Source organism: Parasedimentitalea huanghaiensis, from assembly GCF_009753675.1.
Classification (GTDB): domain Bacteria; phylum Pseudomonadota; class Alphaproteobacteria; order Rhodobacterales; family Rhodobacteraceae; genus Parasedimentitalea; species Parasedimentitalea huanghaiensis.
Genome location: NZ_WQLV01000006.1, coordinates 113,161 through 228,503 on the forward strand (window position 1 = coordinate 113,161; position 115,343 = coordinate 228,503).

Here is a 115,343-nt window from a genome sequence, read left to right on the forward strand (position 1 = left end):
CTTTGGTTAAATCCGCCCGGTTACTGCCCTCTGCACTGCTGGTGCCACTGGAAAACGCCAAGGACTTCGCCGGTCAAAATGGGCTGACTCTGCTCAGCCATTCCGCGGCTGAACCGTTGCTCAGTGAAAGCTCACCACTCCATCCTGTTGCCGCCGCACGCCTGCCGGTTCAAGCCGCTGAGGCCGGTAGGTTGCATGTATTCCGTCCCGAAGATGGCGGAGAAGAGCATTACGCCATTGAAATTGGCCGACCGGACCGAAGCCAACCCGTGCTGGCACGATTGCATTCTGCCTGCTTTACTGGCGATGTACTTGGGTCGCTGAAATGTGATTGCGGCCCGCAACTTCAGGCTGCGCTCATGCAGATGGGAGCTGAGGGTTCTGGTGTTCTACTGTACCTGAACCAAGAGGGTCGCGGGATAGGCCTTGCCAACAAGATGCGCGCTTACTCCTTGCAAGATCAAGGATTTGACACAGTAGAGGCCAATCACCGGCTGGGTTTCGAAGATGATGAACGTGACTTTCGGCTTGGCTCGGCGATCCTGCGGGAACTGGGATTTGATCAGGTGCGGTTGCTGACTAACAATCCCAAAAAGATCGCCATGATGGAGCATACAGGCATCAAGGTAACTGAACGGGTACCTCTGCAAGTCGGTGAGAACACATTTAATCGCGACTATCTGGCGACCAAGGCGACCAAATCCGGGCACATCTTGTGACGCCTTTTGATTTGGTTTTGACCCCACGTGGCGTACGATTTGGTGGTCGCGTGTTACCGTGTTCTATCGGCAAAGGTGGATTGACGTCTACCAAACGCGAGGGCGACGGCGCCACGCCCGTTGGGCAACATCAGATCGTTGGAATGCTGTATCGACCTGATCGCATCCCCCGCCCCGCGCACTGGGCAAAGCCAGTTGGCCCAAACGATTTATGGTCTGACGATCAGGGTGACAGCGCCTACAACACGCAGGTTCGTGCCCCCTATGCCTTCAGTCACGAATCTCTGCGGCGCAGTGATCCGCTCTATGATCTGGTATTGATCATGGATTGGAATTGGCCAAATGCGCAGCCCGGCCTTGGCTCGGCAATCTTCATCCACCAGTGGCGCCGCCCCGGATATCCGACGGAAGGCTGTATCGCATTTTGCCGAACTGATTTGCACTGGTTAGCCGCACAGATTCAGCCTGGCACTCGTGTGATAGTGCCGTCCCTTGCGTAACGCCTAGCCGCGGGTCCCAAAAATGGCAGATCCAACCCGAACATGAGTCGCCCCTTGCGCAATCGCAGTCTCAAAATCGCTACTCATCCCCATCGACAAACCCGACAGCCCGTTGCGCGCAGCAATTTTGGCAAGCAGCGCAAAATGCAGGGACGGCTCTTCCTCGGCTGGCGGAATACACATCAGACCTTTCACTGGAAGGTCCAGTGCACGGCATTCCGCAATGAAATCATCCGCTTGGTCGGGCATCACTCCGGCTTTCTGCTCTTCCTCGCCAGTATTCACCTGAATGAACAGATCCGGGCAATGGCCCAGTTCTTGTGCGAGTCGGGCCAGCGTCTTGGCAAGTTTTGGTCGGTCGACGGAATGTATGGCGTGGCATAGCTCCATCGCCTGACGGGCCTTGTTGGTTTGAAGTGGGCCGATCAGATGCAGGTCAACACCATCATATTGCTGCATGAAGTCGGGCCATTTCCCCGATGCCTCTTGCACTCGATTTTCGCCAAAACAACGTTGGCCCTGTTCAAGCACTACCGCAACCCGCTCATTTGGCTGCACTTTAGAAACCGCAATCAGCGTCACCGCCCCTGGTTCACGTCCAGCAGCAATTTCAGCCTTGGCGATGCGGGATTTGATTTCTTCCAGTGACATTTCGGCCCTCATATCTGTTTGGGGCAGAGAAACACTGTTTCAAGGCAAAAGAAAAGGGCGGCCTCTGATGAGACCGCCCAAATACTATCAGGTTACGTTCAACTTAGAAGTTGAAGCGAGCACCGAAGTCCGCACGTGTTGTGGAAGTACCAGCACCAGTTTTGGAGTTACCGATACCGCCACGCAGGGAGACACCGCCGCCCAGGTCGTGGTTTACACCGATACCGTACTGCTGACGGTCGCCAGTGCCGGAACCGTCACCGTAGGTGAAGCCGATCGAAGTAGCCGAAGATACGTCGTAAGTACCTGAAATACCGTAGAAGGTGTCGGAAGTCGTTGCGTCTGCAACACCAGCAGCGTTCACGCTTTCGTCACCAACGATCAGGTTACCCGAGAAAGCACCCCAGGAACCGCCCAAAGTCAAGACCAGGATGTCCTGCTTAACTGTGGTGTCAGTTTCACCATAACCCAGAGCGGCTGTGATGTTGCCGAATGTGTAAGCAGCGTGGATGTCCCAACGGTCGCCAACCAGAGCAGTTGTCGAAGTACCGCTAGCGGAAGAAGCTTGGTCGTAAGACGCAGCAACAGCGAAGTCACCCATGGCGTAACGAACATATACACCGTTCGAACCAGCACCACCGGAAGAATAACCCAGGAAGCTATAGTTAGCAGCAGAGTACTGACCAACGAAGTATTCCAGGCCGATTTCTTCACCGTAGTAGCCAGGCATGTTGTCGATCGCACCAGCAACGTTACCTACGTCAACGCGCAGACCTTCGTACTCAACCGAGAAACGAGCGCCGTTCAGGCCAGCTGCACCTGCTTCACCGCGAGAGGTTGGAGCAGTGTCGGAAGTCTGTTCGTCAGCTTGCAAACGAACACGAGCCGAGAAGCGTACGCCGCTGTCGGTTTCAGCAGAACCGTCGATGTTCATCCGGAAACGGTGAACGATGATAGTGTCGGAAGAACCGTTAAGTGTTGCTGTACCAGGTGTGCCAGCATTTTCCTCGTACGAGATACCAAAACGGCCGTAACCGCTGAAGTTGATGTCGGCAGCTGCCATGCCTGCGGTGGCGATCAGCGCTGTCGAAGCGAAGAGAATCTTTTTCATAGTCTTTTTCCCTCGGGTTTAGATTTCTATTCAAACAAGAACCAAACGGAACAAGTCTGAGTACGATCCTCGTTTCGCTCTTTTTGGGGTCATGGTGCAAGGGCCAGCTAAGGCACCATTCTTTTCGCGCTAAAGTTGGTGCAAGGATGTCACAGTGTGTTAACCCTTGGAGGCTGAAGTATCCTACTAATAGCTAAGACTCTTAAAGAATAAGCTTGTTGCAGCCCGATGCCTTGGCTAGGACTACTGCGCAACCAATCTAGAAACGGAACTGCCTAATATGCGCTGGCTCAAGGTTATTGGACTATTTTCACTACTGACTGCGATCAGCGGCTGTGGCCTGTTTAACGGTAAAGGTAGTGATACTGCCTCCACCTATAATGAGAATGTTGTTGGCGGGAACCCCGCCGACCCTGAATTCACTGAAGGCTCATCCATTTTTGACCTTTTTGGCCCAAACGACGCCGAACAGACCGTGCAGGTAAATCGCTATCTCTGGAACGCGTCGCTAGATGTGCTGGATTTCCTACCTGTGCAGTCGGTTGATCCCTTTACCGGAGTAATCATCACTGGGTTTGGCACCCCTCCGGGTGGCGGTCGGTCTTATCGTGCGACAGTACATATTAAAGATCCCGCACTGGATGCGCGGTCCCTAAATGTATCACTGCACAGCAAGGGTGGACCCGTTAGCGCCAGCACAACCCGTGCGGTGGAGGATGCCATATTGTCGCGGGCGCGTCAGCTGCGGATTGCAGACACAAAGTTCTAATTCGCTGCGCTCTGGAATATGGCCAAAAATCTCAGTATTACAGCGCCGGGTCTTGCACCCGGCGTTTTTATTCAAAGGACCGCACTGATGTCGCGTTACGAAGCCTCCGAAATCGAAGCAAAATGGCAAGCGGCCTGGGAAAAGGCCGGAATCTTTCAGGCCAAGCGCACGGCTGATAAGCCGAAGTATTATGTGCTGGAGATGTTCCCCTACCCGTCGGGCCGCATCCACATGGGCCATGTACGCAATTACACTATGGGTGATGTTGTCGCGCGCTATAAGATGGCAACCGGCCATAACGTGCTGCACCCGATGGGATGGGATGCTTTTGGATTGCCTGCGGAAAACGCGGCCATCGCTATTGGCGGCCATCCGAAAGAGTGGACTTATAACAACATTGCCGACATGCGTGGCCAGATGAAGCCACTGGGCCTGTCGATTGACTGGTCCCGTGAATTTGCTACCTGTGATCCGGATTACTACGGCCAGCAGCAGTCCTTATTCCTTGATTTCCTTGATAAAGGTCTGGTTTACCGCAAAAATGCAGTGGTGAACTGGGATCCGGTTGATTTGACCGTTCTAGCCAACGAACAGGTCGAGGCTGGCCGCGGCTGGCGTTCGGGCGCATTGGTAGAGCGGCGCGAGCTGACCCAGTGGTTCTTTAAGATCTCGGATTTTTCAGACGAGTTGCTGACTGCGCTGGACGGTTTGGACAACTGGCCTGCCAAGGTGCGGTTGATGCAGGAAAACTGGATCGGCAAATCTCGTGGTTTGCAGTTTTCGTTCGAGCGCACAGACGGCGGCGAGCCGATCGAGGTCTATACGACCCGCCCAGACACACTGAACGGAGCCTCCTTTGTAGGCATCTCCCCAGACCACCCAATTGCCAAGCAGCTAGAAGCGGACAGGCCAGAAATGGCTGATTTCCTGGCTGAGTGCCGCAAGGGCGGCACCACCGAGGAAGCTATCGAAACTGCGCCCAAGCTGGGGTATGACACCGGTATCAGGGTCCAGCACCCATTGACCGGTGCCGAACTGCCGGTTTGGATCGCCAACTTTATTCTGATGGAATATGGCACCGGCGCGATTTTTGCCTGCCCCGCCCATGACCAGCGAGACCTTGATTTCTGCCGCAAATACGACCTGCCAGTAATCGACACCTTCTTTGCCCTCGACAACGACACGCCAGTCGGAACCGAAGCCTTTGTGCCTGCCAAATCCGAAAAGGTGCGCTGGGTTGATCACTTTGCCGGACTGACCGAGGCCACGGGCGAGGATGCGGTTAACACCACCGTCGATTTTGCCGAAAAGGCTGGCTGGGGCACTGGGGTGACCAAATACCGGCTACGTGACTGGGGCCTGTCCCGGCAGCGATTCTGGGGCTGTCCGATTCCCGTGGTCCATTGCGAGGCCTGTGGCGTCGTTCCAGAAAAGAAAGAGAATCTGCCGATCGAGCTGCCCGACGATGTCACCTTTGACAAGCCCGGCAACCCGCTGAACTGGCACCCAACCTGGCGTGACTGCGCCTGCCCGTCCTGCGGTGAACCTGCCAAGCGCGAAACCGACACCATGGATACCTTTGTTGATTCGTCCTGGTATTTCGCGCGTTTCACCGCCCCTAATGCTGAAACGCCGACCGATTTGGCCGAGGCCGAGTACTGGATGAACGTCGATCAGTACATTGGCGGGATTGAGCACGCGATTCTGCACCTGTTGTATTCGCGATTCTTTGCCCGTGCGATGCAGATTACGGGCCACCTGCCCGAAAGTGCCAAGGAACCGTTTGATGCCTTGTTCACCCAAGGCATGGTGACCCACGCGATCTATCAGACCGAAGGCGACAATGGTCGACCCAAATACCACTATCCCGAAAACATTGACCTGCGCGAAGGCAAAGCCTTCCTGAAGGATACTGGCGCCGAGGCCCAAGTGATTCCTTCAGCCAAGATGTCGAAGTCCAAGAACAACGTCGTCGATCCACTATCGATCATCTCATCTTATGGCGCAGATACTGCTCGTTGGTTCATGTTGTCCGATTCTCCTCCGGAACGCGATGTGGAATGGACAGCCTCGGGCGCCGAAGCCTCGTTCAAACATCTGAACCGGGTTTGGAACCTGTGCGACAAAATCGGCGAAATGGATCCTGCGGCTAAGGGTGATGGCGACGAAGCCTTGTTGCGGGCAACGCACAAGGCCATCGACGATGTAACCAACGGAATCGATAGTTTTGGCTTCAACGCCGCGATTGCCAAGCTTTATGGCTTCACTAACCTGTTGGCCAAATCCAAGGCCGGCGCCGCAGCCCAAAAGCAAGCAATCATGACGCTAGCTCAGCTGATGTCACCTATGACACCGCACCTAGCTGAAGACATCTGGGCCCATCAGGGCGGCGAAGGTTTGATCACTGTCGCACCATGGCCTGTGGCCGATCCGGCAATGCTGATTGACGACACCGTCACGATGCCAATCCAGATCAATGGCAAGCGCCGCGCAGAAATCAGCGTACCCAAGGACATGGACAAAGCTGAGGTTGAAAAAATCGCGCTGGCAACGGAAGCTGTGCAAAAGGCGCTGAATGGCGGCGCCCCAAAGAAGGTGATCGTGGTGCCCGGACGTATCGTAAATGTCGTTGCTTGATCGCAGAACTCTGCTAACGCTGCTGGCGCCTTTGGCGCTGGCGGCCTGCGGTTTCACCCCGGTTCACGCCCCTGGTGGTACCGGCGACGCGCTATATGGCCAGATCACGATTCAGGCACCCCAGGACATCCCCTCGACCAGCGAGGTTGATTCCTACTTGCTGGTACAGAAGCTGGAACAACGACTGGGTCGAACGAGTGCTGGCCGTTATCAGTTAGATCTGACGCTTGGCACCCACGATGAAGGCCAGGCAATCACTGCGGACGCCCAAACTATTCGTTATTCCATTGTTGGCAAAGCCAGTTACACACTGACGCGCCTATCTGATGGAAAAGTGGTTTCCAGCGGCGACGAAGACGCGTTCACCGGCTACTCTGCCATTGGCTCGACAGTTGAAACACTGGCGGGTGAACGCGATGCGCATCAACGTTTGATGGTTATTTTGGCTGACCAAATTACCACCCGCATTCTAACCACCGTAGATCTGTCAGCCAGTTCCGCAGCAGAATCTGCCCCTCCCTCACTTTTACCCCCGCCAACATGAAGCTGAGCCCGCGTGACGCCGACGGCTACTTTGCCCGCCCCGACCCGGAGAAAGCCGGACTGTTGATCTATGGCGGTGATGCGATGCGGGTGGCACTGAAAAGGCAACAAACGCTTTCGGCGCTGCTCGGCACTAGTGCCGAGGAAGAAATGCGCCTGACCCGAATGCCCGCGGGCGGGTTGCGCAAAGACCCGGCACAGTTGCTGGACGCCGTGAAGGCAGTGGGATTTTTCCCTGGCATCCGCGCGGTGTTCGTCGAAGAGGCCAACGATCAGGCTGCCCCGGCCATTCTCGCCGCGCTGGACGAATGGCAGCCCGGCGATGCACAAATCATTGTTACTGGTGGCCAACTAAAAGCGACGTCAAAACTACGCAAAGGATTTGAGGGTCACCGCAACGCCTACGCAGTAGGTATCTATGATGACCCGCCCTCCCGTGCCGAAATCGAGCGTATTCTGGCCGCAGCCTCTATTCGTGACGTCCCCGGCGACAGCATGTCAGCGCTGACCGATATTGCAAATGACATCGGCCCCGGTGATTTCTCAAGGATGATTGAAAAACTATCCCTCTATAAACATGGAGATACCAGCCCGCTGTCGCTAGACGACATCGACGCCGTCGCGCCACAATCCACCGAAGCCGCACTGGATGATGTGCTGAATGTCGTCGCCGAAGGCCATAGTGGCGAGATCGGTCCTCTGATTCGCCGCCTGCAATCGCAAGGCGCCAACGCGGTAACGCTGTGCATTGGTGCCACACGGCATTTTCGCACGCTATATACCTGTGCTTCACATCCAGGTGGAGCCGCGCAGGGTATTGGCCGATTGCGCCCGCCCCTGTATGGAAAACGCCGCGACCGGGTGTTGCGTCAGGCCCAAAACTGGGGCGTAGACCGGTTGGAAACTGCCCTGACTCTCTTAACCGACACTGACTTGCAACTAAGATCAGCCGGGCAAACAGCTCCAGCACTGGCGTTGATGGAGCGGGCTTTGATCCGGCTGGCTATGCTGGGCCGCGTGCGCTGATCCCCCTTGACCTTAGCGCGTCACCTCGCATTGTGGCGCTCTACATATCAGGGGATCAGAATGTACAAACTCTACGGAACAGTCAGAAGCCGCGCCTTTCGCGTTCTTTGGATGCTGGAAGAACTTGGTGAGCCTTATGAGCTAATCGAGGCCGGGCCACATCACCCCGAGGTTCTGGCGCTGAATACATCCGGCAAGATCCCAGTTCTGGTAGACGGCGACGCAGTCATCACGGATTCCACGGCTATGCTTACCTATCTGGCTGACAAACATGGAAAGCTGACCTCTCCGGCTGGTACCGTTGATCGTGCACATCAGGATGCCTTGACCCACACATTGCTGGACGAATTCGACTCGATCCTGTGGACCGCAGCCCGCCACAACATGAAGTATCTGCCAAAAGAGCATCAGATGCCTGAAATCGCGGCGAGTTCAAAATGGGAATTTGAGCGCAATCTTAGCCGTCTGTCTGACCGTTTTTCCGGGCCATTCCTGCAGGGTGACAGCTTTACCATTGCCGATATTGTGGCCACCCACTGCCTGAATTGGGCGCTGGTTGCCGACTTTCCGGTCAGCGACAAAACCCTGCGTACTTATGCCAAAGAAATGCGCGAGCGCGAGGGTTTCAAGCGAGCCTTTGCTCACCTGAAGGATTAACTTAGCTTAATCTAGACCAGTCTGGGCGCGCACCAGACTGGCCAACTTTTGAGGTATTGGGTTCTATGGCTCGCTCAGATATTGCGCCGCAGCGCGTCCGGCCCAACGCCCGGTGGCCAAACATCCCGTCAACAGATAACCGCCGGTTGGAGCTTCCCAGTCCAACATTTCTCCAGCGCAGAATACTCCGGGGATCTTTTTCAACATTAACCCGTCGTCCAGAGCCGTCTGCGCGACTCCCCCAGCTGTTGAAATCGCTTCGTCGATAGGGCGCAGTCCGGAATGTTTCACGGCCAGTGCTTTGATCAGCCGGGCCAGTTCTTGTGGAGCTTGCGGTAATGGGCGGCCGAATTCCTGCAACAGCGCGATGCGGGCTGGATCAAGTTTCAACATTTTGCGCAAATGGTTGGCTAAGCTTGCCTTACCACGCGGTCGCGTCAACCGCTGCGCGACCTCGTCCTCTTCCAAATCGGGCAGCAGATCCAGCACCAGTGGCGCTCCCTCCCGCACGCCAGCACTGATGGAATAGATGCCGCCGCCTTCGAGACCACGTTGCGAAATCACTGCTTCGCCCCGCGAGACTAGTGCGCCAGCTTGCAGTGAAATCCCTTTGATCGGTGCGCCGAACCTGGCTGCCATATGATCTGACCAGTTGACCAGAAGTCCCGCATTTGCGGGCTGAAACGGTGCCAATTCAACCCCCTTGCCCGATAGCAGAGATGTCCAAGCTCCATCCGAACCCAGTCGAGACCAACTTGCACCCCCCAGGGCCAACACAGTGACACTGGCATCGACATTCTGTGACCCATCTGGCGTCTCAAACTTTAAGGCTCCACCATCCCAGCCAGACCACCGCCAACGCGTGCGGCGCTGCACATCTTTCTGATCCAGCTCGAGCAACCACGCTCGCAACAGCGGTGAAGACTTCATTACTTTGGGAAACACTCGGCCTGTACTGCCGGTGAATATCTCAATTCCTAGGCGGCGCGCCCAGGTCTGCACAGCTGCACCATCAAACTCGCGCAACATTGGCGTCAGCCACTCTGCAGCCGCACCGAAATTGTGAATCAACTCGTCAAATTCTTCATCTTTGGTAAGATTCAAGCCAGATTTACCAGCCATCAGCAGCTTACGCGCAACCGACGGCTTAGCCTCACACAGCAACACCGAATGGCCTGCCTGCGCCAACTCATCGGCAGCCATCAGCCCTGCCGGCCCGGTCCCGATCACCACTGCATCAAATTGCTCTGCCATCACCGTCTCCTTGCCAAAGCGTAGCCCGGCGCATTTTTCGTTAGAAGTGAGCCAAGAGACACACCTATGCCCACCCGGACGTGTAACTTAGGCATCACTGCACATCGACAGAATTTTCTCGGCGATTTCAGGCTTCGCCGCTAAACTGTCTGTCAGCAAATCGCGCGCAGTTTGTATCAACATTGCAGGCTCTACGATTTTATCGATCAGCCCATATTCATAAGCCGTTTGCGCAGTGATCTTCTGACCAGCCACCAATACCATTTTTGTGCGGGATGGCCCGATTAGCGCCGCCATCCGTTTAACGTCCGAGGGTTGCGGCAAGTAACCAAGCTTCATCACTGGATAGAACACCTTGGCACTGGGCACAGAAATACGCAGATCGCAAGCCAATGCCATACCGTTAGCCCCCCCTGCCAGGGTCCCGTTCAACACTGCAACCGTCAGACAGGGAAGTGCAGCTATGGCAGCAGACAGCTGTTCCCACAAAGGGGACAGCGCCAATCCAGCTGCGGCTTCGTCCAGATCGGCACCAGCACTAAACACCTTGCCCGTGCCCGTCAAAATCAACCCGCGTGCCTCGGTGGCGCGGTGAGCAATTTCCAACAACTGCTCGAGCATCACTGTCGTCAGCGCATTGACCTTTTCCGGGCGATTGATCGTTACAATCCACAGCCCGGATTTTTCGACCGTTAGATCGATCACTCTAGGCCAACCCGTTTACGGATCTCATCATCTCGCAAAGAGATTTCACTGCCAACGAATTCGTCTGCGTCCGGCGTGCACATCCATAACAACACCCTGGCCGGCCATTCTACGGGGGCGTGATCTTCCCAGTTCAGCTCGCTCACCCGGTTAATTCCACTCGCCTTGATTTCGCGCTGCATTTCGGTGGCAACCGTGCCGGGAGACAGGCCGATGGCACGGATGCCATTGCCGCGCTCTTCCAGGTCCAACGCCCTGTTCAACATCGCCGCTCCAGCCTTGGAGGTACAATAGGCACTCCAGCCTTCAAGCGGGTTATGAGCCGCACCTGAGCTCACCGTCAGGACCGTGCCGCCACCAGCAGCCTTCATCAGCGGAACAGCTGCGCGCATGCCGTTGAACACACCTTTGATGTTGATGTCCGAGACCAAACCCCATTCGTCCGGATCAGTTTCAACCAGTGAAGCCATTGGTTTCAGGACCCCGGCATTGTTGATCAGCACATCTAACGAGCCAAAATGTTCGACAGTCTGCTGCACCGCCGCCTCGACCGCTGCGTAGTCGGCAACATCACAGGCCAGTGCCAGCGCGTTCCCGCCGATCTCTTCCGCAAGCGTATTCAGACTGTCTGCGCTCCTTGCCAGCAAGGCCACATTGGCACCTGCCGCAGCAAAGATCCGTGCAGTTTCTGCACCGATTCCCCGGCTAGCCCCGGTAATGAGAACCGTCTTGCCCTTGAATTCCATGAATTTTATCTCCAAATCACATCTTCATTTCGTGGTAATATGTATAGGGGGGAACAGTCCAATGTCTGGCCCCTTGACGCAGGATACTCAACTGCCGACCATAGTCCCACCGATTAAAAAGAAAGGTTCTCTTATGTCAGTTTTCCTCGCACGTGGTTACGGTGCAGCGTTTGTTTTGGTCATTTCCGCTCAGGGAGCATTTGCCGATGTAAATGCCCAAGAGGTCTGGGACGATTGGAAAACCTATCTTTCGGGCACAGGTTATGATGTCGGAGGCTCAGAATCGCTGTCCGGTGGTACCCTCACTGTCACTGATGTGACAATGGCGATGCCAATCCCTGATGAAGACGCAACAGTTGGGATGTCCCTCCCCGAAATTCAGTTCGTCGAAAATGGCGATGGCACAGTCAATGTGCTCTTCCCCAAAGAGTTCCCACTCACCATCAGTTTCAAAGGTGACGGAGATGAAGGATCAGGTGAACTGATCTATACACATGACGGCAGCCCGATGCTGGTGTCCGGCGATGCACAGAACATGAGCTATGACTACGCCTCGCCGCTGGTTGAGATCGCGCTGGGTAAGGTGATGGCCGATGGCGAAGCCATGCCCGAAGGAATGGTCAAAGCAACGATCTCTCTGACTGATGTGGTCACCAAGACCAATATGAAAATCGGCGATATCCGCAGCTACGACCAAAATATGACGGCCGCGTCGTTGAACTATGACTTTGGCGCCAAAGAGCCCGGCGGAAGTGATGGCGGATCTGCCAAAGGCAGCCTTCAGGGGGTTAGTTTTGGGGGAACAAGTTCAATTCCAATGGGATTGGATTTTGCTGACATCACTGCGATGCTGGCCTCTGGTTTCGCCTTTGACGGGGCCTTTTCCTATACCGGCGGCAGCGCATCTATGTCCGGCGTTGATGGCGGCGATACCTTCGGTCTTGAGACCTCGTCAGATGGCGGGAAACTGGCTGTTGCGATGGGCAACGGGCAGCTGTCATATGACCTGTCCCAACTCGCAACTGCAATCAACGTGACCAGCAGCGACCTGCCCTTCCCAGTTTCGTTGAGCCTGGCGGAATATGGTGCGAAACTCGCAATGCCGATCGCCAAATCCGATAGTGAGCAGGACTTTGCACTGGGCCTGACCCTGCGTGATTTTGCTGTACCTGACATGTTGTGGGGTATGGTGGATCCAACCGGCGTTCTGTCGCATGAACCTGCCACCGTGGAACTGGACCTGTCCGGCAAAGGTAAATTGCTGTTTGATCTGTTCGATCCCGCAGCAATGGAAGCCGTCGATCGTGGTAATCAGGAACCTGGCGAGTTGAACGCGCTGAGCGTCAACAACCTGCTGGTCTCGGCTGCTGGCGCCAAACTGTCCGGCACCGGTGATTTCACCTTTAACAACGATGATCTGGCTAGCTTTGACGGTATGCCCGCCCCAACTGGCAGCGCCAACCTGACACTTGTTGGTGCCAATGTTCTGATGGACAAGCTGATTTCGATGGGCCTTATGTCCGACAGTGACGCCATGGGTGCGCGGATGATGATGGGGATGCTGGCCGTACCGGGTGACGGCGAAGATACCCTGAAATCCAAACTGGAAATCACCGATGATGGTCAAATTCTGGCCAATGGTCAGCGCATCAAATAAGCGCGTTTCAATCAACAACATTAGGCCGCTTCCCTTGGGTAGCGGCCTTTTTTGCGCCTTGTGGTTGAAACTACACAGCAGAGCAGCTTAATTGCCCCCAACACATTCGAACCAAGTGATTTGAAAGGTTTTTCATGACGTTCAAGACTTCCACCGCCCTGCTGTCTGTTAGCTTTGCAGCCCTCACCGCCTCACCCTCATTGGCCGACATAACAGCCGACGACATCTGGAACAGCTATCAAGCCATTGCTGAAACCGTTGGTGGCGAGCTAACCGCAACCACCAATCGCGATGGCAACACGGTGGTATTTGCTGACGCCAAACTCCACATTTCCTTCCCCGGTGATGAAGGGTCCGTCGATATTTTGTATCCGCTGCTCTCCTACACTGAAAATGGTGATGGAACTCTGGCGATGGATTTGGACGGTCCCCAGACATACAGTTTTGTAGTAACCGGGCCCAACGCGGAAGCGGATCGTATTTCGGCAGATATGGTTATCACCTATGCCGACGCCGAACTGATCGCAACAGGCGACCCCGATGATATCACGTTCTCATATGCCATGGATGGGTTTGAATTCGAGGTTCAAAACTTGGATCTCGGTGAACTCAAAGATCCCGAAGACGTCAACTTTTCACTGACCGGCACAGGTTCGGCAACCAAAGGGACAAGCCGCCTGTCTCTTGGGGACCTCGTCACTCTTGCCGGGCAGTCTGAAATTACGGGTATCGATTATTCCATGCAGATCGCAGACCCAAGTGGAGGCATCTCCACTACAAACGGTTCTTACGAAGGCATGTCCAACAGCTCGACCATCACGCTGCCAACTGGCGGCATGTCGATCATGAACCTCGCTGGGGCACTACATGATGGGCTATCAATCATGGCTACCAGCAAAATTGGAGGTAGCAATTCAAAGACAGTCATTGTGGCGGATGGAAACGAAGTTTCTTCACATACATCTCAAACTATGTCAGCCGGGCCTTCAACAAACACAATTTCTGCAAATGCCGACGCCTTTCAGCTAACCGCAGATGGCAACCAAATCCAAATGGCTTTCAAATACGATGAGAACGTCAACGCTGGCTCCGATAATATTAGTGTCACCGGCTTCTCAGAAACTGCGCTAGAAGGTTATGTCGACCGAGCCACTGGCGATTTTCGCATCCCAGTTTCCAAGTCCGAAGAACAACAGGATTTCACCTTCGCTTTTGGATTGGAAGGGTTTGATCTGGACAAGAATCTGTGGGCACTATTTGACCCCTCCGAAATCCTGCCACGTGAGCCGGCAACCCTGTTGTTGAACTTGACTGGCAAAACCACACTGCTCCAGAACCTGCTGAACTTCGAAGAAATGATGCAGTTGTCTGACGGTGATGTTCCTGCACAGTTGAACGAATTGTCAATCAACGACCTGCAGATCTCAGCCGTAGGCGCTTCTGCTTCGGCAACCGGCGACTTTGCCTTCGACAACGATGATCTCGTCAGCTTTGACGGAATACCTGCTCCTTCGGGCAACGCAGAGGTTCAAATCTCTGGCGCCAACGGTTTGATCGACAAGCTGATCGAAATGGGCCTGATTGCAGAATCTGACGCCATGGGTGCACGGATGATGATGGGAATACTGACGGTTCCGGGCGAAGGAGAAGACAGCCTGAAGTCCAATCTGGAGATCACAGAGGATGGTCAAATTCTAGCCAACGGTCAGCGCATTAAGTAACTGCACCGTCAAAATATCACAGGAGGGGCTGCCATATGCGGCCCCTTTTTCTATTGCTGCCCTTGCGGTAGCCCTGTGCACTGGTAGGGTCAGCGCGATTCATTTCAGGAGGTCCCCCCATGACCCAGTCCCCACAAGATCTCTGCCACGCCTTGATGGATGCCGCCAAAAAGGCTGGCGCTGACGGCGTTGATACAATGGCAGCCAAAGGACAATCGGTATCGATCGAAGTCCGCGAAGGCGCGCTGGAACATGCCGAGCGTTCAGAAGGTATTGATCTGGGATTGCGGGTATTTGTTGGCAGGCAACAGGCGCTGGTTTCATCTTCGGACGCGCGCCCAGAGACCTTGCTGGCTATGGCTGAACGTGCTGTCGCAATGGCAAAAGAAGCTCCTGAAGATCCCTATTCAGGACTAGCGGACCCCTCACAGTTGATCCAAGACTGGGATTTGGCCGCGTTTGAATTGGAAGATCCTGCAGTTGAACCTGCTCCTGAGGCGTTGAAGGACGACGCCCTTGCGGCCGAAGCAGCATGCCAGGCCATCGAGGGAATCACACAGGTGCAATCAGCTGGTGCGTCTTATGGCTCACACTCTGTTCATCTTGCCGCATCAAACGGGTTTTCGGGTGGGTATCGCCGCACCAGCCGCTCGTTGTCCTGTGTTGGCATTGCGGGTGCTGGCGCTGGAATGGAGCGGGACTATGATGGCGACTCCCGTACTTACCAAAGTGACCTGCGTGCAGCGGCTGACATCGGCCGCATCGCCGGGGAACGCGCAGTTGAGCGTCTGGACGCCCGCAAACCGGTGACCGGAACCTATCCGGTGCTGTTTGACGAGCGGATCTCTTCGTCGCTGATTGGTCACCTTCTTGGCGCAGTCAATGGGGCCTCGATTGCCCGCGGATCTTCCTGGCTCAAGGATAATCTGGGCGAACAGGTATTGCCTGCACATCTGTCGGTGATCGAAGATCCGTTCCGTCCACGCATCACTGGCTCGCGCCCGTTTGATGGTGAGGGTCTGCCCACTCAGAGACGCGAGATTGTTCAGGATGGGGTGCTAACCGGCTGGACCCTTGATCTGGCATCCGCCCGCAAACTGGGGCTGGACAGCAGCGGCAATGCTGCGCGTGGCATTGGATCGGTGCCTTCGCCATCGAACTGGAACATTGAACTGACATCTGGGGACCAATCTCGCGAAGATCTGATCCGGGGCATGGGCACGGGCCTGTTGGTGACGTCGATGATTGGATCAACGATCAACCCCAACACCGGCGACTACTCGCGCGGTGCATCAGGGTTTTGGGTGGAAAACGGCGAAATCGCCTACCCAGTGAATGAATGTACAATCGCAGGTAATCTGCGTGATATGCTGATGCGCATAATTCCAGCAAATGATGCCCGCAGCTACCTGTCACGTGTGGTACCGTCACTTCTGATCGAGGGTATGACCCTTGCCGGCAACTGATCTTTCACTGTTAGTTGACGCCGCTCAACGGGCCGGTCAGATCGCAACACAGTTCACCGGACCCGAGGCTAAACGTTGGGACAAACCCGACGGAGCTGGACCGGTAACGGAAGCGGATCTGGCAGTGAATAGCATGCTCGAAGATATGTTGCCCAGCGCACGCGCCGACTATGGATGGCTTTCAGAGGAAAGCGAAGACAGCGACACCCGTCTCTCTTGCGACAGCGTGTTTATCATCGACCCGATCGATGGCACCCGCAGCTTTGCCGAAGGTGGGCAAACCTGGGCACATTCTCTTGCGGTGGCAGACAAAGGTGAGGTCACAGCGGCCGTAATCTACTTACCTCAGCGTGAACTGCTATATTGCGCTGCCAGGGGCATGGGGGCCACGTGTAACGGCACGCCAATCTATGTCGCGGATTTAGCCGATCTTGATCAAGCTAATGTACTGGCGGCCCGCCCCAATCTGGATGGCCGTCATTGGCGCACCGGCACAGCGCCGATGTTCAAACGAAGCCTGCGCCCATCGCTAGCTTATCGTATGGCACAGGTGGCTGATGGTCATTTTGACGCGATGCTGACCCTGCGGCCCAGTTGGGAATGGGACATTGCGGCAGGCGACTTGATCCTGCGTGAAGCTGGCGGAATATGTTCGGATCGAACAGGGAAACCGCTAAAATTTAACAATCCACAGCCGCTTCTGAGTGGTGTCGTGGCGGCCAATCATGCACTGCATGAAGCAATGATTTCAGCACTTGATCCGACCAGTTCCGGTATTTCTGCTCGTTAGAATGAAATCAGCTCGCGGCGAAGTCCGTCGCTTGACCTGCTTTGTCAAAGGCGTAGGTTGCCGCTGATCCGAAAATTGAACGACACTGGAGACACTGCGAAGATGTCCTGTTCCATAACCCACTCCTTCCGTTTTCACGGCACTTCGCACGAAGCGATCTCTCCTCGGGAGTTGGGCTGATCCTCATGAGCCGCGCCCAACGCCCTACTGCGGCCACACGGGCCATGTCTTGGCACAAATCTTTTACCGCTGGTGGCATACCCCTTCCCCAACGCGCACCCGGCGAGTTGATCTGGGCCCACGCCACCAGCGATGAACGATACCTTGCGCTATGTGATCTAGGACATCGCCTAAAGTTGATGCGCCCTGACCTGTCAATCCTGATCACCAGAGAGCCAGAGCTATGCACCCTGCCAATCCCTGAAGACTCTCATCTAATCGTTGGAGAATTACCTACCGAGCACATCGCCGAAATCCGCAACTTTCTTGACCACTGGCAACCGGATATTTGTCTATGGGCAGGTGGAGAACTGCGCCCAGGGCTGATACGAAACTGTTGTGACCGTGGTATCAATGCACTTTTGATCGACATTGAAGCCCACGAGCTCCCCGCTCGTAGAAGCCGCTGGCTACCAGACAAGAGCCGAAAACTATTAGATAATTTCTCAGCTATCCTCACTCCTTCAACTGCCGCATTTACCAAGTTGCGTCGTGCAGGCATTGCTACAGAAAAAATTACTACAACCACGCGCCTTCGTATTTCTGCCACCCCGCCAGGATATCACGAGGACGAATTGAGCCGTGTACAAGACAGTTTGGGAAGCCGTCAGGTCTGGCTGTCAGCACATACTCGCATCGACGAGATTCCCACCATCCTTGGCGCCCATCGCAACGCACTGCGGCTGCTGCATCGGCTAGTGTTGGTCCTGTCGGTCGAGCGTTTTTCGGATTTGGATGCGGCGCGCGATGAACTGAGAGAATTTGGGCTGCGTTGCACGGATTGGGACGCGGGTGAAGAAGTAGACGACAATACGCAGGTTCTATTGACCTGTGACGAAGATCTGGGACTGTGGTACCGGGTTGCCCCACTTAGCCTACTGGCAGGAACCTTGAACGCCAAAGCGAACGGGCATAACCCGCTGGATGCCGCTGCACTGGGATCAGCCATTTTGCATGGGCCAGGTATAGGTGGGCATGACCCTCTGTATCAGCGCCTGACCGAAGCCGGGGCTGCACATATGATACACAACTCAGACGAGCTAGCTGTGCAGGTCATCCAGCTTTCGGCCCCAGACAAAGCTGCAGAAATGGCTCTGGCTGGATGGCAAGTCGTAACTGAAAGTGCTGAATTGACCGATCAGCTATTGGACAGAGTTCAGGACATTCTGGATCTGCGCGAGTCACAAAATGCGGCCTCCTGAATTCTGGAACAAACCCCCTCAGGCCTTTGACCTGCGAGCAGCTCTGCTTGCCCCTTTGGGTTGGCTGTATAGCCGCGCAACTGCGCGTCGGATTGCATCTGGGTCACCGGTTGATCCCGGCATCCCTGTGATATGCGTGGGCAACCTGAATGCCGGGGGCACCGGAAAAACACCAACAGTGATCTGGCTTCTCGAAGCCTTACGGAACATGGGCCACCTTCCGCATGTGGTTAGCAGGGGTTATGGGGGATCACTTAAGGACGTGACGGAGGTTGATCCCAGACGACACCGAGCTGCAGATACCGGAGACGAACCACTATTGTTGGCCGCCTTTGCCAGCGTCTGGGTTGCCCGTGACCGGGCGGCGGGCTGTAGTGCAGCTGCTGAGGCTGGCGCGACAGTTATTGTTCTGGACGATGGATTTCAAAATCCAGCCGTGACCAAAGACCTGTCTTTGATTGTGGTCGACGCGCAACGCGGCTTTGGCAATGGGCGCTGCCTGCCCGCCGGACCGCTGCGTGAAACCGTGGCCACAGGCCTCAAACGTGCGGATATAGTGTTGTCACTTGGTTCGGATACAGCTCAGGCCAGCTTTAATGCCCAATGGGGGATGCAGTTACATGGGCTACCTCATTTCACTGGTGCCTTGCAGCCCCTAGAAACCGGGATGCCCTGGAAAGGGACCCGCGTTATGGCCTTTGCCGGTATCGGGTATCCTCAAAAATTCTTCGACACTCTACAGGCACTAGGCGCTGACATTCTTAGAAGTGAAGCACTAGAGGATCACCAGTCCCTGACCCCTGCCTTAATGACCCGCTTAGAGGCCGAAGCCAAACTATTGGGCGCACAGTTGGTCACCACTGAAAAAGACTCCGTGCGATTGCCTGCAAGCTTTCGCTCCAAGGTGATCACCCTGCCCGTACGGTTACAAATTAATCGGGATGCGGCTCTGCGCGAAATATTAGAAACCGCTGCACCACCGCCATCCAGCGGCTAAGCTAAAGTGTCAGCTTATTAAATTCGGTTTGTGTTTGTCATGCGCCCGCCTCAGTCAGCGGGCGCATAAACGTTAACCTTCCAGTTCAGCGTCGATCAACGCCTTGAAGGAATCATAGGCTTGGTTTGAAATTGCTTTTCCGTTCAAAATGAACGACGGGGTGGATTCGATGCCATCTTTTTCAGCATTTTCCTGATACCAACTCACCAGCGTCTGCGCCTTGGCACCATCTTGCAGGCAGGCCTCTAGCTGTTCGTTTTCAATGCCGGCCAAGCGACCAATCTTACGCAGCTCATCAACAATTTCAGACGCACCACCGGCACGTGACCAATCAGACTGCCCCTTGTAGATCAAATCAGAAATGCCAAAGAATTTTTCGGGACCGGCACAGCGTGCAATCATCGACGCCCACAACCCGTAGCGATCAAAATAGACTTCGCGATAGATGAATTTGACTTTACCGGTATCGATATAGTCCGCTTTGAGTTGCTTATACGGGCCAGCATGAAAATTGGCACAATGCGGGCAAGTGTAAGACGCATACTCGATCAAAGTAACGGGTGCATCTTCGGCTCCCATCACCATTTCGGTAATGGTCGAGGTATCAACCTCAGCCGCCTCTTGTGCAGTGGCCGCACCGACAAACGGATTGGCAGGTAAGCTGCCGGTCGCGCTCGGCCCCATTAGGGCATAGCCTCCCGCAACAACTGCAACCGCAGCAACAACACCAAACATTACACGGGCCATTAAGTCCCCTTTCCATGAGTTTTTTGTTTGCTCAACACATTGCGTCCAAGCCGTTCTAGAGCTTGGCGCAAATCGTCATTATCAACCCCAGTCGCTACCTTGGCGGCCTCAGCCACATCTTGCGAATCGGGTTTGGGTTTATCCTGCACCTTGGGTGCATACTGAAATTGCGCCTGACCGCCCGCAAAGCCGGTGGGCGCAGTTTGGGTAATCCGCACTTTGGAAATGGCGTTATACCCATAGACCGCGTTCACCTTTTCACGCAGCCGCTCTTTTTGCATCTCCAGCATGGGGGCCTGAGCCCCAGTGGTCAGCACCGTCAGGGTGGCACCAAAACCGCCGCGCCCATAGCCAACATTTACCGGGCGGGCGATAGAGGCTATGTCCTCACCGGCAATATCTGCCCAGTGGGTCAACAGACGCGACACCGCAAAACCGCGGCTTTCGCCAGCTTTGCGGATCTGCTCGTTGAGCAGCGATGCGGTGCGTTTGAAACCGCGCGTTGAAGACCGTCTAAATGCCATGACCATGGTTTTGCGTGACTGTTGGGCCTATTGTAAAGACCGCAGAAGCGGGAACCAGTGAAACCGCACTACAAGGGGTAAAGAATGCGTGACCTAAAGGATGATCCATTGGGGCTGAGTGATCACATTCTCACTTGGTACGACAACCATGCCCGAGCCCTGCCCTGGCGGATCAGTCCGAAGGATCGTGCCCTTGGAATACAGCCCGACCCTTACCGAATCTGGCTGTCTGAGGTCATGTTGCAGCAAACCACTGTGGCTGCGGTAAAAGACTACTTTCACCGTTTCACCCAGCGCTGGCCAACCGTGCAAAAGTTAGCCGCAGCAGAAGATGGCGACGTTATGGGGGAATGGGCCGGGCTGGGCTACTATGCTCGCGCCCGAAACCTGTTGAAATGCGCTCGTGTGGTTACAGATGAATACGCCGGTGTATTTCCAACGACCCATGATAGCTTGCTGAAGCTGCCGGGCATCGGCCCCTACACCGCCGCCGCGATATCCTCGATCGCCTATGACCTACCGGAGACTGTTTTGGATGGGAACGTCGAACGTGTCATGGCCCGGCTGTACAACATTGATGCACCGTTGCCGGGGTCCAAACCTCAGTTAAAGACACTGGCTGCGGCATTGACCCCGAACCGCCGCCCCGGCGATTATGCGCAGGCGGTAATGGATCTGGGCGCAACCATCTGCTCTCCGAAGTCACCCGCCTGTGGCATCTGTCCGTGGCGCGATCCTTGTCTGGCCCGCACCGCAGGCACCGCACAATCGTTACCCCAAAAGACCCCGAAGAAACCCAAACCAACCCGGCGAGGCCATGTCTATCTGGCCCGAGCAAGTAACGGCGACTGGCTGTTAGAGAGGCGTCCGGACAAGGGGCTATTGGGCGGTATGCTTGGCTGGCCTGGATCTGAGTGGTCCGAAGACCCCGCGCCGAACCCTCCGTTTGCATCGGACTGGCGGGACCTTGGGGGAGAAGTGCGCCACACATTCACCCATTTCCACCTGATATTGCAGGTCCTGGTAACGGAGCTACCGACACAATACCCTCCAACCGAAAGGCATCTTCGCGTTGCCGCCGATGACTTTCGTCCCTCGGATCTGCCCACAGTCATGCGCAAGGCCTTTGATCTGTGGCATAGCCAGTAACCCCCTTGGGTTGCTTCTCAATCCAGCGTAGGATCTCCCGATCCCACACTGACACACCCGGAGTTGCCCGATGACTACCTCGAACACCCTTGCCCGCTGGCAAAGCGCGCTGCCGTTCTGGATGTCATTTGCGCTGCTCCCCCTCGTCTGGATCGGAGCGGTTTATGGCGGTTGGACCGTGTTTTTGGCCCCACTGGTGACGTGGTATCTGTTCGCCGCTCTGGATGGCGTTTTTGGCCTAAACCTAGACAATGCAGATCCATTAACATCTGAAGATGAACTGGTTTGGTACACCGCCCTGACGTCGGTTTGGGTACCTTTGCAATTTGTGACCCTCTACGGATTGATCTGGTACGTCACCCGCGCCAGCCATTTGACCGGATTGGAAAAATTCGGGGTGTTTTTTGGAATGGGCGTCCTCACCGGCACAGTCGGTATTAACTACAGCCACGAGTTGATGCACCAAAAAAACAGGGTCGAGCGCTGGTTGGCGGACATTCTGCTGTCGATGGTGCTCTACTCACATTTCCGCTCTGAACACCTGCTGGTGCATCATCGGTTTGTCGGCACACCGCGCGATCCGGTAACTGCACGTTATAATGAAGGCTTTCTCCGGTTTTACCCAAGGGTGCTAAAGCAAAGCTGGCACTCATCTTTTCGTGCCGAGCAGGAAATGTTGGCCCGAAAAGACCTACCATGGAGCGATCTGTCTAACCCATTTTTTCGCTATTGGGGGCTTCAGGCCGTGATGCTCCTACTGGCGATGTTGTTAGGCGGTTGGGGCGGGCTAGTCCTGTTTCTGGTGCAAGCCGGAGTGGCCATCTGGCAATTAGAGCTGGTGAATTATGTCGAACATTATGGATTGACCCGTAAACATCTGGGTGACGGCAAGTACGAACATGTGCAACCGCGCCATTCATGGAATGCGTCTCAAAAGGCGTCGAACTGGTTGCTCATCAACCTGCAACGGCATTCAGATCACCATTACAAACCTAACCGCCGCTTTCCCTTGCTGCAGCACCATGCCGAAGGAGACGCGCCTCAGCTGCCTTATGGATATCCTGTAATGACTGTGGCAGCGATGATCCCACCGTTGTGGCGCCGTGTCATGAACCCACGAGTGCGCGGTTGGCGCCAAAAATACTATCCTGAAATCACAAATTGGGCCTCTTACAACAAGTCAAGCAACCCGATGCCAAAATAGATCCCGAACACATCAATCTAAATCCTATTTGCTTGTACACAGCCCACACTTCCGACGCTCGCAGCAATTTTAAATTTGCAGCCTCTGCTGCTCACCAAGCGTTGGGCCTGAGCCATTTGGCTTTGCAATCCTAGGCCGCATTTGACAACAGCTTACTAAAAGAGATCCTGGCATGTCGCACACACAGAGTGGGACATGTTGAGGGATGTTTTAGATCTCGGGGAAATAAAGCCCGCCATCCCGGTTCCCGTAAGGAGGATACAGAAACCGGGTTGGCGGTGGCCATATTCTGGACAACCTTTCTTGACGGTACCAAACGTCAAAGCGGTAATCCGGCCTTTCTTTGCCTGTGTCTTCTACTGCCACCCAATCGAAGTCCATCCAAACTTAGGTAACATTTTTATCCACTTCCGCTTAGAATGTGGTCTTTATTCACCGGGCCAAAACAGGCGCTTAACGTGACCCTGAACACCAATTGACTTGCTTGCGCCCTTCACTGGTTAACAACACAATTCTTACAACCCAGCGTTTCAATTTAGTTACCATAAGCGCCCCTAAGGGGCGATTTACGCACAAACCCTTAGTTCAATTGGCTATTAAAATTACAGAAAAATCAAAACCACCTTAAAGGCGAAAGGATTACATCCAAAAGGGGGCCATATTCAACGTAGCGTCCAGAGCGTCATTGTCTGATCCAACCCTCTGACCTCTTGATCGGAGTGCTTCACCAAACCATCAAACAGGCTAACCTCAACCTCTTCGGCCTCGACCTGAAAGCGGAGCTGCTCGCTGATCACTATATTCGCATTTAGCGCTCGGGTCATCTCTTCCAGCCTTGCAGCCACATTCACGGCAGTACCAATCACCGCGTATTCCAACCGGTTGGCACCGATATCGCCCAGAACCGTTTCACCGTAATGAATACCGATGCCTACATGAATTTCTTTATCCCCCTTGCGGCGGCGCTCCAGGTTCCACTGTTCCAGAACCTCAATCATATCTCTGGCACAGGCCAATGCATTGGTGGCATCTTGTGGACCTGCCATTGGTGTTCCAAATGTAGCCATCAGGCCATCACCGAGATATTTATCCAAGGTGCCGTGATGACGGAACACCTCTCGTTCCATCCGTCCATGAAACCCGCGCAACAGTTCAATCACCTCTAAAGCATCGAGTTTGGCCGCCAAACGGGTAAACCCAACGATATCGATAAACAGGACCGCCACATCCTGCTTTCGAACCTGCTTCAGCGGGTCATCATTCTGCGAAAGCTGGTCCACCACATTGGGCGAGAAGTACCGGGAAAGATTTGCTCGTTCGCGCGATAGGCTGGCGTTGTTCATCAGCAGCGCGTTGAACCGGCGTACGGAAAACCCAAGAGTCACCGCAACGATAACAAAAACAACCACTTCTTGAATTCGAAGGTGGAACATAAAGCTATTAGGGTCCATGAACTTGCTCAAAACTTCATTATCACCAAACAGCTCAACCGCTCGTTGACGCAGGTCTTCATCCACAGATGACACCCACCAAGCAATCAACAACGCGGCTGACCACATTCCTGCCGACCAGGTCCCAATGGCGATGACAGTCCGCCATGAATATGCAAGCGTTCCAGCTGCCAAAATCACATAAAAATAGATGAAATTGTCAAAGCGATATTGCAATGCCAACGGATAGTCATGTGGGTCAAAAGGGTTGGGAACCACCATGGTCACGGTCATAAGAAACAAGTCGAGAAAGATAAGGAACAATTCAGACTTGGATTGACCAACGCGCCCCGTCCGCCGGATCATCCAGCCGTTGGCACAAAGAAGTATTAGAATAACGTGGTAATACAGTACATGCCAATTGGGGTTCAAAAACACTAGCATGACGCCGATGACCGGCATGGCGATCCATCGCGCCCGCACGGCCAGCTCTAGTCCTTGCTGCTTGTGTGCCTCCAGTGCAGCCTCGGCATAGGCGTTGTCGGCAACTGTGTCAGCGAGGTCAACATGTCGCTCAGGTCGTTCAATTGCCTGCGTTGCAAAGGTAGTATCGGTCATATCTATTCCTCTGGGACGACGCCAAGATAAGTACCCATAGATCAAATTGAACCCCAAGATCCAACAATTAGAATCAAAAGACCCCGCCTGATAGGCGGGGTAAGGTGTGGTGCCACGCGACAAGTCGCGAGCACCGGCGGTGTTCCAGTATTTTTGGTATGTTGTGAGGCTAGGCCTGCATCTCGGCGCGGATCTGCTGGCGCAGCACGTCAATCGGCACTGTCTTACCGTCGCGCTTAAAGCACCAATAGGTCCAGCCGTTGCACGACGGTGCATTTTCCAGCTTGGCGCCAACCTGATGGATTGAGCCTTTGACGTCGTCGCCAACCAGAGTGCCATCAGCGCGCACTTTGGCCTTATGACGACCATTCATGCTCAGCAACTGTTCGCCTGGCCGCAGCATGCCACGTTCGACCAATTGGCCAAAAGGCACCCGCGGTTCGGCACGCTTAGATGTGGAAACCTGCAGCGCCTCTCGGTCGAACTTTCGCACTGATGCGATGCGTTTTTCGGCAACTTCGCGGTACTCTTGCTCTCGTTCAATGCCAATAAATTCGCGGCCCAGCATCTTGGCGACTGCACCTGTGGTGCCTGTGCCAAAGAATGGATCCAATACAACATCGCCAGGATTGGTTGAACCAACCATGATGCGGTGCAGCAGGCTTTCGGGTTTCTGTGTTGGATGAGCTTTCTCGCCAGCTTCGTTTTTCAGACGCTCGTGCCCGGTGCAGATTGGCAAAACCCAATCGCTGCGCATCTGAATACCTTCGTTCAGCGCCTTCAGCGCCTCATAATTGAAGGTGTATTTTCCGCCTTCGGCCTTGGACGCCCAGATCATTGTTTCATGTGCGTTGGTGAAACGTTTACCGCGGAAATTGGGCATTGGGTTCGACTTGCGCCAAACCACATCGTTCAGGATCCAATAGCCTTGATCCTGCAGGGCAGAGCCAACGCGGAAAATGTTGTGATACGAGCCAATGACCCAGATCGCGCCATTGGGTTTCAACAAGCGGCGGGCGGCCTTCAGCCATTCCTTGGTAAATTTATCATAGGCGGCAAAGCTGGAAAACTGGTCCCAATGGTCGTCAACAGCATCGACCTGGCTGTTGTCAGGACGGTGCAGCTGACCCTTCAGCTGCAGGTTATATGGCGGGTCTGCAAAAATCAGATCGACTGACTCTGCAGGGAGACTGTTCATCACATCGATGCAGTCACCACCAAGAATCGTGTTTAGAGGGAGCGCGGCTGCGCTCTTTACCATTGTTTTGTTCATGTCTCTGCCTCGATACCACGGCGCATTTTTGCGCTCATTAGGTTGTCCACAGGATGAGTCATCCGGGATTCGAGGTCAATTTCTTTTTTAAAACAAATACCTGCGGTTCAATCTTGATACAACATCTTGTGTATCGGCTTGAACGAACGCCTATGATGTTGTGTCACCCCCAGATCGACCAAGGCTTCTCTGTGTTGCTTTGAGGGGTAACCCGCGTTCTTTTCCCACCCATATCCCGGATACTGTTGCGCCAAATCCACCATCAATCGATCCCGGCACTGCTTTGCCACGATTGATGCCGCTGCAATTGATAGTGACTTTCCGTCACCCTTGATCACCGCTTCACATGGAATTGTCAGTCCTCTGGGGATCAGATTGCCATCGATCAGCAGGTAGTCGGGCGCAGGATCTAGCATCGCCACCGCACGTTCCATCGCCAGATGGGAGGCACGCAGGATGTTTATCTCGTCGATCTCCTCTACTGAGGCATGAGCAATCGCCACTTCAGCAGTATCGAAGATCCCCTGCTCTACCGCATCCCGCTTTTTTACGCTTAGCTTCTTAGAATCGTTCAGGCCTGAGGGGATGTTTTCAGGATCAAGGATCACCGCTGCCGCAGTGACTGGCCCCGCAAGTGGCCCGCGCCCCACCTCGTCAACTCCGGCAATTCGCACACGCCCGCGCTGAAGCGCGGCACTTTCAAAACTGTAATCTGGCTGTTCCATACTCTTGTCAGACCCAATTTCCTGCGTCCTTTCAAGAGCTAATTTTCACGCAGAAAAGAGGGCAAGATGCCCCCTCCTCCGACTGCTCAATTTTGTTTCTGGGAGTATCAGCGACGAACGATGCGATATCCTTTTTGACGCAAGCAATGTGGTCTGTACGCGTTTTTATGGCGGCGGCCGTTCCAGAACGTCACCCGGCAATGCTGCGGCAGTGCTTTTGAATGGTGGTAATTTTTGCGCAAACATTTTTGCCCCATCAAGTTCCGACCATCTTTGTAGGCTGGGAAGAACCGCAGGCAATGGGCTGGCAAGTCGTAGCGCGACACCCGTGGCGGTAAAGGCCGGGGTTTTGGGTAAACCGGTTCTGGGTCAACAATTGTTCTGGTTACCGTTCTGTTGCGCTTGCGGTCCTTGTTGATCGCAACGCCTATGATCCCCAACACGGCCAGGCCAGTAAGAATTTTGGCGACATTTTCGTCTGCGCGGGCTGGTGCGGCAGAGAACCCGGTGATTGCAATTGAGGTGGCAAGAACAAAGGCAATGAACTTACGATGCAGGTTGATCTGTTTGGCGGGTTGCATGGTGTGACCTTTCCATTCTGGGTGCGGTAGTCGGCACTTGGCCGGTATGCCTCAAACTGGTCCAACCCCGTCCAGACAGGCAATAACACTCCACTGTTATCGAATATCAGCGCCTTTAACGGCTTGTGGTTATTGAATATCACCCCACCATTGCGCAGGATGTGCCTTATGAAACATCTGGCTCTCAAACCCGCTCTGATTGCTGCTTTGCTAGCGCTTGCCGCGCCCGCACAGGCAGCGGAATGCTATGCCGATTACAAGGCTAAACAGGACAGTCCCTTGCGACTACACTATGGTGTAATTCAGCTGTCTGGGGCTTGCAAAAAAGGTGCTGCTAAGGCCGAGATTAGTGGCCGCATTGAATCACAAGGCTGGACCTTATTAAATGTTCTGTCCGTTTTCGGACCTGAGGGATTGCAGCAAAGGAGAGCAGATGCCGGATCCTACTACCTCCGTTTCTGAGGCCCGCAGCGCCGGCAGCCGGGTAATCACATTGGGCATTGTAGCAATTGTTGGCCTGCTGGTGGCGGCTGGTACGCTCCTGTTGCTGACGCTACCAGATGCCAATGCGTTCAACGCACGGGTTGAACAATTGTTTATTGAAAACGATCTGACCACCCAAGCTGAAATCAAACTGCTCGAAATCCTGGCCCAATCCGGAACCTCATTTGCAGATACACTCAGCAGCTATCGTATGGTGATTTTTGTCCTGCTGGTCTTTGCCACCGCAATGATGGTTGCTGCTTTGGTCGTGCTGGCCATGTTAATGATGCTGAACCGACGCATGGCACAAATTGAACGATCCGGCATTCAGGTGACCGAGCTGCTGATCAGCCGCGAAGAAAACACTGTTTATCTGAACAATATGGGGTTTCGCCTGACACCAGCGGCGATGGAAACTCTATCAGTCCTGGCCGAAGCACGGCTGGATGGCGACGTAATGTCAGGCGCGGAAATTGAGGGGGTCATTTCAGGTCGCGACGCGACCGATTGCGAAGAAGCCGCAGGCGCCACCCGCATCAAACGCTTACGTGACACATTGGGCAACCAAATGATCAGCGAACTATTAGTCAAAAACATCGCCAAACGCGGTTATGTGCTGGCAATCAGCAAAGATGTGATCCGAATGATGTAAGAAACTGTCATCAGGGTTGAATATCAAAGCGTAGCAAATCAGGGTATCTTGCGGAAAGAAACGCTGCCAGAAACTCTGATGTTCACATGGCTTCAATATCGGGTGCAGGCTCTGGAAATCGCTGTACTGCACCCCACATATAGGCCAATCCAGACAAGCTGATGACCGAACACGGAAGGACCCGGCCAATGAATGTGCATGTAAAGCCGGAACATGATGGCTATGGGATCCTGATCGAGGCGCTTACTGGGACAGTAACGCTGCGCCACAACGGGATGTTACTTGCGAGCAGTGATCGCGCCAAGGTGATGTATGAAACTCGCCTAAAGCCAACAATTTACTTCCCACCAGAAGATGTCAGCGCTGATTTATCCAAACGCACTGAATTGCAAACCTTTTGCCCGTTCAAGGGTACCGCGATTTACCGCGACCTGTTGCTACCGGACACTTGCATCAAGAACGCCACTTGGGCTTATGATAGTGCGCTGCCCGAAGCGGCTGGAATTAAGGGCCATATTGGTTTCATGCCCAATGCCTATACTGACTTGGATCTGGGGGACAATGAATTCCTGGAGCGGAACGATGGCAATATTTCGGGACCAGTAATTGATTGGCTGTTGCGCGAGGCTGCTTATCTTCCAACACCGGAAGAGTTCACTGCAGCGCTGGCCGTCAAACTGCGGGAACAGGGCGTGTTCCTCTCCCGAATGGCAGTAATGGTCTGGTCGCTACACCCCATGATCGCAGGCAAGAATTTTGTGTGGAAAAAGGACAGCGGCGAGGTCAACACCTTTGCACCCACCTATGAAATTCACGACCACCCTGCTTATCAAAACAGCCCCTTGCGGCACGTATCCAACGGGATGGGCGGGGTACGACACAGGATTGGGGGCGACCACCCAACTGATGCCTTCCCCATCCTTGAGGATCTGCGCAAGGAAGGTGCGACCGACTATGTGGCCATGCCACTGCGTTTTTCAGATGGGCGCATCAACGTGATGACCCTGACCAGCGACCACCCCACCGGGTTCTCCACCGCAAACCTTGGGCTGATCTTTGAATGTTCGGCAGTGATTAGCCGCTACTACGAAGTTTTCATGCAGCGCGAGAATGCGCAGTCACTGTTGGAAACCTACGTTGGTAAACGCTCCGGTGCACGAGTGCTGGGCGGTGAAATTCACCGGGGCGACGGTGACGAAATTGACGCCGCTATCATGTTCTGCGACCTGCGCGGATCCACCCGACTGGAAGAAGATCTCGGCCGGGTGGCCTATATCAAACTGCTGAACCAGTTTTTTGAGACCACATCAACCATCATCCATGACCATGGCGGCGAAGTGTTGAAATTTATCGGTGACGCGGTTTTAGCGGTGTTTCCCGCCGGCGAAAACCCACACGAAGCACGTGAACAGGCGCTCAATTCAGCTCGATCCATCGTCAGCACACTTGAAGAACTGGCCAAAGAAGAAGGTGGCCACCGTTGTGAATGCGCAATTGGCATTGCTTATGGTGGCGTTACCTATGGCAACGTCGGTTCGCGCGAGCGTCTGGATTTCACGGTCATTGGACAAGCCGCCAATATCGCGGCACGGCTGGGGGACTTTGGAAAATCGCTGGGCCATCCGATTGTGGTCAGCGGCGACATTGTGAATGATGCGGTCAAGTCCAAGCAACTGGGTGCAGTAAGCCTGCACAATGTCTCGCAACCGGTCGAAAGCTTCGCCATCCTGACCAGCTGATCAGATAGTCACCACCTCGATCTCATGTTGTGCCAAATACTGGGCAATGTCATCTGGCGGTGTGGCATCAGAGTAGAAAACATCCATGTCGCCCGAGCAGTCCAATGCAACGGGCGCACGTTTGCCGTATTTCTCGCTGTCAGCCACAATGATCTTGATCTGGGCATTCGCCGCAGCAGCGCGGGCGATATTGGCCTCTTCTAGATCGTGCAGCATAAACCCCAGACCTGCGTTCACCGCACCAGCGGAAAACACTGCAAATTGCACGTTAAGCCGCCCGATCATCTCCAGCGCTTCGGTACCAAATGCCCCACCATCATGTGACCGCAGTTCTCCGCCTGCCATAAACACGCGGTTGTTGTTTCGTGTCGCTAGAGCCTGCGCCACAAAGGCGGAGTTGGTAACAACATACAAGTTGCTGTGCTGCTTCAACGCCAGCGCAACGTAGGCCGTGGTGGAGCCGATATCCAAAAACACGGAATCGCCATCACTGATGGTTGCGGCCACCGCCGTTGCAAGCCTCGTTTTAACTGCGGCATTTGTATCCATGCGACTGTGGAATGGCGGTTCCGTCACATCTTCGACCAGATGCACGCCCCCATGTACTTTGCGAACAAGTGCTTTGTCTTCAAGCGTGCGGATATTGCGACGAATGGTTTCTAGAGTCACACCCAACTGGCCGGCCAAAAAACTGACACGACACGAACCGCCCACCAGGCGAATCTCTCGCAGGATTTCCTCCTCCCGCTGATTGGTGGTTTGTCCACTTGACTGCATATGGTCTCTCGCTGAATTCACGCCGACATTAGGATGCCTTACGCAACACTTAGCTTATGTTCCTTCTCTGCACATCTGAAAAATGTCTTTTTTAGCTTATATGTGGCTTTATGTGGTTTTTTCTTGACCCAACCAAAACCGCACCGCATGCTAGAGCCATAATGAATGCCACCCTTTGTTGCAGAGGTTTCAGCATAATTACGCCAGACCACATAACCCGCATTCACAGCCTACCCTGCTGGCACGGCACGCTTACAGTGGATCCGCTGGACGGTGGCATCACCAACGTCAATTACCGAGTTACGGATGACACCGGCACCTATGTAGTACGGCTGGGCGCGGACATTCCTGAACACCATCTGATGCGATTCAACGAATTGGCCGCTAGCCGCGCCGCGCATGCCACAGGGGTAGCACCAGCCGTTGTCTACTCTCAGCCAGCCCTGACCGTGTTGCAGTTCATTCATAGTCAAACGCTCAGCCCTGCGGATGTGGCCCGTCCCGACATGCTCCCCCGCGTATTGGAACTGGTGAAACGTTTCCATCATGAGGCACCAAAGCACCTGCGCGGTCCTGCGTTAATCTTCTGGGTGTTCCACGTAATCCGCGATTATGGCTCTACCTTGGATGAGCGAGACAGCGCCCATGGTGCTCTGGTGCAAGAACTTGTGGATATTGGCGATGCGCTCGAACGGGCTGCTGGGCCTTTTGACATGGTGATGGGGCATAACGATCTATTGGCGGCCAACCTTCTGGATGATGGCACCCGGCTATGGCTGATCGACTTTGACTATGCCGGATTCAACACTCCACTTTTCGATCTGGGCGGATTGGCCAGCAACAACGGTCTGAGTAAAACGCAGGAACTGACCATGCTGGAGAGCTATTTCGAGTGTCCAGTCACCGATGATCTTATTTACCGTTATGAGGCGATGAAATGTGCCTCGCTGCTGCGCGAAACCATGTGGAGCATGGTCTCAGAACTCACCTCATCTCTCGACTTTGACTATGCCGCCTATACCGCGGAAAACCTCGCCCGCTTTCGTGCGGCGCATTCCGATTTCCAGAACATCTAAGGCCACACTATGACCGAATTCCCAACCAGCGCAAAAACCATCGTGATTGGCGGCGGCATCATCGGCTGTTCGACAGCTTATCACCTCGCCAAATTGGGCGTTGAATGTGTGTTACTTGAGCGGAAAAAGCTGACCTCGGGCACCACGTTTCACGCCGCCGGACTGGTCGGGCAACTGCGCAGCAACGCCAATATCACCCAGCTGCTGGGCTATTCGGTTGATCTGTATAACTCAATCGAACAGGAAACTGGGCTGGGCACCGGGTGGAAAATGAACGGTGGGCTACGGCTGGCCTGTAACCAAGATCGCTGGACCGAGGTAAAACGACAGGCCACCACTGCCCACAGCTTTGGCCTGGAAATGCAGCTACTCACGCCGCAAGAGGCACTGGACCTGTGGCCGTTGATGAATATCGACGATGTCATTGGTGCCGCATTTATGCCCACCGATGGCCAGGCCAATCCGTCTGATATCACCCAAGCTTTGGCCAAAGGGGCCCGGATGGCTGGCGCACAGATATATGAAGATACAAAGGTCATAGATCTTGAGATTAAGGAAGGAAAAATTTGCGCTGTGATCACTGAGCAGGGCCGGATTGAATGTGAAAAAGTGATCTGTTGCGCCGGACAATGGACTCGCAATTTCGCCGCTCGCTTTGGAGTCAACGTTCCTTTGGTGCCGATGGAACACCAGTATATGGTCACCGAGCCCATTAACGGTGTGCCCGCCAATCTGCCAACCCTACGGGACCCTGACAGGTTGACCTATTACAAGGAGGAGGTCGGGGGATTGGTCATGGGAGGGTATGAGCCCAATCCAATTCCATGGGCCACCAAGGGCATCCCAAGAGGGTTCCACTACTCATTGCTCGACAGCAACTTTGATCATTTTGAACAGTTGGTGGAACTGTCTTTAGGTCGTGTTCCCGCGCTGGAATACGCGGGCATCAAGACCCTGACCAACGGCCCCGAAAGCTTTACTCCTGATGGCAATTTCATCATCGGTGAGGCCCCTGAACTGGCTAACTTTTTTGTCGGCGCTGGTTTCAACGCATTTGGCATCGCCGCAGGTGGCGGCGCTGGCATGGCGCTGGCAGAATGGGTACATAAAGGAGAACCACCGTTCGATTTATGGTCCGCCGACATTCGACGGTTTGGACGCCCACATTTCGACAGCGACTGGATCCGCACCCGCACAATCGAGGCCTACGGCAAACATTACACCATGGACTGGCCGCATGAGGAAAACCGCTCAGGCCGCCCCTGCCGCAAGTCACCTTTGTACGAAATACTTAAGGATCAAGGCGCTTGTTTTGGTGAAAAGCTGGGGTGGGAGCGCCCCAACTGGTTCGCAGATGTCGCGCTAAACGAAACGCCACAGGACCAATACAGTTTTGGCCGTCCAAACTGGTTCAACGCAGTAGGCCGCGAACACCATGCAGCGCGCAACAGCGCCGTACTGTTCGACCAAACATCCTTTGCTAAGTTTGCCCTCAAAGGCCCCGATGCATTAGAGGCCCTTAACTGGATTGCAGCCAATAACGTAGATCGGCCAATTGGAACACTAACCTACACCCAGATGCTGAATGATCGCGGCGGCATCGAATGCGATTTGACCGTTGGCCGAGTGGCTGAAGATGAATTTTACATCGTCACTGGAACCGGATTTGCCACTCATGATTTTGACTGGATAAGACGAAACATTCCCGTCGGTTCAAACTGCCAACTGTTCGACATAACCTCCTCCAATGCGGTGTTGTCGCTGATGGGACCAAGGGCGCGGGATATTCTGACGGCTGTAACCCGCGACGACGTATCAAACGAAGGATTCCAGTTTGGCACCCTGCGCACCATTGGCATCGCTGGTTGTCCTGTTCAGGCCCTTCGCATCACCTATGTCGGAGAGCTAGGCTGGGAACTGCACCTGCCGGTAGAATACGCCACAACCGTCTACACTGCGCTGATGCAGGCTGGACAGTCACACGGGCTGATCAATGCTGGCTACCGTGCGATCGAATCCTTACGTTTGGAAAAGGGTTATCGTGCCTGGGGTGCCGATATCGGACCGGATCACACACCAGTTGAGGCCGGGCTGGGCTGGGCTGTCAAGCTGCGAACCAACATCGACTTCAAAGGTCGCGACGCCATTCAGACGCAAAAGACTCAAGGTGTGAATAAACTGCTTGCCTGCTTTACCTCTGACCCCGACGTAGTGCTGTTGGGCCGCGAAACCATTTTTCGGAATGGGGAACGGGTCGGCTGGCTGTCCAGTGGAGGTTACGGGCATACAGTCGGGAAATCTATTGGCTACGGCTACATTCGTGCAGAGGGCGGTGTCTCTGCTGAATATGTGGCATCTGGGGAATATGAACTGGAAGTGGCGACAAAGAGGGTGCCGTGTAAAGTTCACCTGCAGCCACTCTACGACCCAGCCATGAACAAGGTAAAAACCTGAGCCCCATATGTAAGGGAGGTGTTCGTTCACATTAGCAGTTACCCTAAAAAAGCGCCCGAAGGAATCGTTTCAGTGGGAGAGTTTGGAACCAGCTTTCTTGAAGTGGTTACCAGAAATTAAAGCTCCGAACAGCTGTTCAACCGTGCGATGGAGGTCCTTGTCGAAGGGTGCAGCTCAGCCTCTCCGGAGGCCGATGAACAACAAACCCTTCCCACCCTATATGCGCGAAGGCAAAGGTGCCCGCATTTGGAACGTGTATGGCAGCGGGTTCATCGACTGGCAACTGTCGTTCGGGTGCTTGCCAATGGGGTATGCCCACCCAAAGATCATTGAAATGGTCGAGGAAAAAGTCGCCAGAGGCACCCGTTTTGCCAATACCGGCACCGAGGCCTGTATGACGGGCCTACGCATGGCGCGTGGGATCACCGGGAAGAGCAATGTGCAATATGGGTGTGATCCCGCCAAAACCCGGATACCTGAAACACGCACAAGAACTTTGCCGCGCCTATAACGTATTGTTCTATCTGGATGAGACCGTAACCGGGTTTCGCGTCCCGCCAGGTGGTGCGGCTACGCTGTATGGATTGCAGCCCGACATCGTGACCTATGGCAAAGTTCTGCACTACGGCAGCCACAATGCCCCACGTTTGGGTCTCTACACTGCCAAAACCATGCTTGAAGAGATGAGCCGAGATAGCTTTGCCGGATTCCACAAACTCTCGGTCATTGGTGAGCAGATTGCCAAGCGTTTGAATCAGGTGGCACGCGACTAGGCCAGCCAAACCCAAAGGAGACGGGCTTCCTCCTCTCCTTTATTCACCACAAGATGCTCGACACTGCTGACAAAATAGACAGCATCCCCAACCTTCGTCTTATTGCTGCTTTCTTCTGCGCCGATGAATTCAACTTCTCCTGATAAAACAAAGAAAAACTCTTCACCGCCATGTGATGCCGGCCGTTTTAAGGTTTCAATTTGTTTTGCTGGAAGCATAAATCACTGTCAGATTTGGTTCGAACAGGGATGAGAACCACACTAATGAGCATGAAATTGGCCTTGCACAAGAAAATGCACCCTATCGTCGGAGGCATTTCCGGCCTGTTTTGCACCACCCAACAGCACAACACCACTCAATTTATAGATTGAGAAACCCACAGCTACAGCAAGCAATGTCACATCGAGATAACTGCAGCATAGTAGATTGAAAATAAACATATTTTCAACTCCTGATGTTATCGAACATATCGCACATTTCTCCCTCACTTTTGGAGCGTATTCCTCATCCTGACGGACGGCATGGGCTCAAATATCATATTCCCAAAATTCTTTTATGGATTTTGTATCCATTATCCCTTATCACACATCCAACGCCTACTTCAGGGCCCAACATACATCTCAAAAACCCGCCAGCGCGTTAGCTGACAGAGATCCGACTCCGAAAGGGAAACCTATGTCCAAGATTGTTTTTTCCGGCACCATGCCTGCCCTGATGACACCCTGCAAAGCAGACCGAACCCCTGACTTTGATGCGCTGGTCAAAAAGGGCAAAGAGATGATCGATGCCGGCATGTCGGCGGTTGTCTACTGCGGATCAATGGGGGATTGGCCGCTTCTGACTGATGCCGAGCGTATGGAAGGTGTAGAACGTTTGGTCGATGCTGGCCTGCCAGTGGTTGTTGGCACCGGGGCTATCAATTCCAAGTCGGCCGCGGCTCATGCGGCTCATGCCCAAAAGGTCGGCGCGGCCGGCCTGATGGTCATTCCCCGTGTCTTGTCGCGCGGTTCTTCTGCGACTGCGCAGAAACATCACTTTAAGGCCATTCTTGACGCAGCGCCTGATGTGCCTGCGATCATCTACAACAGCCCGGTCTATGGCTTTGCCACCCGCGCTGATCTGTTCTTTGCCCTGCGCGCTGAGCACAAGAACTTGATTGGGTTCAAAGAATTTGGCGGTAAAGACGACCTGCGTCTGGCGGCGGAGCACATCACCAGCCAGGATGATCAGGTTACACTGATGGTTGGCGTTGACACCGAAGTTTACCATGGCTTTGTCAATTGTGGTGCCACAGGTTCGATCACCGGAATTGGTACTGCGCTGCCCAAAGAAGCCCTGTTGCTTGCAGCCTTGGCGCAAAAGGCTGCCAAGGGGAATGCCGAAGCACGTAAGCGGGCGCTGGAATTGGAAGAAGCCTTTGGCGTGCTGGCCAGCTTTGACGAGGGCACCGATCTGGTCCTGTACTACAAGCATCTTCTCGTACTGAACGGCGAAGAAGAATACACCCTGCATTTCAACGAAACCGACGTGTTGAGCGATGCGCAGCGGAACTACTGTGAGCAGCAGTATACCCTATTCCGCACATGGTTTGCTGATTGGTCCGCTCAGGGCGGAATCATTGCAGAATGCATGTAATCGACAGCCATACCGGGGGTGAGCCCACACGGGTTATCCTTGATGGTGGCCCTGATCTGGGATTGGGGCCGCTGGCCGAACGCGCACACCGCCTGGCCACTGACCATGTGGATTTCTACCAGTCGGTGATACTTGAACCACGCGGCCAGGTGGCCATGGTGGCTGCCATGCTTGTGGAGCCTGAAGACACAAACTGTGTGACAGGTGTCATCTATTTCGATGCGGATGCTGTGTTAGGCATGTGTGGTCATGGCACCATTGGATTGGCTGTCACATTGGCCCACCTCGGAATGATCAAGGTTGGAACGCATAAGATTGAAACCCCAGTGGGCGTGGTTCAGGTTGAACTGTCTGATGCCAATACCGTCACAGTCACCAACATTGAAAGCCGCCGCGTTCAAAAACAAGTTGCAATCCAGGTCGACGGATTGGGTAGCGTCAGGGGTGATCTGGCCTATGGTGGCAATTGGTTCTTTATCGTTGATCGAAGTCCAATTCCCGTAGAACCCAGTAATATCCGAGCGCTGACGGATGCTGCCATCGCCATACGCGACGCCACCATATCCGCAGGTATTTGCGGCGAGGCTGGCGAACCCGTAGACCACGTCATTTTTCAGGACACATCTCCTAAGGAAGGAGTGCATAGCCGTAACTTTGTGCTTTGCCCCGACGATACCTATGATCGTTCACCCTGTGGCACTGGCAGTTCCGCGCGTTTGGCCTGCCTTGCCGCTGATGGGCTGCTTAGCCCCGGAGATGAAATCATCCAGGAAAGCGTGATCGGCAGCCCATATCGCCTGTCGTATCAACCCGGTCCCAATGGCGGGGTCATCCCGACCATCACCGGCCAGGCATTCGTTATGTCCGAAAGCACATTGATTTTCTCAGAGAACGACCCGTTCAAAAACGGCATCTCACTCAGCACGAACACGAAGAGCCCGGATTAACCGGGTCACATTTTCTGTCAGTCCACAAGACAGACCAAAAAGTTTCAACAAGAGGAATGCAAATGAAACTAATCTCTACACTTACCGCGGGTGCGGTTGCTCTCGCCATCGCCAGCCCAGTTACTGCTGCTGAAGTCGAATGGAAAATGACCGCAGCCATCGGCGAAGGGTCTTTCCTGTACCAAAACTTCATGGAGCGTTTCGCCAAGAACGTTGGCATGATCACTCAGGACCGTGTGGAAATTCAGCCCTTTGGTGCCGGTGTTCTTGCGCCAGCCTTTAAGGCGTTTGAAGCTGTTCAGGATGGCATCGTAGAAGCCGGTCACTCAACCCCGTCTTATCTGGTCAACCAGGACCCAACCAACGCCATTTTCGCCAGCTTCCCCGGTGGCATGTCCCCCGAGGCAACAATGCACTGGGTATACGAAGGTGGCGGCGAGAAGATGCTGCAGGATTTCCGCCGCGCCGACATGGGGCTGCACAGCCTTGTTGTTGGCATCGGTACGTCTGAAATCATGGCGCACTCGAACGTGAAAATCCAAACCATCGAAGACCTGAAGGGCGTTAAGTATCGCACATCCGGTGCCTTTGCTGCGGTTCTGCAGGAAGAGTTCGGTGGCGTGCCAACGGTTGTTCCGGGCAACGAAATCTACACGCTGCTGCAGCGTAAAGGTGTTGATGCCATCGAGTGGTCGACCCCAGGTGCGAACATCTCCGAAGGCTTCCACGAAGTCGCGCCATACATGATCATGCCTGGCGTCCACCAGCCGTCGTTCCTATGGGAAGTGTTTGTGAAGCAGGAAACTTGGGACGCGCTTCCAGGCGATCTGCAAAACCTGATCACAGCAGCCGCCAAGCTGAGCACCTATGAAAGCTTCACTCGCTTTGGCGACAGCGACATCAAAGCCATGGCTCAGTTCCGCGACACCAAGGTCGAAGTGGTACTGATGGACCGCGATGCCTCCGAAGGTATCCGTGAAGCTGGCCGCAATTGGGCCCGCGCCAAGGCTGCCTCACTGGCCGAAGGTGGCAACACCCGCATGCAGGAAGTTCTCGACAGCTATCTGGCTTACCAGGCTGATTGGGCTGCCAACTCCAGCTACCTTGTTCGCGACTCCGCCGAATAACTTAACTGACCAAAGATGGCCGGCACACCCGTCGGCCATCTTACGACGGAGACTTTCATGACATTCTTTCGAAACAGCGCCGAGATGCTATCAGCATTTCTTGGGGTTATAGGCAGGCTGACCATTTTCTGTCTGATTGCCGCAATGCTATATGAGGTTGTTGCGCGCTATGCCTTTGGTGCGCCGACCCTTTGGGCGTTTGACATTTCCTATATGTTGAACGGGTCCATCTTCCTGCTGGGGGCCGCCTATTCTCTGCGCGAGGACGCTCATGTGCGTATTGATTTTCTGTCGCAGAAGTTTCCACTGCGGGTGCAGCAACTCTTGAATGGGTTGATCTATCTGCTGGTGATGGCGCCGATCTTTGGCGCGTTTACATGGGTGGCTGGCTCCAAAGCGTATAAGGCCTTTGCCAGTGGCGAAGTCGAAGCCGTCAGCCCATGGGCTCCGTTGGTTTGGCCCTTCTATGCGGTGATTGCGATCGGATTGCTGGCCTTTGCCCTGCAGTTTGTCCTGGAAGCCATCAAATATCTATCCGGCGAAAAGTGTCCTGGCGGCACCGATGCCGAACTGCAAGACTTGGAGTCTTAATCCATGACACCTCTGCTTATGTTTGCAGCACTGTTTGTGCTGGTTTTTGCAGGCATTCCTGTTGCCTTCTCGCTGATCATCATTGCGGTTGGCTTTGGCTACACGGTGTTTGGTGACCTGATCTTTCTTCAGCTTTATGGGCCTTTGCTGCATACGGCGTCGAACTTTGTACTGGCCGCCATTCCGCTGTTCATCTTTATGGGTGCTGTTCTGGAACGGTCTGGCATTGCCAAGCGCCTGTTTTTTGCCCTTCAGCTCTGGCTTGGCGGCGCGCCTGGTGGGTTGGCTCTGTCGACCATCGCCATGTGCGCCATTTTTGCCGCCGCTTCCGGTGTTGTTGGCGCGGTTGAAATCGTTGTTGGCCTGATGGCAATCCCCGCCATGATGAAGGCCAAGTATAAGAACGACCTGATTGCCGGCACTATATGCGCTGGTGGATCGCTGGGCACCATCATTCCACCCTCGGTGATCGTGGTTGTCTATGCATCGATCGCGCAGCTCTCGATCGGCCAGCTGTTTGCCGCCTCGATCCTGCCCGGCCTGCTGATGGTGCTGTTCTTTGTCGGCTATATTCTGTTCCGAAGCGTTCGAAACCCTGCAGACGCACCGCCGCTGCCACCTGAAGAACGCAGTATGCCGCTGCCCGAGAAGCTGAAGATCACCTTCACTGCACTAGTGCCGCCCCTTGCGCTGATTGGCATGGTGCTGGGATCACTTTTGATGGGGGCCGCTTCGGCAACCGAGGCTGCGGCAGTGGGCGCGGCGGGTACGCTGATACTGACCATGCTGTTTCGCGAACTGAACCTGAAACTGCTGATGGATTCGTTGGGTGTGACCCTGCGCATCACCGCTATGATCATGCTGATCGTTGCAGGCGGTACCATGTTCACCAGCATCTTTGCAGTGACGGGCGGTGGCAATCTGGTGCGCGACACCGTGGAGACCATTGGCTATGGCAATGCCGGGATTATCACCTTCTTCCTGCTGGTGGTGTTCTTTGCGGGCTTTGTGCTTGATTGGGTTTCGATTGTTCTGATCTTTATCCCGATCTTTGCCCCCATTGTCCGCAGTGCCGGCATTGATCCGATCTGGTTTGCGATGATGGTTCTAGTGGTGATCCAAACATCCTATCTGACTCCGCCAATGGCCCCTTCAATCTTCTACTTGCGCTCGATTGCCCCTCGCAGCATGACTTACGGACAAATGTATCGTGGCGTGTTGCCCTTTGTCGGTGCGCAAATGCTGGTGTTACTTGTGATCATATTGTTCCCGGCAATTGCAACCTGGCTACCGTCAATACTTGTTGGATTATAGAGGTGTCGATGAAGCGGGATGATATCATTGTAGTTGGTGCCGGCATTGTCGGCACCAGCACAGCCCTAGCGTTACAGGCAAAGGGGTATTCGGTGCGTGTGCTTGACCGCAAAGGCGTGGCCGCCGAGGCCTCTCAGGGTAATGCGGGGGCGTTTGCCTTTACTGATATCATTCCGCTGGCGACGCCGGGGATTATGCGCAAGGCACCAAAGTGGCTGCTGGATCCCATGGGGCCGCTTTCGGTGCCTCTTGCCTATGCTTTGAAAATTGCGCCATGGATGCTGCGGTTCTGGCGCGCGAGTTGGCCAGATCGCTATGAAGCGGCCATTACGGCTCAGACCAGTTTAATGGGGTTTTCTCGGGATGCGCTGGAACGTCAGATCGTGGCGGTTGAAGGCCAAGGTCTGATCCGGCGTGAGGGGCAATTGCAGCTGTATGAGGGTGAAAAAGAGTTTCAGGCCAGCCTGCCGGATTGGGAGGTGCGCCGCAAGCATGGGGTTGAGTTCACCTGCCTAGAGGGGGCAGAGGCCATAGCCGAAATGCAACCCGGGCTTCATTCCCGCTTTACCCACGGGGTGTTCACCCCAGGATGGATGAGCACAACCGACCCCAAGGTATGGACCGAACATTTAGCCAAGGTGTTTTGCAACCGCGGTGGTGTGATTGATACGGCGGATGTTCAAAAGATGGAACAGCAGGGTGATCTTGTTTCTCTGCAGACCTCGGATGGGCCGATCATCGCGCAGCAGGTGGTGGTTGCCTGTGGGGCCTGGTCGCATCATCTGGCGCGTACAGTTGGAGATCACCTGCCGCTGGAAACGGAACGCGGTTATAACACGACGCTTCCAACCGGGGGTTTTGACCTGCGCACTCAGCTGACCTTTGGCGGGCACGGGTTTGTTATCACCAAGATTGGCGATGGTTTGCGGGTCGGCGGTGCGGTTGAACTGGGTGGGTTGAAGCTTCCCCCAAATTACAAGCGGTCGGAACACTTGTTGCAAAAAGCGGCGCGGTTCATTCCGGAGCTGGATACCAAGGGTGGTACTCAATGGATGGGCTTTCGCCCGTCAATGCCAGACAGCCTGCCAGTGATTGGTCGCTCACCTCGTGCCAAAGGCGTATTGTATGCGTTTGGCCACGGGCATCTTGGCCTAACCCAGTCTGCCGGGACAGCTGAATTGATCGCTGCCCTTGCCGATGGTGCCTCGCCCGAAATATCAATTGAAGCCTACGCCCCAACGCGGTTTTGAGCGCATTTGCCTCGCGTTGCCATTCACTGACATAGAGGACCAGACATGCGAAGCCGTAAAACAATCCATGTGATCTCGGCCCATGCAGAGGGTGAAGTGGGGGATGTTATCGTTGGTGGTGTGATGCCGCCACCGGGGGACACCCTGTGGGAGCAACGTTCGTTCATTGCACAGGATCAGGTTCTTCGGAATTTTGTGCTGAATGAACCGCGCGGTGGGGTGTTTCGCCATGTGAACCTGCTGGTCCCGCCAAAACACCCCGATGCGGATGCCGCCTTTATCATCATGGAGCCGGAAGATACGCCGCCGATGTCGGGGTCAAACTCTATCTGCGTGTCAACGGTGTTGCTGGATGGCGGTATCATTCCGATGCAGGAACCCGAAACACATATGACGTTAGAGGCCCCCGGCGGGCTGGTGCGTGTGCGGGCCGAGTGTCGCGATGGCAAGGCAGAGCGGATTTTTGTGCAGAACGTGGCCAGCTTTGCCGGACAGATCTCTGTGCCGCTTGACGTGCCGGGACTTGGAACCATTACGGTTGATACTGCCTATGGGGGCGATAGCTTCGTCGTGGTCGACGCCAAAGCACTGGGGTTTGATATTGTCGAGCAGGAGGCCAAGGAGCTGGCTCGCCTAGGGGTGGTCATCACCAATGCGGCCAATGAGCAATTGGGTTTCATGCATCCTGAAAACCCCGATTGGACGCATATTTCGTTCTGCGCGTTCTGTGGGCCTTTGAGTGAGACAGCAACCGGGTTTACCGGAAAATCAGCTGTCGCGATCCAGCCGGGCAAGATTGACCGATCCCCAACCGGCACTGCGGTTTCGGCGCGGATGGCGTTGATGGCGGCCAAGGGGCAGATGCAGGTGGGGCAGACGTTTGAGGCCACCTCGATCATCGGGTCATGCTTTACTGGCAAGATCATTGAACCCGCGCAGGTGGGGGACCGGGCCGCGATTATCCCTGAAATAAGCGGGCGCGGCTGGATCACCGGGACACATCAGCACATGCTGGACCCCGATGACCCTTGGCCGGGTGGCTACCGGTTAAGCGATACCTGGGGCGCTTAATCCAGCATTGCCGAGAGTTCTGCGTGTAGTGCTGCCGGCATTTCGACATAGCCGCGTGCTGTATTGCGGGCGCGTGCCTCAAACCGGCGCTGCGAGGGCAACCGGGCACCTTGGTCCAGGATGTCGGCAAACAGCCGTTCCGCGCGAGCATCATTATCCGCGACACGACCACCGCTAAAGTGGTCCGGATCAAAGGCCAAAATGATCTCGCCATGATAGGGCGCGCCGCCGGTGCCTTCGGCAAACGCCATGCTTTCCATGCTGGTCAGATCATCAATCAACGGCCCGGCCATCAGTTCGATCATGATGGACAGGGCCGAGCCTTTGTAGCCGCCAAATGTAAGCATCGCGCCGTCCAGCGCAGCTTGCGGATCTGTAGTTGGATTGCCCTCTGCGTCCACCGCCACGCCCTCGGGCAGGGGTTTCCCGGCGCGCAGGTACAGTTCGATCTCTCCACGGGCGAAGCCGCTGGTCGCAAAATCGAAGGTGAATGGCGTTTGGTTCTGCCTTGGCCAGCTGAACGCCAATGGGTTGGTACCAAGGGTCCCCCGTTTGCCCCCCGCTGGGGCAACCCAGGAATGGCTTGGGACCATGGCAAGCCCCGCAAGGCCTGCGGCTGAAAGCTGCTCCACCTCAGGCCAAAGCGCTGAAAAATGGAAACAGCGATTGATTGCCATCGCAGCGATGCCATACGTGCGCGTTTTTTCGATGAGCAGCGGCATCCCAGCTTCCACAGCCAAGAGGGACATGCCTCCTCTAGCGTCAACCCGAACAATGGCAGAATCACTGGCTTCAACCACTGGCAAGATGTGACCGTCGATTTTACCACCCCGCATGGTCTGACAACACATCAGTAACCTGAATAGCCCGTGCGATTGGCAATCGTCTAACTGGCATGTAGATAACATTTTAGAAATCGCAGCTGCATGCACACCACTGAACCCGGACCGTGTCAGGATAGCAGTGCTAAGCGCATACAATTCATCAAGTTCTACCTGGACCGACTCAACCATTTTCTATTCTTCTTCTTGAAACCATCGCTGCTGGATATTGGATACATGTTTTCACCCGGGATTCACAGTCCATTTCTTGCAAGGCCGAGACAGATTTTGGTTTAAATAACAGCGTGAAACCGGTAAATGTATCCAAAATTCACATAGTCGAAGGAACCCAATGTGGCAGGAAAACGTGCGATCCCAAGACTGAGCCTACCCGAAGTCATTGCAAATGATCTGCGTGAACGAATTCTGTCTGGTGATCTCGCGGAAGGTGAGACAATTCGACAAGAGAATCTGGCTGAAGAGTACGAGGTCTCTCGCATGCCAATCCGCGAGGCGCTCAAGCGGCTTGACGCTGAGGGCCTTGTCAACCTGACCACAAACCGGGGGGCGACGGTAACCAAGCATTCGCTTGCCGAAATGGGGGAGATCTTTGATCTTCGCACGTTGCTCGAAGTTGACCTATTTCGACGCGCTATTCCACTGATGACAGAGAGCGACTTTGCACGCAGCACCAAGATCCTTGACCAGATGGAAGAATCCTATGACGCTGACGATGTGAGCCGCTGGGGAGCGTTGAACTACAACTACCATTCGGCGCTGTATTCAGCAGCTGGGCGCGGGCTAACAAATGAGTTGTTGCAACGGATCAACCTGCAGACAGATCGCTATGTCCGCATGAACCTGAGCGTTATGAAACAACGCGAACCTGCCAAAGAAGAGCACCGCAAATTGCTGACTTTGGCGCAGCAAGGTCGAACCGAAGAGGCCTGCGCGCTGCTGGCTGATCACATCAAACGGACTAAAGAGCAATTGCTTCAGATGGTTGCCGCTAAGCGGGAAGCCGAAGACCCCTAACAATTCAATCATTTGAGTGTGTGGCCTTGTAGTTTTTGGAATTTTGGATACATTATCCACAAATAACCAACCACCCGCATTGCCACTGGCAGAACTCGAGGATTCCATGACCTTTCAACCCCACGGAAAACATCTGATTGCAGGCGAATGGATCGCCGGAGACAGCTCGTTCGCCTCATCTCCCGCATCGGGGCCGACACATAATTTTGCCATCGGCCGCGTCGCGGATGTCGACACCGCTGTGCAGGCCGCCGAAGACGCATTCTGGAGCTTTGGCTATTCCACTCGCGAAGAGCGCGCTGCATTTCTGAACGCCATCGCCGACGAAATCGAAGCCCGTGGCGAAGCGATCACCCAGATCGGCACCCAGGAAACTGGTCTTCCCGAGGCGCGGCTTCAGGGCGAGCGTGGCCGCACCACTGGCCAATTGCGTATGTTTGCGCAGCACATCCTGCAGGGCGACTATCTTGACCACCGCCTTGACGCCGCACTGCCAGACCGCGCGCCCCTGCCCCGTCCTGACATGCGGATGATTCAGCGTCCAATCGGCCCGGTGGCTGTGTTTGGCGCCTCGAATTTCCCGCTGGCCTTTTCAACTGCTGGCGGTGACACCGCAGCGGCACTGGCGGCTGGCTGTCCAGTTATTGTCAAAGGTCACAGCGCCCACCCCGGCACCGGTGAAATCATCGCCGAAGCCATCCACGCGGCGATCAAAACCTGTGGTCTGCATGCGGGCGTATTCAGCCTGATCCAGGGCGGCGACCGTCAGGTCGGTTCCTCTCTGGTCCAGCACCCGCTGATCAAGGCGGTTGGCTTTACCGGATCGCTGGCCGGTGGTCGTGCACTATTTGATCTTTGCGCCGCCCGCCCCGAGCCCATCCCGTTCTTTGGCGAGTTGGGATCGGTCAACCCGATGTTCCTGTTTGACGCTGCGATGAAAAACCGCGGAGGCGACATCGCCAAGGGCTGGGCCGGGTCATTGACCATGGGCGCAGGCCAGTTTTGCACCAACCCCGGCATCGCCGTGGTTCTGGCGGGTGAACAGGCCAATCAGTTTATTGAAACCGCCCAAGGCGCGCTGTCTGACGTGGGTTCCCAGACCATGCTGACCGATGGCATTGCATCGGCCTATCACGACGGGCAAAAACGGATCGCCGCCACCAGTGGTGTGCAGGACGTGTTGACCACCTCTTGTGATCTGCGCAACGCAACACCGTATCTGTACACCACCAGCGCCAAAACCTGGCTGGCCAACGAAACCCTGGCCGAAGAGGTGTTTGGACCGCTGGGGCTGGTTGTTGTTGCTGACAACCAAGACGAGATGCGCGACATTGCCAAGAACCTGCAGGGCCAGCTGACCTGTACCGTTCACATGGACGATGCAGACACCGACGAAGCTGCGGCGATGATGCCGATCCTCGAACGCAAAGCTGGCCGCGTGCTGGCCAACGGTTTCCCAACCGGCGTTGAAGTCAGCGACACCATGGTGCATGGCGGGCCCTATCCGGCCTCAACAAACTTCGGTGCAACCTCGGTTGGGTCTCTGTCGATCCGCCGCTTCCTGCGCCCGGTTTGCTATCAGAACATGCCAGCAGCGCTGCTGCCTGCTGATCTTTAACACAGCTTGCGGCGGATCTTGGGTCCGCCGCAGACCGCCATTCACACAACAGCATTCAACGGTTGCCCAGGTCGAAGTTTCTTCAATTGAGAACTATCCTATTCCCCCAATCTGGCGAAGTAGTTCCAGGCCGTTTGCACACGAATTGAAATTGCCTTTGTGGTGCTCGAAGCAGGAACAGGGTCAATGGGGCTGCATCTTCGAACTGGTTTAGGTGGATCAGTTGCCCAGCATCTGTCAGACGCAGAGACCGGGTCGACCGGATCAACAGGGCTGAATCCAGAATGGCTTCTAGTCTGGTCACCTGCTTTGCCACCCAAGCAGGTGACATATTTAGCTCACGCCCGGCTGCGGAAAAGCTGTCAACATCCACAACTGCCCTAAAAACCAACAGAAGGTCGGAGAGTTTCTCGCTGCCCATTATGTATCGATTTGGAAAAGATGACTGAACATTTTGACTAATTCTCGCAGTTGTCCAACCAAATATAGCTGAAAGGACAGTAACAAGGATGATCAGATGTCCCACTCTCGCCTTTTTGAGGCCGCCCTGCTTGGCAAAATCGAATTACGAAACAGAACCCTAGTCGCACCAATGACACGTACCAGTGCAGAAGTACGGGTGAGGTCAGCTCATTGATGCAACCTTACTACGAAGCCTTTGGCAGGGGTGGGTTTGGAGCCATTATTACCGAAGGTGTCTATACCGACCGCCAATTTAGCCAAGGTTACCAGTATCAGCCGGGTATTACGGATGCAGCGCAGGCTGCCAGTTGGGCTGGCTTGATCGAGGGGGTACACTCCACCGGTGCGAAGATCGTCCTACAGTTGATGCACGCTGGGGCATTGTCCCAGTTTAATCGGTTTAAGAATGAAACCGGTGCACCATCGGCAGTGCAGCCCAAGGGCACCCAGATGGAGTTTTACCGTGGTCTCGGCGCATATCCTGTAACTGTCGAAATGACACCCGCTGAAATTGAAACGGCAATTTCTGGTTTTGCTGAAGCTGCGAAACGTGCCCAGGATGCTGGCGCAGACGGGTCGAAGTGCGTGGCGCAAATGGATATTTACTAGATCAGTTCCTGACCGACTATACCAACCGTCGAAACGACAAATACGGTCAGGACGTTTTTGGGCGAATTCGTCTGACCTGCGAAGTCATCGAACGTGTTCTCGAAGCTGTCGGAACTGAATTCCCAAATCGGTTTCAGCAGCATTTTTGAGCGCACCAATCAGCGCAACGTCAGTCCCAAGTACACACAATTTGGACATCTTGGAGTGAACGGATGGGGTTTTCAAAGGACCCGGCATTCAATTCCTTAAACCAGTCGAACAAGTTTCACGTTCTTACAAATTTCTCAAAAGACAAGCGATGTCGCGTCATATCGAGATAACGGGTAATAAACACGAGGCGTGACTTCTCGTCAGATGCAATTTCACTGTCAAGGTGGCGGGGATGGTGCAGCGCATGCCCAAAACGCCGTCAATCAACACTGGGCCTATCTCTTCAGTATTCAACAGGTGCTTTACGCGCAGAAGCTTTGCACTGTGACGATGAATAAGCGCAGATAGCCAACCCATTCCAGTTGCGCTGAATGAATAGTTGCTCCGTTTTGAGAGACAGTGTCGACAGAATTTGCGAGGAGTCAGCAAGGCCGGTGGTTTCGATGACGATTTTCTCAAATGTTGGAATCTCATCTCATTCAGCACGGGTGATTACATCCAAAATTGCGGCTTTCAACTCTCCTCGGATTTGGCAGCATATGCATCCGAAGTTCAACAACACAGTGTCGGGCGCGATGGTGCCCACCAACAGGTCGCAATGCTGACCCACAGGTGGTTACTTCACTTGCTTGATCAAAAATGTCTTTCCAAACCACACTCAAGCCAGCCAGCGGCCCAAGTGGCTCCTCTATCACATGCCCTGCGTCTGCTTCAACGGCGTACACCATCGCCCGATTGGTGGTGATCGCTGTGCAGGCGCTTTTCCACTGCTTTTTCTCCAAATAAAATAAGGCTTTAGCGGTTCTTGACCGAAACGATGGTACATCGACGTCATGAGCCCAGTTCTGATTTCTAATGTGGGTATCTAACACAACTGCATCGTTAGCGTGCCGACGATGCCTACAAGTACGATGCTCGCCGTGTAAGAAATACTTGGTGCGCCGGCATTTATCCAGCATTAGAATTGTTGAGATGGTGGGCCGTGCAGGAATCGAACCTGCGGCTTCCAAATTAGGAATTTGGCACTCTATCCGGCTGAGCTAACGGCCCACACACTATGTGTTTTGAAAGAAACCCCAACTCATGTCAACTCAGTAGGCACCTGCCAAACCTAATAGAAATAAACCACTGAAAACACTACACTTACACTCAATGTAAGACGTAGGCGGTTGTTTCGCACTATTCAGTTGAACCACGCCGCTATGCAGCTGCATTAGTACCCTATGGAGCGCCATGCTAGCCTGACCCCATGCAGAGAAGCCAGGTCGTATTTTGTAACACCGCGCGAATTGAGCTCGAAAACACTTGAATATCAGCCCAAAACTGTTTCCCAAAAGGCGCTAAATTACCATCACGCAAAGACCGAATATCCACTTACAATGGCCCCATTGTACTGTGAGGCTTGATTGCGCTAACCTCCTATAAACAACAACATGAGGCAGCCAACGTGACATCGGACAACAAACGCCCCCTGACCCTCCGCGATGTATCCGAAGCCACAGGGGTTTCCGAGATGACCGTCAGCCGTGTGCTGCGCAATCGTGGCGACGTATCGGAAAAAACACGCGTCAAGGTGCTCGCCGCCGCCAAAGAATTGGGATATGTGCCGAACAAAATTGCTGGCGCTTTGGCCTCTAACCGGGTCAATCTGGTGGCCGTGATTATTCCATCGCTGTCCAACATGGTGTTCCCGGAAGTCCTAACCGGTATCAATGAAGTTCTTGAAACCACCCAGTTGCAGCCAGTTGTCGGCGTTACCGATTATCAACCAGAAAAAGAAGAAAAAGTACTCTACGAGATGCTTTCATGGCGGCCTTCGGGCGTGATAATCGCTGGACTAGAGCACACCGATTCTGCGCGCGCGATGCTGAACGCTGCAGGCATCCCAGTGGTTGAAATCATGGATACCGACGGCAAGCCAGTGGATGCGATGGTGGGAATTTCACACCGCCGTGCAGGCCGTGAAATGGCCAAAGCCATTCTCAAGGCTGGCTATCGCCATATCGGGTTTATGGGCACAAAAATGCCACTGGACCATCGCGCCCGTAAACGATTTGAAGGCTTTACGGAGGCCTTGGCCAAAGAAGGCGTCGAGATCGAGGACCGCAATTTTTACTCAGGTGGTTCAGCGCTGGCCAAGGGCCGCGAAATGACCGCCGAAATGCTGGAACGCTCCCCCGACTTGGATTTTCTCTATTACTCCAATGACATGATCGGTGCCGGTGGCTTGTTGTATCTGCTGGAGCAAGGCATTGATATTCCAGGACAGATCGGTCTGGCCGGTTTCAACGACGTTGAACTTCTGCAAGGGCTACCTCGAAAATTGGCCACCATGGATGCCTGCCGACTTGAGATAGGGCGCAAAGCGGCCGAGATCATCGCCGCCCAACTAGACAATCCTGAGGAAGAAATCGAAACCCGGATTACGCTGAACCCTACCATCAGTTATGGCGACACGCTAAAGCGACGCTAATGGCCCTGCAACAACTCGACAATCGCGCAGCGCGACGGCTGTTTATGGACCGGCACGCGCTGATCGAGTCTCCGACCGGTTCTGCCAAAGGCGCTGAACTACTGGAGCTGATTACCCGGCTTGGCTTTGTCCAGCTGGACAGCATCAATACCGTGGCTCGGGCCCATGATATGATCTTGTATTCCCGGCGCCCGTCATACCGCGCCCAAAACCTGAAACAGCTGTACGAAGGTGACCGGGCGCTGTTTGAACATTGGACCCATGATGCGGCCGTCATCCCAATGCAATTCTACCCTCAGTGGCACCTACGATTCAAACGGGATGCCGCTCGTCTAAAATCGAGATACCGCAACTGGCACCGTGACAACTACGAGGCGCAGTTCGACACTGTGCTGCAACATATCCGCGATCACGGGGCAGTTGGGTCGTCCGACGTTGGCAAAGACGAGAAAAAGGGATCGGGTGGCTGGTGGGACTGGCACCCCTCAAAAACAGCACTGGAATACCTGTGGCGCTCCGGCGCGCTAACCGTAGTTGGCCGCAAGGGGTTCCAAAAACAATATGACCTGACCGAACGGGTGATTGAAGAGCATCTATGCCCCGGTGTCTCGCCCTTTGACGAAGCCAAAACGCTCGATACCCTTTGCAGTGGAGCCTTAGATCGGCTTGGCTTTGCCACGTCGCGTGAGATCGCCGCGTTTTGGGATACTGTCTCAACCACCGAAGCCCGGGACTGGTGCAAAACGCAGCTGGAACAGGGCAACCTCGAAGAGGTCGACGTAGCCCATACCGATGGCAAGTTGCGTCGCGCCTTTGCCCGACCAGGAACAGTTGAGTCCGCTCAGGATATTGGACCAGCACCTGGCCGTATGCGGGTGCTCAGCCCCTTTGATCCCGCTCTGCGCGACCGAAAACGCGCCGAGCGGTTGTTTGGGTTTCACTACCGGATCGAAGTTTTTGTTCCCGCCCCCAAGCGCATCTACGGCTACTACGTTTTCCCCCTATTCGAGGGCGAGCGCATGGTGGGCCGGATCGACATGAAAGCACAGCGGGATGCTGACCTGTTGCAAGTTACAGCCGTCTGGCCGGAACGCAGTGTTATTTGGTCCCCCGGCCGTATACGTAAGCTGGAAAGCGAACTTCAGCGCGTTGCGCGGTTTGCAGGGCTGTCCGAAGTGGTGTTTGCCGATGGATGGCTACGAGAGCCTGTCTGAGAAACTCGAATGCCGCGACATTCAAAACTGTCAGAATGGGGTTGAACTAACCTAAAAAGCCTCGATCTCGGATTAGATCAACCAAACCCGCCAAGGTTTCTTCAACTCCCTGCCCCGAGGTATCCAGCTGCGCCAACGCCTTGCCGTACAACGCCTCACGGCTGGTCAAGATGGATCGTAACTGCTCCATCGCTTCGGGATTGCCGGCCATTGGGCGTTCATCCCCCTGTGCACGGACCCGCGACATGTGTTCATCCGGGCTCGCCTTGATCCAAATGGTATGAAACCCGGTCAACAGGCTGTTGTAGGTCTCTGGTTCACCCACCACACCACCTGCTGCGGCCAGGATCAAACTGTCATGTGTGGCGGTAATCCGTGAAATCGCTTGCGCCTCCAGCTTGCGATATCCCTCTTGTCCATACAGCGCCATGACCTCATCTACCGGCATACCGCTTTGAGCTTCAATTTCCGAGTTCAGCTCGACAAAGGGAAGTCCAAGTTCCTGCCCTGCCAGCGCACCAAGTGTAGATTTACCAGCGCCCCGCAAACCCACCAGACAAATACGCCCCGCACGCAGGTTCGCCTCTGGTTCGGGCGCCAGCAAACTCATCACTTTCTGCTGAGTAGCTACACTGGAACTGCTAAACAAATCACCGACGCGCATTGCATCCGATGTCCACGGGTCCTCTTCACCCGTCAACCACTCAATACGATGATCCAGCGCAATTGCCACACGTTGTAACAACCCGATCGAGATATTACCCTCACCACCTTCAAGCTGAGCCAGATAGCGCGGCGACACACCGGATTGTTCGGACAGAACACGGCGGGAAATACCTTTGCGTTCACGCGCTCGACGAACCCGCTCACCCACCCGCGCGATTAGGGCCGATACCGAAGTGTCGATTTGATCGCTATCCGACACCGAACTGGTCTCGCCGCGGAAATTGGTGATTTCACTCATAAGGTTGCCGAAATGTGTAACATATTGCACGAATCTAAAGCGACTAAGCCGCACGTTCAAACAGAAACCCGTCTAACAGCAGAGAACCTGCATTATTTTGCGGTTACAGGATTACTCAGGCCGGAGGAGTGGGGTCACAATATCGCGAATGTCAGGCGGTGCTGGCTTTGTTGTGAATGTTTCGGGCGCGATGAAAACGCAAACAAATTTGCCCTCAAAGCACAGCTTACCATCCTGCCGCGCATTGACCCGAAACGCGATGGAGCTGCCTCCCAGTTTGCAGGGCCAAACTTCACAGATCAGCCTATGACGCGGTGTCACCGGTGACCGAAAATCAATGCTCATGTGTACAAATGGTGTTCCGGTTCCACGGTCCAACTCCATCTGAAACCAGCCGTCACCGCCTAGAACATGCTCCCACCAAGCGTCGATTGCTTCAAGCGCAAACCAAGGGAGACGACCGGTGTAGGCAATCTGCGCCGGGTCACAGTCGCCCCAGCCAACCCGAATTTGATGGATGAAATTAGCTGGTTCTGTTGATGCTTCCTGCGATGTCATTCAGTAAGTTTCCACATGATATCTTCCGTCGTCACGCATGCTATCTCTCAACTCAGGCCAATTCAAATTGATACCACGGGCGATATCCCTTAAGGCCTCTTCGACCCCCTGTTCCATCGCCTTTAGTCCGCAAATGTAGATATGCCCATTCGGGTTCTGCAACAGCTTTGCCACCCGATCCGCTTCCTCGCGCAGACGGTCCTGCACATATTGTTTGGGCGCATCTTCTTGACGGGAAAATGCAAAATGCTTGGCCATAAAACTGTCTGGGATTTTCTTGAGCGGCCCAAAGTAGGGCAATTCCCCCGGTCGGCGAGCGCCGAACACCAGTGTCATACTGTCCTTGTCCTGCGGCGAGACCCGCTGGCGGCGCATAGTGAAGCCGCGAAACGGAGCTGATCCGGTGCCGGTACAAATCATCAATATGTCGGCCTGTGGATCGCTGGGCATTAGGAAAGTAGATCCAAACGGGCCAGTTAGCTGAACCTCATCCTCCGCCGCCAGGTCGCAAACGTAATTTGAACACACGCCCTGCGGTTCTCGTTTGACCGTCAGCGAAATGTTCAAATAGCCCGGCCGTTCACCGTCGCGAGGGCTTGAAACTGAGTACAGGCGCGGCAAGTGCGGCTGACCGTTGTCATCAGTACCCGGTGGAATGATCCCGATGCTTTGACCTTCGAGAACCGGAAATGGCAAGCCACCAAGATCAAGAATAATATGTCGGACATCGGCATCACTGGTTTCTTCAGTCAACCGATAATTGCCCTGAACTCGTGCGGTGGCCGGTTTGCCAAGGTTATACATATTAATCGAGGGCTTGGAGGCACTGGCCGGGGCTTTGGCTTTTCCACCAGCACCCGCGTGCGCTTTGGCCAACAGCTCTGCCATAGCTTCGTCCAGGGCTTCCAAGCCACTTTCAGCTTCCCCACCTTCGGCAATATCTGCCTGTTCCGGCATTTCCTCCCAAGTGAATTGATCATCAACTGAGTATGGGCTTGTGACCACCCGCCATTCGTCGATCGAACCGGTTGGGCAAACCGGGATACAATCCATGCAAAAGTTACACTTGGACGCGTCAACAACCACATTGACATCATCATGCACGATCGCCTCTTCGGGGCATGTCATCTCGCAGGTATAGCAGCGGATGCATATCTCGGGATCGATCAGGTGTTGCTTTACAGCTTGGGTCATTGGGGCCTGTTGGATTTGCTCAGGATTAGGTCAGGTAGAATTAGTGCATCGATCAATGCCTGACACATACCAGTGCAGTTGGTACAGCCCACACATGGCCCTTTCAGGCCGACAATTTGGTCTGACAGGTTATTGATATTAGGCGTCTCTGCTTTGGTGCGGCTGATTTTCATTGCGAATCCTCCGTGAAGTGAAACAACCCGGCCCCAAAAATGGCGCCGGGTCTGTGGGCATCAGGCCATGTGCAACTGCACGTATTCAAAATCGCCGGGTTTATTATCAATGCCTACTTTCGGCGGCGCAATCCAACTGGCGAATTTGCCCGGCTCCATACAGGGTTTCATCAAAGATTGGATGAAATCGCCATCTGCTTTGGTTGGAAGCCAATCCTTTGCTCGGGCATCCCATTCTTCTTTGGGAAGGATATCACCATCAGGCGAGATGTTAACTGCTGCAAAGACACCAATCTTACGGTGAAAGCCTTCGTGCGGTATGGTCATCTCAAATTCGACCCCCAGTTTGGCAATCAATTTGTTCCAGCGCCCGACACCGCCAGCGGCATCTTTTACATAGTCATCGCGCAACCGCATATTGATCGCAGTCAGTGCTGGGACTTCCTCTGAGACGATACGACCATCTTTGATCGAACGCACCATATAGCTGTCGTTGGTCAACTTGTGATCGTCCTTGATCCGCTGCTCCATGAAGCGGCCCTTGATGCCTGAGTTGAAAGCATTGGCTGCATTAGTCGATACTTCTTGGCCAAACAGGTCCAATGAAAGAGTGTAGTGCAGGTTTAGCTTTTTCTGGATCGTAGGCAGGTCGATGACACCCAAATCACGGATCTTGTCGATGTCATATGGATCAGTAATCCCGGCCTTTTTCATTGCATCACAGGTGGCCTGAATAGTGCGCCCTACCCCGGTTTCACCCACAAACATGTGGTGGGCTTCTTCGGTCAGCATGAACCGGCAGGTGCGGCTGAGCGGATCAAAACCCGATTGCGCCAGGCTCTCTAACTGCATCTTGCCGTCGCGGTCGGTGAAATATGTGAACATAAAGAAGGACAGCCAATCCGGCGTTTCCTCGTTAAACGCACCCAGCATCCGTGGTGCTTCTTCGGAACCAGAAGACCGGATCAGCATATCGTTGGCTTCTTCACGACCATCCCGGCCAAAATACTTTTGCAGCAGGTAGACCATCGCCCAGAGATGGCGACCCTCTTCGACGTTCACCTGAAACAAATTGCGCATATCATAGAGAGACGGTGCGGTCAGGCCCAGGAAACGTTGCTGCTCAACCGATCCCGGTTCGGTATCGCCCTGAATCACGATCATCCGCTTCAGCATATTGCGATATTCGCCTGGGACCTCTTGCCAAGCGGGCTCGCCGTAATGCTCACCACACGGAATAGTACGGCCTTCGACCTGTGGAGCAAGCAGCACTCCCCAGCGATACTCTGGCATTTTCACGTAATCAAACTTGGCCCAGCCCTTGGGATCGACAGAAACCGCAGTGCGCAAATAGATCATGCTTTGCTGGAACTGCTGCGGAATCAGGTCGTTCCACCAGTTAATGTACCCGGGATGCCATTTCTCAAGCGCCTTCAGCACCTTTTTGTCGCTGCTTAGGCCAACGTTATTTGGAATTTGAGTGTCATAGCTAACATTAATCAGGTCGAGCATATTATTCCTCCTACTGGGCGGTGCGTGCAAGCACACACCCTACGGGTTCAAGGTGGGGTGCGTGCTTGCACGCACCGTTGTGTGTCAGACGCGTTCCATGTTGTATTCGCCGCGCTTGCCTGTTCCGTAGCGCTGCAAGGCACCCTCAGGTCCTACTGCGTTGGGACGCTGAAAGATCCAGTTCTGCCAGGCGGTGAGGCGACCGAAGATACGGGTTTCCATGGTTTCCGGACCTGCGAAGCGCAGGTTGGCCTCCATACCGGTCATCGCATCTGGGGAGAAACTGGCACGTTCTTCCATGAAGATCCGCACTTCGTCTTCCCAGTCGATGTCGTCAAAGGCATAGGTGATCAGACCACAGTCATCAGAGGCGTCAGCATCCAATGGCTCGCCCATTTGTTCTTTCAGCGCATCAACGTTTTCCGGATCACCCAGGAAACGGGTTTGCAGGCGGGTCAGACCATTCCCCATTGGATAGCAACCAAAGTTCGACTCACTCAGAGTTATGGTGGCCAGAGCCCGGTTGTCGCCTTCGAACTCTTCTAGCATCATGTAGCTGCGATCGACTGACCACAGCAGTTCAGCCAACACTCCGGCAAAGCAAGACCCATGCTCGACCAGTGCCACCATTGAACGAGACGTCATGTCGACCCGCTTCAACACCCGCTTCCAATATTTCAGGATCTCGTTCGCCAGCCAGTGATCACTGTTGGACAACAACAGTTCTTCATGAGCCAGCAAAACTTCAGGGTGGCCCTGAGTGCGAAACACAACCAGCCCGATTTCACGTTCGTTCAATCGCAGATGCAGCAGGGCATCATCGAATTCGCGAGCCAGCCGCAACATGTAGGCTTCAGCCCCCTGCGCTTGCAAGGCAGCCATGTCAGCCGGAGCAACCTCGTCCGGCCCCTTTAGGGTGATATTGGCACGACCATTTTTACGATCGATATCGACCTCTACCGTGGAATAGGTCACTGAACCATCGTCACCAAAGCTGCGATTCAGCGGTGTTAGTTCAATGCCTGTCAGACCCGATGGCTTAGAACTGGCCGCGGCAAGCTCTGCCGCGCGATCAGTCACCGCTGCGTCAAACTTGGAATTGGCAATCACTTCGTCGACCAGCTTCCAATCTACCGCGCGCTGGCCTTTGACACCTTCTTCAATCGAGCAGAACACATCCGCAAGATCACGGCGCACTTTGCGTTTATCCGTCACCCGTGTCAGCCCACCAGTGCCTGGCAACACCGCCAGCAACGGCACCTCGGGCAGAGCAACCGAGGAAGCGCTGTCGTTGGTCAGCATGATGTAATTGCAGGCCAGCGCGAGTTCGTAGCCACCTCCGGCGCAAGCACCTTTGATTGCTGCCATGTACATCTGCCCCGAATCCGCTTCGGCAGCTTCGAATGTGTTGCGGGTTTCATTGGTAAACTTACAGAAATTCACCTTGTGCGCATGGCTGGCACCGCCCAACATTCGAATGTTGGCCCCGGCGCAGAATACTTTTTCCTTAGCCGATTGCATCACCACCACTTTGACTTCTGGGTGCTCGAACCGCATCCGTTGCACCACATCGGCTAGCTCTATATCAACGCCCAGATCATAAGAGTTCAGCTTGAGCTGGTAGCCTTCAAACAACCCACCATCTTCATCTACATCCATGAACAGGTTGGCGACTTCACCGTCATAGCTCACCCGCCAGTGGCGATAGTTTGACGGGTCAGTTTGAAAGTCAATTATCTGTGTCATCACGCGCGTTCCTTATACCGGCCTTGAATGCAGCATATCGCACTTCAAAGATGTTCGTAAAGCATTTTGTGCACGATAATGCAGAATATACCCACTCAACCTAACCAAACAGTCTACGACACTCACGCAAATTGTGCATAATAATGCAAGGGCTGAACAATTGGAGCTCACAAGCCACCTCCTTCGTCCTTCTCACGGAGTTTGAACCTTTGGATTTTACCTGTGGCCGTTTTAGGCAAGTCTTCCGCGAACTCTACCCAACGGGGGTACTTCCACTTGCCGATCTTCTCTTTGACAAAGGCTTTCAGCTCGGCTGCCAACTCGGGACTGGCATCACCTTCCTTTAACACAATATGTGCTTTTGGTTTTTCCAAGCCTTCCCCATCGCGAACGGCAACGACAGCTGCCTCCAACACCGATGGGTGCGAGACCAGAGCCTGTTCGACTTCAAATGGCGATAGCCAGATGCCCGAAACCTTGAACATATCATCCGTACGACCGCAGTAGATGTAGCGCCCTTGTGGGTCGCGCTCGTATTTGTCGCCGGTGCGGGTCCATTCCCCTTCAAAAGTTGCTCGACTTTTGTCTCGCTGGTTCCAGTATCCCTCTGCCGCCGAGTCCCCACGCACCAACAACTCACCAATCTCGCCCTGCTCAACCTCATCTCCCGCCTCATCTGCCAGGCGCAACTGATATCCAGGCACTGCCACACCCGAGGTTCCATAGGTCACGTCTCCCGGTGCGTTAGAGAGAAAGATGTGCAGCATCTCAGTGGACCCAACGCCATCCAGAATATCAACGCCCCAGAGATCTCGCCATTTTCGCCCGACATCTTTGGGCAGCGCTTCACCAGCTGAAATACAGCACCTTAGCGACGCATCTGGTTTGGCTGCCAATTCGAGTTTCGCCAATGTAGCCGCATAGAGCGTTGGCACGCCGCAAAATATTGTTGGTTGCTCGTTTCTCAGGATATCCAACACAACATCAGGCGTTGGGCGATCATGGAACAGGATCGTTGTCGCACCCACCGCCATTGGGAAGGTCATCGCATTGCCCATTCCGTAGGCAAAAAATAGTTTGGCGACTGAAAACACCACGTCAGTCTCACGAATTTGAAGCACTTGCGCGCCATATGTCTCAGCAGTGGCCCGCAGCGCCCCATGCACGTGCCGTACTCCTTTGGGCTGTCCAGTCGAACCCGAAGAGTAAAGCCAGAATGCTGTTTCATCCGCAGAGCAGGTTACCGCCTGCAGCGGATCTGCACCCGCCATGAATTCGGCCATGCTAATGGTGCCTTCGGGAGCTTCGCCACCGATGACCACAATCTGCTTCAATTCAGGTACGATCTGGACAGCGGCCTGTACCACGGGCCATAGCTCTACACTGACAAACAAAGCACTGGCGCGACTGTCACGCAAAATGGCTTCGTAGACCGAGGTTGCAAGCAGGGTATTAATGGGCACCGGTACCACACCAGATTTGAGTGCACCCCAAAAGATCTGTGGAAACTCGATCGTGTCCAACACCAGCATGGCTACGCGCTCTTCACGCGCAATACCTGCGCTACGCAATGCTCCGGCGATCAAGTCACTGTCTTTGGCTAATTGACCGTAACTTAAACTGCGTCGCTTGCCGGCAGCCTCACGAAAGGCAATTTTGTCTGAGCGTTCCTGACGGTGGCGGTCAACGAAGTAGCTGGCTGCATTTGAGCTGGCTGTCATTTGTAATTCTCCCTCTACGACGGCCGGATCGTGTCTCCGGCAATGTACCACCCTCCCCGATGATACGCATTCGAAGGGCCATAATGCACCCGCTTCAGAGATATGCAACATATTGCGCAATTTTCATGCATGATAATGCATCATAATTTCACGCGAAAATACTTGGCTGCTGACAAACTGTCGAAAACAACAGCCCATGAATGCTGTGAGCAAGCACCAAGTCGGGCCGCTCCAAGTTCATCTTGTCAACATGAGGTCGAAGGCATGACCAATCCGCAACGTGTAATCACCGATTACTCATTGCGGATTGGAGACTGTAATCTATCTGGTCAGTGCATCAACATGAGTGGCAGCAACGTAATGACTGGGAACAGCACCAGTATGACCACACGGATCAGGTCTGAGGCGACAAAGAACATCACCGCCTTGTAAGTGTCGATCATCTTGGTCTTACGGTCCATCGCGTTGATGATGAACAGGTTCATCCCAACTGGTGGAGTAATCAAGCCAACCTCAACCACGATCAGAACCAGAATACCAAACCAGATGGCAACGTATTCTGCCTCGATCCGGTTTGCCATGCCTTCAGTCACCCGAATGCCCAACTCTTTCATTTGGTCGCGGGTCAGCTCCATACCGCCTGCAATAGCCTCTTGTATCGAGGCAAGCATCCCATCCGCCATGCCGTCGGGCACCCCGGCATTTAGCACTTCCATCGCTGCGCTCGCCTGCATGGCAGGAAGCGAGACCATGTTAAAGTCCATTGCCGAGATCACCGGAAAGAAGATTGGAATGGTCAGAAGAATCATACTGAGACTGTCCATTAAACAGCCAAACAGCAGATAGAAAACCAGGATCAGCGTCAGTACCATCCATGGGCTAAAGCCTTGACTGACAACAAAGTCAGCCAATTCTTGCGGCACCTTTGTTAGGGCCAGAAAGCCATTGTAAAAGCCCGCACCCAGCACGATGAAAAAGATCATCGCAGTTGAGCGAGCCGTGACCATAAAGCTATCAGTCAAACTCTCACGATTCAGGCCACCATTCAGCCAGGCAATCAACCCGGTGCCAAAGGCCCCCACTGCAGCACCTTCGGTCGGGGTAAACCAACCCAAGTAAATGCCTCCAACAACCAGACCAAACACCATCAACACTGGCCAAACCTTGAACAGCGCCGCAAAGCGTTCGCCCCAGGGAACTGCTGGTCGTGTGCCAGCAGATTCGGGAAACAGGCGAACATAAATAGAGATAACAATCACGTAGCCGAATGCCGCCAACAAGCCGGGAATAAAGGCCGCAAGAAACAGTTTAGCAATGTTTTGCTCGGTCAGAATGGCGTAGATCACCAGCACTACCGAGGGTGGGATCAAAATACCAAGAGTACCACCAGCCGCCAAGGTAGCCGCTGAAAATCCGCCTGCATAACCATATTGCTTTAACTCCGGCAGCGCCACGCGCCCCATAGTGGCCGCAGTGGCCAGCGAACTACCGCAGATCGCGCCAAAACCAGCACAAGCACCAATGGCTGCCATCGCGACACCACCTCTGCGGTGGCCAAGAAACCCCTCGGCTGCCTTAAACAGGGCGCTGGACATACCGCCGAGTGTCGCAAAGTGTCCCATCAGCAAGAACATCGGCACGATGGTCAAGGAATAGGAGGAAAACGTCGAATAGGTCTCGTTTTTAAGGCGACCAAACGCCACGAGTGTACCGTCTGTGACGATCATCAGCCCACCCAGACCAACAAGAAACATCGACAGGCCAATGGGGACGCGCAGAAAGATCAGCACCATCAGGAGCGGGAAAGAGGCAATTCCGATTTCAAGAGCAGTCACTGTTCAGTCTCCACGCCGTCCCAGATCAGGATGCGGCCGGTAAGAAATTCGAAGGTGCGAATTGCACCCATGTATAGGCCAACTATGGCAGCAACCACTGCGGCAACCAGACTGGCGGCATAGGCCCACCAGACAGGGAATTCGAGTAGGAACGAAGTTTCACCATTGTTCAGTTTGCTAATCATCCCAGCCTCAAGTCGCCACGCGATGAGAACCAAAACTCCAGCAAAAACAATTTCGGTCACCATGCGCAAAAATCTATTTACACGAGCCGAAAAACTATTCGCCAGAATATCAACCGATGCGTGCCCTGAGGTGATTTGACAAAGCGGTAAGAAAGCGAAGATAGCAAAGGCTACACCTGCTTCAACCAGTTCAAAATCTCCATTGATGGGACCAACACCAATCGCGATCATCCACTCAGCCAATTCAGGCGCCATGCCCTGCATGAGGTTGCCGTGAAAAAATCCGTTTAGCAGGCGACCGGTTATTGAAAGACAGGTCAGAAAAATCAGCAGCGTGAGAACTAACCCACCGGTAGCAGCCATGAACCTGGCCAGCTTTAGCATGAACTTGTGCATAGTTACGCATTCCTTTCGCGTCACAAGTAAGGCCGCGGCGAAGTCATCGCCGCGGCCCTTTGATGAGTACCAGACTTACTTCGAGTACTTCTCGATCAGCATAGTTGCTTCGTCGATCAACGCCTGACCGTCGATACCTTTTTCAGTCATGTCAGCCAGCCATTTATCATAGATAGGCTGAGCCCGCACACGCCATTCGGCAGTTTGCTCTGCATCCAGGGTGATGACATTGTTGCCCATGTCCAGTGCCATTTCACGCGAAGGACCATCGGAATCGGCCTGCGTACCACCGGCAAACACTGAGAATTCCAAGCCCGAGTTGTCATCAATGATCTGCTGCAGGTCAGCAGGTAGACTATCAAATTTGGGCTTGTTCATCGCCAGAACGAAAGTCAGCGTGTAAAGCGCCTTACCAGTGAATTCGGTGTGGTTTGTGACCAGTTCTGGAACTTTCAGCGCTGCAGTGACTTCCCATGGGATAGTTGTACCGTCGATCACACCTTTGGACAGACCTTCAGGTACCGCTGGAACTGGCATACCAACTGGAGTTGCGCCAAGTTCGGTCAGTAGTGAGTTGACCGAGCGCGAACCACCGCGGATTTTCATGCCACGCAGATCATCAGGTGTTTCCACTGGATCTGAAGTGTGGATCATACCAGGACCGTGAACCCAAGTGCCGAGGATTTTAAGATCCTTGAACTCGGTGTCCTTCATGTGGGTTTCGAACATTTCCCAATAGGCGCGTGACACAGCACGGGCGTCGGTCATCATAAATGGAAGTTCGAACACTTCTGTCGACGGATAGCGGCCTGGGGTGTAGCCAACCACAGTCCAAACAATGTCGGCAACGCCATCAATGGCCTGATCCATCAGCTCTGGCGGCTTACCACCCAGCTGCATGGATGGATAACGGTCGATCTTGATGCGGCCTTCGGACGCTTCTTCGATCTTATCCGCCCAGACATCCAGGATCAGTTTTGGCACATTGGCCTGTGCAGGCAGAAACTGGTGCAGTTTCAAAGTAACTTCCTGCGCCATTGCTGATGATGCGCCCATCGCCATGATGGCTGCAGCACCAAAGGCGCCGAGTAGCTTTCTCCGAGTGGTCATGTGATTCCTCCCTAGGACCGTTGTCACGCAATATAATGCCTTCATTTTTGAAGTTTGCAATATAATGCCAAATTATTCTCGTTTCTTTCTCCCAAAGGCCGCGTGCCCTGCTCTACAGAGCTGCCGCCACCTATGTCTGGTTCATAAAACAAACCGGTTACACACCTGCTATTAGGCGCATTTGTAACTATCAACCATGAACATGCATTTTCCAATCAACAAAGTTTCCGGAAACTTTGCCGCAAGCAAACAATATTTCAAGCTTCATCTCAAATCCGTCAAACTCAGGGAAATAGGGTCAAGCCCATCGATCCCACCCTCAATGATATCGCCGGCGACAACTGGGCCGACACCTGCTGGAGTACCGGTAAGGATCAGATCGCCGGGGCGCAGGTGATAGAACTGCGATAAATGACAAAGGATCTCTTCGACCGACCAGACCAGTTCGGCCAATGTCGCATCCTGACGGATCTCGCCATTAACGTTCAGAAATATCCGCTGCGCGTCGGGAGATCCCCATTCCTTGGCGCGGGTCAACGGCGCCATAACTGTGCCGTTTTCGACATCCTTACCGAGATCCCACGGTCGTTGTTTTTGCCTCTCTCGAATTTGCAAATCACGTCGTGTCATGTCCAATGCGCAGCCATACCCATAGATCGCCGCGCGCGCCTGCTCGGAAGTGGCACGAAATAGCGGCGCGCCAATGGCCAGGGCCAGTTCCATTTCATAATGGAAATTGTCGGTACCAAGTGGATAAGGAGTCTCTGCTCCGCTTAGAACCATGTTGGCTGGTGACTTTGTAAAGTAGAACGGTGCCTCGCGGTCGACTTCGACCCCCATCTCTGCGGCATGAGCAGCATAATTTCGTCCCACGCAAAAAATTCGCGCAACTGGGTACCCCGCCTCTTCATTTCTTACCGGTACCAAAGGTACTTCAGGTAGTTGAAATAGAGAATTTACCATTGATCGCACTCCTCACCACAGCGGCTTGCGGAATTCATAACATGGCAACCAATGGCCTGCACCCTTGTTCATCCGCACAGGTAAACTCTAGTCGGTCATAATCACATCCAATGGATCATGTTCTGCAACAAAATGAGCTGGGTTTATCTCTTGCAGCTTGGGTATATATCCGATTTCCCCAGTATTCAGTCGGCTGGGCAAAAACCGAAGTGCAGCAGACGGATCTAAAGGAGAGGGTAGCTCGCCTGGTATTTTAAGGCGGTTTCGAGACCGCTCAATATCCGGGTCCGGAATTGGCACTGCCGAAATCAAAGATTTAGTATAGGGGTGTAGGGGTTGCGAACAAATCGTTTCACCATCCGCCAGCTCAACCACGCGTCCCAAGTATAGTACCATGATCCTGTTAGAAATCGCCCGCACCACCGATAGATCATGACTGATGAAAATCATCGCAAGACCAAATTCAGCCTGTAAATCACGTAAAAGTTGAATGATCTGCGCCTGAATAGACACATCCAACGCCGATACCGCCTCGTCGCAGATGATCAATTTGGGCTGGTTGATCATGGCCCGAGCAATACCAACTCTTTGGTTCTGCCCCCCTGACAGTTCGTGTGGGTAACGGTTAAACAGATGCCGCTCCAAGCCTACCTTTTCCATCATTGCCGCCACGTGCTCTTTTCGCTCACGAGTGGTCAGGTCGGGTCGATAAGTAAGGAGTGGTTCAGCAATAGACGCAGAAATCGTCATCCTCGGATCCAAGCTGGCCAGAGGGTCCTGGAAAACAATTTGGAGGTTTTTCCGGTACTTGTTCAGTTCGGACCGCTTCAAGCCTACAATTGGCTGACCCAACCAACTCACACCGCCGCCGGTAGGTTCTATCAGTTGCAAAACTGCTCGTGCCAGGGTGGATTTCCCACAACCACTTTCCCCCACCACACCAAGAGTTTCACCCTGACGGATTTCAAAACTGACCCCGTCCACTGCCTTGAGCGGGACATGACGACCAAACAACCCGCCTGACATTTTCATCTGGAAATGAACTTTGACGTCATCAACCCGCAGGATTGGTTCAGCTTTGGCCTCGAACATCTGTGGCGCGTCAGCTGCATCAATGCGGGGCATCGCTTCTAACAAGGCACGCGTATAGGTGTGTTTGGGGGCGTGAAAAATCTCACGAACATCGCCATCTTCAACAAACTCGCCCTGTCGCATGACCTGGATGCGATCACACATCCGAGCGACCACCCCCATGTCATGCGTAATCAGTGCAATTGCAGTGCCCTGCTCTTTTTGCAGCCCAGCCATAAGCTCGAGTATCTCTGCCTGCACAGTCACATCCAGCGCCGTTGTAGGTTCATCGGCAATCAACAGTTTCGGATTACACAGCATAGACATGGCAATCATAACCCGCTGGCGCATACCCCCAGACAATTCGTGCGGAAACTGATCCAATCTGCGCGCAGCTTCGGGGATCCGAACCCGATCCAACCACTCGAGGCAACGTTGCCGGGCCCCCTTGCCGACAATCCCCTCGTGAACCTGCAGAACTTCTCGCATTTGATCGCCGACACGAAGATGAGGCGTCAGCGCGGTTAGGGGATCCTGAAAAATCATCCCAACATCACTGCCACGAATGTGATTTAATTCGGGGATGGCCAAATTAAGGATCTCGCTGCCATTCAATTTAACAGAACCACTCGCCCGCCCATTTGGCGGCAGCAGTCCCATCGCCGCCATAAAAGTCTGGCTTTTACCCGATCCACTTTCACCTACGATGCCTAGACATTCACCTGGCTGGATATCAAAGGAGATCCCTTTGGCTGCGGCCACGGCCCCATCTGGTGTGGAAAATTCAACGCTGAGGTCTTTTACACTTAGCAGGCTCATAATCAGCGGTCCTTGGGGTCAAGCGCGTCACGCAGACCATCACCGATGAAAAACATAGTGATAATAATGGTAACGTAAAAAAATAGGGGAAAGGCCAGTTGCCACAGTGTGCCATAGGCCATCGTACCTGCACCTTCGGAAATCAGACTGCCCAACGAAGTATAGGGCTCCGAAACCCCCAAACCGAGGAAGGAGATGAAACTCTCCGCCAAAATCATTTCGGGCACCAACAACGAAGCGTAGACGATCACCACCCCCAACAAATTCGGTAGAATATGTCGATACATGATGGTGATCTCACTGACGCCAGAGGCTCGTGCAGCTTCGATGAATTCTCGGTGCTTCAAGGCGAGTGTTTGCCCCCGTACGATCCTAGCCATGCTAAGCCAACTGACCGCACCAAGGGCGATAAACAGCATAAAGAAGGAGCGGCCAGCGACCACCAGCAATAGTATAATGATTAAGACAGTGGGGATCGCCATTAGTATGTCCACAATTCGCATCATGATGTTGTCGGCACGGCCACCAACAAAACCAGAAATAATGCCGTAAATCGTTCCAACAAACAGCGCCATTGCAGCGCCAACCAATCCGACTAGTAATGATGTTGTGGTCGCCTGAATGACCCGGCTGTAGAGATCCCGCCCCAAGTCATCGACACCAAAGTAGTGTCCCGTCGCAAAGGATGGCATTCCCCGCTCCGCAGCGCTCCCCATGATGTCCCAGTCAATTTCTTCATTGTTCCATTGCGCGAAGTAAGGTCCAAAAATGGTGAAGGCGACGATCAAGGCTAGGATTAAGACGCAGGTACGCGCAGCCCGGTTTTGTACAAAGCGCGTGCGCGCATCCTGCCAGAGCGAACGCCCCTGAACAGCCGTGAAATCAGTGACTTCTTCGGCCAGTTGGGCGGATTTTTGAGAGCTTCCAAACATGTTGCGCCCCTTAATATCGGATCTTGGGATCGAACCAGGCATAAGCCAGGTCGGTCAAAAGGTTCACAACTACGGTAAGAGTACCGTACAAAATCGTGACTCCCAATAGCACTGCGTAGTCGCGCGACAAGGCTGAGCCAACGTATGCCTGCCCCAAACCGCCGGTGGAAAAATAGATGTCGACAAAGACCGAGCCGGTCAGAACGTAAACAAAAACCGGCCCGAGGTATGACACCACAGGCAACAAGGTAGGTTTCAGGGCATGCCGCCAGATTACACTGCGAGTTGGAAGCCCTTTGGCCCGTGCTGTGCGTATGAAGTTCGAATTCAGCACCTCAAGCATCGAACTGCGGGTGATCCGGGCAATCGATCCCATGTAGGATGTAGACAGGGCGATCACTGGCATGATCAGGTATTGCCACTGCCCCCCATTCCAACCTCCGCCCGGTAACAACCCAAGCCACAGGGTAAACGTCAGAATCAGAATTGGCCCCATAATGAAATTTGGCAACGCCTGCGCGGCGATACCCAGCCCCACAGCAACGTAGTCGATCCATGTATTGTGCCGGATGGCTGCGGCAATCCCTAAGGAAATCCCAACAACAGAAGCCGCGAGAAACGATAGAGCACCATAAGTGAGCGAGATCGGAAAGCCCTGCGCAATGATGTCATTTACATCGCGATCTTTGAACTTGAAGGACGGGCCAAAATCAAAGTGAAAGATAATGTTGAAGAGATAATCATACAGCTGCTTCCACAACGGTTGATCCAAACCATATCGTGCTTCGATATTGGCAAGCACCTGTGGTGGCAGTGGACGCTCTGAGGTGAACGGACCACCCGGCGCAAAGTGCATCAAAAAGAAGGATGCTATGATTAAAACAAGTATAGTCGGGATGGCGACAAGGAGACGCCGGATAATATAGGCGATCATTCGAGACCTCAGTCAGAACGGAAACCCCGCCCCCAAGATCAGGGGCAGGGCGGCGTTAGAAGATCACGCGATCATTCTGCAATTTTGTAGAGGTTCTTTGAGTACCAGTTCTGCTCGACGTTATCGACAGGCCAGTTTCCGACATCGCTGTCCATCATATAAACACCGGCATAGTGATAGATCGGAATAATCGGCGACTCTTGCGCAAGAATCTGTTCGACTTCAGTATAGATCTTGGTGGTATCACTTGCGATCTTGGCCGATGCCAACAGTTCATCAACGCGGGTGTTTTGGAATTTACCATCGTTGTATCCAGAGTCGGATTGCAGCAGATCAAGGAAGGTCGATGCCTCATTATAGTCGCCACACCAAGCCCCACGCGCCAGATCAAAGTCTTGATTGCCACGTGTTTCTAGGAAGACCTTCCACTCCAAGTTACCAAGGTCGGTTTGTACACCTAACTTCTGTTTCCACATCTGCCCCAACGCGACAGCGATCTTCTTGTGCGATTCAGATGTGTTGTAGATCATGTTGAAAGTCAGAGGGTTATCCGGGCCATACCCAGCCTCTGCCAAGAGTTCCTTAGCCAGCGAATCCCTCTCTGCCTGTGTCATGGCGGACATTTCGACCTCCGGCACAGTAAATCCAGCTGTGGCCTCCGGGGCAAAGGTGTATGCCTCTGGCTGTCCACCAGCGAGGATTTTCTCGGTTATGATCTTGCGATCAACCGCCAAAGAAAGCGCTTGGCGAACGCGTGGATCCTTGAATGCCTCTGGACCATCTTCGGACAGATTGAATGTGTAGTAATAGTTGCACAGGCGTGGAAAGCTGATGGCTTCAGCAGGGTGTTCCTTTTGCAATCTCGGGAACTGTCCTGCAGGCACTTCAGTTCGGTCAAGCTCACCCGCTAAATAGCGTGTCAGAGCTACATTTTCGTCGTTGATGACCAGCGCTACAACCTTGTCCACAATGGTGCTTTCATTATCCCAGTACATCGCGTTCCGCTCACGTACTGACCGTTCCTGAGGCAGATGCTCGGTCAAAACGTAAGCCCCGTTCGAGACAATGTTTTCAGGCTTCGTCCAGGCATCGCCATGAGCCTCGATCACCTTTTGGGGGGCCGGGAACGTAGTGGCGTGTGTGGTCATCTGAGCAAAGTATGGGAGAGGTGCGGACAGGCGTACTTCCAGTGTATGATCATCAATTGCTGTGACTCCCAGCTCATCCACTGCCGTTTCCCCAGCTATGATTGCACCCGCATTCTCGATCGACATCAACTGGACGAACCAAGCATAAGGCGACGACAGTTCAGGATCGACAGCGCGCTTCCAAGCAAAAACGAAATCGCTGGCAATCACCGGGTCACCATTGGACCACTTGGCCGTATCTCTCAGTGTAAAGGTATAGACATCTTTTGTGTCATTAGTGGTGAACCCTGTGGCCACACCCGGCACCAGATTTCCATCCCGATCCTGATTCATCAGGCCTTCAAACAGGTCCCGTACAATTTCTGCACCAGAAACATCTTCGACCACTTGCGGATCAACCGAGCTGTGTTCGTCCAGAATACGATAAGTAAAAGTTTGATCATCAGCCAATGCCTCACCCGTCGTTGGGTGAACACCTGCTGCAAATGCAGCCCCGGTGATGAATGTACTTGATAGAAAGCTGGCAATTAATAGGCGTGTTTGCTTATTCATGATTGTACTCCCTGATGTAAGAAGTGTCGTGCAACCTCTGAAAATGGGTCGCATTACGCACCACTATCCGAGCTTAGACTCATTTTGCAGCCAATATCCACAACTATCAAACAACCACAGTTTGAATGACTTATTGAAAAACCAGATACGGCGCTGTTAGGCAGCGCATGTTGAGTATCTACAAAAAGGGTGAACAAAGTTTTTGTGAGCCAAACTGAGAAAGGCTCAGGCGTTTCCGCCTAAGCCTTTTAAAAGTGGTGAGCCGTGATGGGCTCGAACCATCGACCTACTGATTAAAAGTCAGTTGCTCTACCAACTGAGCTAACGGCCCACTTTCTTCGAAGCGATCTGATCGCTTCTGTGTCGCTCTTTAAGCTGAATGATCGAAGAAGATCAAGAACTTAATTTGCTTCGCGACCGTTTGAACTTGTCATTCACACCGTCCCGATAGGCGCTCTCTCTAGGGCCAGCTTGCCAGACGGTCAAGAGCTTTTTTCAACTTTCTTGGCCCAAGGGTGGATTCATTCTTTGGGCAGGGTTATATGGCCGACATGAACACCAAAACCTCCTCCGGATTGCCGTTTATGAAGATGCATGGGCTGGGCAACGACTTCGTCGTTGTTGATGCACGCTTGCATCCTGTCGAAATTACTCCTGCCTTGGCACGGGGAATCGCCCACCGTCAGTTTGGGATGGGCTTTGATCAGCTGACGGTGATTGAAAACGGGACTGCGGACGCGCACCTGACTTTTTACAATGCCGACGGATCAACTTCTGCGGCCTGCGGCAATGCCACTCGCTGCATTGCCCGGTGGCTAATGGATGAAAGTGACAAGGCCGAATTACACTTGACCACAGATCGAGGTGATCTGTTCGCGCGCGATGCGGGACGTGGGCTAACTTCGGTCAACATGGGGCATCCGCAGTTGCTATGGAATGAAATCCCGCTGGCCGAAGAGATGGACACATTGGAACTACCAATCGAGGGTGCTCCGACGGCAACCGGCATGGGTAATCCGCACTGTACCTTTTTCGTCGAGGATGCCGAGCAGGTCCGGTTAGAGGAGTTTGGTGGCCGTTTGGAACACCACCCTTTGTACCCGGAACGCACCAATGTGCAGGTGGCTCAACTGGTCGCCCCTGACCACCTACGTATGCGGGTCTGGGAGCGTGGCGTAGGTATTACGCTGGCCTCCGGCTCGTCCTCCTGTGCAACGGCCGTTGCTGCGGCCCGCCGTGGGCTAACCGGTCGCAAGGTTCAGATCGAACTGGATGGTGGCACCTTGTGGATCGATTGGCGCGAGGATGGTGTCTGGATGACCGGAAAAACAATGCATGTGGCTAACGGTGTTTTTACATCTGAATTTCTGGCTAGCCTGAGATGAGCGTTCCCAAATTCACCACTCTCGGCTGCCGGTTGAATGCTTATGAAACCGAGGCAATGAAAGAGCTGTCGCAGCAAGCAGGTCTGGAAAACGCCGTAGTGGTCAACACCTGCGCCGTGACAGCCGAGGCTGTGCGTAAGGCCCGGCAGGAAATTCGCAAGTTACGCCGCGAAAACCCCGACGCACGGTTGATCGTAACCGGCTGTGCGGCACAGACCGAACCAGAGACCTTTACCAAAATGGAAGAGGTCGACGCCGTCATCGGCAACACCGAGAAGATGCAGCCGGAAACCTGGACCGGCATGGCAGCGGATTTCATCGGCGAGAGCGAAGCGGTTCAGGTTGATGACATCATGTCGGTCACGGAAACCGCTGGCCATCTGATTGACGGCTTTGGCACCCGCAGCCGCGCCTATGTTCAGGTTCAAAATGGCTGCGACCATCGTTGTACATTTTGCATCATCCCCTATGGCCGTGGTAATTCACGTTCAGTGCCAGCCGGAGTGGTAGTGGATCAAATCAAACGATTGGTCGATCGCGGCTATAACGAGGTGGTGCTGACCGGGGTTGATCTGACCTCCTGGGGGGCTGACCTGCCTGCGGCGCCCAAGCTGGGTGATCTGGTGATGCGGATCCTGAGGTTGGTGCCCGACCTGCCCCGTTTGCGGATCTCTTCCATCGATTCGATCGAGGTGGACGAGAACCTGATGATGGCCATCGCCACCGAACCGCGCCTGATGCCACATCTACACCTGTCGCTGCAGCATGGCGATGATCTGATCCTGAAACGGATGAAGCGCCGCCACCTGCGCGACGATGCCATCCGGTTCGCCGAAGAGGCCCAAAAACTGCGCCCCGACATGACCTTTGGTGCCGATATCATTGCCGGCTTTCCAACAGAGACCGAAGCGCATTTTGAAAACTCGCTGAAACTGATCACCGAATGCGACCTAACTTGGCTGCATGTGTTCCCCTATTCCAAACGGACCGGCACGCCGGCGGCCAAGATCCCCAGCCAGATCAATGGCAACGTCATCAAGGATCGCGCCGCCCGTCTGCGTACTGCCGGCGACGCACAGGTCCAGCGTCACTTGCAAGCACAGTTAAACAAAACCCATCACATCCTGATGGAAAACCCACATATGGGCCGCACCGAGCAGTTTACCGAAGTGACGTTTGCCACCCCCCAAGCCGAAGGGCAGATTGTCTCGGCGTTGATCACTGGGATTGACGGCAACCAGCTGACGGCCTGAGCAAATCTAAGTGGTTTCTTTTTGCTAAAAAATACTCCGGGGGAAGCGCACAGCGCTGGGGGCTGGCCCCCGTTGTACTGCACCACAAAGAAAAACCCCCGTGCAGATGCACGGGGGTTTTTGATTTTCTATCCAACCAGCGTTTAGCTGTCTTTGCGGCCCTTGACCGGCGCCCAGATGCGCTTGTTGGTCAGGTACAGCAGAACCGACAGGATGGTCAGGATCAGCACACCAACAAAACCAGCCTGCTGGCGCGCCATCATCTTGGGCTCAGCCGTCCACATCAGGAAGGCCGCAACGTCCTGAGACATAGCGCGTACGTCGTTAGCATGACCGTCACTGAACTCAACGAGTTCGTCCGACAGTGGTGGTGCCATCGAAATCCAGCCACCAGGGAAAGCGGTGTTTTCATACAGGGTAGTCCCTGCTTCCTCTTTCTCTTCACCAGTATAGCCGTCTAGCAATGATGCAATGTACTCAGCACCGCCCATGCCCTTGAACAACTGGTTCATACCCGATCCATAAGGACCGTGGAAACCTGCTCGCGCTTTGGCCATCAGGCTCAAATCAGGTGCACCAGCATTCGTATTCGCTGGGAAATTGTCCACCGGAGTTGCCGGACGATCTTCATCTTCTACGGAATCATAAACCGAGAAGTATTCAGCTGCGTAGGCGCGCACCTGATCTTCTGGCATGTGTGGTCCACCCTCGTCCGACAATGTGCGGATAGGAACAAACTTCAGCCCGTGACAGGCTGCACAAACCTCGGTGTAGATCTGCAAGCCGCGCTGCAGCTGGTTTTGGTCGTAGGTGCCAAACGGACCTTCGAACGAGAACGCAAAATCCTCGATGTGCTGGTCGCCGCCCCCTGCTGCCATTGCGGCAACAGGAGTCAGAGCAAGAGCGGCACCGATTACAAGTTTCTTCAACATAGTTTCCGGTCCCTTTTCTTATTCGGCAGCTTTGGCGTCGGACGCCTTGCCATAATGCGCATCAAAATCTTCTTCGATGGTCGCAGGAATGGCAGTTGGTTTTTCGATGACACCCAACAGCGGCAGGATCACCAGGAAGTACCCAAACCAGTAAGCCGAAGCGATCAGTGAGAAGCTCGCATAAGGTTCTTCCGCAGGCATCGCACCCAGCCACATCAGGGCAAAGAAGTCGACGATCAGCAGGTAGAACCACCATTTGAACATCGGACGGTAAGTACCCGAACGTACACGGGATGTGTCCAGCCAAGGCACCAAAGCCATCACAGCGATCGCACCAAACATTGCCATCACACCAAAGAACTTGGCGTCGATGATGCCACCAGTGATGAACGAGGTGAACTGAACAACCCAAACTTCGGCGGTGAAAGCCCGCAGGATCGCGTAGAACGGCAGGAAGTACCATTCAGGAACGATGTGTGCAGGTGTCACAAGCGCGTTTGCTTCGATGTAGTTATCAGGGTGACCCAGGTAGTTTGGCATAAAGCCAACAATCGCCCAAAACACGACCAACACAACAACCAGCGCAAACACGTCTTTGATCACGAAGTAAGGCCAGAACGGCAGAGTGTCTTTCTTGGCTTCTTCTTTCGATCCTTTACGGACATCAACACCCGATGGGTTGTTGTTGCCGGTAGTGTGGAACGCCCAAATGTGAACAATCACCAGAGCAGCAATCACAAATGGCAGCAGGTAGTGCAACGAAAAGAAGCGGTTCAGCGTGGCGTTTCCAACTGCAGGTCCGCCCAGCAGCCAAGTTTGCAACGCTTCGCCAATAAAGGGAATCGCGCCAAACAGGCCGGTGATCACGGTTGCACCCCAGAACGACATCTGCCCCCAAGGCAGGACGTAGCCCATAAAGCCGGTGCCCATCATCATCAGGAAGATCAGCATGCCGACAATCCAGGTGATTTCACGTGGGGCCTTGTATGAGCCGTAGAACAACCCACGGAACATGTGGATATAGACCGCGACAAAGAACAACGAGGCGCCGTTCATGTGCACGTAGCGCAACATAAAGCCGCCATTCACGTCACGCATGATGTGTTCAACACTGGCAAAGGCCAGGTCAACATGCGGTGTGTAATGCATCGCCAGAACGATGCCTGTGATAATTTGCAGCACCAGGCAGAACGCCAGTACAATGCCCCAGATCCACCACCAGTTGAGGTTCTTGGGCGTGGGAATCATGATTGTGTCATACAGCAACCCAACAATTGGCAGGCGGCTGTGCAGCCACTTTTCACCACCAGTTTTGGGTTCGTAATGATCGTGCGGAATTCCGGACATAAAAGGTTTCCTTATCCCAGTTTGATCGTTGTTTCGTCGAGGAACACAGCGACTGGAACCGGGAGGTTCTCAGGTGCGGGTCCCTTACGGATACGGCCAGATGTGTCGTAGTGCGACCCGTGGCATGGGCAGAACCAGCCATCAAAATCGCCAGCACCATCACCCAAAGGCACACAGCCCAGGTGGGTACAAACGCCCATCATCACCAGCCATTCGCCAGCTTCATCCATGGTGCGGTTTTCGTCAGACGCGTCCAAGCCAGGCTTGTTGGCGTTACGGTCCAGCTGATCCGGCAAATCGTCCAGTTCGACGGCGCGCGCCTCAGCGATCTCTTTCTCGGTACGACGGCGAATAAACACCGGCTTACCCAGGAACATCACCGAAATCTGCGTGCCGACTTCGACGCCACTGATATCGATGATGATCGACGACAAGGCCTGAACATCAGCCGAGGGGTTCATTTGATTTACCAGCGGCCAAACGGCCGCCCCTGTAGCGACGACCCCAGCGCCACCGGTGGCGTAATAGAGGAAGTCTCTCCGGGTGCCTTCGTTGTCTTCTGCGTGGGACACGAGGTTTTCTCCAATTCCAGCGCCCGTTTCGGGCAAACATGCGCATGCACCGCGAAAATTCGTGGTGGCTCAGGCGGGTATGTACCGATGAGAATGGCTTACGTCCAGCTATCATAGACGCGCAAAAGGCCGCATAGACATGTTTCTGACAGGCAGCGGTCGCAAAGCTACATAGATATTGGGTGCGCGGCCCGTCATTCAAGGCTCTGCGCTATCCGGCTGGAGGTTGCGTTGCCAACATACTGGGACGTGATTCGAACCCTTTGAACCAATCCGCCAATGCTTCGTTGCCTTGACGCCAATTGCTGTCTGGGTGTCGAAAATCAACATAACCCAACGCACAACCAACAGCGATGTGGCCTATGTCGAACGGCCCTTTTAAGTGGCTCATCCAGCGCGCATTCAGCGCGGCGCAGCCACCGGCCACTTTACCCAACTGCGCTGTTTCCCAATCGTCCCATTGCTTATCCTCGGGACGCATCCTCCGCTCATAGGTGGCAGAAACAGCTGCATCCATAATTCCGTCTGCGGTCGCTTCAAGCACCCTGCTATCCCAACCACCCGCATACAAACCGCTTTTTGCGCGGTCATCCAGATAGGCACAAATCACCCGACTGTCATATAACGTAGGGCCGTCGTCTCGTTGCAGCGCGGGAATTTTCCCAAGTGGATTGGCAGATTTCACCTCATCCGCTGTTGCCAGCGGTGTGGTGGCCACCGATTGGATGTCCACATCGTCGAGTTGGCCTGTTTCATGTAACAGCACCATAACTTTGCGGACAAATGGCGATGTTGGGGCGTAAATAAGCTTCATATCATTCTCCTCTTTGCCCGCACAGTAGGTAACTGGCAGGCAAAGGGAAGATGATTTGAGCTGACTAAAGCTCGACGCGCACGTCGTGCATCCATAACTTGGCAGGCCGAGACAACATAAACACAACCACATCAGCCAAATCTTCGGGTTCGGTAAAAATATGGTTGGGAACATCTTCACCAGCTTTGGCAAACATCCCTGTGTTGGTGCCGCTCTGATACAACCCGGCAACCCGAACGCCACTTTCGGATTCGTCTTCCTTCAGCACGTCAGTAAAGCCACGCACGCCAAATTTAGTGGCAGAATAAACTGACTGTCCAGCCTGTGCGACGACGCCAGACTTGGAAGCTACGTTGAGAATTGCGGCTTCTTCTCGGGTTCGCAATGAGGGAAGGAGATGTCTGGTTAGCTGCATCAAGGCGATCAAATTGGTCTGAACTGTCGTCACCAACATGTCGGCGTCAATGGAATCCAGCGGCCCTGCCTTATGCCATACTCCTGCGTTATTGATCAAAATATCAACGCCGCCTAAATCGCTTTCGATGAGATGCGCAGTGTGTGCGAGCGCATGAGCATCCATAAAATCCACAGAATATGCGCGTGCCTCTGCTGCGCCTAGCGCCAGCGATTCTGCAACGACCTGGTCCAGCCGGGCGCTATTGCGTCCAAGAATGGCAATTCTACAACCTTCGGCAGCCAGTTTTAGACAGATATGCCTGCCAATACCGTCGCTACCACCGGTTACAACAACCACTTTATCCCTAAGTTTCATACAGTTGCTTCCTTGGTATTCGCAAAAGCTATAGCAACGTCGTCAGGTGATGCTAGCTCTGCGTTATTCTGCCCTGCATCAACACAGCCAACGTCTCTAGTTCAGAGCCAAGTCCATCCTTGATTTGCTCCGCTACAGCCTCACGCGCACCAATCGACTTATTCTGACTTAATTTCCAAGTGCCATCCACATCTCTGATTCGCATCCGCGCTGGCACGATCATCCGCATCATCCGCTCTAATGTTTCGGGAGCCATCTTAGTTGTGGACCAAGGTGGTTTTGGCAGCAGCTGGGCTTCATAAAATGCGGATTGCCGATCCAACAGGTCACGCAGTTCATCCGCCGGACGCAGCTCTAGGTCCCCCGTCAAATGCACAGCTACGTAGTTCCAGGTCGGCACCTGATCCTCAACCCCATACCAGTCCGGTGAGACGTAGCCATCGGGCCCACTTACGGCGATTCGTGCCGGGTAAGCGTTTTTCAACATTTTTACGATGGGGTTTGAACGCACCAAGTGTAGTTCCGCCCATTGACCATCTTGTGACAGCAAGAATGGTACATGGCTGATCAAGGGAGCACCTTCGCAAGAAATCGCCAAAACGCCATAACCACGGGCACGCGCAAAATCTAAATTCTGCTCTGTTTCAGCATCGTGAAACATCGGATTGGGATGCATTGATCTCTCCTTTTGCGCCCACTCTTGAAAACCTTCTCACCAATGGCAAGCGACAATCGACACCTATTCCGCAGGATCCGGGTCGAACCGCTCAAGGCCCAACTGATAGCAATCTCTTGTCTCAACAGGATCATGTTCATGTCCCAAACACTCGTTACCCTTGCTGTTTTTTTGTTTCCGTTGGCTTACAGTCCCGGCCCTGGCAATATGTTCTTTGCTGCCAATGGCGCCCGGTTTGGGTTGTGGGCAACTTTGCGCGCGAATTTTGGATACCATCTGGCAACATGGCTGGTGACCGCGGCCATCGGGTTGGGCTTTGTCACCACATTTGACCTCTTCCCACAACTTTTCGTCGCCTTAAAATGGGCAGGATCAGCGTATGTATTTTGGTTGGCTTGGAAACTGCTCCGATCAGGTATGCTGCAAAGTGATGAAACGGCCCGACCGGCTTCTTTCAGTGATGGGGTGATGTTGCTGCTGTTAAACCCTAAGGCCTATGTCATCATTGCGCTGATGTTTTCACAGTTCTTGACGTCGTCCAGCGACAACCGCCTGTTATTGACCTTGCTGATTACCACTGTCTTCACCATGAACAACTTTATCGCATTTACGGTCTGGACCCTGATCGGAGACCAAATTGCCAGCCATTTCAGATCGCCAGACAGTGCCCGAAGGCTGAATTCGCTGTTTGGTGGTATGCTGGCGCTGGTGGCGGTGTGGATGCTTATTTCCTAACGTCCCCCTTGCAAACCGCAACTGCTATTGCCAAATTGCGCTTGTTCTCAGGGCGGGGCGAAATTCCCCACCGGCGGTGAGCAGGTTCATCCTGTAAGCCCGCGAGCGGCCCCGTCGTTAGGGGTGTCAGCAGATCTGGTGAGATTCCAGAGCCGACGGTCATAGTCCGGATGGAAGAGAACGTGCGAAAGGGAGCATCATCGGTGCACCTTATCGTTCGTTATCGCCTTGGGTGACGTGTCTGTACCAAAGGAGATAACCATGACACACACCCGATATGCCTTTATCAAGGCACAATGGCACGCCGATATTGTTGATCGCGCACTCGAAGGTTTCTTGCAGCTGATCCCAGCCGAGCAGGTTGATGTCTATAACGTGCCCGGCGCGTTTGAGATGCCGCTGCTGGCTAAGGATCTGGCCGCAACAGGCCAGTATGCCGCCGTGGCCTGTGCCGCCTTTGTTGTGGATGGCGGTATTTACCGACATGATTTTGTGGCTCAAGCCGTGGTTGACGGATTGATGCGCGCCGGAATGGACACCGGGGTGCCGGTACTGTCAGTATCACTGACACCGCACCACTATCAGGAAACCGATCATCACAATGCCATCTACTGCGAGCATTTTGTCGAAAAAGGGCGCGAGGCAGCCAATGCTGCTCTGATGATCGGCAAAACTCGGGCCGAAGTGGCGAAGGCTGCATAATTTCGCTCGTCGCGAAAGCGGCGAGCACGCGTCCGCCCGCCCCACGGCGGGCGCGTTCCGCACCCACCCGGACGAACGCTCATCGCGAGCCATTTCAACCGCTTCAGCTTCACCCCCTGCTACCCTAGATAAGCCTTCAACGCTGGTGGCGGATTATCCAACAAGACCGCCGTTTCCATCGACGGATGGGCCTGCCCATCGGCCACCAGAACCACCTGATCTGCAATGCGGCGGGCATCGCTGGGATCATGGCTGACCATCAACAAGGTTGCCCCGCTTTCAGCCAGCAACTCGGCCACCAAATCCAACATTTCCGCCTTGAGCGCCGGCCCCAGCGCGGCAAAGGGTTCATCCAGCAGCAACAGATCGCGCCCCTGCACCAGCACCCGCGCCAAGGCGACCCGGCTTTGCTGCCCACCAGACAGGGAGGCAGGTTTGCGATCTCCCATGCCGTCAAGCCCGACACGGGCCAGAGCCGCCTTAACTTTCGCTTGCTGAGCATCGTCCAAACGTAGATTGGGGTGAATGCCCAAGCCGACATTCTGCGCCACAGTCAGGTGCGGGAACAGGTTACCATCCTGAAACAGCATCGCAATCGGCCGCTTGCCCGGCGCGACCTTGCTTAGGTCTTTACCCTTCCAATAAACTGCCCCTTTGGAGAGCGAGCGAAACCCTGCCAGAGCCTCGATCAGGGTGGACTTCCCTGCCCCCGACGGCCCGATCACAGCAATCCGGCTGCCCGGCGCAATCTCCAGATCTGCGCGCAGGGAAAACCCGCCATTTTCAATCAGACAGTTTTCAAGCCTCAGCATGCCAGCGGCCTCCGCGATCTAGAATCCAAAACGCCGACATCGACAGCGCCAGCAAAAGCAATGCCGCACCGGCGGCTGCCTCCATCCGGTATGCCCCCATCAGGCGGTAGACTTGCAACGGCAGTGTGGCAAACTCAGGGTCGGCAAACAGCGCCACAACGCCCAGATCCCCCATCGACAGCGCCGCTGCCAATCCAGCAGAAAAGCCGATCTGCGCCCGCATCCGAGGCAGCAGCACCCGCCGCACAAAAGGGAGCCCGCGCATATCCAGCGACATCGACAGACGGCCATAGCGGCCCACCACGGATTTGGCGCGGGGCACCAGAATGCGAAGCGCAAAGGGTAGCGCCATCACGGCATTGACCAGCGCCGTCACCGGCAGCGCCAGCGCAAAGGGGTTGGCGATGGGATAGATCACGATGAACAACCCGGTGCCGATCACAAGTGGAGAGGCCGCAAGACCCAAAATACCGGCAACCTCGATCATGGTGCCTCGCCCCAGCGCCACCGCTGTTGCCATGGGCAGCGCCAGGATCAACATCAGAGCGGTGCTGAGCGTGGCAACCATGATGGAGTTCAGCGCCGCCGTCCAAACCGAGGCCTTGAGGCCAACCAGACCGGGCACGCCGGACAGGGCAATGGCCGCCAGTGGCAACAGCAGGAAAGCTGCGGCCAGAAGGATCCAAAATCCATCAAAGACCCGCGAGGTGGTCGAATTGCCATCCCAACGCTGCAAAGGGCGGTCTAGGCCAGTGCCAAACCCCTCGCCAACTGCCACTTTGACCGCCACCAGCGCGGCTGCTCCGGTCAGCACCAATTGCAGCCCCGACAGCATCGCGGCGCGGCCAAGGTCAAAATCAAAACGAAATGCTTGATAGATCGCCAGCTCAATGGTGGTGGCACGCGGTCCGCCGCCCAATGTCAGCGCTACGGCAAAGCTGGACAGGCAAATGGCAAAGATCACTGCCAAAGCGCCGGGGACCACACGGCGCAGCATCGGGTATTCCAGCAGGTTCCGCGTGGCCCGCGCATCGGCGCCCAATTGCGCCGCCAGCCGAAAACGTTCGGCCGGGATTTCCTGCCACCCCTGCAAGATCAGCCGCGTCGCCAGGGGCAAATTAAAGAAAACATGCGCCAGAACCACGCCGTGCAGCCCATAGATCTGCACAGGCTCTAGCCCAAACAGGGCCAAACCATCACTAATCCACCCAGCTCGGCCAAAGACCTGCAGCAGTCCCAGAATCGCAACAATAACGGGGAGGATAAACGGCGCGCCCAGCAGGGCGATCAACAGACGCCGCCCGGCAAACCGCCGTCGCGCCAAGGCTCGCGCCACCGGAACGGCCAGCGCCACGCTCAGTCCCGCCGACAGACAGGCCTGTATCAGGGTAAACCGCAGCGCGGCCCAATCGGCACTGCCCAGCCCCCGACCGGGTTCAGCGCGCAGGACAACCGCGGCAAGCGTGCCAAAGATCAGCGCCGCCACAACAAGGGCAGCGCCGATCCCGGTTCTTGCGCCTATTGGCTGAGCGCAGTCAGCCATTCGTCCAACGCGGCATCACGCACCGCTGCAGCCTCATCCTCGGTCAGCAACAGGGACTTGCCCGGCTCAACCAGAGTTTCAAAGCCATTGGGCAGGCCTTCGGCTGGGGTCACGGCTGGGTACATCCAGTTGGTGGTTGGAATGATCGACTGGAACACATCCGACACCATGAACGCCAGGAATTGGTCAGCCAGCTCGGACTGATCGCTGGCAGCCAGTTTCCCGGCAACCTCAACCTGCATGTAGTGACCTTCGTCAAACACCGCTGCGGCTTTCGAAGAATCTTCTTCGGCAATCAGGTGGTAGGCTGGCGAAGTCGTATAAGACAGCACCATATCAGCCTCACCTTCGAGGAACATGCCATAGGCCTCAGACCAGCCCTTGGTCACAGTGACAACGTTGTCCGCCAGATCAGCCCAGATTGCCGGGGCTTCGTCGCCATAGGCCGCCTTGACCCACATCAGCAGACCCAGACCAGGGGTCGAGGAACGCGGATCCTGGATCACGATCTTCTTGTCGCTTGCGGCCAGCTCTTTGAAGTTGGCAGGAGCCGCTGCATCGGCATTGTGCACAAATGAGAAGTAGCCCCAGTCATAAGGGGCAAACGTTGCGTCTGTCCAAGTCACAGGCAGCGCGTAGTCAGCAGTGACCGAATGATCGGCAAACAGACCGGTAGCCTTTGCGGCGGCGGTCAGGTTGGTGTCCAGACCCAACACAACATCCGCGTCCGAGCGTTCGCCTTCCAGTTTAATGCGTGCCAGCAAGGCAGCACCGTCGCCAGCACCGACCAGTTTCAGGTCGCAGCCACAGACCTCTTCAAAGGCCTTTTCCACCGCCGGGCCGGGGCCCCAGTCGGAAACAAAGCTGTCATAGGTGTAAACGGTCAGTTCAGGTGCGTCGGCATAGGCCGCCGTTGTGCTCAACAGTCCCGCTGCAATCACAAGATACTTCATGGCATCCTCCATTGCGGCGACGGGCAAGGGGGATATGCTCCCAGACCTTCCCTCCGCCGGTGTTAGCCGGTTCAGGTTCAACGGGTCCGCCATTGATGGCATCTCAGCGCAGTTGCCTGCGCACCCCGAGGTGTGGCCGATACCTATGCGCCCCCTCACCCAAACACAAGCACATCCGCAATCAGGCCCTACCGCTTCGACAAACTGGAATGATCCGCCCTTCATCTGGCCACAAATATCCCGGGGGAGCCGTCGCAGACGGCGGGGGCAGCGCCCCAACCCACCCCCAGATGTGCAAAACCCCTTGAGAGCTAGCCGCCACACGGCTAAGCACATCCCGCAAAGGAGCCTACCCCATGTCGATGAATAGCTTTGGTCATCTTTTCCGCGTCACCACCTGGGGCGAAAGCCATGGGCCTGCGCTGGGCGCCACTGTGGATGGCTGCCCGCCTAACGTCCCGCTGGACGAGACGATGCTGCAGCAATGGCTGGACAAGCGCCGCCCGGGTCAGAACAAGAATATGACCCAGCGCAACGAACCGGATGAGGTAAAAATCCTGTCGGGTGTGTTCGAAGGCAAAACCACCGGCACGCCGATCCAGCTGATGATCGAAAACACCGACCAGCGCTCCAAGGATTATGGCGACATCGTCAACACCTTCCGTCCCGGTCACGCAGACATCACCTATTACCAGAAATACGGCAACCGGGACTATCGCGGTGGCGGGCGGTCTTCGGCCCGTGAAACGGCAGCCCGTGTGGCAGCAGGTGGCATTGCCCGCGAGGCGATCAAGTTGCTGGCCCCGGACCTAGAGGTCAAAGGCTACATGGTCGCCATGGGCGAGCTGGACATTGATCGTTCCAACTTCGACTGGGACGCCATCGACAAGAATGATTTCTGGATCCCTGATGCAAACGCGGTGCAGCAGTGGGAAGACTATTTGCAGGGCCTTCGCAAAGAACATGACTCGGTTGGAGCCGTGGTCGAGGTTGTGGCGCGTGGTGTACCTGCGGGTATCGGCGCCCCCATTTATGCCAAGTTAGACACTGAATTGGCCTCAGCCATGATGTCGATCAACGCGGTCAAGGGCGTCGAGATTGGCGAAGGTATGAATGCGGCCCGGCTGAAGGGTTCAGAAAACGCGGACGAGATTTTCCGCGGCAATGATGGCGCACCTGTGTATTCGTCGAACCATGCGGGCGGCATTCTGGGCGGCATTTCCACCGGGCAGGACGTGGTAGTGCGCTTTGCGGTAAAACCAACCTCGTCGATCCTGACGCCGCGCGCTTCAATCCGCAAAGATGGCTCCCCAGCCGAGGTAATCACCAAGGGCCGTCACGACCCCTGTGTCGGCATCCGCGCGGTGCCGGTAGGAGAAGCGATGATGGCCTGTGTAATCCTGGACCAACTGCTGCTGCATCGCGGACAGATTGGTGAAAACCAAGGCACGATTGGCTGACATTAGGCTCTAAAAGGGCGATGCCAACCTCAAATTTCGAAATCTTGCCATGGCCCGGCACCGCCGGGCCGCGCCTGACCTTCCCCACGGGAAGGCTCTTTGCACCTCCCCAAGGTCGGGCACGCCCCTTTTAATCTAAACTCTCACCCGTGATCCCCGGCGCACTGGCTGTGGTCAGCCAGCGCCGTCAGCACTTTGCAACACCCCCCGTTGCCGCCATCACACAGATGGCTGATCCGTTCCAGCTCTCTTGCCAACTGTTCTAACTTGGCGATCCGTTCGCGGACGTTTTCTAACTGGCTACGTGCGATCTGATCGGCCTCGGCACAGTCATCCCCCAGTTGCCCGTCCAGCCCCATTAGGGCGCGGATGTCGTCCAAGCTGAACCCCAAATCACGCGCATGCTTGATAAAGCCCAGCGCGTCCATGCCCGCCTGATCAAAGCGCCGCTGGTTACCCGCATTGCGCCCCGGCTCGTCCAGCAGGCCTATCTCTTCGTAGTATCGGATGGTCGGAACCTTTACCCCGGTGGCCTTGGACATTGCGCCGATGGTGTACATCAAAATACCTCTTGAAGCTCTAGTGGCTAGAGCAACTACATTGGCCTCGAATCAGAACGAAGGACAAGAGACAATGGCAGGATGCTGCAACCACAACGCCCAGTTTGATGGGGTGTCGGCCGACTACAAACGACGGCTTTGGCTGGTGATCGCCATCAATGCTGGCATGTTTGGGGTGGAAATGAGTGCTGGGCAAATGTCCGGCAGTCAGGCGCTTAAGGCGGACGCACTGGACTTCCTTGGTGATGCGCTCACTTATGGCATTTCTCTAGCGGTGATCGGCGCCACCTTACGCACCCGCTCATTGGCGGCGCTGGGTAAAGGAATCAGCCTATTGCTGATGGGGCTCTGGGTGTTTGGGTCGACCATATACTCGGTGTTTTACATCGGTGTCCCACAGGCACAAATCATGGGATCGATCGGTTTTATGGCGTTGGCTGCCAATTTGGCATCAGTTGCGATCTTGGCCCGCTACAAAGACGGCGACGCCAATGTTCGGTCGGTCTGGCTGTGTTCTCGCAATGATGCCATTGGCAACGTCGCGGTGATGATCGCGGCGCTTGGGGTTTGGGGTACTGCATCGGGCTGGCCAGATCTAATCGTTGCCGGGATCATGGCGGGCTTGTTCCTCAGCTCTGCTTTCCAGATCCTTAACCAAGCGATAAGGGAATGGCGCTCGGAGGAAGCCCCTTTGGAGGCCCATCAGCACTAAAACGCCCCGTGTTGCTTAGTTAAACAACCCTGCGTGATCTTCGCGCAGGGTTTTCTTTTGCGCTATACCTATAATTTTCTCACCCCAGGCAGGTAACGTGCCAAGCCGATGGTATCACTGCTACCACCACATTTCACTCTGCCCGCTGCAACGCGCAGTACAGCTGATGAATTAGGAGACTGGCGTGGTTCATCACAACCCATCTTTATGTACCAGCACCAGCACGGCATCCAAATCAACCCATTGATCTTTGCCTCGTCGGAGCGCAGGGTCGCGGCCATGGTAAAGTCGTTAACATCGCATCGACCGTTGCTCGCGGTTGGACTTAAGGTCACAGCAATTGGGCTGTTCACCACCATGGCCGCGATCATCAAAGCCACCGCTGACCATGTCCCTGCCAGCGAAGCGGTGTTCTTTCGCTCCCTGTTTGCAGTTCCGATCATCGTAATCTGGCTGATGATGCGCGGCGAACTGCGCCACGGTTTGATCGCTAAAAATCCAATGGGTCATGTTTGGCGGGGGGTGCTTGGGACATCTGCGATGGGTTTGACCTTTACAGGCCTGGGTATGTTACCCCTGCCCGAAGTCACTGCCATCGGGTTTGCGACACCAATTTTCACCCTGATTCTTGCGGCGATCTTTCTCGGAGAAACTATTCGCCTGATCCGTATCAGTGCCGTTGTCGTTGGTTTGGCTGGGGTGATGATAATGATCTGGCCCCGATTAAGTGGTGGAGCAGATATCGGTGACACCGCCACGCTTGGTGCCATTTTGATCCTGATTGCCACCATTGCGCGCGCCATGGTGCAGATTCACATCCGTCAACTGGTTCAAACCGAACACACGGCTGCCATCGTTTTTTATTTTTCGATCACTGCCACAGGCTTGTCGCTTCTGACCCTTCCTTTTGGCTGGAAGGTGCCAAGCTGGGATATTCTTTTGATGCTGATTGCCAGCGGATTTATCGGTGGGGTGGCGCAGATTTTGGTGACATCATCCTACCGCTTTGCTGCCGCATCAATGCTGGCGCCTTATGATTACACCTCGATGTTGTTTGCTATTGTCATTGGTTATGTCTGGTTCGCCGAGCTGCCCACGCTGGTGATGCTGGCTGGTGCAACATTAGTCATCGCTGGCAATGCAGTGGTGATCTGGCGCGAGAGCCGCCTAGGAGTGGCGCGCGGCAAAGCCCGCCCGATGATGGATCCCAAGGGCGGCTAGCAGGCTCTAATAAGACGTTTTGGGTTGGAACAGCATCCAATACGGCGCTGCTCCTTTCAGGATCACACTGATCGGGTTAGCCCGCCGTCGATACGAATATTCTGGCCTGTGGTATAGGCGGCGTCATCAGAGGCCAGATAGGCAATCAGCGCCGATACTTCCTGTGCGGAGCCATATCGCCCCATAGGAATCCGCGCTTTGCGATCCTCAGTTTCAGGAAGGCTGTCGATAAAGCCGGGTAGCACATTGTTCATTCTCACGCCTTGGGAGGCGAACTTATCTGCAAACAATTTTGTAAAGCTGGCGAGTCCAGCCCGGAATACACCCGATGTCGGGAATAGTGGGTCAGGCTCGAACACCGCAAAAGTCGATATATTTATGATCGAACCACTGCCCTGTGCTGCCATGATTGGGGCCACCAAGCGGCTGGGGCGGATCACGTTGAGCAAGTAGTAATCCATGCCCAAATGCCAGTCGTCGTCACTGATGTCCATGATATCCCCCTTGGGTCCGTGGCCCGCCGAATTGATCAACACATCAATCCGCCCCCAACGGTGCATCGCTAGGTCCACCAGCGCCTGAAGGTCGGTTGTTTCAAGGTTTGATCCTGTAACGCCTACACCGCCAAGCTCGTTCGCCAGCGCCTCCCCCTTACCCGAGGCAGAGAGAATCGCGACCTGATACCCATTTGCTGCCAAATGTCGTGCTGCATCGGCGCCCATGCCGCTGCCACCGGCTGTAATCAGTGCTACTTTGGTCATAACTTGCTCCTATCTGTTATAGGTAAGATGGGGTCAGTCCGCGCACTTGACCAATCATCTCTCATCGCGCAAGCCTGTAGGAAAACTATTGGCTCAATTCAAATGCGACCTCCTAACTTAAACTCTCTGCGGATGTTTGATGCGGCTGCCCGGCATCTGAATTTTCGCTTGGCTGCCGAAGAACTGAATTTGACGCAGGGCGCAGTGGCGCAACAGGTACGTCGGTTAGAGACGGATCTTGGGCACAAACTGTTCCTGCGGCATGCGCGTGGATTATCACTAACCGATACTGGCCGCAGCTATCATAGCCCAGTGCGCCAAGCGCTGGCGCTGATTGAGAACGCAACCAATTGCCTTGCCCCTGCCGAGCAAAAGGTAACACTGTCTGTGCCGCCATCTTTTGCCGCCAAATGGTTGGTTCCGCGTTTGCCCGAGTTTGAGGCAGCGCATCCGGGCATTGAACTGCGAATTCTGGCCGAGGAAGCTCTGAGTGATTTCAAGCATGATGGTATTGATCTGGCGATCCGGTTGGGTCCGCGCCCCAACGATCTGGATCTGCAATCTGAATGCTTATCGCACATGGATCTGGTAGCCGTCACAAACCAAATTGTGGCTCTAACGCTGGGTGAAATACCCACATTGGAAGATCTAGCCAAGCACACGCTCATTCAGGATGGGCACCATTACTGGGACCAGTTGTTACGAAACGCCGGGCTATCTACGCAAAAACGCTTATTGCAGTTCAACCAAACTGCACTTGCGATGGATGCGGCGATGAACGGTCAGGGGATCGCTCTGGTACCGCAGATTTTTCTGGGCAACCCCTCTCTGCAACAAGTCTGGCGTAGCCCTGCCATAAAAGACGCGGGTTTTTATGTTGTCTGGCCTCGCAGAAAAGTACCAAACCAAGCACGGAAAACTGTTGTGAACTGGCTACTGACACAAAGAAGCGATGCGCATTAACGGAAAACAAAACGGACGCCTTGTTAGCGCCCGTCGTGAAACTTGATTTTACAAAGCATTAGGCCCTTACCAGCGCCTCATAAGCTTCTGCAATCTCGCGGGTCATTTCTCCAACCTCAAACGTATAGTCGCCTATCTGCCCTACCGGGGTTACTTCGGCTGCAGTTCCGGTCAACCAGCACTGTTCAAATCCAGCCATTTCTTCGGGCATGATATGACGTTCGTGCACAGTGATGCCGCGCTCCTTGAGCATTCCAACCACAGTCTGACGGGTGATACCGTTCAAAAAACAATCCGGCAGCGGTGTGTGTACTTCACCGTCTTTCACGAAGAAAATATTTGCGCCGGTCGCTTCGGCCACGTAGCCGCGGTAATCCATGAACAACGCATCAGAGCAGCCTTTGGCCTCGGCCTTGTGCTTGGAGATCGTACAAATCATGTAAAGGCCAGCGGCCTTGGCATGCACAGGGATGGTTGCAGGACTGGGCCGTTGGTACTCTGCGATGTCCAACTTGGCGCCCTGCATTTTAGCGTCGCCATAATAGGCCCCCCAACCCCAAACCGCGATTGCCATACGCACCGGGTTCTTGGCCGAAGCGACCCCCATGTCCTCGCCCGATCCACGCCATACCAATGCGCGAACGTATGCGTCTTGCAGCCCACTGGCTTTTAGCGCCTCTTCCTTGGCTGCTTCGATATCGTCTACCGAATATTGCATCGGCATATCCAACGCTTCGGCCGACTTGATCAGGCGCTCCGAGTGTAGGCGGCTTTTGAAAATCTTGCCGTTATAGGCGCGCTCACCCTCAAAAACTGAAGAGGCATAGTGCATGGCATGAGACAGCACATGCACCTGTGCATCGCGCCAATCAACCATTTCGCCATCCATCCAGATAACACCATCCCGATCATCATATCCCGACATGCTGTTTCCTCCTAAGCATCGTCATCTTTTCGTTTGTTGCGTCAATTAGGGCCGAAAAGGACATATTATTGCGCCAAAACTGAGATTCGATACCTCTTCGCTCTTGGAATGTCAATAACGCTGACTTAAACTGGGCACGATTGAAAGATGGGGGCGCGTTATGTCGGATGGACGTTCAAGTCAGAGTTTTGGCGGTGAAAGCCTGCTATTCCTCACTGATGAACAACTCAGGCAGGGGATTGAGGCAATGTTCTTTGCCTATCGCGGCTTTACGGCTGACCCTGACCGCATCCTAACGGAAATGGCCTATGGTCGCGCCCATCACCGGGCCATCCACTTTATCAATCGCGCTCCTGGTACCACCGTGAATAACCTTCTCACCATTCTAGGCGTGACGAAGCAGTCTTTGAATCGGGTGCTCCGTACATTGATCGGTGATGGCCTGGTCGAGAGCCGCGTCGGCACTATCGACAAGCGCGAGCGGCATCTGTTCCTGACGGACGCAGGCCACGCACTGGAGGCGACCTTATCGGATGCCCAACGCGCTAGGATGCGGGCCGCATTCAAGGATGCGGGGCCCGAAGCGGTGCACGGCTTCAAAAGAGTATTGGAGGCCATGATGGATTCGGACATGCGGCGCGCCTATGCCAAAATGCGGGACGCAGGCTTATGAGTGGTTTTGACGCCCACCTGTTGATTGTAGACGACGATGAGCGGATCCGTGACCTGCTTAAGAAGTTTCTAGTTCGGGCCGGTTTTCTGGTAACTGCTGCCCGGGATGCTGCCCACGCCCGTAGGGTACTGGACGGTTTGGAATTTGATCTAATCGTGATGGATGTCATGATGCCGGGCGAAGACGGGATATCGCTGACAACCAGCCTGCGCGAGACTCTCAGTACTCCAATCATGCTGTTAACGGCCCGTGGTGAAACCGAACACCGTATTACCGGGCTAGAAGCTGGGGCGGATGACTATCTGGCCAAGCCATTTGAACCCAAGGAACTGTTACTCAGGATCAACGCAATTCTGCGCCGTATGCCAGAAACTTCAGCGCAGGAGGCAGCGCCCAAAGTCCTGCATTTGGGACCGATCCGGTATGATATCGACCGTGGTGAAATGTGGCAAGGCGACCAGCTTATTCGGCTAACCGGCACCGAAAGTCAGCTGATGAAAATCTTTTCAACCTGCCCAGGCGAAGCCGTCAGCCGTGCCAAACTGGTCGAAGATCTGGGTCGTGACAGGGGTCAAGCACAGGAACGCGCGGTGGATGTTCAGATCACCCGACTGCGTCGCAAAATCGAACCAAACCCAAAGCAACCACAATACCTGCAAACGGTACGTGGTGCCGGATATATGCTTGCCCCTGACTAATTTCAGACCTACTGCCCCCAATCCACTGAAACGCTCCAGTTGCCCGACAGCGCCTTTTCGGGCATCCACAAGAAAGACAAACACCAACTTGCCGCCGCCCCGTTAGGCATCCTAATGTCATGGCCAAACATCCTTTGAGATATTGCCATGACCACTGCCTTGATCACCCATGCCGATTGCCTGTCCCATGTGGCACCCGAGGGCCACCCCGAATCTGTGGCCAGATTGGAGCACGTGCTCCATGCACTGGAACCTCTGGATCTAATGCGAGTCACTGCGCCAATGGCCGCCGATGATGATATTCTACGCATCCACCCGGCATCTTACCTTGCGAATCTACGCGCAGCACTCCCGTCCCAAGGCTTGGCCAACATTGATGGTGACACTTTTTTGTCCCCAGGCTCGTTGGATGCAGCATTTCGTGCCGCCGGGGCGGTAGTGCGCGGTGTAGATATGGTGTTAGCAGGCGAAGTTCAAAACGCTTTTGCCGCTATTCGCCCGCCTGGCCACCACGCCGAAACCGACACATCTATGGGCTTTTGCCTGTTTGGAAATGCAGCTTTGGCCGCAAAACATGCGTTGGATCACCACGGCCTGAAACGCGTGGCGGTGGTGGATTTTGATGTCCACCATGGCAATGGAACCCAAGATTTGTTGTGGGATGAGCGCCGAGCATTGGTGATTACTTCGCAACAAATGCCACTCTGGCCGGGTTCAGGTCGAGCGGATGAAGACGGCGCCTATGGAAATGTTCTCAACATCCCTCTGCCACCTGATAGCGATGGCAGTGAAATGCGTGCCCTCTATCAAGCACAGGTCTTTCCCCGCCTGCGCGATTTTAAACCCGAGTTGTTGGTGATTTCAGCTGGCTTCGACGCTCATCGTGACGACCCGCTGGCCAATCTCAACTGGTCTACCCAGGATTTTGCCTGGCTCACCGCTGAACTCTGCGAAATAGCGCAAGACCTGTGCGATGGCCGTATCGTCTCGACTTTGGAAGGTGGGTATGATCTGAACGCGCTGAGCACCGCCTGCGCGGCACATGTGACAGAAATGATAAAGGCATCGGCATGACCCAGACACCCGTCGAAGAGATGAGTTTTGAATTGGCGATGAAGGAGTTGGAAACCGTAGTTGGCCAGTTGGAACGCGGCGACGTGGCTCTGGACGATTCGATCGCACTTTATGAACGGGGTGCAGCATTGAAAAAGCGATGTGAAGATGAATTGAAGCGCGCCGAGGAGAAGGTCGCTGCAATCACATTGGACGCCAATGGCAATGCCACTGGCACAACGCCACTGGACGCAGGCTGAGCCTATGTCCGCGTCCACAGTTGTGCGGCAAGAAACACCGGCACCAAAGTTTACTCACGCCTTAAGCCGCACACAGCGGCTGGTTTCCGCCCGTATGGAAAGTGCTTTAGTCGGCGACGACACTTTGCTAGCGGCGATGCGCTATGCCATCACCGGAGGCAAAATGCTGCGTGGTTTTCTGGTCTTGGAAAGCGCCCGGTTGCATGAGGTCAGCGATGAGGTGGCGCTGGACGCTGCTCTGGCGATCGAATGTATGCACGCCTATTCGCTTGTGCATGACGACCTGCCCTGCATGGACGACGACGACTTGCGTCGCGGTCTGCCAACTCTACACCGCAAATGGGATGAAGCCATGGCGGTGCTGGCTGGAGATGCCTTGCAAACGCTAAGTTTCGAACTGCTTGCTAACCCCAAATTCGGGGATAATACTCTAACACTGATCCGAATGCTGGCCCAGGCTTCTGGCAAAGATGGCATGGTCTCGGGGCAGATGCTCGATATCGCCGCGGAAACCAGCCCTCAACCACTGACGCTGGAACAGATTATCCTTCTGCAGAGGCGTAAGACAGGTTGCCTAATTTCCTGGTCAGCCACGGCTGGTGCTGTGATTGCGAACGCGGACACTGAGCCACTGCGGCACTATGCCGAAGCACTTGGCCTTGCTTTTCAAATTGCTGACGACATTTTGGACGTTGAAGGCGATGCTGAAAAAGTTGGCAAGCGTGTACGTAAAGATGCCGAGGCTGGTAAGGCGACATTTGTGTCAGTTTTAGGGTTAGATGCAGCCAAGACGCGCGCCCAGCAATTATGCAATCAGGCTTGCGCTGCCTTAGATATTTACGGTGATCGTGGCGAAACCTTGCGCGAAGCCGCCCGTTTCGTTATTTCGCGCGACAGCTAATTGCCGCCAGAGGAGGCGCCGCATGCCCGAACAAACCACTAACCGACCCAAGACGCCTTTGCTGGATCAGATCAACCGTCCCGCAGATCTGAAGTCGCTAAGTGACTCGCAACTGGCACAAGTGGCCAATGAATTGCGTTCGGAAACCATTTCGGCGGTCTCCACTACGGGCGGGCATTTGGGTGCTGGCTTAGGCGTTGTCGAACTAACAGTGGCTCTGCACGCTGTGTTTGACACCCCGCGTGACAAATTGGTCTGGGACGTTTCGCATCAATGTTATCCGCACAAGATCCTGACTGAACGTCGCGATCGCATCCGTTCTCTGCGGATGAAAGACGGATTATCCGGTTTCACCAAACGCAGTGAATCGCCTTATGATCCATTTGGCGCAGCGCATAGTTCCACCTCGATCAGTGCTGCACTTGGCTTTTCTGTCGCTCGCGATTTGGGCGGTGTTGTGCCCGAGGGTCTAGGCGACGGTATAGCCGTGATCGGCGACGGGTCGATGTCAGCAGGCATGGCGTTTGAGGCCATGAACAACGCTGGCCATCTGGGTAAACGCCTGTTTGTCATTCTTAACGACAATGAGATGAGCATTGCACCTCCGGTTGGGGCGCTGTCATCCTACCTTTCGCGGCTATATGCTGAGGAACCGTTTCAGGAATTAAAGGCCGCCGCCAAGGGTGCAGTATCCCTACTGCCGGAACCATTTCGCGAGGGCGCAAAGCGTGCCAAAGATATGCTGAAAGGCATGACTGTTGGCGGCACCTTGTTTGAATCGCTTGGTTTTTCCTACATTGGCCCCATTGATGGTCATGATCTAAACCAACTACTACCGGTTTTACGTACAGTCAAAACGCGCGCCACCGGCCCAGTTTTGATCCATGTATTGACCAAAAAAGGTAAAGGCTATGCCCCGGCCGAAGCCGCCCGTGACAAAGGCCATGCCACCGCCAAATTCGACGTAGTAACGGGTGTGCAGAAAAAGACTCCATCAAACGCTCCGTCTTATACCGGGGTATTTGGTGACGAACTGGTCAAACTGGCCGCCAAAGACGACAAAATCTGCGCCGTGACCGCAGCAATGCCAGATGGCACCGGGCTGAACCTGTTTGCCGAACGCTACCCCTCGCGCTGTTTTGACGTAGGCATTGCCGAACAACATGGCGTAACCTTCTCAGCCGCTTTGGCCGCAGGTGGCATGAAGCCCTTCTGCGCGATGTACTCGACCTTCTTGCAGCGCGGATATGATCAGGTTGTGCACGATGTGGCCATCCAGCGCTTGCCTGTGCGGTTCGCGATTGACCGAGCGGGTCTGGTCGGCGCCGATGGCGCCACCCATGCCGGTAGTTTTGATATCGGTTTCATGGCCAACCTGCCGGGTATGGTGGTGATGGCTGCTGCGGATGAGGCTGAACTGGTGCATATGGTTGCCACAGCCGCGGCCCATGACGACGGCCCAATTGCCTTCCGCTATCCCCGAGGTGAGGGCGAAGGTGTCGAAATGCCGGATGAGCCGCAAGTGTTGGAGATCGGCAAAGGCCGGACGATCCAATCTGGCTCCCGCGTGGCACTATTATCGTTCGGCACCCGGCTGGGCGAGGTCCGCAAGGCCGCCGAAGCACTATCGGCCAAAGGTATCACTCCAACAATTGCCGACGCGCGTTTTGCCAAACCGCTAGACCGCGAGATGATCCTGGATCTGGCCGCTAATCATGAGGCACTGATCACCATCGAAGAAGGTGCCGTGGGTGGCTTTGGCTCGCACGTGGCGCAGTTGCTGGCGGATGAAGGTGTGTTTGACGGTGGTCTGAAATATCGCTCGATGGTGCTGCCTGATATCTTTATCGATCAGGCCAGCCCGGCGGATATGTACAAGGTTGCAGGCATGGATGCCACGCAGATCGAGGCCAAGGTTCTGGAGGTGCTGGGCGTGGCGACGATTGGGGAAAAACGGGCTTAGTTTCCTTCGAAATAGTCTACATATTTTGACTATGGGCGAGCGACGGCCTCAGGCGGGCACGAAATACGGAAAAACCCAGTAAGTTAACTGATAAGTCGGTAGATCTTCGCATGCCAACGGCCGTTCAGCTTGAATACGAAGTCCGCAATCTGATCATCTCCCATGATGACCGGAGGAAGATCTTGCGGTCGGGCAACCGCCAAATTGAGGAGCATCGCCCGTTCAGCAAATACAGCTGGATCAAAAATAATATCCATCCGCTCAATAAAGGACTGGGACGCCCACAATTGTTCAACCATACCCGGAAACCTTTTGTCCAGCCGAGCATACATTCGCCCCAAAGTTCGAAAATTGAGCAAAACAAATAGCAGATGGAAAGAGGCGTTTATATGGAACGAAGTCATATTCTGATTATAGCGCAGGCGGCTCTGCCGGGGGCACAAATTTCTCCATATCCTCAGCCTTGAACACGGCCTGTAACCCGGTGCGATAGTCGGGGTAGCGTAGTTTTACTCCCAACTCATCCTTGATCAGCGCATTCCCAACCCGCTTATTCTCACTATAGAAACTGCGTGCCATTGGGGTCATTGCGGCCTCTTCAAACGGCACCTCAGGGGGCATTGGCAGGCCTAGAAGTTCAGCCGCATAGCTAAGCACGTCCTGGGGTGGCACTGGGACATCGTCACAGACATTGTAGACTGCGCCAGGATTGGGCTGGGCGATCGACGCCGCCAGCACCTGAGCAATATCATCGACATGAATGCGCGAGAACACCTGACCCGGCTTGATGATCAACCGCGCTTTACCAGACATCAATTTGGCAAACGGCCCGCGACCGGGACCATAAATGCCGGCCAGACGGAAGATATGCAGCGGTAAGCTGTCGATGGATTGCCACTCACCCTCAGCCCCGGCCCGAATCTTACCGCGCTCAGCAATCGGTGTGATCGGAGTGGTTTCATCGACCCAACCGCCGTCGTGATCGCCATAAACCACTGTAGTAGACAGATAACCGGCCCATTCCAGATCTTTGGCCGTGGCGATTTTGTCGCGCATTTCGGCCAAAATCGGGTCACCATCGGCTGTCGGAGCAATAGAGCACAGGACATGGGTTACGCCATCCAGCGACACCTCGCCCCCCGGCCAAGTCAGCGTTTCGACGCCTTCCTCGGCGATTGCGTCACGAGAAGTTCCAATCACCCGCCAGCCGTCAGCAATCAAAACACGGGCAAGGGCGCGGGCGGTGTAGCCATATCCAAGGCAAAGCAGTGTTTTTTTCATATCGCATAAATGCGCCGCGCGCGTCAGTTGCGCAAGGGGGGTCGCAGACCCTGACATCTTCTTGTCATCAAAGAGAGTGTATTCGGGAAGTCAGAACAATACGGGGGCTTGCGCTCGGCGCGACAATCATAACAATTGGCACATGACAGACATAGTTTTTCCAAGTTGGCCCGACGTCGCCCCCAAACTCATTTCAGTTGCCGCCGGACGCGCGTTTGCAGATACTGTTATACGCCAAGGTAAATGGGTAAATGTTCATACCCGCGAAGTTCTCCCCGATCATGACATTGCTATCGTAGCCGGGCGTATCGCCTATGTTGGTCCCGATGCCTCCTATTGCACTGGGCCGGACACCCAGGTGATCGAGGCCAGTGGCCGCTTTATGATCCCCGGATTGTGTGACGCGCATATGCATATCGAGAGCGGTATGCTGACCCCAGCCGAATTTGCCCGCGCGGTGATCCCTCATGGCACAACTTCCATGTTTACTGACCCGCACGAGATTGCCAACGTGCTGGGACTGGACGGCGTGAAGTACATGCATGACGAGGCGCTGATGCAGCCCGTCAACATCTTTACCCAGATGCCATCCTGTGCGCCCTCGGCCCCAGGGTTGGAGACGACCGGGTACGAGATTTCGCCCGAGGACGTGGCTGAAGCAATGTCGTGGCCCGGCATCGTGGGCTTGGGTGAAATGATGAATTTCCCCGGTGTGGCAAACGCCGACCCAAAAATGTTGGCCGAAATTGCAGCGACGCAACGGGCCGGGAAAACCGTAGGCGGCCATTACGCCTCGCCTGACCTAGGGCCAAACTTCGCCGCCTATGTGGCGGGCGGCCCGGCAGATGACCACGAAGGCACCTGCGAGGCAGATGCGATCGCTCGGGTCCGTCAAGGTATGCGGTCGATGATGCGGTTGGGTTCTGCCTGGTACGACATTGAAAGTCAGATCACCGCAGTGACAGAAAAAGGATTGGATCCTCGTAGTTTCATCCTATGCACTGACGATTGTCACTCTGGAACACTGGTCAACGATGGCCATATGAACCGCGTGGTGCGTCATGCAATTGCTTGCGGTTGCGATCCAATCGTTGCCTTACAGATGGCAACCATCAACACCGCCACACACTTTGGGTTGGAACGCGACATCGGCTCAATCACCCCGGGGCGTCGGGCAGACGTCATCTTGACTTCGGACCTGAACGAACTGCCAATTGAGGTCGTGATCGCACGGGGGCAAATCGTCGCGAAATCAGGCTCTATCAAAGTGGATTGTCCACATTATGACTGGCCCGACAGCGCCCGTGGCACCGTGCATCTGGGCCATGAGCTGGCCGCCAAGGACTTTGAAGTCCCTGCCCCCGAAGGCGCAAACGGTGTGACCGTCAATGTCATTGGCATGGTGGAAAATCAGGCCCCAACCAAGGCGCTCAAGGCAGATCTTCCGGTGCGTGACGGGCTAGTCGAAGGCGAAGGCGACACTATGCAGATCGCATTGGTGGAACGTCACCGGGCCACGGGCGGTGTGACCAACGCCTTTGTTTCGGGCTTTGGCTATCAAGGAAAAATGGCGATGGCATCATCCGTCGCGCATGACAGTCACCACATGATTGTGGTCGGCACCGACCGCGAGCAAATGGCGATGGCTGCCAACCGTCTGGCCGAAGTTGGCGGCGGCGTTACACTATTCCGCGATGGTGAAGAGCTCGCGCTAGTAGAATTACCCATCGCCGGTTTGATGTCGGACAAACCAGCGACCGAAGTTGCCGCCAAAGCGCAGGCCTTGGGTGAGGCAATGCAGGCCTGTGGGTGTTCTCTGAACAACGCCTACATGCAGCACTCACTATTGGCATTAGTGGTCATTCCTGAATTGCGAATATCCGATCTTGGCCTCGTCGATGTGCGCACTTTCCAGAAAATTCCAGTTATTGAGTCCGTCACATGATTTCCATTTCACTTCCTCAACACCCAAAACCCGAAAATTTCACCGATGCCGCCACAGCTGTCGAGCGGCTGCAACTGCTGTACCAACAGGCCACAGACTTTCTATGTGAGGGCTTTACAAAGGCGATGGCGGATGGCGCGCCTGATGATCAGCGTATCCGTGCTTTCTATCCGGAAATTCGCGTCGCCACCTCCAGTTTTGCTCAGGTGGATAGCCGTCTAAGCTTTGGACATGTTGCTGCTCCGGGTGAATACGCCACAACCGTCACCCGACCGGATCTGTTCGAAAACTATCTGACGCAGCAGATTGCTCTGCTAATCCGCAACTATGGCCAGCCAATCACCATTGGCGTGTCTGACACACCAATCCCGGTTCATTTTGCGGTTGCAGCGCAGCCGGGACTGACAATCCCACAGGAAGGCGCTGCTGGCTTCACCCTGCGCGACGTCTTTGATGTGCCGGATCTGGCGACCACCAACGACGATATTGTAAATGGTACCTATACCCCTGCGAATGGCACGGGCCCATTAGCCCTGTTCACTGCACAGCGTGTTGATTATTCGCTGGCACGGTTGGCACATTATACTGCCACCGACCCAGACCACTTTCAGAACCATGTGTTGTTTACCAACTACCAGTTCTACGTCGCAGAATTCGAGGCCTATGCTCGAGCGCAATTGGCGGACCCGAAATCTGGCTACACCAGTTTTGTCAGCACCGGGAACCAAGAGATCACCTCGGCTGATGCTGAAATTCCCGAAACGGCCAAGCAACCACAAATGCCCACCTATCACCTGAAGCGAAATGATGGCAGCGGCGTAACATTGGTCAACATCGGCGTCGGGCCGTCGAACGCCAAAACGGCGACTGACCATATTGCAGTACTACGCCCACATGCATGGCTGATGGTTGGCCACTGTGCCGGATTGCGCAACACTCAGGCGCTTGGCGATTTCGTTTTGGCCCATGCCTATCTGCGTGAAGATCACGTATTGGATGACGACCTACCTGTCTGGACCCCAATTCCTGCCCTAGCAGAAATCCAAATTGCACTGGAACAGGCCGTTGAAGAAGTGACCGAACTAGAGGGTTACGACCTAAAGCGCATCATGCGAACCGGCACCGTTGCCACCATCGACAATCGCAACTGGGAGCTGCGCGATCAGTCTGGCCCAGTACAGCGGCTTAGTCAGTCGCGTGCGGTTGCGCTGGATATGGAGAGCGCGACGATTGCCGCAAACGGGTACCGTTTTCGCGTTCCATATGGCACGTTACTATGTGTTTCTGACAAACCACTGCATGGTGAACTCAAGCTTCCAGGCATGGCCTCAGACTTCTATCGCACCCAAGTTTCGCGTCACCTAATGATCGGCATACGCGCGATGGAACGCTTACGCGGAATGCCTTTAGAGCGGCTGCATAGTCGGAAATTGCGCTCGTTCGACGAAACCGCCTTTTTGTAAGGACGATTTCTGCGATTTTCAGCCGAAAATGGCTCGTTTTACCCTTATTTCGTTACACTATTCGTTGTGTTAGCCCACAACATAACGCTAAGATTACGCAATGAGGCCCCATAAGTCGGGCAGACGTAAGGAGACAAAGAATGTCCAAACCAATGACAAAGACCCAACTCGTAGCCGCTCTGGCCGAAGATATGGGTGCTGACAAAAAAGCTGCAGGCGCTGCTCTGGAAGCCGTTTGTGCACTGATCACCCGTGAAGTATCCGGTGGCGGCGCTGTGACTCTGCCCGGCGTTGGCAAAATTTATTGTCGCGAGCGCCCAGAGCGCGAAGTGCGCAACCCTGCCACAGGTGAGAAGTTCATGAAAGAAGCCGACAAGGTGGTCAAAATGACTATCGCCAAGGCGCTGAAAGACAGCGTTAACGGCTAAGCTTGAATTTACTTCGAGTTTCAGAAAGGGTCGCCCCAGAGGCGGCCCTTTTTTTGTGCCGCTCCGATAAAGGAACAGCCGCATGGATGGTGTGAACTTATTGCTGATCATGGCAGCTGGATTGCTGGCTTGTCTCAGCCCCGGCCCAGCAACGCTGACCATTGCCGGAACCGCGATGCAACGCGGGCGTAAGGCTGGGTTGATTGTGGCCGCAGGTGTCTCTACTGGTTCGCTGATCTGGTCAGTAGCTGCGGCCTTTGGTCTGGGGGCAATTATGCTTGCCAATGCCTGGATGTTTGAAGCGGTCCGGTATTTCGGCGCTGCTTATCTGATGTATCTGGCGATACGCTCAGCGCGCTCTGCCCTCACCCCTGGCACTCCTAAATTGCACAGCTCAGCGGCTAAATCATTGAAGTCGATCTATGCCAAAGGGCTCGCCCTGCATCTTACCAACCCCAAGGCTGTTCTGTTCTTTGGCTCGCTCTACGCCATCGCGATTCCACCCGGCACCGAACCGTCAGTTCTGTTGACAGTGATATCGGTCATCGCGGTTCAAAGCTCTTTGATTTTCCACGGCTATGCCTTGCTGTTCTCAAGCACCGCCGCCGTACGTATCTACCAACGATTGCGCCGCACGTTTGAAACCCTGTTTGCCGCTGCGTTTGCCACAGCTAGCTGGCAAATCTTTACCGCACGGCTGGGCTGATCACATGGACGCACGCGCAATTGCCATGGGGCTTGCCTTTGCCCTGATGTGGTCATCGGCCTTTACCTCAGCCAGAATTATCGTCACGGATGCCTCGCCGCTGTTTTCATTGGCTATGAGGTTCCTGATTTCCGGCTTGATTGGTGTCACCATCGCTAAGGCAATGGGTCAAACTTGGCACCTTAGCCGTGGTCAATGGCGCGCCACAGTGATCTTCGGAATATGTCAGAATGCGCTTTATTTGGGCCTCAATTTTGTGGCCATGCAGACCATAGAAGCCTCGCTCGCCGCCATTATTGCCGCCACCATGCCACTGCTGGTGGCACTGGCATCTTGGTTGATATTCGGAGAGCGGCTAAAGCCACTAGGCATCATCGGGTTAATCGCAGGGGTTTTGGGTGTAGCCCTGATCATGGGTACCCGTGTCAGTGCCGGCGTTGATCTGTTTGGGATGGCACTTTGCGGTGTAGGAGTCTTAGCGTTGACCCTGGCAACACTATCACTACGCGGAGCAACATCGGGTGGCAATTTCATGATGGTAGTCGGGCTTCAAATGCTAATCGGCTCCGCCTTGTTGTTTGTTGCTGCACCACTGTTCGAAGACATCTACATCACGCCAACGCTGCCATTGGCGCTGGCCTTTGCTTATACAACATTGGTCCCCGGCCTGATTGCCACCTTTATTTGGGTTCTGTTGTTGAACCGCATTGGGCCCTTGCGTGCCGCTACGTTCCATTTCCTTAATCCAGTCTTTGGCGTCACCATCGCCTATTTCTTACTAGGAGAACGGCTCGGTGGTCTGGATCTGGTCGGTGTGCTGATTGTTACAGCCGGTATTCTTGCTGTACAACTGTCACGCCAACCCTCCGCAACGGCAAAAGCAGCAGCCGCCGAGTGATTTTTCAGGTCATCGGACACTATTAGAACAAATCTGAATACTATCAAACCCAGACAGAAGGGGATGAAAATGAACGCCAATTTAGCTCAGGTGCTACAGGCCATCGACACGGCCAATGCAGAGGACCCAAATCTGGAAGATGGTCAGCCAACAGAACTGCTGTACGGGCGACGTATGAGTGATGAACTGACCCGGCTGTTTCCTGACGCAAGCGATCTGCTGCAAATTGCTGCCCGTGGCCAACATGTGGAACGATGGAAGCTAAAGCGAAAATCATATCCCGAGGGTCGTGTAGGATATCTGACCTGGCGCAAGGATCAGGGCCGTCATCACGCCGACGTGGTTACTGCCATGATGCAAGATGCAGGCTTTGACGCCTCAGATGTCGAGGTCACTGGCCAGATGCTGCGCAAGGAAGGTTTGAAACGGAATGCAAACGTGCAGGCCTTGGAAGACGTGATCTGTTTTGTCTTCATCAAATGGTATTTCGCCCCCTTTGCCGCTAAACACTCGCCCGAAAGAATTCAGGACATCGTGGAAAAGACCGCGCGCAAAATGTCTTCCGAAGGCCGCGCGCGCGTGCTGCAGGAGTTCGATTTGCCAAATGAGCTGGCTGAAGCGTTCACAGATTGACCCTACTGTTGACCACCTCCGTGTTTTAGGAGTGCTGCACAGTTGCGCGATCAGGCTGAAATATTGCTTTGCATTTGCCACCTTCCAACCCATCTACTGCTCAACGCGAACAACCGGAGCACCACATGACAAAATACAGCAAAAACCCGGACGTGATTGCCGCCCTGTCGCAAGAAGAGTTTCACGTAACCCAACAGTCGGGTACCGAACGCCCCGGCACCGGCAAATTGTTGGGCAACAAGGAACCCGGTCTCTATGTCGACATCGTCTCGGGCGAACCGCTGTTCGCCTCAGCGGATAAGTATGAATCTGGTTGCGGTTGGCCAAGCTTCACCAAACCAATTGAGCCAACCAATGTGCAGGAGCTGCAAGACCGTGGCTTGGGTATGATCCGTACAGAGGTCCGTTCGACCCATGGTGACAGCCATCTTGGCCACGTCTTTCCCGATGGACCAATCGACCGCGGTGGCTTGCGCTACTGCATCAACTCCGCCTCTCTGCGCTTTGTCCATCGAAACGACATGGAGGCCGAGGGCTATGCCGAATATCTTGATCAAGTAGAGGATGTAACATGAGCACCACTGAACGCGCAGTTCTGGCTGGAGGATGTTTCTGGGGCATGCAGGATCTGATCCGAAAGCGCCCCGGTGTGATCAGTACACGGGTAGGCTATACCGGCGGCGACGTGCAAAATGCCACCTATCGTAATCATGGAACACATGCTGAAGGAATCGAAATCATTTTTGACCCGGCAGTGACATCATTTCGTCAGATGCTGGAGTTTTTCTTTCAAATCCATGATCCAACAACAGCCAACCGCCAAGGCAATGATATTGGGATGAGCTATCGCTCTGCCATTTACTTCGTCAACGAAGATCAAAAGGCAGTCGCAGAGGACACCATCGCCGATGTTAACGCTTCAGGGCTTTGGCCTGGCAAAGTGGCAACCGAAGTGGAACCAGTAAGCGAGTTTTGGCAAGCCGAGGCCGAACACCAAGACTATCTGGAAAACCGCCCAGACGGATACACCTGTCATTTTGCCCGACCAGATTGGGTCCTGCCCAAACGCGCAAAAGCGTCCTGACACAGGGTCACCAACCGGTTCAGCCGGTTGGTGACAACCGCAAGGCCGCCCATCGGGCAGCATCTGCAACAGACTCGTCCGGATCATCAACTAGCGACTGCGCAACACCGCGCAACTTGCCGTCTCCCGAGTTGCCAATCGCATACAGCACATTGCGCACAAACCGATCGCGCCCTATCCGCTTAATTGGCGACCCTGAAAACATTACCCGGAATGCTGGATCATCCAAAATAGCCAGTTCAGCCAGCTTAGGCGCCTTCAGCTCTTCACGTGCAGCGTAGCGCATGTCGCTAGCTGCAACCGCAAATTTGTTCCATGGACAGGCCGCCAGACAGTCGTCACAGCCATAGATCCGGTTGCCAAGTTTTTCCCGCAGATCTTCTGCAACCACACCTTTGTATTCGATTGTCAGATATGAAATGCAACGCCGCCCATCCAAGCGATATGGTGCGACAAAAGCATCAGTAGGACAGGCATCCAGGCAGGCACGACATGATCCGCAACGATCTGGCTCAGCTGCATCTACCGGGAGTTCCAAAGTGGTAAAAACAGACCCTATAAAGGCCCAATTCCCCCAATCCCGGCTCACAAGATTGCTGTGCTTGCCCTGCCAACCCAGCCCTGCAGCCTGCCCTAACGCCTTTTCCGGCACCGGCGCAGTATCGACGAATACCTTAACCCCGACCTCCTCTTCCTTAGAGGCTTCAATTAGCCAACGGGCCAACCGCTTCAGCCGCTTTTTCACCAGGTCGTGATAGTCCTTATTCTGGGCATAAACAGAAATTGCACCTCGGTCCTGATGCTTTAAGATTTCTGTTGGATCATGTTCAGGTGCGTAGCTTTCTGCCAACATGATGACCGATCGCGCTTCAGGCCATAGCAGCGCTGGATCGCCACGCCAGTGGGTGCGCTCTGCCATCCAACCCATCTGCCCGTGATACTCTGCCTCAATGAAGGCCGCCAGTCTATCCGGCACCAGGGGCACATCCCATGGGCGACAGATTCGACAAGACACAAACCCCTCATCCAGCGCCCGCGCCACCAAGTCCTTTTTTAAAGCTGATCCCATGTTCATCTAGCCCTAAATATCCTCGGGGGGAGCCGTCAGGCGATGGGGCAGACAGCCCCAATTTGACACCCAATTATCAGAAATCCAAGTCAGCGTAATGCGGTGGTGGGCGGAACCCCGACACCTGATCCGCAAGAATTGATCTGAACGCGGGCCGCGATTTGATTTTTGCGTACCAGTCTTTGACCACAGCCGAGCGATTCCAATCCACATCCGAAATATAATCTAGCGATGATAAATGTGCAGCGGCAGCAAAATCCGCCAAAGTCATCACATCACCAGCCAACCAACGGCGTTGATCCAACAACCAAGCCATATAGTCCAAATGGTACTTGATTGCTCTGGCACCATCCTTGACGTTACGACTATCAGGATAGCCCTGCCCTGTAATCTTCTTGTTAACCCGTTCGTACAGCAGCTTCGATGTCACCTCATGATGAAATTTATCATCAAACCAGGACACGAGCCGGCGGACTTCGTAACGGGCTTCTGGGTCTTTAGGCATGAGCGACGGCTCGGGCCGTGTTTCTTCCAAGTATTCGCAAATTGCGGCGCTTTCGGCCATTGTTTTGCCATCCAGCCGGATAACCGGCACCTTAGCCGCTGGGTTGCGACGCAGAAAATCTGGGTCTGCTTCCCAATATCGTTCTTCGACCAATTCCACTTCGATCTTTTTCTCCGCCAGGGAAAGGCGGACTTTGCGGCAGAAGGGGGAAAGCGGTACGTGATGCAGGCGGGCCATTGGGTTCAATTACGTCCAGAAACAGAGGAGAGTTGCCCACCAGCAATGCCCCGCAGCGCCAAAGAATTCAATCCTCGAAACACTTGGAACGACCATCTGCGCGGATGGTGGCCGCACCGTCGGCGATTTGAACCGCCCGACTTTGTACTGCGGTACTAGGATCTGAGGCCGACCTGCTTTTAGGGGCAGGCAGAAGTGCTGCCAACAAAGCTGCCTGATTTGAGTTCAGTTGATCCGGACCCACACTAAAGTAATGCCGCGACGCTGCCTCAACTCCAAAAATGCCTTCACCCATTTCAGCGACGTTCAAGTAAACCTCCAGAATACGCCGCTTGCTCCACACAGCTTCAACGGCAGGGGTAATCAGGGTTTCCAGCGCTTTTCGCAACCAGCTGCGTTCTTGCCAAAGAAACACATTCTTAACAACCTGCTGCGAAATGGTTGAGCCGCCACGTTGACTGCCCTCACCCAGCGCCGCGCGCACGGCCCGGATGTCAATTCCCCAGTGCTGGCAAAATCTTGCGTCTTCAGCCGCTACAGCAGATCGTGCCATAACAGGGGCAATATCTTCCAGTGGCACCCATTCGTGATCAACATCGCCTAACCGATGCTTCTCTGACCACATGGTATGGGTCGTGGGAGGGTTCACGACTGAGTACAACAGAATCAAAAAGCCAATCAGCCCTACAAATGCCAGCACCGCTCGCAACACCCAGCGCCGCAACCAGCGCCTCGGCTGAGACACTGATTTCTTACCTTTGCTTTTTTTTGTCTTTTTGGTTTTTGCCATATTGCCTCTATAGGCCACTGGTTGGGCCGCTCAAACCCGTAAATCGCCGCAATCCAACGAAACAAACATGGCCTCCATCCCAACACACCCTAAGTAAACACAATCAGGGAGGGTTTTTTTATGTTTTCACGTCAGCAGCAGCTGCTTGCCATTTCCACCTCTATTTGCTTGCTCCTTTCACCACCCACATTTGCACAGGACTTACCAAAGGAGGGACCGGTCGACTTTGAAGTGACCGCTATAGGTGAGGCTACAATCCTCGCAGCGGGTCAAGGCACTTTGCAACTGAACTATGCTGTTAATGGTCTGCGGAGTAAGCATGGAGAAGGAGTGAACGGCATTGCCAGCATGCACTGTGTTGGTGCGGCGTCTGTATTTGAAGGCAAATGGGACAACGAGAGCGGATTGTGCAGCACCACTTATCCGGATGGCAGCACCACAATGACCCGATATGGCGGCTCTGGAACCCTAGGAGGCTTAGCGGAAGGTTCATGGTCATTCATGGGGGGCACCGGTGCACTCTCCGGTATTACGGGTGGCGGCTCATACACAAGAATATCTGGCCCCAATCCCTCTGAAACCCGCTCTTCGTCCCGTAGTACTGTTACCGGGACCTATAAACTCCCCTGAGGAACAAGAACGCCCCCCGCTGCACAAGCAGCGAGGAGCGTTGACCTAACTTCAGCTTGATTACTCAGCCGGAACCGCTGATTTTTCAACGGACAGCGGATGTGGTAAATGCACCAACATCTCAATTGGACAAACCTGAAGGAAGTTTTTCTTTTCTGTGTCCCAATGCTGCAGAATATCAGCCGCTTTTCGGCTGCCGGTCTCTTCTAGGTGGCGTTCGATCAGACCTTTCAGTTGATCTTCCCAATGCGCTACGGTCACTGGATTAGTCACCAGTGTCTCCATGTTCAGCATGGTATCGGCTTTGCCTTCAGGGTCGTACAGATAGGCCATACCGCCAGTCATGCCTGCACCAAAGTTGGCACCAATGGAGCCTAAAATCACGGCTAAGCCACCTGTCATGTACTCACAACCACAGGCCCCGCAACCCTCAATCACCACCTTGGCGCCCGAGTTGCGTACGGCAAAGCGTTCACCCGCGCGGCCAGCTGCAAATAAATAGCCGTCAGTAGCACCATACAGAACTGTATTCCCAATGATGGTGTTCTCGGAGGCCGTCAGCGGGCTAACTTGTGGGGGGCGCACCACAATGGTGCCACCTGACAGGCCTTTGCCGACGTAATCATTCGCATCACCAGAGAGTTCCAGCTTCAACCCTGGTGCCGCAAATGCGCCAAGTGATTGACCCGCCGACCCCTGCAGTTTCACTGTCAGATGATCAGATTGGAACGAATTACGCATACCAAAGTTGCGAACGATGTGACTGGAGGTCCGAGTCCCAACACTACGATGCGTGTTCTGCACAGCATATGACAACTGCATCTTTTCACCGTCCTGAAGGAAGCGAGCGGCATCACGTACAATCTCGACATCCAACGTATCCGGTACCGAATTACGTTCTTTCTTTCGGTCATAGACAATATCTGCCGATCCATCGACGGTGATAAGCAGCGGGTTGAGATCCAGATCATCCAGATGAGCCGAACCACGGCTGACCTGCGCCAGAAGATCCGCGCGACCGATCACATCATCCATGCTACGGGCACCGATTGAGGCTAGCAATTCACGCACTTCCTGAGCGTAGAAAGTGATCAGGTTCACCACCTTGTCGGCGTTACCAGTGAATTTACCACGCAGAGCTTCGTCCTGAGTACAGACTCCAACTGGGCATGTGTTGCTCTGACACTGACGCACCATAATGCAGCCCATGGCGATCAGGGCGGCGGTACCAATGCCGTATTCCTCTGCACCCAGCATGGCGGCCATAACGATATCACGACCAGTCCGCAAACCACCGTCAGTCCGCAATGTCACCCGCTCACGCAGGTTATTCATGCTCAGCACCTGGTGTGCTTCGGTCAGACCCATTTCCCATGGCAGACCCGCATATTTGATCGAAGTTGCCGGAGATGCACCGGTGCCACCATTGTGACCCGATATTAAGATCACATCCGCCTTAGCCTTAGCCACACCAGCTGCAATCGTGCCAACACCAGACGAGGCCACCAGTTTCACGGTCACCTTACAGCGTGGGTTGATCTGCTTTAGATCGTAAATCAGCTGCGCCAGATCCTCGATCGAGTAGATATCGTGGTGCGGTGGTGGCGAGATCAGGGTCACGCCTTTGGTCGAGTGACGCAAACGCGCAATCAGGTCAGTGACCTTCATGCCGGGCAGCTGGCCACCCTCACCCGGCTTCGCCCCCTGGGCCACTTTGATTTCCAGCTCTTCACACTGATTCAGGTATTCGGCTGTCACACCAAATCGGCCCGAGGCCACCTGCTTGATCTTGGCGGATGGGTTGTCGCCGTTTGGTTCAGGCACAAAGTGCGCCGGATCTTCACCGCCCTCGCCCGAATCAGACTTGGCGCCGATGCGGTTCATCGCAACGTTCAGGGTTTTGTGAGCCTCAGGGCTCAACGCGCCAAGCGACATACCCGGAGTGACAAAACGTTTGCGAATCGAAGTGATGCTTTCCACCTCTTCAATCGGTACCGCCTTACCCAATGGTTTGAAATCCAGCAGATCACGCAGATGAATTGGTGGATTGCTCTGCATCTTGGCTGAATACTGCTTCCACAGCTCAAACGATGCACGGTTACAGGCCATCTGCATCATGTGCATTGATGTGGCTTCCCAAGCGTGAGTCTCGCCTGATTTACGTGCCTTGTAAAAACCACCAACGGGCAACACATCCAGTCCCGCATCCCAAGCTTTGGCGTGTACTCGCTCAGCTTTGGTCTGAATACCAGTGACACCGATACCCGAAATCCGGCTTGTCATGCCGGGGAAAAACTCGGCACACATCGCACGTGACAGACCCACGGCCTCGAAATTCAAACCTCCACGATACGAAGAAATTACCGAAATCCCCATCTTGGCCATAATCTTTAGCAGGCCTTGGTCAATTGCGTCGCGGTAACGGGTAACGTTTTCGGTCAACGTGCCGTCAAGCAATCCGCGTTCAACCCGATCGGCCAGAGAATCTTCGGCCAGATAGGCGTTGACTACAGTGGCACCACAGCCAATCAGTACTGCAAAGTAGTGTGGATCGATACATTCAGCGGAACGAACATTCAGTGAGCAGAACGTCCGCAGCCCTTTGCGGGTCAAATGTGAATGTACGGCAGAGGTCGCCAAAATCATCGGCATCGCAACCCGATCTGCGCCAGAATGTTGATCGGTCAACACCAGGTGGCCAGCACCTGAGCGCACCGCGTCTTCCGCCTCTGAACGAACCCGCGCCAGTGCCGCGCTTAACGCACCTTCACCATGGCTAAATGTGCAATCGATTTCGACCAAAGGTGCGTTGAATTCGCTGGTCAGCTTGTCCCACTGGGCATTCCCAACAAAGGGGCTTTCCAGCACAATGATCTCGGTTTGGCTGCTGCTTTCTTCCAGCACGTTTTTCAGATTACCAAAGCGCGTTTTCAGGCTCATCACTCGGAATTCGCGCAGGGAATCAATCGGCGGGTTGGTGACCTGCGAAAAGTTCTGACGGAAGAAGTGGCTCAACGGACGGTACATCTTGGACAGAACCGCAGACGGGGTATCATCCCCCATCGAAGCCAGAGTTTCTTTGCCATCTTCGGCCATTGGAGATAAAATTTGTTCAAGCTCTTCAATGCTGTAACCCGCTGCGATCTGCCGCTTACGCAGATCTTCACCGCTGAACATCGCTTGCTCACTCACACCAGCCAGAGCGGATTCCAGGTTGTTAATCTTGCCAACCCATTCACCAAATGGGCGTGCTGCCGCCAGCTGGTTCTTGATTTCAGTGTCGTGGAATAGTTTGCCTGCTTTCATATCCACAGCAATCATCTGCCCCGGACCCAGCGCACCCTTTTCAACCACCGATGCCTCGTCAATTGGCACCATGCCAGCTTCGGATCCCGCGATCAGCAATCCGTCGCCAGTTACGACATACCGCATTGGGCGCAGCCCATTGCGGTCCAGACCTGCGCAGACCCAACGACCATCAGTCATCGCCAGCGCAGCCGGGCCATCCCAGGGCTCCATCACCGAGTTGCAGTAAGAGTACATGTCGACCCACGGCTGCGGCAGCTCAACCGCTTGCTTGGACCAGCTTTCTGGCACCAGCATGGTTTTCGCCATCGGCGCTGTACGCCCAGCGCGGACCATGACCTCAAACACACAGTCCAGAGCAGCCGAGTCTGAGGCACCGCCCGGAATGATAGGTTTAATATCTTCAGCCATATCACCAAAGAACGAACTGGCCATTCTGATCTCGTGGCTTTTCATCCAGTTCAGGTTGCCCTTCAGCGTGTTGATTTCGCCATTGTGCGCCAACATGCGGAAGGGCTGGGCCAGCCACCACTGCGGGAAGGTGTTGGTGGAGTAACGCTGGTGATACAGCGCAAAACCGGACTCGAAACGCTCGTCCATCAGATCGGGGTAGAACACCGCAACCTGTTCGGCCAGCATCATGCCTTTGTAGATGATCGAGCGGCAGGACAGTGACGCGATATAGAGTTCAGATACATTTGCAGCAATCGCCGCTTTTTCAATCCGACGACGAATGACGTAGAGCTCGCGCTCGAATGTTTCCTCATCCACACCTTTTGAGTTACTGATCAGAATTTGCTCAATTTCAGGGCGGGTAACGTTGGCCTTGTCCCCGAGGCAGGTTACATCCACTGGCACATGTCGCCAGCCGTAGATGTAGTATCCCATCCGCAGTACTTCGCTTTCAACGATGGTCCGGCAGGTTTCCTGCGCTCCAAAGTTAGTCCGCGGTAGAAACACCTGTCCAACAGCAATCAGCTGATCTTTACGCGGTTCATGCCCGGTGCGTTTGATTTGATCATGGAAAAACGGAACAGGGATTTCAACGTGAATGCCAGCGCCATCGCCGGTCTTTCCATCGGCATCCACCGCTCCGCGGTGCCAGATCGCCTTAAGCGCATTGATACCGGCTTCCACCACTTGGCGGCTTTTCGTGCCATCGATTGAGACGACCAAACCCACCCCACAAGATGAGTGCTCTTCCGCTTCGGAATAGAGACCGTTTTCGGCCATATATTTACGTTTAGCTTCTTCGCTGCGCACCCAGTCGGCATCATATTTGGTCATTGGTCGTCTCCTTCGTCGGGCGCAAACAGGGCAATCGTTTCTGCCGTTGTCAGTCGTTTATGGTCTCCGGACAGCGCATAGCCTTCCGGTTTCATGTCACTGAAGAATTCCAGCGCCATGGTGTTATCGGCAGCGTTTTCAAACAGTCCCGCTGCCAAGCTTTTGTGATCGTCATGCACAGTGGCGTACCAAAGCGCCGACCCACAGGTGCCGCAAAAGCCGCGCTCAGCCCAATCGGACGATCGGTATGTTTTGGCCGGGCCAGAAACGGTGATTGAGCCAGGTTCCGTGGGGACAGACATATACATGCTGCTGGTCCAGCGACGGCACATATCACAGTGGCAAGCCCGGATTGCTGGATCAGCACGGGTCGCCGAAATGGTCACGGCGCCACACATGCACTGACCTTTTATCTCGCTCATACCAATGTATCCTTTTGCTATGCGGCCATGTCGGCCCCTTGGCTGGTTGTGCTTGCAGTCGGCCTCTATTCCGCTGCAACAACTGCCTCTGCATTTAACTTACTGATGATAGCCTCAGCACAATCGCGGCCGTCTTTGATGGCCCAAACCACGAGGCTGGCACCACGCACGATGTCACCTACGGCATAGACGCCATCCATGTCAGTTGCTCCGGTGGTATAGGCCGCTTTGATTGTGCCCCAACGGGTTACTGGTAGCTCAGGCTGGTTCCACAGGGTTGGCAAATCTTCTGGCTCAAAGCCCAACGCCTTGATCACCAAATCTGCCTCTTCAACATAATCAGCACCTTCGATCACTTCTGGTGCTTGACGTCCCGAAGCATCTGGCTGACCTAAGCGCATTTTCTGCACCATAACTCCGGAAACTTTTCCGTCTTCAGTGGTGAATCCTTTGGGCGCGGACAGCCATTCAAAGATTACGCCTTCTTCCTCGGCGTTCTGAGTTTCGCGCTGCGAACCCGGCATATTGGCACGATCGCGACGATACAGACATTTCACCGAAGTCGCACCCTGTCGGATTGAGGTCCGTACGCAGTCCATAGCGGTATCACCACCGCCGATCACAACAACACGCTTGCCGTCAGCGTTCATTTGCCCGCTGGTGAATTCGGCCACTTCGTCACCAAAACTCTTTTTGTTTGAAACCGTCAGGAAGTCGATTGCCTTTTCAATCCCTTCAGATCCACTGCCGGGCACAGCCAGATCGCGCGATTTGTAGACACCAGTGGCGATAATCACCGCGTCGTGTTTGGCGCGGAGTTCATCAAAGGAGATGTCTTCGCCAATAGCACAATTCAGTTCAAACTTGACGCCTCCGTCAGCCAACAAATCGTTACGGCGCTGAACAACATCTTTTTCCAACTTGAACCCCGGGATGCCATACATCAGCAACCCGCCTGCCCGGTCAGAGCGGTCATATACAGTGACCTGCACCCCTGCCTGCCGCAGCATATCAGCAGCTGCCAGACCACCAGGCCCAGCGCCGATAATTCCAACACTTTCAGAGCGCTCGGCAGCCGGAGCAGCAGGTTTCACCCAGCCTTTGTCCCATGCCGTATCTGTGATGTATTTTTCGACTGTGCCGATAGTCACAGTACCATGGCCTGACTGCTCAATCACACAGTTGCCTTCGCAAAGGCGGTCTTGTGGACAGATGCGACCACAAATCTCAGGGAACGTGTTTGTAGCCTGGCTGACCTGGTATGCCTCTTCCAGACGGCCAGTGGCGGTCAGCTGCAACCAGTCTGGGATATTGTTGTGTAGTGGGCAGTGACTTTGGCAATAGGGTACGCCACATTGACTGCAACGGCTGGACTGCTCTGCTGCCTTGGTCGCGGCATATTCAGCATAGATCTCGTCGAAATCTTCCTTACGCACCTCGGCTGCGCGTTTCTCAGGCATATCGCGTTCGATTTGCACGAATTTGAGCATCGGTTGCTTGGCCACGGGTCAGACTCCCTGATTTGGCTGGCTGCGATTTTGTAGATCAGAGCACGGTGAATTAAAGGTCAATGTTGCTGACCTTTAAGGCCTGCACTTATGATCCATTACCTGAATCTGAAGGGATGTACAGAGATTTTAGGTACATTACCGGACCTAAATCAAGGACTTTCATTTGAAACAAGACACTTATACACATTGGAGCGGCAAGTACTTCTTCAACAAAACAACGAGCATCAGGTTTTAATGCCCATATTTCAATTGGTCCTAGTTGCACTCATTCAAGGTATAACCGAATTTCTACCAGTTTCCTCGTCTGGCCACCTTATATTGCTTCCCGGCCTTACTGGCCTTGAAGACCAGGGGCAGCTAATCGACGTAGCAGCCCACATCGGCACTCTGACCGCAGTGGTGATTTACTTTTGGAGTGACGTACGCACCGGCTTACTGGGGTTACCACATTTGATGCGCGGACGCGCAGATACACCTGGATCCAAATTGGCGCTGGGGCTCATGATCGCGACAGTTCCGACTGTCATTTTTGGCGCCATACTTCACTTCACTGGGCTGAGCGACGCTCTACGTTCAATAACGGTGATTGGCTGGACAATGCTGGGCTTTGGGGTCGTTCTGTATATCGCCGACCAAAAGGGGAGTACATTTAAGGACGCCAGCGATTGGGGGCCAAAAGACGCTCTTCTCATGGGCCTTTGGCAAATGTTGGCACTAATACCCGGCACCTCACGCTCTGGGATAACCATCACCGGCGCAAGACAGCTGGGATACAACCGTACCGACGGAGCCCGGATTTCAATGCTGATGTCTATTCCAGTGATTGTTGCGTCCGGCGTCCTGTTGGGGAGCGGAATGGCAATCGAAGCCAATACAACCGTGATTCGAGACGCCGGAATTGTAGCGCTGCTTTCTATGTTGTCAGCGTTACTGGCGCTCAGCTTGATGATGAGACTGCTGCTTAGCGTCAGCTTTACCCCCTATGTAATTTACCGGATACTTCTTGGCCTGGTTCTTCTGGTGGTTGCCTACAGCAGCTAACCACCAGATCACCGTAAATCTATTTTACCATCCCGCAGTCAGTCGCTGATGAGGTGCAGGGTGCAAGCCTACCAAATCCAGCATTGCCACAGAAAAATCCGCAATTGAAATCTGTGATTGCCCATCCGCCTGCCGGACCACTTCATCTCGTCCAAGCGCATAACGACCGGTTCGAACCTCAGGTATCAACATTGGTGACGGCCGCAGGCAGATCCAGTTGGCATCCTTTTCAGCTTCCAGCAATGCATCTTGCGCGGCACATGCCTCTGCGATCGGACGAACACTTTGCGGTAGAAAATCTGGTGCTGAGACTACGGTGTGACCAGAACCATCCCCAAGCTTCAGCAGCGCTGCACCGCCAGTGATATATACCGGTGTGCCAGTGACCCGCGCCGCAATCAATACCTGCTGTGTTAGAGCAACCAAAAGTTCCTCATGACCGCTTGGTGGCCGCAAAGCAGAAATTACTGCATCGTGCGTCTGAAACAGCTCTTCTAACCGTTCTGGCTCTGCCAACACATCCAACAAGACATGCGCAAGGTTTGGATTGCTTTCATCCGCTCCTGCAAACCCACGCGCACAGCCAGTCACTTGATAACCGCGCAAAAGCGCCTCCCGCACCGCTTCACGCCCTACATCGCCTGTGGCGCCCAAAATAAGTACTTTCATAGCTAATATCCTCTCTCTTATTGCTAAGCTGGCTCAACCGGAGCTCAACTATCTTGATGTCGAGATACATTCCAAATATCTTGACGTCAAGATAAAATTTCACACTAAACTCTTCCAAACAAAAAGGGCGCAGGGTCCCCCCTACGCCCAATCGAAATTAAAGTTTCTTATTTTACCCGTCGTGACGCAGATTACGAGCAGATCCAGTAATTGCATCATACTGACCCGCCGGGCGGAACTTCCATAGATAGTCTGGCAATACCGAACCCAATGTCACCGGCTGCAGATCCAAATCGGCAAACCCCATGGCACCCTCTGCGACCACATTATCGCGCTTCAGACCACGCAACTGATCGCGGGTCAGCACGCCGTTAGAAATAAGTTGGAAACTGGCAGCCTGCATCATGTCAAAGCCAAAAGCCATCGGCCAAGCAACGATGCCCGGCAATGAAACCACCAAACGACGACGGTGCACCACTGACAGCATATCCTGCATCAATGCGCTGAAACTCTTCACCTCTGGACCACCCAATTCGTAGACACCACCGGCAGCTTCGCCCAACAGACCTTTGACCGCGGCCTTAGCTACATCATCTGCAAACACAGGTTGAAACAGTGTCTTACCGCTGGCAATCGGCAATACTGGGCCTAGTCGGGTCATGCCCGCAAAGCGGTTAAAGAAGTTGTCTTCCGTGCCAAATACAACCGACGGACGTAGCACCATCGCATTTGGCATGTGCTTCAGAACAGCCGCTTCACCTGCTGCTTTGGTTCGACCATACGCGCTAGGCGCATCAGCATCGGCACCAATCGCAGACACATGCACCATATTGGCGACGCCTTGTTCCACAGCGATCCGAGCAATCCTGCCCGCACCTTCTGCATGGACAGCGTCAAAGGTATTCTTGCCCAGCTCATTCAAAACACCCACACAGTTCACCACGGCGTCGGAGCCAGTCATAACTGCCGCAACTGAAGCATCGTCGCGAATATTGCAAAATATTGGCTCGACCTGCCCCGGAACACCGTAAGGCTTTACGTGCATGGCTTCGTTAGGACGGCGAACCGCCACCCGAACGCGCCAACC

At 54.4% G+C, this 115,343-nt stretch carries 109 protein-coding genes, 2 tRNA genes, 1 pseudogene and 2 riboswitches (2 of these 114 only partly in view); of the genes and pseudogenes, 58 read left to right on the forward strand and 54 right to left on the reverse strand.

Annotated features, from left to right (window positions below; all coding sequences use genetic code 11):
• A protein-coding gene (gene ribA, locus GO984_RS11455; RefSeq protein WP_157022668.1) for a GTP cyclohydrolase II crosses the window boundary here: on the forward strand, positions 1–719 show its 3' portion. The gene continues 370 nt to the left of window position 1, outside the view; the window shows 719 of its 1,089 coding nt (coding positions 371–1,089); the start codon falls outside the window, past its left edge; its stop codon occupies positions 717–719.
• Positions 716–1,219, forward strand: coding sequence for a L,D-transpeptidase family protein (locus GO984_RS11460; protein WP_342448079.1), 504 nt, complete (start codon positions 716–718; stop codon positions 1,217–1,219). The genes ribA and GO984_RS11460 overlap by 4 nt, the downstream gene beginning before the upstream one ends.
• 3 nt (positions 1,220–1,222) lie before the next feature.
• Here the strand turns inward: GO984_RS11460 and GO984_RS11465 are convergent, their stop codons facing one another.
• Together GO984_RS11465 and GO984_RS11470 are read right to left on the reverse strand one after the other, a co-directional pair.
• Entirely contained in the window at positions 1,223–1,870 is a 648-nt protein-coding gene (locus GO984_RS11465; RefSeq protein WP_157022669.1) for a YggS family pyridoxal phosphate-dependent enzyme, read from the reverse strand.
• A gap of 103 nt (positions 1,871–1,973) precedes the next feature.
• The gene (locus tag GO984_RS11470) at positions 1,974–2,981 is read right to left on the reverse strand and encodes a porin (RefSeq protein ID WP_157022670.1); all 1,008 of its coding nucleotides are present in this window, start codon (positions 2,979–2,981) and stop codon (positions 1,974–1,976) included.
• Positions 2,982–3,261: 280 nt separating this feature from the next.
• Between GO984_RS11470 and GO984_RS11475 the strand changes: the two genes are divergently transcribed.
• The 5 genes from GO984_RS11475 (at position 3,262) to GO984_RS11495 (ending at position 8,613) form a co-directional block, all read left to right on the forward strand.
• Entirely contained in the window at positions 3,262–3,750 is a 489-nt protein-coding gene (locus tag GO984_RS11475) for a DUF3576 domain-containing protein (RefSeq protein ID WP_157022671.1), read from the forward strand.
• 87 nt (positions 3,751–3,837) lie between these two features.
• Positions 3,838–6,387, forward strand: a complete 2,550-nt coding sequence (leuS, locus tag GO984_RS11480; protein WP_157022672.1) for a leucine--tRNA ligase — start codon at positions 3,838–3,840, stop codon at positions 6,385–6,387.
• On the forward strand, positions 6,374–6,931 hold the full coding sequence (gene lptE, locus GO984_RS11485; RefSeq protein ID WP_157022673.1) for an LPS assembly lipoprotein LptE: 558 nt from the start codon (positions 6,374–6,376) through the stop codon (positions 6,929–6,931). Before leuS ends, lptE begins: the two co-directional genes overlap by 14 nt.
• Positions 6,928–7,956, forward strand: coding sequence for a DNA polymerase III subunit delta (gene holA / locus GO984_RS11490; protein WP_157022674.1), 1,029 nt, complete (start codon positions 6,928–6,930; stop codon positions 7,954–7,956). The genes lptE and holA overlap by 4 nt, the downstream gene beginning before the upstream one ends.
• 60 nt (positions 7,957–8,016) lie before the next feature.
• The gene (locus GO984_RS11495) at positions 8,017–8,613 is read left to right on the forward strand and encodes a glutathione S-transferase family protein (RefSeq protein WP_157022675.1); all 597 of its coding nucleotides are present in this window, start codon (positions 8,017–8,019) and stop codon (positions 8,611–8,613) included.
• 63 nt (positions 8,614–8,676) lie between these two features.
• Here GO984_RS11495 and GO984_RS11500 read toward each other — a convergent pair whose 3' ends face one another.
• From GO984_RS11500 to GO984_RS11510, 3 genes are all read right to left on the reverse strand, one after another.
• Positions 8,677–9,867, reverse strand: a complete 1,191-nt coding sequence (locus GO984_RS11500) for a TIGR03862 family flavoprotein (protein WP_157022676.1) — start codon at positions 9,865–9,867, stop codon at positions 8,677–8,679.
• A gap of 87 nt (positions 9,868–9,954) precedes the next feature.
• The gene (locus GO984_RS11505) at positions 9,955–10,572 is read right to left on the reverse strand and encodes an enoyl-CoA hydratase-related protein (RefSeq protein ID WP_167740305.1); all 618 of its coding nucleotides are present in this window, start codon (positions 10,570–10,572) and stop codon (positions 9,955–9,957) included.
• The gene (locus GO984_RS11510; protein ID WP_157022677.1) at positions 10,569–11,318 is read right to left on the reverse strand and encodes an SDR family oxidoreductase; all 750 of its coding nucleotides are present in this window, start codon (positions 11,316–11,318) and stop codon (positions 10,569–10,571) included. Before GO984_RS11510 ends, GO984_RS11505 begins: the two co-directional genes overlap by 4 nt.
• 133 nt (positions 11,319–11,451) lie before the next feature.
• On the opposite strand from GO984_RS11510, the gene GO984_RS11515 reads away from it, so the two are divergent.
• The 6 genes from GO984_RS11515 to lpxK all read left to right on the forward strand — a co-directional run bounded on the left by GO984_RS11515 (position 11,452) and on the right by lpxK (position 19,370).
• Positions 11,452–12,975: a DUF2125 domain-containing protein gene (locus GO984_RS11515; protein WP_157022678.1), complete on the forward strand. Its 1,524-nt coding sequence runs from the start codon at positions 11,452–11,454 to the stop codon at positions 12,973–12,975.
• Between the two features lie 134 nt (positions 12,976–13,109).
• A complete protein-coding gene (locus GO984_RS11520) occupies positions 13,110–14,696 on the forward strand; it encodes a DUF2125 domain-containing protein (RefSeq protein WP_157022679.1) in 1,587 nt (528 codons plus the stop codon).
• 119 nt (positions 14,697–14,815) lie between these two features.
• Positions 14,816–16,162 carry a TldD/PmbA family protein gene (locus tag GO984_RS11525; RefSeq protein ID WP_157022680.1) on the forward strand — a complete coding sequence of 449 codons (1,347 nt, stop codon included), beginning with the start codon at positions 14,816–14,818 and terminating at the stop codon, positions 16,160–16,162.
• Entirely contained in the window at positions 16,149–16,952 is an 804-nt protein-coding gene (locus GO984_RS11530; protein WP_157022681.1) for an inositol monophosphatase family protein, read from the forward strand. The genes GO984_RS11525 and GO984_RS11530 overlap by 14 nt, the downstream gene beginning before the upstream one ends.
• 185 nt (positions 16,953–17,137) lie before the next feature.
• The gene (locus tag GO984_RS11535) at positions 17,138–18,373 is read left to right on the forward strand and encodes a 3-deoxy-D-manno-octulosonic acid transferase (protein ID WP_245231082.1); all 1,236 of its coding nucleotides are present in this window, start codon (positions 17,138–17,140) and stop codon (positions 18,371–18,373) included.
• Positions 18,360–19,370: a tetraacyldisaccharide 4'-kinase gene (gene lpxK, locus GO984_RS11540; RefSeq protein WP_157022682.1), complete on the forward strand. Its 1,011-nt coding sequence runs from the start codon at positions 18,360–18,362 to the stop codon at positions 19,368–19,370. Before GO984_RS11535 ends, lpxK begins: the two co-directional genes overlap by 14 nt.
• A 72-nt stretch (positions 19,371–19,442) precedes the next feature.
• Here lpxK and GO984_RS11545 read toward each other — a convergent pair whose 3' ends face one another.
• Positions 19,443–20,117, reverse strand: coding sequence for a DsbA family protein (locus GO984_RS11545; protein WP_157022683.1), 675 nt, complete (start codon positions 20,115–20,117; stop codon positions 19,443–19,445).
• Positions 20,117–20,641: a DUF721 domain-containing protein gene (locus tag GO984_RS11550; protein ID WP_157022684.1), complete on the reverse strand. Its 525-nt coding sequence runs from the start codon at positions 20,639–20,641 to the stop codon at positions 20,117–20,119. The genes GO984_RS11545 and GO984_RS11550 overlap by 1 nt, the downstream gene beginning before the upstream one ends.
• Before the next feature lie 84 nt (positions 20,642–20,725).
• Here GO984_RS11550 and mutY point away from each other — a divergent pair, with 84 nt between their 5' ends.
• On the forward strand, positions 20,726–21,790 hold the full coding sequence (gene mutY, locus GO984_RS11555) for an A/G-specific adenine glycosylase (RefSeq protein WP_157022685.1): 1,065 nt from the start codon (positions 20,726–20,728) through the stop codon (positions 21,788–21,790).
• 70 nt (positions 21,791–21,860) lie between these two features.
• The gene (locus GO984_RS11560; RefSeq protein WP_157022686.1) at positions 21,861–22,994 is read left to right on the forward strand and encodes an alkane 1-monooxygenase; all 1,134 of its coding nucleotides are present in this window, start codon (positions 21,861–21,863) and stop codon (positions 22,992–22,994) included.
• A 662-nt stretch (positions 22,995–23,656) separates the two neighbouring features.
• Here the strand turns inward: GO984_RS11560 and GO984_RS11565 are convergent.
• The 4 genes from GO984_RS11565 to GO984_RS11580 all read right to left on the reverse strand — a co-directional run bounded on the left by GO984_RS11565 (position 23,657) and on the right by GO984_RS11580 (position 27,621).
• A complete protein-coding gene (locus GO984_RS11565; RefSeq protein ID WP_157022687.1) occupies positions 23,657–25,042 on the reverse strand; it encodes an adenylate/guanylate cyclase domain-containing protein in 1,386 nt (461 codons plus the stop codon).
• A 169-nt stretch (positions 25,043–25,211) separates the two neighbouring features.
• Positions 25,212–26,315 carry a site-specific DNA-methyltransferase gene (locus GO984_RS11570; protein WP_157022688.1) on the reverse strand — a complete coding sequence of 368 codons (1,104 nt, stop codon included), beginning with the start codon at positions 26,313–26,315 and terminating at the stop codon, positions 25,212–25,214.
• A gap of 107 nt (positions 26,316–26,422) precedes the next feature.
• Positions 26,423–27,040, reverse strand: a complete 618-nt coding sequence (locus GO984_RS11575) for a ribonuclease HII (RefSeq protein WP_157022689.1) — start codon at positions 27,038–27,040, stop codon at positions 26,423–26,425.
• Positions 27,041–27,147: 107 nt separating this feature from the next.
• Positions 27,148–27,621 (reverse strand): hypothetical protein, encoded by a 474-nt coding sequence (locus GO984_RS11580; protein WP_157022690.1) that lies wholly within the window; start codon positions 27,619–27,621, stop codon positions 27,148–27,150.
• Positions 27,622–27,789: 168 nt separating this feature from the next.
• Here GO984_RS11580 and GO984_RS11585 point away from each other — a divergent pair, with 168 nt between their 5' ends.
• From GO984_RS11585 to GO984_RS11595, 3 genes are all read left to right on the forward strand, one after another.
• The gene (locus GO984_RS11585; protein ID WP_157022691.1) at positions 27,790–28,083 is read left to right on the forward strand and encodes a hypothetical protein; all 294 of its coding nucleotides are present in this window, start codon (positions 27,790–27,792) and stop codon (positions 28,081–28,083) included.
• Complete coding sequence (locus GO984_RS11590; protein ID WP_157022692.1) at positions 28,055–28,756, forward strand: winged helix-turn-helix domain-containing protein; 702 nt, start codon at positions 28,055–28,057, stop codon at positions 28,754–28,756. Before GO984_RS11585 ends, GO984_RS11590 begins: the two co-directional genes overlap by 29 nt.
• Positions 28,757–28,944: 188 nt before the next feature.
• Positions 28,945–30,495, forward strand: coding sequence for a DUF427 domain-containing protein (locus tag GO984_RS11595; protein WP_157022804.1), 1,551 nt, complete (start codon positions 28,945–28,947; stop codon positions 30,493–30,495).
• On the opposite strand, the gene GO984_RS11600 is transcribed toward GO984_RS11595, so the two are convergent.
• Positions 30,496–31,272, reverse strand: a complete 777-nt coding sequence (locus GO984_RS11600; RefSeq protein ID WP_157022693.1) for a DeoR/GlpR family DNA-binding transcription regulator — start codon at positions 31,270–31,272, stop codon at positions 30,496–30,498.
• A gap of 110 nt (positions 31,273–31,382) precedes the next feature.
• On the opposite strand from GO984_RS11600, the gene GO984_RS11605 reads away from it, so the two are divergent.
• From GO984_RS11605 to GO984_RS11620, 4 genes are all read left to right on the forward strand, one after another.
• Entirely contained in the window at positions 31,383–32,348 is a 966-nt protein-coding gene (locus GO984_RS11605; protein ID WP_342448080.1) for a phosphotransferase, read from the forward strand.
• A 9-nt stretch (positions 32,349–32,357) separates the two neighbouring features.
• Positions 32,358–34,802 carry a GcvT family protein gene (locus tag GO984_RS11610; RefSeq protein ID WP_157022695.1) on the forward strand — a complete coding sequence of 815 codons (2,445 nt, stop codon included), beginning with the start codon at positions 32,358–32,360 and terminating at the stop codon, positions 34,800–34,802.
• Between the two features lie 193 nt (positions 34,803–34,995).
• Entirely contained in the window at positions 34,996–35,313 is a 318-nt protein-coding gene (locus tag GO984_RS11615) for an aminotransferase class III-fold pyridoxal phosphate-dependent enzyme (RefSeq protein ID WP_157022696.1), read from the forward strand.
• Positions 35,240–35,575, forward strand: a complete 336-nt coding sequence (locus GO984_RS11620; RefSeq protein WP_157022697.1) for an aminotransferase class III-fold pyridoxal phosphate-dependent enzyme — start codon at positions 35,240–35,242, stop codon at positions 35,573–35,575. Before GO984_RS11615 ends, GO984_RS11620 begins: the two co-directional genes overlap by 74 nt.
• Here the strand turns inward: GO984_RS11620 and GO984_RS11625 are convergent.
• Positions 35,572–35,793 (reverse strand): cupin domain-containing protein, encoded by a 222-nt coding sequence (locus GO984_RS11625; RefSeq protein WP_157022698.1) that lies wholly within the window; start codon positions 35,791–35,793, stop codon positions 35,572–35,574. The genes GO984_RS11620 and GO984_RS11625 overlap by 4 nt on opposite strands.
• A 457-nt stretch (positions 35,794–36,250) precedes the next feature.
• Here GO984_RS11625 and GO984_RS11630 point away from each other — a divergent pair, with 457 nt between their 5' ends.
• The 7 genes from GO984_RS11630 (at position 36,251) to GO984_RS11660 (ending at position 43,510) form a co-directional block, all read left to right on the forward strand.
• Entirely contained in the window at positions 36,251–37,210 is a 960-nt protein-coding gene (locus tag GO984_RS11630) for a dihydrodipicolinate synthase family protein (protein ID WP_157022699.1), read from the forward strand.
• Positions 37,201–38,157, forward strand: a complete 957-nt coding sequence (locus GO984_RS11635) for a 4-hydroxyproline epimerase (RefSeq protein WP_157022700.1) — start codon at positions 37,201–37,203, stop codon at positions 38,155–38,157. The genes GO984_RS11630 and GO984_RS11635 overlap by 10 nt, the downstream gene beginning before the upstream one ends.
• 62 nt (positions 38,158–38,219) lie before the next feature.
• The gene (gene dctP, locus GO984_RS11640) at positions 38,220–39,284 is read left to right on the forward strand and encodes a TRAP transporter substrate-binding protein DctP (RefSeq protein WP_157022701.1); all 1,065 of its coding nucleotides are present in this window, start codon (positions 38,220–38,222) and stop codon (positions 39,282–39,284) included.
• 57 nt (positions 39,285–39,341) lie between these two features.
• Positions 39,342–39,875: a TRAP transporter small permease subunit gene (locus tag GO984_RS11645; protein ID WP_157022702.1), complete on the forward strand. Its 534-nt coding sequence runs from the start codon at positions 39,342–39,344 to the stop codon at positions 39,873–39,875.
• A gap of 3 nt (positions 39,876–39,878) precedes the next feature.
• Positions 39,879–41,189 (forward strand): TRAP transporter large permease, encoded by a 1,311-nt coding sequence (locus GO984_RS11650; protein ID WP_157022703.1) that lies wholly within the window; start codon positions 39,879–39,881, stop codon positions 41,187–41,189.
• Positions 41,190–41,197: 8 nt separating this feature from the next.
• The gene (locus tag GO984_RS11655) at positions 41,198–42,439 is read left to right on the forward strand and encodes an NAD(P)/FAD-dependent oxidoreductase (RefSeq protein ID WP_157022704.1); all 1,242 of its coding nucleotides are present in this window, start codon (positions 41,198–41,200) and stop codon (positions 42,437–42,439) included.
• A gap of 45 nt (positions 42,440–42,484) precedes the next feature.
• Positions 42,485–43,510, forward strand: coding sequence for a trans-3-hydroxy-L-proline dehydratase (locus GO984_RS11660; protein ID WP_157022705.1), 1,026 nt, complete (start codon positions 42,485–42,487; stop codon positions 43,508–43,510).
• Here the strand turns inward: GO984_RS11660 and GO984_RS11665 are convergent.
• Positions 43,507–44,523, reverse strand: coding sequence for an Ldh family oxidoreductase (locus GO984_RS11665; RefSeq protein WP_157022706.1), 1,017 nt, complete (start codon positions 44,521–44,523; stop codon positions 43,507–43,509). The genes GO984_RS11660 and GO984_RS11665 overlap by 4 nt on opposite strands.
• Before the next feature lie 162 nt (positions 44,524–44,685).
• Here GO984_RS11665 and GO984_RS11670 point away from each other — a divergent pair, with 162 nt between their 5' ends.
• Both GO984_RS11670 and GO984_RS11675 read left to right on the forward strand, forming a co-directional pair.
• Positions 44,686–45,366 (forward strand): GntR family transcriptional regulator, encoded by a 681-nt coding sequence (locus tag GO984_RS11670; RefSeq protein WP_138162860.1) that lies wholly within the window; start codon positions 44,686–44,688, stop codon positions 45,364–45,366.
• A 106-nt stretch (positions 45,367–45,472) separates the two neighbouring features.
• Positions 45,473–46,984 carry an aldehyde dehydrogenase (NADP(+)) gene (locus GO984_RS11675; RefSeq protein WP_157022707.1) on the forward strand — a complete coding sequence of 504 codons (1,512 nt, stop codon included), beginning with the start codon at positions 45,473–45,475 and terminating at the stop codon, positions 46,982–46,984.
• Positions 46,985–47,066: 82 nt separating this feature from the next.
• Here the strand turns inward: GO984_RS11675 and GO984_RS23980 are convergent, their stop codons facing one another.
• Positions 47,067–47,405: a helix-turn-helix domain-containing protein gene (locus tag GO984_RS23980; protein ID WP_157022708.1), complete on the reverse strand. Its 339-nt coding sequence runs from the start codon at positions 47,403–47,405 to the stop codon at positions 47,067–47,069.
• Positions 47,406–47,620: 215 nt separating this feature from the next.
• Here GO984_RS23980 and GO984_RS11685 point away from each other — a divergent pair.
• Positions 47,621–48,204 (forward strand): annotated as a pseudogene (locus tag GO984_RS11685) (oxidoreductase).
• 974 nt (positions 48,205–49,178) lie between these two features.
• On the opposite strand, the gene GO984_RS11690 reads toward GO984_RS11685, so the two are convergent.
• Positions 49,179–49,255: transfer RNA gene (locus GO984_RS11690), tRNA-Arg, on the reverse strand.
• A gap of 397 nt (positions 49,256–49,652) precedes the next feature.
• On the opposite strand from GO984_RS11690, the gene GO984_RS11695 reads away from it, so the two are divergent.
• The gene (locus GO984_RS11695; protein ID WP_138162848.1) at positions 49,653–50,678 is read left to right on the forward strand and encodes a LacI family DNA-binding transcriptional regulator; all 1,026 of its coding nucleotides are present in this window, start codon (positions 49,653–49,655) and stop codon (positions 50,676–50,678) included.
• On the forward strand, positions 50,678–51,892 hold the full coding sequence (locus tag GO984_RS11700) for a winged helix-turn-helix domain-containing protein (RefSeq protein ID WP_157022710.1): 1,215 nt from the start codon (positions 50,678–50,680) through the stop codon (positions 51,890–51,892). The genes GO984_RS11695 and GO984_RS11700 overlap by 1 nt, the downstream gene beginning before the upstream one ends.
• Positions 51,893–51,938: 46 nt before the next feature.
• Here GO984_RS11700 and GO984_RS11705 read toward each other — a convergent pair whose 3' ends face one another.
• From GO984_RS11705 to GO984_RS11775, 16 genes are all read right to left on the reverse strand, one after another.
• Positions 51,939–52,856, reverse strand: coding sequence for a helix-turn-helix transcriptional regulator (locus GO984_RS11705; RefSeq protein WP_157022711.1), 918 nt, complete (start codon positions 52,854–52,856; stop codon positions 51,939–51,941).
• A gap of 111 nt (positions 52,857–52,967) precedes the next feature.
• Positions 52,968–53,414, reverse strand: a complete 447-nt coding sequence (locus GO984_RS11710) for an acyl-CoA thioesterase (RefSeq protein WP_157022712.1) — start codon at positions 53,412–53,414, stop codon at positions 52,968–52,970.
• Positions 53,415–54,608, reverse strand: a complete 1,194-nt coding sequence (gene boxA / locus GO984_RS11715; protein ID WP_157022713.1) for a benzoyl-CoA 2,3-epoxidase subunit BoxA — start codon at positions 54,606–54,608, stop codon at positions 53,415–53,417.
• The gene (locus GO984_RS23360) at positions 54,605–54,781 is read right to left on the reverse strand and encodes a hypothetical protein (RefSeq protein ID WP_167740306.1); all 177 of its coding nucleotides are present in this window, start codon (positions 54,779–54,781) and stop codon (positions 54,605–54,607) included. Before GO984_RS23360 ends, boxA begins: the two co-directional genes overlap by 4 nt.
• A 60-nt stretch (positions 54,782–54,841) precedes the next feature.
• Complete coding sequence (gene boxB, locus GO984_RS11720; protein WP_157022714.1) at positions 54,842–56,293, reverse strand: benzoyl-CoA 2,3-epoxidase subunit BoxB; 1,452 nt, start codon at positions 56,291–56,293, stop codon at positions 54,842–54,844.
• Between the two features lie 84 nt (positions 56,294–56,377).
• Positions 56,378–58,039: a 2,3-epoxybenzoyl-CoA dihydrolase gene (boxC, locus tag GO984_RS11725; protein WP_157022715.1), complete on the reverse strand. Its 1,662-nt coding sequence runs from the start codon at positions 58,037–58,039 to the stop codon at positions 56,378–56,380.
• A 167-nt stretch (positions 58,040–58,206) separates the two neighbouring features.
• On the reverse strand, positions 58,207–59,760 hold the full coding sequence (locus tag GO984_RS11730; protein WP_157022716.1) for a benzoate-CoA ligase family protein: 1,554 nt from the start codon (positions 59,758–59,760) through the stop codon (positions 58,207–58,209).
• Between the two features lie 329 nt (positions 59,761–60,089).
• Complete coding sequence (locus tag GO984_RS11735; RefSeq protein ID WP_167740307.1) at positions 60,090–61,595, reverse strand: TRAP transporter large permease subunit; 1,506 nt, start codon at positions 61,593–61,595, stop codon at positions 60,090–60,092.
• Positions 61,592–62,176, reverse strand: coding sequence for a TRAP transporter small permease (locus GO984_RS11740; protein WP_157022717.1), 585 nt, complete (start codon positions 62,174–62,176; stop codon positions 61,592–61,594). Before GO984_RS11740 ends, GO984_RS11735 begins: the two co-directional genes overlap by 4 nt.
• A gap of 75 nt (positions 62,177–62,251) precedes the next feature.
• The gene (locus tag GO984_RS11745; protein ID WP_138162838.1) at positions 62,252–63,286 is read right to left on the reverse strand and encodes a TRAP transporter substrate-binding protein; all 1,035 of its coding nucleotides are present in this window, start codon (positions 63,284–63,286) and stop codon (positions 62,252–62,254) included.
• 264 nt (positions 63,287–63,550) lie between these two features.
• Positions 63,551–64,249: a fumarylacetoacetate hydrolase family protein gene (locus GO984_RS11750; RefSeq protein WP_157022718.1), complete on the reverse strand. Its 699-nt coding sequence runs from the start codon at positions 64,247–64,249 to the stop codon at positions 63,551–63,553.
• An 87-nt stretch (positions 64,250–64,336) separates the two neighbouring features.
• Positions 64,337–66,139, reverse strand: a complete 1,803-nt coding sequence (locus GO984_RS11755) for an ABC transporter ATP-binding protein (protein WP_157022719.1) — start codon at positions 66,137–66,139, stop codon at positions 64,337–64,339.
• A gap of 2 nt (positions 66,140–66,141) precedes the next feature.
• Positions 66,142–67,071 (reverse strand): ABC transporter permease subunit, encoded by a 930-nt coding sequence (locus tag GO984_RS11760; RefSeq protein WP_157022720.1) that lies wholly within the window; start codon positions 67,069–67,071, stop codon positions 66,142–66,144.
• Between the two features lie 10 nt (positions 67,072–67,081).
• Positions 67,082–68,005 carry an oligopeptide ABC transporter permease OppB gene (oppB, locus tag GO984_RS11765; protein ID WP_138162834.1) on the reverse strand — a complete coding sequence of 308 codons (924 nt, stop codon included), beginning with the start codon at positions 68,003–68,005 and terminating at the stop codon, positions 67,082–67,084.
• A gap of 71 nt (positions 68,006–68,076) precedes the next feature.
• Positions 68,077–69,705, reverse strand: a complete 1,629-nt coding sequence (locus GO984_RS11770) for a peptide ABC transporter substrate-binding protein (protein WP_157022721.1) — start codon at positions 69,703–69,705, stop codon at positions 68,077–68,079.
• A 255-nt stretch (positions 69,706–69,960) separates the two neighbouring features.
• Positions 69,961–70,036, reverse strand: a tRNA-Lys gene (locus GO984_RS11775).
• A gap of 220 nt (positions 70,037–70,256) precedes the next feature.
• Between GO984_RS11775 and dapF the strand changes: the two genes are divergently transcribed.
• Complete coding sequence (dapF, locus tag GO984_RS11780) at positions 70,257–71,090, forward strand: diaminopimelate epimerase (RefSeq protein ID WP_425339650.1); 834 nt, start codon at positions 70,257–70,259, stop codon at positions 71,088–71,090.
• Positions 71,087–72,343: a tRNA (N(6)-L-threonylcarbamoyladenosine(37)-C(2))-methylthiotransferase MtaB gene (mtaB, locus tag GO984_RS11785; RefSeq protein WP_157022723.1), complete on the forward strand. Its 1,257-nt coding sequence runs from the start codon at positions 71,087–71,089 to the stop codon at positions 72,341–72,343. Before dapF ends, mtaB begins: the two co-directional genes overlap by 4 nt.
• 143 nt (positions 72,344–72,486) lie before the next feature.
• Here the strand turns inward: mtaB and GO984_RS11790 are convergent, their stop codons facing one another.
• The 6 genes from GO984_RS11790 to GO984_RS11815 all read right to left on the reverse strand — a co-directional run bounded on the left by GO984_RS11790 (position 72,487) and on the right by GO984_RS11815 (position 77,456).
• Complete coding sequence (locus GO984_RS11790) at positions 72,487–73,275, reverse strand: cytochrome c1 (protein ID WP_138162823.1); 789 nt, start codon at positions 73,273–73,275, stop codon at positions 72,487–72,489.
• An 18-nt stretch (positions 73,276–73,293) separates the two neighbouring features.
• On the reverse strand, positions 73,294–74,622 hold the full coding sequence (gene petB / locus GO984_RS11795; RefSeq protein WP_157022724.1) for a cytochrome b: 1,329 nt from the start codon (positions 74,620–74,622) through the stop codon (positions 73,294–73,296).
• Between the two features lie 11 nt (positions 74,623–74,633).
• Positions 74,634–75,194, reverse strand: coding sequence for a ubiquinol-cytochrome c reductase iron-sulfur subunit (gene petA / locus GO984_RS11800; protein ID WP_167740308.1), 561 nt, complete (start codon positions 75,192–75,194; stop codon positions 74,634–74,636).
• 211 nt (positions 75,195–75,405) lie between these two features.
• Positions 75,406–76,008 (reverse strand): glutathione S-transferase, encoded by a 603-nt coding sequence (locus GO984_RS11805; protein ID WP_157022726.1) that lies wholly within the window; start codon positions 76,006–76,008, stop codon positions 75,406–75,408.
• Between the two features lie 64 nt (positions 76,009–76,072).
• Positions 76,073–76,780 (reverse strand): SDR family NAD(P)-dependent oxidoreductase, encoded by a 708-nt coding sequence (locus GO984_RS11810; protein ID WP_157022727.1) that lies wholly within the window; start codon positions 76,778–76,780, stop codon positions 76,073–76,075.
• Positions 76,781–76,832: 52 nt separating this feature from the next.
• Entirely contained in the window at positions 76,833–77,456 is a 624-nt protein-coding gene (locus GO984_RS11815; RefSeq protein WP_157022728.1) for an FMN-binding negative transcriptional regulator, read from the reverse strand.
• 138 nt (positions 77,457–77,594) lie between these two features.
• On the opposite strand from GO984_RS11815, the gene GO984_RS11820 reads away from it, so the two are divergent.
• Both GO984_RS11820 and GO984_RS11825 read left to right on the forward strand, forming a co-directional pair.
• On the forward strand, positions 77,595–78,191 hold the full coding sequence (locus GO984_RS11820) for a LysE family translocator (protein ID WP_157022729.1): 597 nt from the start codon (positions 77,595–77,597) through the stop codon (positions 78,189–78,191).
• Between the two features lie 39 nt (positions 78,192–78,230).
• Positions 78,231–78,377: riboswitch (FMN riboswitch) on the forward strand.
• Positions 78,378–78,452: 75 nt separating this feature from the next.
• Positions 78,453–78,893 (forward strand): 6,7-dimethyl-8-ribityllumazine synthase, encoded by a 441-nt coding sequence (locus tag GO984_RS11825; RefSeq protein WP_157022730.1) that lies wholly within the window; start codon positions 78,453–78,455, stop codon positions 78,891–78,893.
• A 119-nt stretch (positions 78,894–79,012) separates the two neighbouring features.
• Here the strand turns inward: GO984_RS11825 and GO984_RS11830 are convergent, their stop codons facing one another.
• The 3 genes from GO984_RS11830 to thiB are packed head-to-tail and all read right to left on the reverse strand — an operon-like array spanning position 79,013 to position 82,201.
• The gene (locus tag GO984_RS11830) at positions 79,013–79,705 is read right to left on the reverse strand and encodes a thiamine ABC transporter ATP-binding protein (protein ID WP_157022731.1); all 693 of its coding nucleotides are present in this window, start codon (positions 79,703–79,705) and stop codon (positions 79,013–79,015) included.
• Positions 79,692–81,248, reverse strand: coding sequence for a thiamine/thiamine pyrophosphate ABC transporter permease ThiP (locus GO984_RS11835; protein WP_157022732.1), 1,557 nt, complete (start codon positions 81,246–81,248; stop codon positions 79,692–79,694). The genes GO984_RS11830 and GO984_RS11835 overlap by 14 nt, the downstream gene beginning before the upstream one ends.
• Positions 81,224–82,201 (reverse strand): thiamine ABC transporter substrate binding subunit, encoded by a 978-nt coding sequence (gene thiB, locus GO984_RS11840; RefSeq protein ID WP_157022733.1) that lies wholly within the window; start codon positions 82,199–82,201, stop codon positions 81,224–81,226. The genes GO984_RS11835 and thiB overlap by 25 nt, the downstream gene beginning before the upstream one ends.
• 31 nt (positions 82,202–82,232) lie before the next feature.
• Positions 82,233–82,339: riboswitch (TPP riboswitch) on the reverse strand.
• Positions 82,340–82,557: 218 nt separating this feature from the next.
• On the opposite strand from thiB, the gene aroC reads away from it, so the two are divergent.
• The gene (aroC, locus tag GO984_RS11845) at positions 82,558–83,661 is read left to right on the forward strand and encodes a chorismate synthase (protein ID WP_157022734.1); all 1,104 of its coding nucleotides are present in this window, start codon (positions 82,558–82,560) and stop codon (positions 83,659–83,661) included.
• 143 nt (positions 83,662–83,804) lie between these two features.
• On the opposite strand, the gene GO984_RS11850 is transcribed toward aroC, so the two are convergent.
• Positions 83,805–84,221 carry a MerR family transcriptional regulator gene (locus tag GO984_RS11850; RefSeq protein ID WP_157022735.1) on the reverse strand — a complete coding sequence of 139 codons (417 nt, stop codon included), beginning with the start codon at positions 84,219–84,221 and terminating at the stop codon, positions 83,805–83,807.
• Between the two features lie 73 nt (positions 84,222–84,294).
• Here GO984_RS11850 and GO984_RS11855 point away from each other — a divergent pair, with 73 nt between their 5' ends.
• Both GO984_RS11855 and GO984_RS11860 read left to right on the forward strand, forming a co-directional pair.
• Positions 84,295–84,933 (forward strand): cation efflux transmembrane domain-containing protein, encoded by a 639-nt coding sequence (locus GO984_RS11855; protein ID WP_157022736.1) that lies wholly within the window; start codon positions 84,295–84,297, stop codon positions 84,931–84,933.
• Between the two features lie 279 nt (positions 84,934–85,212).
• Entirely contained in the window at positions 85,213–86,154 is a 942-nt protein-coding gene (locus GO984_RS11860; protein ID WP_157022807.1) for a DMT family transporter, read from the forward strand.
• Positions 86,155–86,216: 62 nt separating this feature from the next.
• Here the strand turns inward: GO984_RS11860 and GO984_RS11865 are convergent, their stop codons facing one another.
• Complete coding sequence (locus tag GO984_RS11865) at positions 86,217–86,915, reverse strand: SDR family oxidoreductase (protein ID WP_157022737.1); 699 nt, start codon at positions 86,913–86,915, stop codon at positions 86,217–86,219.
• Between the two features lie 102 nt (positions 86,916–87,017).
• On the opposite strand from GO984_RS11865, the gene GO984_RS11870 reads away from it, so the two are divergent.
• Positions 87,018–87,878 carry a LysR substrate-binding domain-containing protein gene (locus tag GO984_RS11870; protein ID WP_209279408.1) on the forward strand — a complete coding sequence of 287 codons (861 nt, stop codon included), beginning with the start codon at positions 87,018–87,020 and terminating at the stop codon, positions 87,876–87,878.
• Positions 87,879–87,936: 58 nt separating this feature from the next.
• On the opposite strand, the gene GO984_RS11875 is transcribed toward GO984_RS11870, so the two are convergent.
• Positions 87,937–88,803 carry a branched-chain amino acid aminotransferase gene (locus GO984_RS11875; protein WP_138162808.1) on the reverse strand — a complete coding sequence of 289 codons (867 nt, stop codon included), beginning with the start codon at positions 88,801–88,803 and terminating at the stop codon, positions 87,937–87,939.
• A 160-nt stretch (positions 88,804–88,963) separates the two neighbouring features.
• Between GO984_RS11875 and GO984_RS11880 the strand changes: the two genes are divergently transcribed.
• From GO984_RS11880 to dxs, 6 genes are all read left to right on the forward strand, one after another.
• Positions 88,964–89,476 carry a MarR family winged helix-turn-helix transcriptional regulator gene (locus GO984_RS11880; RefSeq protein ID WP_157022738.1) on the forward strand — a complete coding sequence of 171 codons (513 nt, stop codon included), beginning with the start codon at positions 88,964–88,966 and terminating at the stop codon, positions 89,474–89,476.
• Complete coding sequence (locus GO984_RS11885; protein ID WP_157022739.1) at positions 89,473–90,174, forward strand: response regulator; 702 nt, start codon at positions 89,473–89,475, stop codon at positions 90,172–90,174. Before GO984_RS11880 ends, GO984_RS11885 begins: the two co-directional genes overlap by 4 nt.
• Positions 90,175–90,321: 147 nt before the next feature.
• Complete coding sequence (locus GO984_RS11890; protein ID WP_157022740.1) at positions 90,322–91,248, forward strand: histone deacetylase family protein; 927 nt, start codon at positions 90,322–90,324, stop codon at positions 91,246–91,248.
• The gene (locus GO984_RS11895) at positions 91,245–91,487 is read left to right on the forward strand and encodes an exodeoxyribonuclease VII small subunit (protein ID WP_157022741.1); all 243 of its coding nucleotides are present in this window, start codon (positions 91,245–91,247) and stop codon (positions 91,485–91,487) included. The genes GO984_RS11890 and GO984_RS11895 overlap by 4 nt, the downstream gene beginning before the upstream one ends.
• Positions 91,488–91,491: 4 nt before the next feature.
• The gene (locus GO984_RS11900; protein ID WP_157022809.1) at positions 91,492–92,388 is read left to right on the forward strand and encodes a polyprenyl synthetase family protein; all 897 of its coding nucleotides are present in this window, start codon (positions 91,492–91,494) and stop codon (positions 92,386–92,388) included.
• A 22-nt stretch (positions 92,389–92,410) separates the two neighbouring features.
• Positions 92,411–94,351 carry a 1-deoxy-D-xylulose-5-phosphate synthase gene (gene dxs / locus GO984_RS11905; protein ID WP_157022742.1) on the forward strand — a complete coding sequence of 647 codons (1,941 nt, stop codon included), beginning with the start codon at positions 92,411–92,413 and terminating at the stop codon, positions 94,349–94,351.
• An 83-nt stretch (positions 94,352–94,434) separates the two neighbouring features.
• On the opposite strand, the gene GO984_RS11910 is transcribed toward dxs, so the two are convergent.
• Both GO984_RS11910 and GO984_RS11915 read right to left on the reverse strand, forming a co-directional pair.
• On the reverse strand, positions 94,435–94,650 hold the full coding sequence (locus GO984_RS11910) for a hypothetical protein (protein ID WP_157022743.1): 216 nt from the start codon (positions 94,648–94,650) through the stop codon (positions 94,435–94,437).
• A 112-nt stretch (positions 94,651–94,762) separates the two neighbouring features.
• A complete protein-coding gene (locus GO984_RS11915) occupies positions 94,763–95,632 on the reverse strand; it encodes an SDR family oxidoreductase (RefSeq protein ID WP_157022744.1) in 870 nt (289 codons plus the stop codon).
• Positions 95,633–95,774: 142 nt separating this feature from the next.
• Here GO984_RS11915 and ade point away from each other — a divergent pair, with 142 nt between their 5' ends.
• From ade to msrA, 8 genes are all read left to right on the forward strand, one after another.
• Positions 95,775–97,577, forward strand: a complete 1,803-nt coding sequence (gene ade / locus GO984_RS11920) for an adenine deaminase (protein WP_157022745.1) — start codon at positions 95,775–95,777, stop codon at positions 97,575–97,577.
• Complete coding sequence (locus GO984_RS11925; RefSeq protein ID WP_157022746.1) at positions 97,574–99,040, forward strand: AMP nucleosidase; 1,467 nt, start codon at positions 97,574–97,576, stop codon at positions 99,038–99,040. The genes ade and GO984_RS11925 overlap by 4 nt, the downstream gene beginning before the upstream one ends.
• 140 nt (positions 99,041–99,180) lie before the next feature.
• The gene (locus GO984_RS11930; protein ID WP_138162797.1) at positions 99,181–99,468 is read left to right on the forward strand and encodes an HU family DNA-binding protein; all 288 of its coding nucleotides are present in this window, start codon (positions 99,181–99,183) and stop codon (positions 99,466–99,468) included.
• Positions 99,469–99,550: 82 nt separating this feature from the next.
• Entirely contained in the window at positions 99,551–100,174 is a 624-nt protein-coding gene (locus tag GO984_RS11935; protein ID WP_157022747.1) for a LysE family translocator, read from the forward strand.
• A gap of 4 nt (positions 100,175–100,178) precedes the next feature.
• Complete coding sequence (locus GO984_RS11940) at positions 100,179–101,072, forward strand: DMT family transporter (RefSeq protein WP_157022748.1); 894 nt, start codon at positions 100,179–100,181, stop codon at positions 101,070–101,072.
• A gap of 69 nt (positions 101,073–101,141) precedes the next feature.
• Positions 101,142–101,705, forward strand: coding sequence for a DUF4202 domain-containing protein (locus tag GO984_RS11945; protein ID WP_157022749.1), 564 nt, complete (start codon positions 101,142–101,144; stop codon positions 101,703–101,705).
• A gap of 125 nt (positions 101,706–101,830) precedes the next feature.
• Positions 101,831–102,280 carry a peptide-methionine (R)-S-oxide reductase MsrB gene (msrB, locus tag GO984_RS11950; protein ID WP_157022750.1) on the forward strand — a complete coding sequence of 150 codons (450 nt, stop codon included), beginning with the start codon at positions 101,831–101,833 and terminating at the stop codon, positions 102,278–102,280.
• Positions 102,277–102,789: a peptide-methionine (S)-S-oxide reductase MsrA gene (msrA, locus tag GO984_RS11955; protein ID WP_157022751.1), complete on the forward strand. Its 513-nt coding sequence runs from the start codon at positions 102,277–102,279 to the stop codon at positions 102,787–102,789. Before msrB ends, msrA begins: the two co-directional genes overlap by 4 nt.
• 19 nt (positions 102,790–102,808) lie before the next feature.
• Here msrA and queG read toward each other — a convergent pair whose 3' ends face one another.
• The 3 genes from queG to mtgA form a co-directional block, all read right to left on the reverse strand.
• Positions 102,809–103,864 carry a tRNA epoxyqueuosine(34) reductase QueG gene (gene queG, locus GO984_RS11960; protein WP_157022752.1) on the reverse strand — a complete coding sequence of 352 codons (1,056 nt, stop codon included), beginning with the start codon at positions 103,862–103,864 and terminating at the stop codon, positions 102,809–102,811.
• 70 nt (positions 103,865–103,934) lie between these two features.
• Positions 103,935–104,600 (reverse strand): FtsZ-binding protein FzlA, encoded by a 666-nt coding sequence (fzlA, locus tag GO984_RS11965; protein WP_157022753.1) that lies wholly within the window; start codon positions 104,598–104,600, stop codon positions 103,935–103,937.
• Positions 104,601–104,667: 67 nt separating this feature from the next.
• On the reverse strand, positions 104,668–105,390 hold the full coding sequence (mtgA, locus tag GO984_RS11970) for a monofunctional biosynthetic peptidoglycan transglycosylase (RefSeq protein ID WP_157022754.1): 723 nt from the start codon (positions 105,388–105,390) through the stop codon (positions 104,668–104,670).
• Between the two features lie 120 nt (positions 105,391–105,510).
• On the opposite strand from mtgA, the gene GO984_RS11975 reads away from it, so the two are divergent.
• A complete protein-coding gene (locus tag GO984_RS11975) occupies positions 105,511–106,020 on the forward strand; it encodes a hypothetical protein (RefSeq protein ID WP_157022755.1) in 510 nt (169 codons plus the stop codon).
• Positions 106,021–106,080: 60 nt separating this feature from the next.
• Here GO984_RS11975 and gltB read toward each other — a convergent pair whose 3' ends face one another.
• The 3 genes from gltB to GO984_RS11990 form a co-directional block, all read right to left on the reverse strand.
• Positions 106,081–110,613 carry a glutamate synthase large subunit gene (gene gltB / locus GO984_RS11980; protein ID WP_157022756.1) on the reverse strand — a complete coding sequence of 1,511 codons (4,533 nt, stop codon included), beginning with the start codon at positions 110,611–110,613 and terminating at the stop codon, positions 106,081–106,083.
• Positions 110,610–111,035: a GFA family protein gene (locus GO984_RS11985; protein WP_138162785.1), complete on the reverse strand. Its 426-nt coding sequence runs from the start codon at positions 111,033–111,035 to the stop codon at positions 110,610–110,612. The genes gltB and GO984_RS11985 overlap by 4 nt, the downstream gene beginning before the upstream one ends.
• A 65-nt stretch (positions 111,036–111,100) precedes the next feature.
• The gene (locus tag GO984_RS11990) at positions 111,101–112,540 is read right to left on the reverse strand and encodes an FAD-dependent oxidoreductase (RefSeq protein ID WP_167740309.1); all 1,440 of its coding nucleotides are present in this window, start codon (positions 112,538–112,540) and stop codon (positions 111,101–111,103) included.
• A gap of 240 nt (positions 112,541–112,780) precedes the next feature.
• On the opposite strand from GO984_RS11990, the gene GO984_RS11995 reads away from it, so the two are divergent.
• Positions 112,781–113,587, forward strand: coding sequence for an undecaprenyl-diphosphate phosphatase (locus GO984_RS11995; protein WP_157022757.1), 807 nt, complete (start codon positions 112,781–112,783; stop codon positions 113,585–113,587).
• Positions 113,588–113,611: 24 nt separating this feature from the next.
• On the opposite strand, the gene GO984_RS12000 is transcribed toward GO984_RS11995, so the two are convergent.
• On the reverse strand, positions 113,612–114,256 hold the full coding sequence (locus GO984_RS12000) for an NAD(P)-dependent oxidoreductase (RefSeq protein ID WP_157022758.1): 645 nt from the start codon (positions 114,254–114,256) through the stop codon (positions 113,612–113,614).
• 172 nt (positions 114,257–114,428) lie between these two features.
• Positions 114,429–115,343 carry the 3' portion of a complex I NDUFA9 subunit family protein gene (locus tag GO984_RS12005; RefSeq protein ID WP_157022759.1) on the reverse strand. The gene runs 75 nt beyond the window's last position, so the window shows 915 of its 990 coding nt (coding positions 76–990); the start codon falls outside the window, past its right edge; it ends in the stop codon at positions 114,429–114,431.

Excerpts from the sequence above, each read along its gene's own strand:
- GO984_RS11465 (WP_157022669.1), bottom strand. The coding sequence starts at position 1,870 with ATGTCACTGGAAGAAATCAAATCCCGCATCGCCAAGGCTGAAATTGCT.
- GO984_RS11470 (WP_157022670.1), bottom strand. The coding sequence starts at position 2,981 with ATGAAAAAGATTCTCTTCGCTTCGACAGCGCTGATCGCCACCGCAGGC.
- GO984_RS11475 (WP_157022671.1), top strand. The coding sequence starts at position 3,262 with ATGCGCTGGCTCAAGGTTATTGGACTATTTTCACTACTGACTGCGATC.
- leuS (WP_157022672.1), top strand. The coding sequence starts at position 3,838 with ATGTCGCGTTACGAAGCCTCCGAAATCGAAGCAAAATGGCAAGCGGCC.
- lptE (WP_157022673.1), top strand. The coding sequence starts at position 6,374 with ATGTCGTTGCTTGATCGCAGAACTCTGCTAACGCTGCTGGCGCCTTTG.
- holA (WP_157022674.1), top strand. The coding sequence starts at position 6,928 with ATGAAGCTGAGCCCGCGTGACGCCGACGGCTACTTTGCCCGCCCCGAC.
- GO984_RS11495 (WP_157022675.1), top strand. The coding sequence starts at position 8,017 with ATGTACAAACTCTACGGAACAGTCAGAAGCCGCGCCTTTCGCGTTCTT.
- GO984_RS11500 (WP_157022676.1), bottom strand. The coding sequence starts at position 9,867 with ATGGCAGAGCAATTTGATGCAGTGGTGATCGGGACCGGGCCGGCAGGG.
- GO984_RS11510 (WP_157022677.1), bottom strand. The coding sequence starts at position 11,318 with ATGGAATTCAAGGGCAAGACGGTTCTCATTACCGGGGCTAGCCGGGGA.
- GO984_RS11515 (WP_157022678.1), top strand. The coding sequence starts at position 11,452 with ATGTCAGTTTTCCTCGCACGTGGTTACGGTGCAGCGTTTGTTTTGGTC.
- GO984_RS11520 (WP_157022679.1), top strand. The coding sequence starts at position 13,110 with ATGACGTTCAAGACTTCCACCGCCCTGCTGTCTGTTAGCTTTGCAGCC.
- GO984_RS11525 (WP_157022680.1), top strand. The coding sequence starts at position 14,816 with ATGACCCAGTCCCCACAAGATCTCTGCCACGCCTTGATGGATGCCGCC.
- GO984_RS11535 (WP_245231082.1), top strand. The coding sequence starts at position 17,138 with ATGAGCCGCGCCCAACGCCCTACTGCGGCCACACGGGCCATGTCTTGG.
- lpxK (WP_157022682.1), top strand. The coding sequence starts at position 18,360 with ATGCGGCCTCCTGAATTCTGGAACAAACCCCCTCAGGCCTTTGACCTG.
- GO984_RS11545 (WP_157022683.1), bottom strand. The coding sequence starts at position 20,117 with ATGGCCCGTGTAATGTTTGGTGTTGTTGCTGCGGTTGCAGTTGTTGCG.
- GO984_RS11550 (WP_157022684.1), bottom strand. The coding sequence starts at position 20,641 with ATGGCATTTAGACGGTCTTCAACGCGCGGTTTCAAACGCACCGCATCG.
- mutY (WP_157022685.1), top strand. The coding sequence starts at position 20,726 with ATGCGTGACCTAAAGGATGATCCATTGGGGCTGAGTGATCACATTCTC.
- GO984_RS11560 (WP_157022686.1), top strand. The coding sequence starts at position 21,861 with ATGACTACCTCGAACACCCTTGCCCGCTGGCAAAGCGCGCTGCCGTTC.
- GO984_RS11565 (WP_157022687.1), bottom strand. The coding sequence starts at position 25,042 with ATGACCGATACTACCTTTGCAACGCAGGCAATTGAACGACCTGAGCGA.
- GO984_RS11570 (WP_157022688.1), bottom strand. The coding sequence starts at position 26,315 with ATGAACAAAACAATGGTAAAGAGCGCAGCCGCGCTCCCTCTAAACACG.
- GO984_RS11575 (WP_157022689.1), bottom strand. The coding sequence starts at position 27,040 with ATGGAACAGCCAGATTACAGTTTTGAAAGTGCCGCGCTTCAGCGCGGG.
- GO984_RS11580 (WP_157022690.1), bottom strand. The coding sequence starts at position 27,621 with ATGCAACCCGCCAAACAGATCAACCTGCATCGTAAGTTCATTGCCTTT.
- GO984_RS11585 (WP_157022691.1), top strand. The coding sequence starts at position 27,790 with ATGAAACATCTGGCTCTCAAACCCGCTCTGATTGCTGCTTTGCTAGCG.
- GO984_RS11590 (WP_157022692.1), top strand. The coding sequence starts at position 28,055 with ATGCCGGATCCTACTACCTCCGTTTCTGAGGCCCGCAGCGCCGGCAGC.
- GO984_RS11595 (WP_157022804.1), top strand. The coding sequence starts at position 28,945 with ATGAATGTGCATGTAAAGCCGGAACATGATGGCTATGGGATCCTGATC.
- GO984_RS11600 (WP_157022693.1), bottom strand. The coding sequence starts at position 31,272 with ATGCAGTCAAGTGGACAAACCACCAATCAGCGGGAGGAGGAAATCCTG.
- GO984_RS11605 (WP_342448080.1), top strand. The coding sequence starts at position 31,383 with ATGTGGTTTTTTCTTGACCCAACCAAAACCGCACCGCATGCTAGAGCC.
- GO984_RS11610 (WP_157022695.1), top strand. The coding sequence starts at position 32,358 with ATGACCGAATTCCCAACCAGCGCAAAAACCATCGTGATTGGCGGCGGC.
- GO984_RS11615 (WP_157022696.1), top strand. The coding sequence starts at position 34,996 with ATGAACAACAAACCCTTCCCACCCTATATGCGCGAAGGCAAAGGTGCC.
- GO984_RS11620 (WP_157022697.1), top strand. The coding sequence starts at position 35,240 with ATGTGCAATATGGGTGTGATCCCGCCAAAACCCGGATACCTGAAACAC.
- GO984_RS11625 (WP_157022698.1), bottom strand. The coding sequence starts at position 35,793 with ATGCTTCCAGCAAAACAAATTGAAACCTTAAAACGGCCGGCATCACAT.
- GO984_RS11630 (WP_157022699.1), top strand. The coding sequence starts at position 36,251 with ATGTCCAAGATTGTTTTTTCCGGCACCATGCCTGCCCTGATGACACCC.
- GO984_RS11635 (WP_157022700.1), top strand. The coding sequence starts at position 37,201 with ATGCATGTAATCGACAGCCATACCGGGGGTGAGCCCACACGGGTTATC.
- dctP (WP_157022701.1), top strand. The coding sequence starts at position 38,220 with ATGAAACTAATCTCTACACTTACCGCGGGTGCGGTTGCTCTCGCCATC.
- GO984_RS11645 (WP_157022702.1), top strand. The coding sequence starts at position 39,342 with ATGACATTCTTTCGAAACAGCGCCGAGATGCTATCAGCATTTCTTGGG.
- GO984_RS11650 (WP_157022703.1), top strand. The coding sequence starts at position 39,879 with ATGACACCTCTGCTTATGTTTGCAGCACTGTTTGTGCTGGTTTTTGCA.
- GO984_RS11655 (WP_157022704.1), top strand. The coding sequence starts at position 41,198 with ATGAAGCGGGATGATATCATTGTAGTTGGTGCCGGCATTGTCGGCACC.
- GO984_RS11660 (WP_157022705.1), top strand. The coding sequence starts at position 42,485 with ATGCGAAGCCGTAAAACAATCCATGTGATCTCGGCCCATGCAGAGGGT.
- GO984_RS11665 (WP_157022706.1), bottom strand. The coding sequence starts at position 44,523 with ATGGTTGAGTCGGTCCAGGTAGAACTTGATGAATTGTATGCGCTTAGC.
- GO984_RS11675 (WP_157022707.1), top strand. The coding sequence starts at position 45,473 with ATGACCTTTCAACCCCACGGAAAACATCTGATTGCAGGCGAATGGATC.
- GO984_RS23980 (WP_157022708.1), bottom strand. The coding sequence starts at position 47,405 with ATGGGCAGCGAGAAACTCTCCGACCTTCTGTTGGTTTTTAGGGCAGTT.
- GO984_RS11700 (WP_157022710.1), top strand. The coding sequence starts at position 50,678 with ATGGCCCTGCAACAACTCGACAATCGCGCAGCGCGACGGCTGTTTATG.
- GO984_RS11705 (WP_157022711.1), bottom strand. The coding sequence starts at position 52,856 with ATGAGTGAAATCACCAATTTCCGCGGCGAGACCAGTTCGGTGTCGGAT.
- GO984_RS11710 (WP_157022712.1), bottom strand. The coding sequence starts at position 53,414 with ATGACATCGCAGGAAGCATCAACAGAACCAGCTAATTTCATCCATCAA.
- boxA (WP_157022713.1), bottom strand. The coding sequence starts at position 54,608 with ATGACCCAAGCTGTAAAGCAACACCTGATCGATCCCGAGATATGCATC.
- GO984_RS23360 (WP_167740306.1), bottom strand. The coding sequence starts at position 54,781 with ATGAAAATCAGCCGCACCAAAGCAGAGACGCCTAATATCAATAACCTG.
- boxB (WP_157022714.1), bottom strand. The coding sequence starts at position 56,293 with ATGCTCGACCTGATTAATGTTAGCTATGACACTCAAATTCCAAATAAC.
- boxC (WP_157022715.1), bottom strand. The coding sequence starts at position 58,039 with ATGACACAGATAATTGACTTTCAAACTGACCCGTCAAACTATCGCCAC.
- GO984_RS11730 (WP_157022716.1), bottom strand. The coding sequence starts at position 59,760 with ATGACAGCCAGCTCAAATGCAGCCAGCTACTTCGTTGACCGCCACCGT.
- GO984_RS11740 (WP_157022717.1), bottom strand. The coding sequence starts at position 62,176 with ATGCACAAGTTCATGCTAAAGCTGGCCAGGTTCATGGCTGCTACCGGT.
- GO984_RS11745 (WP_138162838.1), bottom strand. The coding sequence starts at position 63,286 with ATGACCACTCGGAGAAAGCTACTCGGCGCCTTTGGTGCTGCAGCCATC.
- GO984_RS11750 (WP_157022718.1), bottom strand. The coding sequence starts at position 64,249 with ATGGTAAATTCTCTATTTCAACTACCTGAAGTACCTTTGGTACCGGTA.
- GO984_RS11755 (WP_157022719.1), bottom strand. The coding sequence starts at position 66,139 with ATGAGCCTGCTAAGTGTAAAAGACCTCAGCGTTGAATTTTCCACACCA.
- GO984_RS11760 (WP_157022720.1), bottom strand. The coding sequence starts at position 67,071 with ATGTTTGGAAGCTCTCAAAAATCCGCCCAACTGGCCGAAGAAGTCACT.
- oppB (WP_138162834.1), bottom strand. The coding sequence starts at position 68,005 with ATGATCGCCTATATTATCCGGCGTCTCCTTGTCGCCATCCCGACTATA.
- GO984_RS11770 (WP_157022721.1), bottom strand. The coding sequence starts at position 69,705 with ATGAATAAGCAAACACGCCTATTAATTGCCAGCTTTCTATCAAGTACA.
- dapF (WP_425339650.1), top strand. The coding sequence starts at position 70,257 with ATGAACACCAAAACCTCCTCCGGATTGCCGTTTATGAAGATGCATGGG.
- mtaB (WP_157022723.1), top strand. The coding sequence starts at position 71,087 with ATGAGCGTTCCCAAATTCACCACTCTCGGCTGCCGGTTGAATGCTTAT.
- GO984_RS11790 (WP_138162823.1), bottom strand. The coding sequence starts at position 73,275 with ATGTTGAAGAAACTTGTAATCGGTGCCGCTCTTGCTCTGACTCCTGTT.
- petB (WP_157022724.1), bottom strand. The coding sequence starts at position 74,622 with ATGTCCGGAATTCCGCACGATCATTACGAACCCAAAACTGGTGGTGAA.
- GO984_RS11805 (WP_157022726.1), bottom strand. The coding sequence starts at position 76,008 with ATGAAGCTTATTTACGCCCCAACATCGCCATTTGTCCGCAAAGTTATG.
- GO984_RS11810 (WP_157022727.1), bottom strand. The coding sequence starts at position 76,780 with ATGAAACTTAGGGATAAAGTGGTTGTTGTAACCGGTGGTAGCGACGGT.
- GO984_RS11815 (WP_157022728.1), bottom strand. The coding sequence starts at position 77,456 with ATGCATCCCAATCCGATGTTTCACGATGCTGAAACAGAGCAGAATTTA.
- GO984_RS11820 (WP_157022729.1), top strand. The coding sequence starts at position 77,595 with ATGTCCCAAACACTCGTTACCCTTGCTGTTTTTTTGTTTCCGTTGGCT.
- GO984_RS11825 (WP_157022730.1), top strand. The coding sequence starts at position 78,453 with ATGACACACACCCGATATGCCTTTATCAAGGCACAATGGCACGCCGAT.
- GO984_RS11830 (WP_157022731.1), bottom strand. The coding sequence starts at position 79,705 with ATGCTGAGGCTTGAAAACTGTCTGATTGAAAATGGCGGGTTTTCCCTG.
- GO984_RS11835 (WP_157022732.1), bottom strand. The coding sequence starts at position 81,248 with ATGGCTGACTGCGCTCAGCCAATAGGCGCAAGAACCGGGATCGGCGCT.
- thiB (WP_157022733.1), bottom strand. The coding sequence starts at position 82,201 with ATGAAGTATCTTGTGATTGCAGCGGGACTGTTGAGCACAACGGCGGCC.
- aroC (WP_157022734.1), top strand. The coding sequence starts at position 82,558 with ATGTCGATGAATAGCTTTGGTCATCTTTTCCGCGTCACCACCTGGGGC.
- GO984_RS11850 (WP_157022735.1), bottom strand. The coding sequence starts at position 84,221 with ATGTACACCATCGGCGCAATGTCCAAGGCCACCGGGGTAAAGGTTCCG.
- GO984_RS11855 (WP_157022736.1), top strand. The coding sequence starts at position 84,295 with ATGGCAGGATGCTGCAACCACAACGCCCAGTTTGATGGGGTGTCGGCC.
- GO984_RS11860 (WP_157022807.1), top strand. The coding sequence starts at position 85,213 with ATGGTAAAGTCGTTAACATCGCATCGACCGTTGCTCGCGGTTGGACTT.
- GO984_RS11865 (WP_157022737.1), bottom strand. The coding sequence starts at position 86,915 with ATGACCAAAGTAGCACTGATTACAGCCGGTGGCAGCGGCATGGGCGCC.
- GO984_RS11870 (WP_209279408.1), top strand. The coding sequence starts at position 87,018 with ATGCGACCTCCTAACTTAAACTCTCTGCGGATGTTTGATGCGGCTGCC.
- GO984_RS11875 (WP_138162808.1), bottom strand. The coding sequence starts at position 88,803 with ATGTCGGGATATGATGATCGGGATGGTGTTATCTGGATGGATGGCGAA.
- GO984_RS11880 (WP_157022738.1), top strand. The coding sequence starts at position 88,964 with ATGTCGGATGGACGTTCAAGTCAGAGTTTTGGCGGTGAAAGCCTGCTA.
- GO984_RS11885 (WP_157022739.1), top strand. The coding sequence starts at position 89,473 with ATGAGTGGTTTTGACGCCCACCTGTTGATTGTAGACGACGATGAGCGG.
- GO984_RS11890 (WP_157022740.1), top strand. The coding sequence starts at position 90,322 with ATGACCACTGCCTTGATCACCCATGCCGATTGCCTGTCCCATGTGGCA.
- GO984_RS11895 (WP_157022741.1), top strand. The coding sequence starts at position 91,245 with ATGACCCAGACACCCGTCGAAGAGATGAGTTTTGAATTGGCGATGAAG.
- GO984_RS11900 (WP_157022809.1), top strand. The coding sequence starts at position 91,492 with ATGTCCGCGTCCACAGTTGTGCGGCAAGAAACACCGGCACCAAAGTTT.
- dxs (WP_157022742.1), top strand. The coding sequence starts at position 92,411 with ATGCCCGAACAAACCACTAACCGACCCAAGACGCCTTTGCTGGATCAG.
- GO984_RS11910 (WP_157022743.1), bottom strand. The coding sequence starts at position 94,650 with ATGGTTGAACAATTGTGGGCGTCCCAGTCCTTTATTGAGCGGATGGAT.
- GO984_RS11915 (WP_157022744.1), bottom strand. The coding sequence starts at position 95,632 with ATGAAAAAAACACTGCTTTGCCTTGGATATGGCTACACCGCCCGCGCC.
- ade (WP_157022745.1), top strand. The coding sequence starts at position 95,775 with ATGACAGACATAGTTTTTCCAAGTTGGCCCGACGTCGCCCCCAAACTC.
- GO984_RS11925 (WP_157022746.1), top strand. The coding sequence starts at position 97,574 with ATGATTTCCATTTCACTTCCTCAACACCCAAAACCCGAAAATTTCACC.
- GO984_RS11930 (WP_138162797.1), top strand. The coding sequence starts at position 99,181 with ATGTCCAAACCAATGACAAAGACCCAACTCGTAGCCGCTCTGGCCGAA.
- GO984_RS11935 (WP_157022747.1), top strand. The coding sequence starts at position 99,551 with ATGGATGGTGTGAACTTATTGCTGATCATGGCAGCTGGATTGCTGGCT.
- GO984_RS11940 (WP_157022748.1), top strand. The coding sequence starts at position 100,179 with ATGGACGCACGCGCAATTGCCATGGGGCTTGCCTTTGCCCTGATGTGG.
- GO984_RS11945 (WP_157022749.1), top strand. The coding sequence starts at position 101,142 with ATGAACGCCAATTTAGCTCAGGTGCTACAGGCCATCGACACGGCCAAT.
- msrB (WP_157022750.1), top strand. The coding sequence starts at position 101,831 with ATGACAAAATACAGCAAAAACCCGGACGTGATTGCCGCCCTGTCGCAA.
- msrA (WP_157022751.1), top strand. The coding sequence starts at position 102,277 with ATGAGCACCACTGAACGCGCAGTTCTGGCTGGAGGATGTTTCTGGGGC.
- queG (WP_157022752.1), bottom strand. The coding sequence starts at position 103,864 with ATGAACATGGGATCAGCTTTAAAAAAGGACTTGGTGGCGCGGGCGCTG.
- fzlA (WP_157022753.1), bottom strand. The coding sequence starts at position 104,600 with ATGGCCCGCCTGCATCACGTACCGCTTTCCCCCTTCTGCCGCAAAGTC.
- mtgA (WP_157022754.1), bottom strand. The coding sequence starts at position 105,390 with ATGGCAAAAACCAAAAAGACAAAAAAAAGCAAAGGTAAGAAATCAGTG.
- GO984_RS11975 (WP_157022755.1), top strand. The coding sequence starts at position 105,511 with ATGTTTTCACGTCAGCAGCAGCTGCTTGCCATTTCCACCTCTATTTGC.
- gltB (WP_157022756.1), bottom strand. The coding sequence starts at position 110,613 with ATGACCAAATATGATGCCGACTGGGTGCGCAGCGAAGAAGCTAAACGT.
- GO984_RS11985 (WP_138162785.1), bottom strand. The coding sequence starts at position 111,035 with ATGAGCGAGATAAAAGGTCAGTGCATGTGTGGCGCCGTGACCATTTCG.
- GO984_RS11995 (WP_157022757.1), top strand. The coding sequence starts at position 112,781 with ATGCCCATATTTCAATTGGTCCTAGTTGCACTCATTCAAGGTATAACC.
- GO984_RS12000 (WP_157022758.1), bottom strand. The coding sequence starts at position 114,256 with ATGAAAGTACTTATTTTGGGCGCCACAGGCGATGTAGGGCGTGAAGCG.